At 59.4% G+C, this 108,757-nt stretch carries 116 protein-coding genes (1 of these 116 cut by a window edge); 70 read left to right on the top strand and 46 right to left on the bottom strand.

The window, feature by feature from the left end; translation table 11 throughout:
• Both ACR0AG_RS18520 and ACR0AG_RS18515 read left to right on the top strand, forming a co-directional pair.
• Positions 1 to 134, top strand: partial view of an SRPBCC family protein gene (locus ACR0AG_RS18520; RefSeq protein WP_480841668.1) — the end only. The gene continues 295 nt to the left of window position 1, outside the view; 134 of the gene's 429 nt are visible here — the last part of the coding sequence; the start codon falls outside the window, past its left edge; the stop codon is at positions 132 to 134.
• A gap of 21 nt (positions 135 to 155) precedes the next feature.
• Entirely contained in the window at positions 156 to 476 is a 321-nt protein-coding gene (locus ACR0AG_RS18515) for a YciI family protein (RefSeq protein ID WP_480841666.1), read from the top strand.
• A gap of 2 nt (positions 477 to 478) precedes the next feature.
• On the opposite strand, the gene ACR0AG_RS18510 is transcribed toward ACR0AG_RS18515, so the two are convergent.
• Complete coding sequence (locus tag ACR0AG_RS18510; RefSeq protein ID WP_480841664.1) at positions 479 to 1,477, bottom strand: asparaginase; 999 nt, start codon at positions 1,475 to 1,477, stop codon at positions 479 to 481.
• A gap of 179 nt (positions 1,478 to 1,656) precedes the next feature.
• Between ACR0AG_RS18510 and ACR0AG_RS18505 the strand changes: the two genes are divergently transcribed.
• The 4 genes from ACR0AG_RS18505 (at position 1,657) to ACR0AG_RS18490 (ending at position 4,745) form a co-directional block, all read left to right on the top strand.
• On the top strand, positions 1,657 to 2,190 hold the full coding sequence (locus tag ACR0AG_RS18505; RefSeq protein WP_480841662.1) for an invasion associated locus B family protein: 534 nt from the start codon (positions 1,657 to 1,659) through the stop codon (positions 2,188 to 2,190).
• 84 nt (positions 2,191 to 2,274) lie between these two features.
• Positions 2,275 to 2,652 (top strand): lysozyme inhibitor LprI family protein, encoded by a 378-nt coding sequence (locus ACR0AG_RS18500; RefSeq protein ID WP_480841660.1) that lies wholly within the window; start codon positions 2,275 to 2,277, stop codon positions 2,650 to 2,652.
• Positions 2,653 to 2,733: 81 nt separating this feature from the next.
• The gene (gene rlmN, locus ACR0AG_RS18495; protein WP_480841658.1) at positions 2,734 to 3,918 is read left to right on the top strand and encodes a dual-specificity RNA methyltransferase RlmN; all 1,185 of its coding nucleotides are present in this window, start codon (positions 2,734 to 2,736) and stop codon (positions 3,916 to 3,918) included.
• A 212-nt stretch (positions 3,919 to 4,130) separates the two neighbouring features.
• Positions 4,131 to 4,745 (top strand): cytochrome P460 family protein, encoded by a 615-nt coding sequence (locus tag ACR0AG_RS18490; protein WP_480841656.1) that lies wholly within the window; start codon positions 4,131 to 4,133, stop codon positions 4,743 to 4,745.
• Here the strand turns inward: ACR0AG_RS18490 and ACR0AG_RS18485 are convergent.
• Positions 4,735 to 5,076: a hypothetical protein gene (locus tag ACR0AG_RS18485; protein WP_480841653.1), complete on the bottom strand. Its 342-nt coding sequence runs from the start codon at positions 5,074 to 5,076 to the stop codon at positions 4,735 to 4,737. The genes ACR0AG_RS18490 and ACR0AG_RS18485 overlap by 11 nt on opposite strands.
• Positions 5,073 to 5,993 (bottom strand): DnaJ C-terminal domain-containing protein, encoded by a 921-nt coding sequence (locus ACR0AG_RS18480; RefSeq protein ID WP_480841651.1) that lies wholly within the window; start codon positions 5,991 to 5,993, stop codon positions 5,073 to 5,075. Before ACR0AG_RS18480 ends, ACR0AG_RS18485 begins: the two co-directional genes overlap by 4 nt.
• 160 nt (positions 5,994 to 6,153) lie before the next feature.
• On the opposite strand from ACR0AG_RS18480, the gene ACR0AG_RS18475 reads away from it, so the two are divergent.
• A complete protein-coding gene (locus ACR0AG_RS18475; RefSeq protein ID WP_480841649.1) occupies positions 6,154 to 6,537 on the top strand; it encodes a hypothetical protein in 384 nt (127 codons plus the stop codon).
• On the opposite strand, the gene ACR0AG_RS18470 is transcribed toward ACR0AG_RS18475, so the two are convergent.
• Together ACR0AG_RS18470 and ACR0AG_RS18465 are read right to left on the bottom strand one after the other, a co-directional pair.
• On the bottom strand, positions 6,538 to 7,635 hold the full coding sequence (locus ACR0AG_RS18470; protein WP_480841647.1) for a cystathionine gamma-lyase: 1,098 nt from the start codon (positions 7,633 to 7,635) through the stop codon (positions 6,538 to 6,540).
• Between the two features lie 3 nt (positions 7,636 to 7,638).
• A complete protein-coding gene (locus tag ACR0AG_RS18465; protein WP_480841645.1) occupies positions 7,639 to 8,481 on the bottom strand; it encodes an LOG family protein in 843 nt (280 codons plus the stop codon).
• 79 nt (positions 8,482 to 8,560) lie between these two features.
• Between ACR0AG_RS18465 and ACR0AG_RS18460 the strand changes: the two genes are divergently transcribed.
• The 7 genes from ACR0AG_RS18460 (at position 8,561) to ACR0AG_RS18430 (ending at position 13,481) form a co-directional block, all read left to right on the top strand.
• On the top strand, positions 8,561 to 9,472 hold the full coding sequence (locus ACR0AG_RS18460) for a threonine/serine dehydratase (RefSeq protein ID WP_480841643.1): 912 nt from the start codon (positions 8,561 to 8,563) through the stop codon (positions 9,470 to 9,472).
• 44 nt (positions 9,473 to 9,516) lie between these two features.
• A complete protein-coding gene (locus ACR0AG_RS18455) occupies positions 9,517 to 10,116 on the top strand; it encodes a GntR family transcriptional regulator (protein ID WP_480841641.1) in 600 nt (199 codons plus the stop codon).
• Between the two features lie 122 nt (positions 10,117 to 10,238).
• On the top strand, positions 10,239 to 10,826 hold the full coding sequence (locus ACR0AG_RS18450; protein ID WP_480841639.1) for a biotin transporter BioY: 588 nt from the start codon (positions 10,239 to 10,241) through the stop codon (positions 10,824 to 10,826).
• Complete coding sequence (gene bioB, locus ACR0AG_RS18445) at positions 10,819 to 11,784, top strand: biotin synthase BioB (protein WP_480841637.1); 966 nt, start codon at positions 10,819 to 10,821, stop codon at positions 11,782 to 11,784. The genes ACR0AG_RS18450 and bioB overlap by 8 nt, the downstream gene beginning before the upstream one ends.
• Before the next feature lie 92 nt (positions 11,785 to 11,876).
• Positions 11,877 to 12,704, top strand: coding sequence for a 2,3,4,5-tetrahydropyridine-2,6-dicarboxylate N-succinyltransferase (gene dapD / locus ACR0AG_RS18440; RefSeq protein ID WP_480841635.1), 828 nt, complete (start codon positions 11,877 to 11,879; stop codon positions 12,702 to 12,704).
• 112 nt (positions 12,705 to 12,816) lie between these two features.
• On the top strand, positions 12,817 to 13,047 hold the full coding sequence (locus ACR0AG_RS18435; protein ID WP_480841633.1) for a hypothetical protein: 231 nt from the start codon (positions 12,817 to 12,819) through the stop codon (positions 13,045 to 13,047).
• Positions 13,048 to 13,136: 89 nt separating this feature from the next.
• Positions 13,137 to 13,481: a hypothetical protein gene (locus ACR0AG_RS18430; RefSeq protein ID WP_480841631.1), complete on the top strand. Its 345-nt coding sequence runs from the start codon at positions 13,137 to 13,139 to the stop codon at positions 13,479 to 13,481.
• Here the strand turns inward: ACR0AG_RS18430 and ACR0AG_RS18425 are convergent.
• Positions 13,478 to 14,536, bottom strand: a complete 1,059-nt coding sequence (locus ACR0AG_RS18425) for a transporter substrate-binding domain-containing protein (protein WP_480841629.1) — start codon at positions 14,534 to 14,536, stop codon at positions 13,478 to 13,480. The genes ACR0AG_RS18430 and ACR0AG_RS18425 overlap by 4 nt on opposite strands.
• A 208-nt stretch (positions 14,537 to 14,744) precedes the next feature.
• On the opposite strand from ACR0AG_RS18425, the gene dapE reads away from it, so the two are divergent.
• Genes dapE through rnr form a run of 3 tightly spaced genes read left to right on the top strand, consistent with a single transcriptional unit; the run spans position 14,745 to position 18,771 of the window.
• Entirely contained in the window at positions 14,745 to 15,884 is a 1,140-nt protein-coding gene (dapE, locus tag ACR0AG_RS18420; protein WP_480841627.1) for a succinyl-diaminopimelate desuccinylase, read from the top strand.
• A gap of 3 nt (positions 15,885 to 15,887) precedes the next feature.
• Positions 15,888 to 16,463 (top strand): TIGR04282 family arsenosugar biosynthesis glycosyltransferase, encoded by a 576-nt coding sequence (locus ACR0AG_RS18415; protein ID WP_480841625.1) that lies wholly within the window; start codon positions 15,888 to 15,890, stop codon positions 16,461 to 16,463.
• 49 nt (positions 16,464 to 16,512) lie between these two features.
• Positions 16,513 to 18,771, top strand: a complete 2,259-nt coding sequence (gene rnr, locus ACR0AG_RS18410) for a ribonuclease R (protein ID WP_480841623.1) — start codon at positions 16,513 to 16,515, stop codon at positions 18,769 to 18,771.
• Here rnr and ACR0AG_RS18405 read toward each other — a convergent pair.
• Complete coding sequence (locus ACR0AG_RS18405) at positions 18,762 to 19,148, bottom strand: DUF1801 domain-containing protein (RefSeq protein WP_480841621.1); 387 nt, start codon at positions 19,146 to 19,148, stop codon at positions 18,762 to 18,764. The two genes, rnr and ACR0AG_RS18405, sit on opposite strands and share 10 nt — an antisense overlap.
• The gene (locus tag ACR0AG_RS18400; RefSeq protein ID WP_480841619.1) at positions 19,145 to 19,900 is read right to left on the bottom strand and encodes a glutathione S-transferase family protein; all 756 of its coding nucleotides are present in this window, start codon (positions 19,898 to 19,900) and stop codon (positions 19,145 to 19,147) included. The genes ACR0AG_RS18405 and ACR0AG_RS18400 overlap by 4 nt, the downstream gene beginning before the upstream one ends.
• Positions 19,901 to 19,922: 22 nt before the next feature.
• On the opposite strand from ACR0AG_RS18400, the gene ACR0AG_RS18395 reads away from it, so the two are divergent.
• Both ACR0AG_RS18395 and ACR0AG_RS18390 read left to right on the top strand, forming a co-directional pair.
• Positions 19,923 to 20,636 (top strand): helix-turn-helix transcriptional regulator, encoded by a 714-nt coding sequence (locus ACR0AG_RS18395; protein ID WP_480841617.1) that lies wholly within the window; start codon positions 19,923 to 19,925, stop codon positions 20,634 to 20,636.
• Positions 20,637 to 20,699: 63 nt separating this feature from the next.
• Positions 20,700 to 22,016 (top strand): lytic murein transglycosylase, encoded by a 1,317-nt coding sequence (locus ACR0AG_RS18390; protein WP_480841615.1) that lies wholly within the window; start codon positions 20,700 to 20,702, stop codon positions 22,014 to 22,016.
• A gap of 63 nt (positions 22,017 to 22,079) precedes the next feature.
• On the opposite strand, the gene ACR0AG_RS18385 is transcribed toward ACR0AG_RS18390, so the two are convergent.
• On the bottom strand, positions 22,080 to 23,477 hold the full coding sequence (locus ACR0AG_RS18385) for an aspartate aminotransferase family protein (protein WP_480841613.1): 1,398 nt from the start codon (positions 23,475 to 23,477) through the stop codon (positions 22,080 to 22,082).
• A 75-nt stretch (positions 23,478 to 23,552) separates the two neighbouring features.
• Positions 23,553 to 24,236: a GntR family transcriptional regulator gene (locus ACR0AG_RS18380; protein ID WP_480841611.1), complete on the bottom strand. Its 684-nt coding sequence runs from the start codon at positions 24,234 to 24,236 to the stop codon at positions 23,553 to 23,555.
• A 140-nt stretch (positions 24,237 to 24,376) separates the two neighbouring features.
• Between ACR0AG_RS18380 and ACR0AG_RS18375 the strand changes: the two genes are divergently transcribed.
• The 5 genes from ACR0AG_RS18375 to ACR0AG_RS18355 all read left to right on the top strand — a co-directional run bounded on the left by ACR0AG_RS18375 (position 24,377) and on the right by ACR0AG_RS18355 (position 29,665).
• Positions 24,377 to 25,462 (top strand): polyamine ABC transporter substrate-binding protein, encoded by a 1,086-nt coding sequence (locus tag ACR0AG_RS18375; protein ID WP_480841609.1) that lies wholly within the window; start codon positions 24,377 to 24,379, stop codon positions 25,460 to 25,462.
• Positions 25,463 to 25,531: 69 nt separating this feature from the next.
• Complete coding sequence (locus ACR0AG_RS18370) at positions 25,532 to 26,659, top strand: ABC transporter ATP-binding protein (RefSeq protein WP_480841607.1); 1,128 nt, start codon at positions 25,532 to 25,534, stop codon at positions 26,657 to 26,659.
• Entirely contained in the window at positions 26,659 to 27,549 is an 891-nt protein-coding gene (locus ACR0AG_RS18365) for an ABC transporter permease subunit (protein WP_480841605.1), read from the top strand. Before ACR0AG_RS18370 ends, ACR0AG_RS18365 begins: the two co-directional genes overlap by 1 nt.
• Positions 27,546 to 28,364 carry an ABC transporter permease gene (locus ACR0AG_RS18360; RefSeq protein WP_170794361.1) on the top strand — a complete coding sequence of 273 codons (819 nt, stop codon included), beginning with the start codon at positions 27,546 to 27,548 and terminating at the stop codon, positions 28,362 to 28,364. The genes ACR0AG_RS18365 and ACR0AG_RS18360 overlap by 4 nt, the downstream gene beginning before the upstream one ends.
• Complete coding sequence (locus ACR0AG_RS18355; protein WP_480841602.1) at positions 28,361 to 29,665, top strand: NAD(P)/FAD-dependent oxidoreductase; 1,305 nt, start codon at positions 28,361 to 28,363, stop codon at positions 29,663 to 29,665. Before ACR0AG_RS18360 ends, ACR0AG_RS18355 begins: the two co-directional genes overlap by 4 nt.
• Here the strand turns inward: ACR0AG_RS18355 and ACR0AG_RS18350 are convergent.
• Genes ACR0AG_RS18350 through ACR0AG_RS18340 form a run of 3 tightly spaced genes read right to left on the bottom strand, consistent with a single transcriptional unit; the run spans position 29,640 to position 32,361 of the window.
• Complete coding sequence (locus ACR0AG_RS18350) at positions 29,640 to 30,623, bottom strand: phosphotransferase (RefSeq protein WP_480841600.1); 984 nt, start codon at positions 30,621 to 30,623, stop codon at positions 29,640 to 29,642. The two genes, ACR0AG_RS18355 and ACR0AG_RS18350, sit on opposite strands and share 26 nt — an antisense overlap.
• On the bottom strand, positions 30,589 to 31,242 hold the full coding sequence (locus ACR0AG_RS18345) for a flagellar hook capping FlgD N-terminal domain-containing protein (RefSeq protein ID WP_480841598.1): 654 nt from the start codon (positions 31,240 to 31,242) through the stop codon (positions 30,589 to 30,591). The genes ACR0AG_RS18350 and ACR0AG_RS18345 overlap by 35 nt, the downstream gene beginning before the upstream one ends.
• Positions 31,243 to 31,245: 3 nt before the next feature.
• Positions 31,246 to 32,361, bottom strand: a complete 1,116-nt coding sequence (locus tag ACR0AG_RS18340; protein ID WP_480841596.1) for a flagellar hook-length control protein FliK — start codon at positions 32,359 to 32,361, stop codon at positions 31,246 to 31,248.
• Positions 32,362 to 32,550: 189 nt separating this feature from the next.
• Here ACR0AG_RS18340 and ACR0AG_RS18335 point away from each other — a divergent pair, with 189 nt between their 5' ends.
• The 6 genes from ACR0AG_RS18335 (at position 32,551) to ACR0AG_RS18310 (ending at position 36,265) form a co-directional block, all read left to right on the top strand.
• Positions 32,551 to 32,826 carry a rod-binding protein gene (locus ACR0AG_RS18335; protein ID WP_480841594.1) on the top strand — a complete coding sequence of 92 codons (276 nt, stop codon included), beginning with the start codon at positions 32,551 to 32,553 and terminating at the stop codon, positions 32,824 to 32,826.
• Positions 32,816 to 33,163 carry a flagellar biosynthesis protein FlgN gene (locus ACR0AG_RS18330; RefSeq protein ID WP_480841592.1) on the top strand — a complete coding sequence of 116 codons (348 nt, stop codon included), beginning with the start codon at positions 32,816 to 32,818 and terminating at the stop codon, positions 33,161 to 33,163. Before ACR0AG_RS18335 ends, ACR0AG_RS18330 begins: the two co-directional genes overlap by 11 nt.
• 210 nt (positions 33,164 to 33,373) lie before the next feature.
• The gene (locus tag ACR0AG_RS18325) at positions 33,374 to 34,624 is read left to right on the top strand and encodes a flagellin N-terminal helical domain-containing protein (protein ID WP_480841590.1); all 1,251 of its coding nucleotides are present in this window, start codon (positions 33,374 to 33,376) and stop codon (positions 34,622 to 34,624) included.
• Between the two features lie 77 nt (positions 34,625 to 34,701).
• Positions 34,702 to 35,076: a flagellar biosynthesis regulator FlaF gene (flaF, locus tag ACR0AG_RS18320; RefSeq protein ID WP_480841588.1), complete on the top strand. Its 375-nt coding sequence runs from the start codon at positions 34,702 to 34,704 to the stop codon at positions 35,074 to 35,076.
• Positions 35,076 to 35,477, top strand: a complete 402-nt coding sequence (gene flbT / locus ACR0AG_RS18315) for a flagellar biosynthesis repressor FlbT (RefSeq protein WP_480841586.1) — start codon at positions 35,076 to 35,078, stop codon at positions 35,475 to 35,477. Before flaF ends, flbT begins: the two co-directional genes overlap by 1 nt.
• On the top strand, positions 35,474 to 36,265 hold the full coding sequence (locus tag ACR0AG_RS18310) for a DUF1217 domain-containing protein (RefSeq protein ID WP_480841584.1): 792 nt from the start codon (positions 35,474 to 35,476) through the stop codon (positions 36,263 to 36,265). The genes flbT and ACR0AG_RS18310 overlap by 4 nt, the downstream gene beginning before the upstream one ends.
• Positions 36,266 to 36,329: 64 nt before the next feature.
• On the opposite strand, the gene ACR0AG_RS18305 is transcribed toward ACR0AG_RS18310, so the two are convergent.
• The 3 genes from ACR0AG_RS18305 to ACR0AG_RS18295 form a co-directional block, all read right to left on the bottom strand.
• Complete coding sequence (locus ACR0AG_RS18305; protein ID WP_480841582.1) at positions 36,330 to 37,901, bottom strand: DUF427 domain-containing protein; 1,572 nt, start codon at positions 37,899 to 37,901, stop codon at positions 36,330 to 36,332.
• 79 nt (positions 37,902 to 37,980) lie between these two features.
• Positions 37,981 to 38,682, bottom strand: coding sequence for a winged helix-turn-helix domain-containing protein (locus ACR0AG_RS18300; protein ID WP_480841580.1), 702 nt, complete (start codon positions 38,680 to 38,682; stop codon positions 37,981 to 37,983).
• The gene (locus tag ACR0AG_RS18295; protein ID WP_480841578.1) at positions 38,654 to 38,941 is read right to left on the bottom strand and encodes a hypothetical protein; all 288 of its coding nucleotides are present in this window, start codon (positions 38,939 to 38,941) and stop codon (positions 38,654 to 38,656) included. Before ACR0AG_RS18295 ends, ACR0AG_RS18300 begins: the two co-directional genes overlap by 29 nt.
• 118 nt (positions 38,942 to 39,059) lie before the next feature.
• On the opposite strand from ACR0AG_RS18295, the gene ACR0AG_RS18290 reads away from it, so the two are divergent.
• The 4 genes from ACR0AG_RS18290 (at position 39,060) to ACR0AG_RS18275 (ending at position 43,111) form a co-directional block, all read left to right on the top strand.
• Positions 39,060 to 39,656, top strand: coding sequence for a hypothetical protein (locus ACR0AG_RS18290; RefSeq protein ID WP_480841576.1), 597 nt, complete (start codon positions 39,060 to 39,062; stop codon positions 39,654 to 39,656).
• Positions 39,657 to 39,765: 109 nt separating this feature from the next.
• Positions 39,766 to 40,383, top strand: coding sequence for a ribonuclease HII (locus ACR0AG_RS18285; protein ID WP_480841574.1), 618 nt, complete (start codon positions 39,766 to 39,768; stop codon positions 40,381 to 40,383).
• 105 nt (positions 40,384 to 40,488) lie between these two features.
• A complete protein-coding gene (locus ACR0AG_RS18280) occupies positions 40,489 to 41,592 on the top strand; it encodes a DNA methyltransferase (protein ID WP_480841572.1) in 1,104 nt (367 codons plus the stop codon).
• Between the two features lie 139 nt (positions 41,593 to 41,731).
• The gene (locus ACR0AG_RS18275) at positions 41,732 to 43,111 is read left to right on the top strand and encodes an adenylate/guanylate cyclase domain-containing protein (protein ID WP_480841570.1); all 1,380 of its coding nucleotides are present in this window, start codon (positions 41,732 to 41,734) and stop codon (positions 43,109 to 43,111) included.
• Positions 43,112 to 43,198: 87 nt separating this feature from the next.
• Here the strand turns inward: ACR0AG_RS18275 and ACR0AG_RS18270 are convergent, their stop codons facing one another.
• Complete coding sequence (locus tag ACR0AG_RS18270) at positions 43,199 to 44,335, bottom strand: alkane 1-monooxygenase (protein WP_480841568.1); 1,137 nt, start codon at positions 44,333 to 44,335, stop codon at positions 43,199 to 43,201.
• Positions 44,336 to 44,393: 58 nt separating this feature from the next.
• Entirely contained in the window at positions 44,394 to 45,449 is a 1,056-nt protein-coding gene (gene mutY / locus ACR0AG_RS18265; RefSeq protein ID WP_480841566.1) for an A/G-specific adenine glycosylase, read from the bottom strand.
• Positions 45,450 to 45,530: 81 nt separating this feature from the next.
• On the opposite strand from mutY, the gene ACR0AG_RS18260 reads away from it, so the two are divergent.
• On the top strand, positions 45,531 to 46,037 hold the full coding sequence (locus ACR0AG_RS18260) for a DUF721 domain-containing protein (RefSeq protein WP_480841564.1): 507 nt from the start codon (positions 45,531 to 45,533) through the stop codon (positions 46,035 to 46,037).
• 14 nt (positions 46,038 to 46,051) lie between these two features.
• Entirely contained in the window at positions 46,052 to 46,714 is a 663-nt protein-coding gene (locus ACR0AG_RS18255; RefSeq protein WP_480841562.1) for a DsbA family protein, read from the top strand.
• Between the two features lie 40 nt (positions 46,715 to 46,754).
• Here the strand turns inward: ACR0AG_RS18255 and lpxK are convergent, their stop codons facing one another.
• From lpxK to ACR0AG_RS18230, 5 genes are all read right to left on the bottom strand, one after another.
• A complete protein-coding gene (gene lpxK / locus ACR0AG_RS18250) occupies positions 46,755 to 47,753 on the bottom strand; it encodes a tetraacyldisaccharide 4'-kinase (RefSeq protein ID WP_480841560.1) in 999 nt (332 codons plus the stop codon).
• Complete coding sequence (locus tag ACR0AG_RS18245; RefSeq protein WP_480841558.1) at positions 47,740 to 48,972, bottom strand: 3-deoxy-D-manno-octulosonic acid transferase; 1,233 nt, start codon at positions 48,970 to 48,972, stop codon at positions 47,740 to 47,742. Before ACR0AG_RS18245 ends, lpxK begins: the two co-directional genes overlap by 14 nt.
• Positions 48,969 to 49,769 carry an inositol monophosphatase family protein gene (locus ACR0AG_RS18240; protein ID WP_480841556.1) on the bottom strand — a complete coding sequence of 267 codons (801 nt, stop codon included), beginning with the start codon at positions 49,767 to 49,769 and terminating at the stop codon, positions 48,969 to 48,971. The genes ACR0AG_RS18245 and ACR0AG_RS18240 overlap by 4 nt, the downstream gene beginning before the upstream one ends.
• The gene (locus tag ACR0AG_RS18235) at positions 49,756 to 51,102 is read right to left on the bottom strand and encodes a TldD/PmbA family protein (protein ID WP_480841554.1); all 1,347 of its coding nucleotides are present in this window, start codon (positions 51,100 to 51,102) and stop codon (positions 49,756 to 49,758) included. Before ACR0AG_RS18235 ends, ACR0AG_RS18240 begins: the two co-directional genes overlap by 14 nt.
• 145 nt (positions 51,103 to 51,247) lie before the next feature.
• Entirely contained in the window at positions 51,248 to 52,777 is a 1,530-nt protein-coding gene (locus tag ACR0AG_RS18230; protein ID WP_480841552.1) for a DUF2125 domain-containing protein, read from the bottom strand.
• 132 nt (positions 52,778 to 52,909) lie between these two features.
• On the opposite strand from ACR0AG_RS18230, the gene ACR0AG_RS18225 reads away from it, so the two are divergent.
• From ACR0AG_RS18225 to ACR0AG_RS18215, 3 genes are read left to right on the top strand one after another with little or no spacing between them, the layout of a single operon-like run.
• A complete protein-coding gene (locus ACR0AG_RS18225; protein ID WP_480841550.1) occupies positions 52,910 to 53,659 on the top strand; it encodes an SDR family oxidoreductase in 750 nt (249 codons plus the stop codon).
• Positions 53,656 to 54,264 (top strand): enoyl-CoA hydratase/isomerase family protein, encoded by a 609-nt coding sequence (locus tag ACR0AG_RS18220; RefSeq protein ID WP_480841548.1) that lies wholly within the window; start codon positions 53,656 to 53,658, stop codon positions 54,262 to 54,264. The genes ACR0AG_RS18225 and ACR0AG_RS18220 overlap by 4 nt, the downstream gene beginning before the upstream one ends.
• Complete coding sequence (locus ACR0AG_RS18215) at positions 54,261 to 55,028, top strand: VOC family protein (RefSeq protein ID WP_480841546.1); 768 nt, start codon at positions 54,261 to 54,263, stop codon at positions 55,026 to 55,028. The genes ACR0AG_RS18220 and ACR0AG_RS18215 overlap by 4 nt, the downstream gene beginning before the upstream one ends.
• Here the strand turns inward: ACR0AG_RS18215 and ACR0AG_RS18210 are convergent.
• Complete coding sequence (locus ACR0AG_RS18210) at positions 54,996 to 55,292, bottom strand: HNH endonuclease (protein WP_480841544.1); 297 nt, start codon at positions 55,290 to 55,292, stop codon at positions 54,996 to 54,998. The genes ACR0AG_RS18215 and ACR0AG_RS18210 overlap by 33 nt on opposite strands.
• Positions 55,293 to 55,337: 45 nt before the next feature.
• Here ACR0AG_RS18210 and ACR0AG_RS18205 point away from each other — a divergent pair, with 45 nt between their 5' ends.
• Positions 55,338 to 56,555 (top strand): TIGR03862 family flavoprotein, encoded by a 1,218-nt coding sequence (locus ACR0AG_RS18205; protein WP_480841542.1) that lies wholly within the window; start codon positions 55,338 to 55,340, stop codon positions 56,553 to 56,555.
• Here ACR0AG_RS18205 and holA read toward each other — a convergent pair.
• The 4 genes from holA to ACR0AG_RS18185 form a co-directional block, all read right to left on the bottom strand.
• Positions 56,497 to 57,525 carry a DNA polymerase III subunit delta gene (gene holA / locus ACR0AG_RS18200; protein WP_480841540.1) on the bottom strand — a complete coding sequence of 343 codons (1,029 nt, stop codon included), beginning with the start codon at positions 57,523 to 57,525 and terminating at the stop codon, positions 56,497 to 56,499. The genes ACR0AG_RS18205 and holA overlap by 59 nt on opposite strands.
• A complete protein-coding gene (gene lptE / locus ACR0AG_RS18195) occupies positions 57,522 to 58,013 on the bottom strand; it encodes an LPS assembly lipoprotein LptE (protein WP_480841538.1) in 492 nt (163 codons plus the stop codon). The genes holA and lptE overlap by 4 nt, the downstream gene beginning before the upstream one ends.
• A complete protein-coding gene (leuS, locus tag ACR0AG_RS18190; RefSeq protein WP_480841536.1) occupies positions 58,000 to 60,552 on the bottom strand; it encodes a leucine--tRNA ligase in 2,553 nt (850 codons plus the stop codon). Before leuS ends, lptE begins: the two co-directional genes overlap by 14 nt.
• Positions 60,553 to 60,624: 72 nt before the next feature.
• Positions 60,625 to 61,110, bottom strand: a complete 486-nt coding sequence (locus tag ACR0AG_RS18185; protein WP_480841534.1) for a DUF3576 domain-containing protein — start codon at positions 61,108 to 61,110, stop codon at positions 60,625 to 60,627.
• A gap of 279 nt (positions 61,111 to 61,389) precedes the next feature.
• On the opposite strand from ACR0AG_RS18185, the gene ACR0AG_RS18180 reads away from it, so the two are divergent.
• Both ACR0AG_RS18180 and ACR0AG_RS18175 read left to right on the top strand, forming a co-directional pair.
• Positions 61,390 to 62,439, top strand: a complete 1,050-nt coding sequence (locus ACR0AG_RS18180; RefSeq protein WP_480841532.1) for a porin — start codon at positions 61,390 to 61,392, stop codon at positions 62,437 to 62,439.
• Between the two features lie 116 nt (positions 62,440 to 62,555).
• Positions 62,556 to 63,215: a YggS family pyridoxal phosphate-dependent enzyme gene (locus tag ACR0AG_RS18175; RefSeq protein ID WP_480841530.1), complete on the top strand. Its 660-nt coding sequence runs from the start codon at positions 62,556 to 62,558 to the stop codon at positions 63,213 to 63,215.
• On the opposite strand, the gene ACR0AG_RS18170 is transcribed toward ACR0AG_RS18175, so the two are convergent.
• Positions 63,199 to 63,699: a L,D-transpeptidase family protein gene (locus ACR0AG_RS18170; protein ID WP_480841527.1), complete on the bottom strand. Its 501-nt coding sequence runs from the start codon at positions 63,697 to 63,699 to the stop codon at positions 63,199 to 63,201. The two genes, ACR0AG_RS18175 and ACR0AG_RS18170, sit on opposite strands and share 17 nt — an antisense overlap.
• Entirely contained in the window at positions 63,696 to 64,790 is a 1,095-nt protein-coding gene (gene ribA / locus ACR0AG_RS18165; RefSeq protein ID WP_480841525.1) for a GTP cyclohydrolase II, read from the bottom strand. The genes ACR0AG_RS18170 and ribA overlap by 4 nt, the downstream gene beginning before the upstream one ends.
• A 161-nt stretch (positions 64,791 to 64,951) precedes the next feature.
• Here ribA and ACR0AG_RS18160 point away from each other — a divergent pair, with 161 nt between their 5' ends.
• Positions 64,952 to 65,638: a response regulator transcription factor gene (locus tag ACR0AG_RS18160; RefSeq protein ID WP_480841523.1), complete on the top strand. Its 687-nt coding sequence runs from the start codon at positions 64,952 to 64,954 to the stop codon at positions 65,636 to 65,638.
• Positions 65,639 to 65,805: 167 nt separating this feature from the next.
• Here ACR0AG_RS18160 and ACR0AG_RS18155 read toward each other — a convergent pair whose 3' ends face one another.
• Positions 65,806 to 66,438: an isopropylmalate isomerase gene (locus tag ACR0AG_RS18155; protein WP_480841521.1), complete on the bottom strand. Its 633-nt coding sequence runs from the start codon at positions 66,436 to 66,438 to the stop codon at positions 65,806 to 65,808.
• A gap of 142 nt (positions 66,439 to 66,580) precedes the next feature.
• Here ACR0AG_RS18155 and ACR0AG_RS18150 point away from each other — a divergent pair, with 142 nt between their 5' ends.
• The 4 genes from ACR0AG_RS18150 to ACR0AG_RS18135 all read left to right on the top strand — a co-directional run bounded on the left by ACR0AG_RS18150 (position 66,581) and on the right by ACR0AG_RS18135 (position 69,224).
• A complete protein-coding gene (locus ACR0AG_RS18150) occupies positions 66,581 to 67,369 on the top strand; it encodes an exodeoxyribonuclease III (protein WP_480841519.1) in 789 nt (262 codons plus the stop codon).
• Between the two features lie 86 nt (positions 67,370 to 67,455).
• Positions 67,456 to 68,373 (top strand): thioredoxin, encoded by a 918-nt coding sequence (gene trxA, locus ACR0AG_RS18145; protein WP_480841517.1) that lies wholly within the window; start codon positions 67,456 to 67,458, stop codon positions 68,371 to 68,373.
• A 27-nt stretch (positions 68,374 to 68,400) separates the two neighbouring features.
• Positions 68,401 to 69,042 (top strand): LON peptidase substrate-binding domain-containing protein, encoded by a 642-nt coding sequence (locus tag ACR0AG_RS18140; protein ID WP_480841515.1) that lies wholly within the window; start codon positions 68,401 to 68,403, stop codon positions 69,040 to 69,042.
• Entirely contained in the window at positions 69,039 to 69,224 is a 186-nt protein-coding gene (locus ACR0AG_RS18135; protein WP_170568313.1) for a Trm112 family protein, read from the top strand. The genes ACR0AG_RS18140 and ACR0AG_RS18135 overlap by 4 nt, the downstream gene beginning before the upstream one ends.
• On the opposite strand, the gene ACR0AG_RS18130 is transcribed toward ACR0AG_RS18135, so the two are convergent.
• Complete coding sequence (locus ACR0AG_RS18130; RefSeq protein WP_480841513.1) at positions 69,221 to 70,447, bottom strand: FAD-dependent monooxygenase; 1,227 nt, start codon at positions 70,445 to 70,447, stop codon at positions 69,221 to 69,223. The two genes, ACR0AG_RS18135 and ACR0AG_RS18130, sit on opposite strands and share 4 nt — an antisense overlap.
• A gap of 86 nt (positions 70,448 to 70,533) precedes the next feature.
• On the opposite strand from ACR0AG_RS18130, the gene ACR0AG_RS18125 reads away from it, so the two are divergent.
• The 4 genes from ACR0AG_RS18125 (at position 70,534) to ACR0AG_RS18110 (ending at position 76,713) form a co-directional block, all read left to right on the top strand.
• Entirely contained in the window at positions 70,534 to 71,862 is a 1,329-nt protein-coding gene (locus tag ACR0AG_RS18125; protein WP_480841511.1) for an amidase, read from the top strand.
• Positions 71,863 to 71,971: 109 nt separating this feature from the next.
• Complete coding sequence (locus ACR0AG_RS18120) at positions 71,972 to 73,153, top strand: aminotransferase class I/II-fold pyridoxal phosphate-dependent enzyme (protein ID WP_480841509.1); 1,182 nt, start codon at positions 71,972 to 71,974, stop codon at positions 73,151 to 73,153.
• 14 nt (positions 73,154 to 73,167) lie between these two features.
• On the top strand, positions 73,168 to 76,077 hold the full coding sequence (locus ACR0AG_RS18115) for a DNA translocase FtsK (protein WP_480841507.1): 2,910 nt from the start codon (positions 73,168 to 73,170) through the stop codon (positions 76,075 to 76,077).
• Between the two features lie 39 nt (positions 76,078 to 76,116).
• Entirely contained in the window at positions 76,117 to 76,713 is a 597-nt protein-coding gene (locus tag ACR0AG_RS18110; protein ID WP_480841504.1) for a LolA family protein, read from the top strand.
• An 11-nt stretch (positions 76,714 to 76,724) separates the two neighbouring features.
• On the opposite strand, the gene ACR0AG_RS18105 is transcribed toward ACR0AG_RS18110, so the two are convergent.
• Together ACR0AG_RS18105 and ACR0AG_RS18100 are read right to left on the bottom strand one after the other, a co-directional pair.
• Complete coding sequence (locus ACR0AG_RS18105; protein WP_480841502.1) at positions 76,725 to 77,306, bottom strand: transglycosylase SLT domain-containing protein; 582 nt, start codon at positions 77,304 to 77,306, stop codon at positions 76,725 to 76,727.
• A gap of 60 nt (positions 77,307 to 77,366) precedes the next feature.
• Positions 77,367 to 78,248: an AEC family transporter gene (locus tag ACR0AG_RS18100; RefSeq protein ID WP_480841500.1), complete on the bottom strand. Its 882-nt coding sequence runs from the start codon at positions 78,246 to 78,248 to the stop codon at positions 77,367 to 77,369.
• An 80-nt stretch (positions 78,249 to 78,328) separates the two neighbouring features.
• Here ACR0AG_RS18100 and hspQ point away from each other — a divergent pair, with 80 nt between their 5' ends.
• Entirely contained in the window at positions 78,329 to 78,655 is a 327-nt protein-coding gene (gene hspQ / locus ACR0AG_RS18095) for a heat shock protein HspQ (RefSeq protein ID WP_039529025.1), read from the top strand.
• A 34-nt stretch (positions 78,656 to 78,689) separates the two neighbouring features.
• On the opposite strand, the gene ACR0AG_RS18090 is transcribed toward hspQ, so the two are convergent.
• The 3 genes from ACR0AG_RS18090 to ACR0AG_RS18080 form a co-directional block, all read right to left on the bottom strand.
• Positions 78,690 to 80,267 (bottom strand): gamma-glutamyltransferase family protein, encoded by a 1,578-nt coding sequence (locus ACR0AG_RS18090; protein WP_480841498.1) that lies wholly within the window; start codon positions 80,265 to 80,267, stop codon positions 78,690 to 78,692.
• Positions 80,268 to 80,478: 211 nt separating this feature from the next.
• Positions 80,479 to 80,928 (bottom strand): ATP-binding protein, encoded by a 450-nt coding sequence (locus ACR0AG_RS18085; protein WP_480841496.1) that lies wholly within the window; start codon positions 80,926 to 80,928, stop codon positions 80,479 to 80,481.
• Between the two features lie 21 nt (positions 80,929 to 80,949).
• Complete coding sequence (locus ACR0AG_RS18080) at positions 80,950 to 81,288, bottom strand: STAS domain-containing protein (RefSeq protein ID WP_480841493.1); 339 nt, start codon at positions 81,286 to 81,288, stop codon at positions 80,950 to 80,952.
• Positions 81,289 to 81,387: 99 nt separating this feature from the next.
• Here ACR0AG_RS18080 and ACR0AG_RS18075 point away from each other — a divergent pair, with 99 nt between their 5' ends.
• The gene (locus ACR0AG_RS18075) at positions 81,388 to 82,560 is read left to right on the top strand and encodes an acetyl-CoA C-acyltransferase (protein WP_480841491.1); all 1,173 of its coding nucleotides are present in this window, start codon (positions 81,388 to 81,390) and stop codon (positions 82,558 to 82,560) included.
• 92 nt (positions 82,561 to 82,652) lie between these two features.
• Positions 82,653 to 83,105 carry a GAF domain-containing protein gene (locus tag ACR0AG_RS18070; protein WP_480841489.1) on the top strand — a complete coding sequence of 151 codons (453 nt, stop codon included), beginning with the start codon at positions 82,653 to 82,655 and terminating at the stop codon, positions 83,103 to 83,105.
• A 63-nt stretch (positions 83,106 to 83,168) separates the two neighbouring features.
• On the opposite strand, the gene ACR0AG_RS18065 is transcribed toward ACR0AG_RS18070, so the two are convergent.
• On the bottom strand, positions 83,169 to 83,438 hold the full coding sequence (locus ACR0AG_RS18065; RefSeq protein WP_480841487.1) for a DUF1294 domain-containing protein: 270 nt from the start codon (positions 83,436 to 83,438) through the stop codon (positions 83,169 to 83,171).
• Positions 83,439 to 83,567: 129 nt separating this feature from the next.
• Here ACR0AG_RS18065 and ACR0AG_RS18060 point away from each other — a divergent pair, with 129 nt between their 5' ends.
• From ACR0AG_RS18060 to rarD, 8 genes are all read left to right on the top strand, one after another.
• Positions 83,568 to 84,137 carry a helix-turn-helix domain-containing protein gene (locus tag ACR0AG_RS18060; protein ID WP_480841485.1) on the top strand — a complete coding sequence of 190 codons (570 nt, stop codon included), beginning with the start codon at positions 83,568 to 83,570 and terminating at the stop codon, positions 84,135 to 84,137.
• Entirely contained in the window at positions 84,137 to 84,760 is a 624-nt protein-coding gene (locus tag ACR0AG_RS18055) for a LysE family translocator (protein ID WP_480841483.1), read from the top strand. The genes ACR0AG_RS18060 and ACR0AG_RS18055 overlap by 1 nt, the downstream gene beginning before the upstream one ends.
• 4 nt (positions 84,761 to 84,764) lie before the next feature.
• Positions 84,765 to 85,145 carry a GFA family protein gene (locus ACR0AG_RS18050; protein ID WP_480841480.1) on the top strand — a complete coding sequence of 127 codons (381 nt, stop codon included), beginning with the start codon at positions 84,765 to 84,767 and terminating at the stop codon, positions 85,143 to 85,145.
• A 15-nt stretch (positions 85,146 to 85,160) separates the two neighbouring features.
• On the top strand, positions 85,161 to 87,614 hold the full coding sequence (locus ACR0AG_RS18045; RefSeq protein ID WP_480841478.1) for a GcvT family protein: 2,454 nt from the start codon (positions 85,161 to 85,163) through the stop codon (positions 87,612 to 87,614).
• Positions 87,615 to 87,617: 3 nt separating this feature from the next.
• Positions 87,618 to 88,670 carry an alcohol dehydrogenase family protein gene (locus ACR0AG_RS18040; protein ID WP_480841476.1) on the top strand — a complete coding sequence of 351 codons (1,053 nt, stop codon included), beginning with the start codon at positions 87,618 to 87,620 and terminating at the stop codon, positions 88,668 to 88,670.
• A 12-nt stretch (positions 88,671 to 88,682) separates the two neighbouring features.
• Positions 88,683 to 89,576, top strand: coding sequence for a homocysteine S-methyltransferase family protein (locus ACR0AG_RS18035; RefSeq protein ID WP_480841474.1), 894 nt, complete (start codon positions 88,683 to 88,685; stop codon positions 89,574 to 89,576).
• A 37-nt stretch (positions 89,577 to 89,613) separates the two neighbouring features.
• Positions 89,614 to 92,064 carry a GcvT family protein gene (locus ACR0AG_RS18030; RefSeq protein ID WP_480841472.1) on the top strand — a complete coding sequence of 817 codons (2,451 nt, stop codon included), beginning with the start codon at positions 89,614 to 89,616 and terminating at the stop codon, positions 92,062 to 92,064.
• A 184-nt stretch (positions 92,065 to 92,248) separates the two neighbouring features.
• The gene (gene rarD, locus ACR0AG_RS18025; RefSeq protein ID WP_480841470.1) at positions 92,249 to 93,190 is read left to right on the top strand and encodes an EamA family transporter RarD; all 942 of its coding nucleotides are present in this window, start codon (positions 92,249 to 92,251) and stop codon (positions 93,188 to 93,190) included.
• On the opposite strand, the gene ACR0AG_RS18020 is transcribed toward rarD, so the two are convergent.
• Both ACR0AG_RS18020 and ACR0AG_RS18015 read right to left on the bottom strand, forming a co-directional pair.
• Positions 93,145 to 93,849, bottom strand: coding sequence for an SGNH/GDSL hydrolase family protein (locus tag ACR0AG_RS18020; protein ID WP_480841468.1), 705 nt, complete (start codon positions 93,847 to 93,849; stop codon positions 93,145 to 93,147). The genes rarD and ACR0AG_RS18020 overlap by 46 nt on opposite strands.
• A 2-nt stretch (positions 93,850 to 93,851) precedes the next feature.
• Entirely contained in the window at positions 93,852 to 94,262 is a 411-nt protein-coding gene (locus ACR0AG_RS18015; protein WP_480841466.1) for a nuclear transport factor 2 family protein, read from the bottom strand.
• Positions 94,263 to 94,359: 97 nt separating this feature from the next.
• Between ACR0AG_RS18015 and ACR0AG_RS18010 the strand changes: the two genes are divergently transcribed.
• Complete coding sequence (locus ACR0AG_RS18010; RefSeq protein WP_480841464.1) at positions 94,360 to 95,007, top strand: RluA family pseudouridine synthase; 648 nt, start codon at positions 94,360 to 94,362, stop codon at positions 95,005 to 95,007.
• A 2-nt stretch (positions 95,008 to 95,009) separates the two neighbouring features.
• On the opposite strand, the gene ACR0AG_RS18005 is transcribed toward ACR0AG_RS18010, so the two are convergent.
• On the bottom strand, positions 95,010 to 95,201 hold the full coding sequence (locus ACR0AG_RS18005) for a hypothetical protein (protein ID WP_480841462.1): 192 nt from the start codon (positions 95,199 to 95,201) through the stop codon (positions 95,010 to 95,012).
• Between the two features lie 106 nt (positions 95,202 to 95,307).
• On the opposite strand from ACR0AG_RS18005, the gene ACR0AG_RS18000 reads away from it, so the two are divergent.
• From ACR0AG_RS18000 to ACR0AG_RS17985, 4 genes are all read left to right on the top strand, one after another.
• Positions 95,308 to 96,000, top strand: a complete 693-nt coding sequence (locus ACR0AG_RS18000; protein ID WP_480841460.1) for a helix-turn-helix transcriptional regulator — start codon at positions 95,308 to 95,310, stop codon at positions 95,998 to 96,000.
• Between the two features lie 118 nt (positions 96,001 to 96,118).
• Complete coding sequence (locus ACR0AG_RS17995; protein WP_480841458.1) at positions 96,119 to 96,790, top strand: YiaD family glycine zipper/OmpA-like lipoprotein; 672 nt, start codon at positions 96,119 to 96,121, stop codon at positions 96,788 to 96,790.
• A gap of 133 nt (positions 96,791 to 96,923) precedes the next feature.
• A complete protein-coding gene (locus ACR0AG_RS17990) occupies positions 96,924 to 97,466 on the top strand; it encodes an NADPH-dependent FMN reductase (protein ID WP_480841457.1) in 543 nt (180 codons plus the stop codon).
• 48 nt (positions 97,467 to 97,514) lie between these two features.
• Positions 97,515 to 98,315 carry an HTD2 family dehydratase gene (locus ACR0AG_RS17985; protein WP_480841456.1) on the top strand — a complete coding sequence of 267 codons (801 nt, stop codon included), beginning with the start codon at positions 97,515 to 97,517 and terminating at the stop codon, positions 98,313 to 98,315.
• Here the strand turns inward: ACR0AG_RS17985 and ACR0AG_RS17980 are convergent.
• On the bottom strand, positions 98,307 to 99,341 hold the full coding sequence (locus ACR0AG_RS17980) for an NAD(P)/FAD-dependent oxidoreductase (protein WP_480841455.1): 1,035 nt from the start codon (positions 99,339 to 99,341) through the stop codon (positions 98,307 to 98,309). The genes ACR0AG_RS17985 and ACR0AG_RS17980 overlap by 9 nt on opposite strands.
• A 53-nt stretch (positions 99,342 to 99,394) precedes the next feature.
• On the opposite strand from ACR0AG_RS17980, the gene mnmC2 reads away from it, so the two are divergent.
• Entirely contained in the window at positions 99,395 to 100,060 is a 666-nt protein-coding gene (gene mnmC2, locus ACR0AG_RS17975; protein WP_480841454.1) for a tRNA (5-methylaminomethyl-2-thiouridine)(34)-methyltransferase MnmC2, read from the top strand.
• Positions 100,057 to 100,926: a DMT family transporter gene (locus ACR0AG_RS17970; protein WP_480841452.1), complete on the top strand. Its 870-nt coding sequence runs from the start codon at positions 100,057 to 100,059 to the stop codon at positions 100,924 to 100,926. Before mnmC2 ends, ACR0AG_RS17970 begins: the two co-directional genes overlap by 4 nt.
• Here the strand turns inward: ACR0AG_RS17970 and ACR0AG_RS17965 are convergent.
• On the bottom strand, positions 100,900 to 102,873 hold the full coding sequence (locus ACR0AG_RS17965) for a lytic transglycosylase domain-containing protein (RefSeq protein WP_480841450.1): 1,974 nt from the start codon (positions 102,871 to 102,873) through the stop codon (positions 100,900 to 100,902). The genes ACR0AG_RS17970 and ACR0AG_RS17965 overlap by 27 nt on opposite strands.
• A 134-nt stretch (positions 102,874 to 103,007) precedes the next feature.
• Here ACR0AG_RS17965 and dapA point away from each other — a divergent pair, with 134 nt between their 5' ends.
• Complete coding sequence (gene dapA / locus ACR0AG_RS17960; RefSeq protein ID WP_480841448.1) at positions 103,008 to 103,880, top strand: 4-hydroxy-tetrahydrodipicolinate synthase; 873 nt, start codon at positions 103,008 to 103,010, stop codon at positions 103,878 to 103,880.
• A gap of 105 nt (positions 103,881 to 103,985) precedes the next feature.
• On the opposite strand, the gene ACR0AG_RS17955 is transcribed toward dapA, so the two are convergent.
• The 3 genes from ACR0AG_RS17955 to ACR0AG_RS17945 are packed head-to-tail and all read right to left on the bottom strand — an operon-like array spanning position 103,986 to position 108,422.
• Positions 103,986 to 104,858, bottom strand: coding sequence for a dimethyl sulfoxide reductase anchor subunit family protein (locus ACR0AG_RS17955; RefSeq protein WP_480841446.1), 873 nt, complete (start codon positions 104,856 to 104,858; stop codon positions 103,986 to 103,988).
• Between the two features lies 1 nt (position 104,859).
• The gene (locus tag ACR0AG_RS17950; protein ID WP_480841444.1) at positions 104,860 to 105,609 is read right to left on the bottom strand and encodes a 4Fe-4S dicluster domain-containing protein; all 750 of its coding nucleotides are present in this window, start codon (positions 105,607 to 105,609) and stop codon (positions 104,860 to 104,862) included.
• The gene (locus ACR0AG_RS17945; protein WP_480841442.1) at positions 105,606 to 108,422 is read right to left on the bottom strand and encodes a molybdopterin oxidoreductase family protein; all 2,817 of its coding nucleotides are present in this window, start codon (positions 108,420 to 108,422) and stop codon (positions 105,606 to 105,608) included. Before ACR0AG_RS17945 ends, ACR0AG_RS17950 begins: the two co-directional genes overlap by 4 nt.
• Positions 108,423 to 108,757 lie beyond the last annotated feature (335 nt).

The raw sequence follows: 108,757 nt of genomic DNA, 5'->3' as shown, positions 1-108,757 counted from the left end.
TTTCGGTGACCGCAACGGCGGACGGATCCCGACTGGTGCTGGATCATCGCGAACTGGCCGATGCCGAAGCGGCCGCCAACCACAATCAGGGCTGGACATCTTCGCTGCGCAAGCTTGAGGCGCAGTGCAAATAGGTTTCAACAGGGAGGAGCGTTATGCCCCAATATTTGTTTGTCTATCACGGGGGGCATACCCCTCAGGACCCCGCCGAGATCGAGGCCACGATGGCCGCGTGGGGCGCATGGTTTCAGAACATGGGACCGGCCTTGAAAATTCCCGGAAACCCGGTTGGTCAATCCTATACGGTCAGCGGGGACGGCGTCGCGGATAATGGCGGCTCCAATCCGGCCTCGGGCTTTACCGTCATCATGGCGGACAATATCGATGCTGCCACCGAGATGGCCAAGGGATGCCCCATGGTTCAGAACGGATCGGGCTCGGTCGAAGTGGCCGAAATCCACGAATTTGACACCTGAGCCTAGGCGGGGAAGCCCGCTGCCGGTTTGATCATGCCGCAATCCAGCCCGCGGCGGCTGTATTGTATGGCATTCATGAATTTGCGGGTGGCCGGGTGCTCGGCCTCCAGCACTCCCAGGCTGACCAGAATGGCAGCGATGGCGCATTCGCTGGCGCGTGTGGTCCCGTCGGTGATCTTGAGCGCGACGCCCAGACGCTTTTCCGGAATGATGGCAACAAACACCGCCTCGGCCCCGGTTTTGATCGCCGCGCGACCATTCATGGCGCGCATCAGCTCGGTACAGGCGCGGGTTTCGCCAGCAACCAGTTCGGGATGCTTGATCATCGCCGCAGTCAGCTGCTGCGCCGCGTCGCTTGATCGGTCGGTCCGGTCCGCAGCAGAGGCAAACCAGGCCATCGACCGTGCCAGCCCAACCAGCGACGTGGCAAAGTTCGGGGCCGAGCATCCGTCGATCCCGTAACCGGGGCTTGTTTCGCCTGCCGTTTCCTCAATGGCCGACAGACACGCTTGTTGTACGGGGTGATCGATGTCTAGGTATTCGGGGCCAGCGCCCATGTGCTGTGCCAGGGTCAGAAACCCGCAATGCTTGCCAGAACAATTGTTGTGAATCTGACAAGGCGTGTCATCGGCCAGGATCAACCCATCCCGGGCGGCCATGTCTTGCGGCTCTTGCGGACCGCAGCGCAGATCGGGTTCGGACAAACCCAGATGGTCCAGCCAGGCCGAGACGCGATCGGTATGAATATGCGCCCCGTTGTGCGAGGCGCAGGCCAGCGCCAGATGCTCGCTATTCAAACCGTACTTGGCTGCTGCACCAGACGTGACCAATGGCAACGCCTGGATCATCTTGGCAGACGAACGGGGATAGATCACCGCGTTTGGATCGCCCCAGCTTTGGACGATTTGCCCTGTGCTGTCGCAAATCACCGCATGGCCCAGATGCAGGCTTTCCAGCAAAGGGCCTCGCCATAGTTCTGTCATCGGTACCGGCTGCGTCATCTGGCCCCCATAAATATGCGCAATTTCTTGCCAATCGCCCTTTCGCCTGTGGCGAAACCTGCGTTAGTGTGTGTATGTCGGCAATCATCGGGATGTGCAACTTATCAAAGACGAACCGTCAGGGTTCGCAGCCAATTCCGATGGGTATGAGGTATGGGTCGAGCTAGGAGGCTGGACAAATGGGATCACAACTCGTCCGCATAATCGCGGGCTTGTGCATGGCAGGGATGGCAACAACGGCGCTCGCGCAGCAGGCGACCAGCACCAATCGGGTTGCCGCGAATACGGATTGGAGCGTTTTCGTCGAGGACGACCCGACCGAATGCTGGAGCGTGTCCGCCCCGAAAGAAACCGTAAACACGCGCGGCGGCCGCGTCGTGTCGGTCCGGCGCAGCGACATTCTGCTGTTTGTGTTCTACCGTCCGAACGCCGAGGTCAAAGGGCAGGTCACCTTTACCGGTGGCTATCCTTTTGCATCCGGATCGACTGTGAATCTGGTCGTGGATGGCAGCGAGTTTGAACTGTTCACCGAAGGGGAATGGGCGTGGCCCGCAACCGCTGGTGATGATGCAAAAATCGTAACGGCCATGAAACGCGGCACCGAAGCGGTTCTAACCGCGCGGTCAGAACGTGGAACCCAAACCAAAGACACATTCTCTTTGCTGGGCTTTACCGCCGCGATCGAAGACGCCGAAAAACGCTGCACCAACTGAGGCACCACCAGAATTCAGGGGCAGTTTTCGCGTTGATGCAGTAGGATCGACGCCAAACAGCCTTTTCCGGAAAGGAGCCCCGAAATGCGTCTTGCCGCTGTCATTTGCTTTGTTCCTGTCGTCGCATTCGCCGACCCGAGCTTGGAATGTTCCGAGGCGTCTTCTCAGGTCGAGATCGGTGCATGCGTTTCGGAAATGGAAAAGAGCGTAAATGATGCTTTGCAGGCAGCCCTCGGGTTTGCCATGGATGCCGCCAAAGAACTGGACGATATAACGGAACGCGTCGAGGCCCTGCCCGCTCTTGAGGCCTCTCAAACCGCATGGGTGGCTTATCGCGACGCGCAGTGCGACGCGGTTGGCGCATCCTTTGGTGGCGGATCGGGTACGGGCATTGGCATCACCTCGTGCCGGATCGAACTGGGTCGGCTGCGGGTGGATGAATTGCTGCAATATGCAAACTAGCCGGTACGATTCCTTTTGATCTTTGAGCGCAGTCCTATATAGAGGCGCATCCCAAGCCAGAATCCATTGAGATACGCCACCATGTCGCCCAAAGCGCCGATCACTCAAGACGTCATGACCATCCCCCGCAAACTGCCCGAGGGGAAGATCAATCTTGTCGGTCTGACCCGGGATCAGCTGCGCGAGACATTGGTCGCGCACGGCACGCCCGAAAAGCAGGCCAAGATGCGCACCGGGCAGATCTGGCAGTGGATCTATCAGTGGGGCGTGCGTGATTTTGCCGAGATGACCAATCTGGCCAAAGCCTATCGCGCACAATTGGCCGAAAGTTTCGTGATCGAAATCCCCGAGGTTGTGACGCGTCAGGTGTCTGAAGATGGCACCCGTAAATACCTGTGTCGCATTGCCGGCGGGCACGAGGTTGAGGTGGTCTATATCCCCGAAGAGGATCGCGGCACGCTGTGTATCTCATCCCAGGTGGGCTGCACGCTGACCTGCTCTTTCTGCCACACCGGTACGCAGAAGCTGGTGCGCAACCTGACGGCGGCAGAAATCGTCGGTCAGGTGATGATGGCGCGTGATGATCTTGAAGAATGGCCCACCCCCGGCGCACCCAAGGATGAGACTCGCCTGTTGTCGAATATCGTTCTGATGGGCATGGGTGAGCCACTTTATAACTTTGAAAACGTCCGCGATGCGATGAAGATCGCCATGGACCCCGAGGGGATTTCCCTGTCGCGCCGCCGGATCACTTTGTCGACCAGCGGTGTGGTGCCCGAAATCGCGCGCACGGCCCAGGAAATCGGTTGCCTGCTGGCCATCTCGTTCCACGCCACGACCAATGAAACCCGCGATGTGCTGGTTCCGATCAACAAACGCTGGAACATCGAAGAACTGTTGCAGGCGCTGGCCAGCTATCCCAAGGCGTCGAATTCCGAACGGATTACCTTTGAATACGTGATGCTGGATGGCGTGAACGATAGTGACGAAGATGCCCACCGGCTGATCGCACACATTAAACGTCACAACATTCCGGCCAAGATCAACCTGATCCCGTTCAATGAATGGCCCGGCGCGCCCTACAAGCGCAGCTCGAACAATCGTATCCGTGCGTTTGCGAATATCATCTATCAGGCAGGCTATGCTTCGCCCATTCGCAAGACACGGGGCGAAGATATCATGGCCGCCTGCGGTCAGCTAAAATCGGCAACCGAACGGGCCCGCAAATCGCGCAAGCAGATCGAATCCGAGGCCGGTTTGTGCTGAGCCGCACGACCTGCGGCGAATTAATGTTGGATTTCTGTCTTTCCTGAACATGATTTGTTAGGCTTGTCATGTGTTTAGGCTTGCCTCAATTTCGCACACAAGACGGTGAGTTTGTGAACGGGTTCATAGAAACACCCTTTTGAACCGCTATTGTTGTGCAGCGTTGCTGAGGCGGCATTCAGGCGAACAACATTCACTGATGGGCCATACCAATGATAGCAAGTACCAAGACATTATTCGGAACCCTGACCATAGCGGCAGTCGGGGCATCTGTACTTTTTGCGCAGACAACCGATGAAGATGCGCATCTGGCGATTGAAAACCCGGCAGAGCTGACAAAAAACCAAGCACGCGGGCACTACAAGTCGCTGACGCGGCGTATGGCGCGGGGATATGCGGCGGCGCAGATGGAATTGATCCGAAACTACCAAAGCTGGCCGATATTCAACGACGCGCCCTATATTTCGGCGACCCATGGGCAACGGTTCGTGAACAGCTATGCCAACCGCATGGCGCACAACTACGGTACGCTGCAAGAGGGCGAGGTTTTGCCCGTCGGCTCGGTGCTGGCTAAGGACAGTATGACCGTCACCGATGAGGGCAACGTGCATCCCGGTGCGCTGTTCGTGATGGAGAAGCTGCCCGCAGGCACCAATCCCGACACGGCCGATTGGCGCTATATCATGGTCATGCCGGATGGGTCTTTGTTCGGTGACACAATGGGCAACCGCGCGGATGCGGTCGCCTATTGCCATGTCTGTCACGAAGCGGTCGCCGACCGGGATTATACGTTCTACGTGCCCGAAGAGTTTCAGCTCAGCGACTGAACCGGGCCGTCCCGATCACCTCGATCAACTGGGCTCGCACCGGTTCGGGCTGCGTTTCCACAGCGGTCAGAACCTCGCGCAATTCGGCGCGTAACCCGTGCAGCTGATCGATAAGCGAGATCATCATCGACAGGGCGTCGGCCTCCATATCGTATTGATCGTGCAACTCGCAGGCCAGTTCCAGCCGCGCTACGTCCAGTTTCTGATAAACCAGACCATGCTCGGACTGTTCGGGGATCACAATCTCTGCCGCCAGATATTCCGTCAGCCGGTCCGAGGTCAGGCGGGCGATGGCCTGGATCAGTTCGTCTTCGGTCAGGGTACGGGTCATGACGCCATTCCTTTGCGTGGATCATAGCGGTGGGTCTCGCGCCATGTCTCCATGAAGTCTTTCAATTCGTCATCGATCTTGTCCGGCATGGTAACCGTCAGCTCGATCAGTTGATCCCCCCTGTCAGATGAGCCGCGTTTCTTGACCCCTTTGCCGCGCAGACGCAGGGTTTTGCCGCTGCTGGTGCCCGCAGGGACGCTGACATTGACCCCACCATCGATGGTGGGCGCGGGGACTTTGCCGCCCAACACCGCCTCGTCAATCGTGATGGGCAAGGTGATGTGAATGTCATCCCCTTGCCGATCAAAGACCGGATGCGGAGCGACGGAAACCGTCACCAGAGCATCCCCCGCAGGCCCCTCGCCATATCCCGGTGCGCCCTTGCCGCGCAGGCGAATGGTTTGCCCGTCGGTGATTCCGGCGGGTATCTTCACTTCGATCCGGTCGCCATCAGGCAAGGTCAGCTTTTGGCTGGCACCGAAAACGGCATCCAGAAAGCTGATCTGCAGAGAATAACTCAGATTATGGCCCGGGGCATGAAACTCTTGCCCGCGCTGCCCGCCAAATCCGCCGCGTCCGCGCATGAATTCGGCGAAAATGTCCGACATGTCATCAGCATCCGCCGTGCGCCCACGATAGGGGTTTCCAGCGGCCTCGGCATAGTCGCGATAATAGCGCTGCTGCGGGCGTTCCTGACCCGAAGCGTCAATTTCGCCATTGTCGTATTGCTTGCGCTTTTCGGGATCCTTCAGCAGATCATACGCCGCTGCGGCCGCCTTAAACTTGGCTTCGGCCTCGGCATCGCCGGGTTTGAGGTCGGGATGGCAATCCTTGGCGATGCGCCGATAGGCTTTCTTGATCTCGGCATCGCTGGCATCTTTGGAAACGCCAAGAACGGAATAGGGATCGTCGCTCATCTCACCTCTCGCGGATGGGGGCATATCTGCCCTTTATGAAGGTGTTTTATCATGTGATTTCAACAGGTCAAAATGGCCTGATATCGAATTCGCCTCGCAAATTCAGCGCGGTCTGTTAATATCGATGTATCGAGATGTAATGCTTTAAGGAGGCCGGCTCATGTCGCGCAAAATCATGTCTGCCCTGGCTTTGCTGGCCGGAAACGCCATTGGGTTGATTCTGGCCGTGCTGTTGTTGTCCGGCTTCGCGATCAAGCCGGTGTCGTTCATCGTTGTGGTGATCGTCTTCACGCTGGTTCAGGTGGTTGCCGAGCCTCTGATTCTGAAGATCGGCGAAAAGAAAGCCCCCGCGCTCAAAGGTGGTATTGCCCTGATCGTGACGTTTGTCGGGTTGCTGGTGACAGACCTGGTGACCAGTGGGTTGACGGTCGGCGGCATCTCGAACCTGCTGGCCGCGACGCTTTTGGTTTGGCTGGGTGCCTTGGTCGCCAGCGTTGTGCTGCCGATCTATGTGTTTCCGTCGCTGCGTGAGCCCAAGAAGTAATTAAAGTGCATTCAGGCTGGCCTCGATAGCCTGCCAAAGTTCTTCGACCGGCTCGCACCCGACAGACAGGCGTATAAAGGCGGGATCCACGTCGTCGCCCCACCGCGCGCGGCGTTCGGCCGAGCTGTGGACGCCACCGAACGATGTGGCCGGGCGTAGCAGAGGGCAGGTGTTGATGAAGGCTTCGGCCTTGTCTTCGCTTTCCAAAGTCAGGGACAGCAGAAACCCGAAGCGAGTGGTCTGAGCTTTGGCCAACGCGTGCGAGGGATCATCTGGCAGGCCGGGATAGCGGATCTGTTTCACCGCCGGGTGTTCGGCCAGCCTTTCAGCCAGAACCCCTGCAGAGCTGCACATGCGATCGAGTCGAACCTCCAGCGTTTCCAACCCGCGATGCAGCAGCCAGGCCTCATGCGGGCCGGGGATCGTGCCCGAGACTTTGCGCCACTCTTCAACCCGTTCCAAGATCTGATCATTGCGGCTGGCCACATGCCCCATCAGCATGTCGGAATGCCCGCCCATTGCCTTGGTGTCTGATGACACAACGACATCTATGCCCAAATCCAACGGGCGCTGGCCCAGTGGGGTCATGGTGGTGTTGTCGGCAATGGTGATCCCACCCGCGGCCCGCACCATTTGCGCCACCTCAGCAAGGTCGATCATGTCCAAGCCAGGGTTCGAGGGGCTTTCGACAAAGACCACATCAAACCCGTCAAAGCCGCCATCGGAAAACGCGGTGGTCCGACGCTCGGTCACGTCGACGCCCAGATGCGACAGGAACCGGTCCGCCAGCAACCGGGTGACATAGTATCCATCTGACGGGATCAGCAACCGCGACCCGGCCCGGACCGTCGCAAACAACGCAGCCGAGATCGCCGCCATGCCCGACGGAAAGCTAAGGCAAGGTGCGTCTTCCAGATGCGACAGGACATGTTCCAATTGCACCCAGGTCGGGTTGTCGACCCGCCCATAGGTGGCGAAATCCTCGGGCGCGCCCGGCAGATGGTACATACTGCTTTGGGTCAGCGGCAGGGCCACGGGCTCGCCTTTGGTCAGCGCATTGCCGCGCAGGTGAAGCATCTCTCCGGGTTTAGGGGCCATGGCTTATCGTCCCGGGATGGCGTCGCGCGGCGGGGCGGGTTCCCAGTTCTCGATGATCTCGACCGCTTCTTGCGCGGTATCGACAAAGCGGAACAGGTCCAGATCTTCGTCCGAGATCGTGCCCGCATCCGCCAGCGCATCCCAGTTGATCACTTTCTCCCAAAACGCGCGACCAAACAGCAGGAAGGGCACGCGTTCCATCCGGCCGGTCTGGATCAGGGTGAGCGATTCGAACAGCTCATCCATCGTGCCGAAGCCGCCGGGGAAAATTGTGATCGCCCGCGCGCGCATCAGGAAATGCATTTTGCGAATGGCAAAATAGTGGAAGTTGAAGCTGAGGTCAGGCGTGACATATTCGTTCGGCGCCTGTTCGTGCGGCAGCACAATGTTCAACCCGATGGAGCAGCCGCCTGCATCCTGTGCCCCGCGGTTACCCGCCTCCATCACGCCGGGGCCACCGCCGGTGACGATGACATTCTCACGGCAGCCGGTTTCGTTCGATTTCTCGGTCATCAATCGGGCGAATTCCCGTGCCTCGTCATAATATTCCGAAAGGCCTGCCAGCGTTTGTGTCCGTGCAGTATGCTTCTTGGACGGTTCAGGGATGCGTGCGCCACCAAACATGACAATAGTCGAGGTGATCTCACGTTCGCTCATGATCATCTCGGGTTTCAGCAATTCCAGTTGCAGGCGCACCGGGCGCAGCTCATCCCGGCACAGGAACTCCTCATCCGCAAAGGCCAGCCGATAGGCGGGGGACCGTGTCTGTGGCGTATCGGGAACCTCGCGCGCGGTCGAGCGATCGGTCTGCGCGTCGCGGAACGGGCTGTGGCGGTCTTCTCTCATTGGTGATCGATCCCTGCTTGCGTGTTCATGAAACAGCTATAGGGTTCGCGGGCAGAGTGCCAGTCACGGAAAGACAAGAATGGATTGGAAAACTGAAATATTGGCGGCCCGGGAACGGATCGCCGGTCATGCGCAGGTCACACCTGTGATGGAAAGCAATGTGCTGGTGTATCCGGTTGAGATGAAGCTGGAGCATATGCAGCACACCGGCAGCTTCAAGGCGCGGGGTGCGTTCAACACGCTGCTCAGCCTGGATGTACCAGCGGCCGGGGTTGTCGCCGCTTCGGGCGGCAATCACGGCGCGGCAGCGGCCTATGCCGCACGGGCGCTTGGCTATCCGGCCAAGATCTTTGTCCCAGAGATCGCCGGCCCGTCGAAAATCGCGTTGATCGAAGGGATCGGTGCAGATCTGAGCGTTGTGCCCGGTGAATACGCCAACGCCCTGGCCCTGGCGCAGGAACATGAGGCCGCAAGCGGTGCGATGCAAATCCATGCCTATGACGCCGTGCCGACCGTGGCAGGACAGGGCACCTGTTTTGCCGAATGGGATGCGCAGGGTTTGCAGGCCGATACGGTTCTGGTGGCCGTAGGTGGCGGCGGGCTGATCGCCGGGGCCCTGGCCTGGTTTCAAGGCGCGCGCAAAGTTGTCGCGGTCGAGCCCGAGACCTCATGCGCGTTGCACGCCGCATTACAGGCCGGGGCGCCGGTGGATGTTTCAGTGTCCGGGATTGCCGCAAACGCGCTGGGCGCGCGCCGGATCGGAGAGATTTGTTTCGGCCTGGCACAGGGCATGCCATCGGTTCTGGTGCCCGATGATGCCATCGCACAGGCGCAGAAGACGCTGTGGCAGGCACACCGCATTCTGGTCGAACCTGCCGGGGCTGCCGCCATGGCCGCTCTGATCTGCGGTGCCTACACACCAGCGCTGGGCGAGAAGGTTGCGGTTCTTGTTTGTGGCGGAAACATCGCTCCCGACCCGTTGGGGGGATGAATTACCAGCTTGTCCTGAGAGGTCATGGATTTTATCTATAATCCATGACCGCGACCATTGCCGATACCATCTATGACGCGCTGAGCCAGCAGATCATCACCGGCCAGCTTTCTGCCGGTGAAAAGCTGCGGCAGGATCATATTGCGCGCGCGTTTGAGACCAGCCATGTGCCGGTGCGTGAGGCCTTGTTGCGGCTACAGGCCCATGGGCTTGCCCAAAGCGAGCCGCGCCGGGGTATGCGGGTCACCGCGCTGGATCCGGCGGAAGTGCGGGAAGTCATCGAGATGCGTGTGGCGTTGGAATCCCTGGCCCTGCAACATGCCGTGCAAAATATGACGCCTGTCGCACTGAGGGCTACGGATGAGGCTCGGCTGGCCTGTGATCAGGCCGAAACCATGCCGGAATGGGAGGCGCGCAACCGCCTGTTTCACAGGGCGATTCTGACCCCGTGCGGATTGCCCCGCCTGTTGCACGCAATCGATGATCTTCACATCGCCAGCGCGCGCCACCTGTTTGCCCACTGGCGGCCGAAATGGGTGCAACGTGTGGATACCGATCACGCGGCAATTGTGCAGGCGCTCAAGAACAAGGACGCATCAGCCGCCACCTCGATTCTTGTGCGTCACATCCGCAGGGCCAGCTGATCCTGATTACCTATTGAGAAATGGCTGTTTTTCGGGCTTGGAAAATTTCTCTTGATTTTAAATAGATAATTTGGATGCTTTAAGTCGAAATAATCAGTTTTTATCTATAAAAAGGCAATGCCATGAGAAACACTCTTCAATCCACCCTGCCGGGCGCAGGCGCCCTGACCGCTTCGGGTCAGGTCTTGCGCGTGATTGCGGGTATCCTGCTGCTGACCGCCAGCGCCAAGATTCAAGTGCCCTTCTGGCCGGTGCCGATGACCTTGCAAGTGGCGGCGGTCATGGCCATTGCCGCCGGGTTTGGCCTGCGTCTGGGGATGGCCACGCTGTTGGGATACATGGCCGCGGGCGCCGTCGGCCTGCCGGTCTTTGCCGGAACACCCGAAAAGGGCATTGGTCTGGCTTACATGATGGGCGGCACAGGTGGTTACCTGCTTGGCTTTGTTGTGACCGCCGGGATTGTCGGTTGGGCCGCCGATCACCTGAGCAAGCTGTTTCTGGCCCCTGCCATGCTGCTTGGTCTGGTGGCGATCTACGCGCTTGGTCTGGGATGGCTCGCACAGTTCGTCCCTGCGGACAAAGTGCTGGTCTACGGCTTTACGCCCTTCATCGTGGGGGATCTGGTCAAGATCGCTCTGGCCGCAGTGCTGATCATCGGCCTGCCCACCGCATGGATCGCGAAAATCCGCGGGGCGAAAGCCGATGCTTGATAGCGTCACGGACATCCGCAGCGATTGGTCAGTGGATGAGGTGGAGGCGCTTTTGCGCCTTCCCCTGCTCGAACTTGTTGGTCGTGCCAATGCTGTCCACCAGGCGCATCACGACCCAGAGGACATTCAGAAGGCCAGCCTGTTGTCGATCAAGACCGGCGGTTGCCCCGAAGACTGCGCCTATTGCCCGCAATCGGCCCATCATCGCGAGGTCGAACTGACCAAGGAAAAGCTGATGAATCCGGGCCATGTGGTCTCGCTGGCCAAGCGGGCACGCGATGCCGGGGCCGAACGGTTCTGTATGGGCGCTGCCTGGCGGCAAGTGCGCGACGGTGAAGAGTTCGACAATGTGCTTGAGATGGTGCGCGGTGTTCGCGGTCTGGGGATGGAGGCCTGCGTGACCCTTGGGATGCTCAAACCGCATCAGGCCCACCGTTTGGCCGAGGCCGGTCTGACCGCATATAACCACAACCTGGATACCTCGCCTGAATTCTATGGCGAGATCATCGGCACGCGAACCTATCAGGATCGGTTGGAAACGCTTGGTCATTGTCGCGACGCCGGGATTGACTTGTGCTGCGGCGGGATCATCGGCATGGGCGAAAGCCTGCGTGACCGGGCCTCGATGTTGCAAGTTCTGGCCAATTTCGACCCCCATCCCGAAAGCGTGCCGATCAATGCCCTGATCCCGATCGAAGGCACGCCGCTGGCCCATCGGGACAAAGTCGGCATTTTCGATCTGGTGCGCATGGTTGCAGTCGCCCGCATCACCATGCCGCAAACGCGCGTGCGCCTGTCCGCGGGCCGGTCCGACTTTTCCGCGGCAGAGCAGGCGCTGTGCTTTCTGGCCGGTGCGAACTCGGTCTTTTATGGAGACGTTCTGCTGACGGCCCCCAATGCCGGAACGGGAAGCGACCGCGATATGTTTGCGGCTTTGGCGGCTGTGACGGAAGACTGACGCAAATAGAACCGACCGCGTCGCATTGCACGATGGTTTCCGCTTGCGTATAGGCCACACCAACGTGAACAGATTCGATAGGGAGACAGCTCATGTCCAACGCCCAACTGGAAGCCGCAATCGAAGCCGCATGGGAAGCGCGCGACACGATCTCGCCCGCGACCACCGGTGAACAGCGCGAAGCGATCGAGGATACGCTGAACGCGTTGGACAGCGGTTCGTTGCGCGTGGCAGAAAAGCTGGAAAGCGGCGACTGGCATGTGAACCAGTGGGCCAAGAAGGCCGTGCTGCTGGGGTTCCGCATCAAGGATATGGAAATCCAGACCGGAGGCCCGCAAGCCGGTGGCTGGTGGGACAAGGTTGACAGCAAGTTTGCCGGCTGGGGCGAGAACCAGTGGCAGGCTGCCGGGTTCCGCGCCGTTCCGAACTGCGTTGTCCGCAAATCTGCCTTTATCGCCCCTGGTGTGGTGCTGATGCCGTCTTTCGTGAACCTGGGCGCTTATGTGGACGAAGGCACCATGGTTGACACCTGGGCCACCGTTGGGTCCTGCGCGCAGATCGGCAAGAACGTGCATCTGTCGGGCGGCGTTGGTATCGGCGGTGTGCTGGAGCCGATGCAGGCGGGCCCGACCATTATCGAGGACAACTGCTTTATCGGCGCCCGTTCCGAGGTGGTCGAAGGCTGCATCGTCCGCGAAGGCTCGGTCCTGGGGATGGGCGTCTTTATCGGCAAATCGACCAAAATCGTCGACCGTGAAACCGGTGAGGTCACCTATGGCGAGGTTCCGCCCTATTCGGTGGTTGTTGCGGGCTCGATGCCATCCAAGAACAACATCAGCCTTTACTGTGCGGTGATCGTGAAACGGGTGGACGAAAAGACCCGTTCGAAAACCGGAATCAACGAGCTGCTGCGCGACTGATCACCCGCCGCAATCGAAAATTACAGAGCCCCGGTGCATTGCGCTGGGGCTTTTTCTTGGGTGTGGGTCTTCGTTCATGGCCACGTGGGTTGTGATACTGTAAGCAGAGCTCATGCGCCTTAAGATACCCAGAGACATCAGAAAATGGTTGTCGCTGATCTTGTTCGGTGGCCTTGCAACCTTCTTCTTGTTTGGCGGAGAGTTTGCGGGCTCTCACGACGCTTGTCGCGTAAAGTGTTTTACCCTGACACTGCAAGAATGGTTGGATGAAGGGCACAAGGTCTATGTCGTGGCGGGCCTGTACCTGGCGGCCATTTTCAGTTTTCTTTGGGACCATCTGTGAAGGCACAACGCTCTGCCCGCCAGGGGTGGGCCCAGATCAACCCGCCTGTCAACTTGACCACGCCAGCCTACGTCGCTAAGGCCGCACCCATGGAAAAGCAGAAAAAACCCTCGCGCCAGCAAGTCTACACATTGCTGGTACAGATCGGTCGTAAAGATGGCGACGGCTTGCCAGAGGGCGCGACCGGGGCGGCGTTAATGTGTTTTGCGAGCGGCGTGGATGAGGCCGAGGCCGTGCGCGAGACGGTGGCCATCCTCAAACAGGCCGATACCGCACCTTTGGATGTGACCGGATATGGCACCTTGGCCGAGCGTGAGGCGCAAGGGCATGAGATCGGCGGAGATGAACGCGCCTTGATGCAACGGGCATTGGATGAAAACGCAGTGATCGTTGCGCAGATGACACCGTTTTTCGGCGACGACGATCAGGCCTAGTTTCGGGACCCGAACCAGGTCCGGTAAATCTCGTCATAGGTGCCGTCTTCGCGCAGGGCCAGAAGCGCCTGATTGACCTCTTCCACCAAGGGCGAGCCGGTCGGGAAGGCGATGCCGTAGTTTTCCCGCAGGAATACTCCGCCTGTGACGGATGCGATCCTGCGCCCTTCATGGGTGGCAAAGTAGGACAGGATCGGCGCATCGAAAACAACTGCGTCCAGCTCTTTTTCCGTAAAGGCGTTCAGCAGGCCTTCCAGATCATTATATCCAACAAATTCGATCTCGCGGCGGGTCAGAAAGCTGGCGGCGGTCGAGCCGGATATCGTTCCCACATCTTTGCCATAAAGATCATTGACCGAATTGACGTTACCACTGATGGCATCAACGGTCATCACCGAGGTGATGCGCGCGGTAAAGACCGAAACAATGAACAGCGATGACACGACCAGTATCACACCCAAAAGCCGCCCAAAGGGTGTGCGCGGCATCCGTTCCTCGAACCCGCCATTGACCACAAGGTTCAGCGCCCACCAGAAGGACGGGAACCATGCCTCGTCCAGTTTGCGGTCGAAATAGGGTTGCGAGCGGCGCTCGAACACCCACATCAGCATGCCGCCGCCCAATAGTATGGCAAAGGCCAGACCGATAGCGATAAACAGTTCTTTGGACAGCAAAGCCTGCAACAGCGAAGGCCTGCGCGCCGCATCTGACGGCACCATGATCTGCAAGCCTGCCTCGAAAATGGGCTGGCTGAAATCCATCTGCGTTTCGCGGGTTGCCGTGATCGAGATGTTGGCGATGGCCAGGTCGGCGGCGCCTTCCTGAACCTTAAGAAGCATTTCGCCAAACCCGTCGACGCGGTCGATTTCATATTCCCAGCTCAGCGCCTCGGCCAACGCGCGCAGCAGGTCCATCGAAAAGCCGACATCGGCCCCGTCTTCGACATAGGAAAACGGGGGGCGGGTCACGGTGGTGACCTTCAGGGATTGCGCCTGGCTTTGTTGGCTGAGAACCGCAAAAGTCAGGCAGATCAAAGCGAAGAGGAATCGTTTCATCGGGTATGCACCTGTTGCGCGCCCTCTAACGCAATTGAGGGTTGAACAGCAAGGCTGTCGCAGGGGAAAACGCCATATTTCCTTGATGTATCATATCGACATTTTGCAGCTGTCGATTTGGGAAAATTGGCGCTGTGGGGTTGGCAATCCGGCCAATTCGTTGAATCTGTGCGCGAACACGTTCGTGGATGAAAGCGAAAGGCCAGATATGACCGATCCTGTGCAGTTGACCGCCGATTTGATCCGTTGCCCATCGGTCACACCTGCCGAAGGCGGTGCGCTTGTGCTGCTGGAAAAGGTGTTGTCGGAGGGCGGCTTTGACTGCGTGCGGGTGGACCGCGGCGGCGTATCCAACCTGTTTGCACGCTGGGGCGGTAAGGCGCATGCGCGAACCTTTGGCTTCAACGGCCACACAGATGTAGTCCCGGTGGGAGACGAAGCCGCCTGGACCGCGTCGCCCTTTGGAGCCGAGATACGCGATGGCGTTCTTTACGGGCGCGGCGCGACCGATATGAAATCCGGCGTCGCAGCTTTCGCCGCCGCCGCGATGGATTTTGTGCAAAATACGCCACCCGACGGTGCGATCATCCTGACGATCACCGGCGACGAAGAAGGCGACGCGTTCGACGGCACAACGGCGCTGCTGGATTATATGGATCAGGAAGACGAGCGTATGTCTGTCTGTCTGGTCGGAGAGCCAACCTGTCCCAACACAATGGGCGAGATGATCAAGATCGGTCGTCGTGGCTCAATGACCGCATGGTTTACCGTAACCGGCGTGCAGGGCCATTCGGCCTATCCGCACCGGGCTAAAAACCCTCTGCCCGCGCTGGCGCGACTGATGGATCGGCTTGCCAGCCATGAGCTGGATCGGGGCACGGATCATTTCGATGCCTCGACCCTTGCGGTGGTGACCATGGACGCGGGCAACCCCGCCACAAACGTCATTCCGGCACAATGCAGCGGAACCGTGAATATCCGGTTCAATGATAGCCATTCGGGCGCCAGCCTGAGCGACTGGTTGCGGGCCGAAGCTGCACGCGTGGCGGAAGTGTTCGATGTGTCGGTCGATGTCCGGATCAAGATATCTGGCGAAAGCTTTCTGACCCCGCCCGGTGCTCTGTCGCAGCTGGTATCCGCCGCTGTTCAGGCGGAAACCGGCCTGACGCCCGAGCTGTCGACGACCGGCGGCACGTCGGACGCGCGGTTCGTCAAGAACCACTGCCCGGTGGTCGAGTTCGGCCTGGTGGGCCGCACCATGCATCAGGTGGATGAATGCGTCGAGGTGGCGCAGATTGAGCAGCTCAAGGCGATCTATACCCGGATCCTGACGGATTACTTCGCCTGACCCATGCAACGCACACTGGTCATTATGGTCAAGGAACCGCGTCCGGGTCGTGTGAAAACACGGCTTGGGCGCGGTATCGGCATGGTTGGCGCGGCCTGGTGGTTTCGTCATCAGACCCGGTCGCTGATCCGGCGGTTGCGTGATCCGCGCTGGCAGATCGTGCTGGCTGTCGCACCGGATCGTGAGGGATTGACCAGCCGGGTCTGGCCTGCGGATTTGCCCCGTGCGGCACAGGGACGGGGCGATCTTGGAGATCGGATGGGCCGCATGCTGCGCGGTATGCCGAAAGGTCCGGTCTGTCTGATCGGTGCGGACATTCCCGGTATCACCCGCGCCCATATCGCCCGGGGATTTCAAGCCTTGGGCCGATCGCAGATGGTGTTTGGGCCTGCCCCGGATGGCGGTTACTGGTTGGTCGGGGCACAGCGATATGCCGCTTTGCCGCGCGGGTTGTTTCGAAATGTGCGCTGGTCGACCGAACATGCGCTCGCAGATACGCTCGCTTCGGCCCCCGGCTGCCGTGTTGCCCTGCTGGATCACCTGCGCGATGTGGATACGGTGGCCGATCTGAAACCCTGAGGGTTTTTTTGGTCATGACGCGGTCGCAGACCCGTGCTAGGCCGAAGATATGACTCGCATCCCCACCAAGCAGGAGGTCCTGGACTGGATCTCGGCGAACCCCACCCTCACCTCGAAACGCGATATCGCCAAGGCCTTTGGCATCAAGGGCGCGGATCGGATTGACCTGAAGCGCATCCTCAAGGAACTTGAAGCCGAGGGCCATCTGGAAAAGCGCAAGCGCAGTTACCGTGATCCCGACCGCCTGCCGCCGGTCAGTGTCTTGCAGGTGAAGGCCCCGAACGCTGATGGCGATCTATTCGCGCGGCCGCTGGAATGGCATGGCGAAGGGGTGGAGCCCGTCGTTCTGCTGATCACCCGCGCCAGCGATCCGGCTTTGGGCGAAGGGGACCGCATTCTGGCCCGTCTGACCGTGGTGCAAGAAGAGGATCACAACTATGAGGCCCGCCTGATCCGCCGTATCGGGACGAACCCGCGCAAGATCGTCGGTATCTTCCGCAAAGGGGCCGAGGGCGGGAGGATCGTACCCATCGACAAGGCGGGGTCGACCGAATGGCTTGTCCCCGAAGGCGCCGTGCTGGGCGCAAAGGATGGCGAATTAGTTGAGGCGGAACAGGCCGGGCCCAAGAACCGCATGGGTCTGCCCCGCGCGCGGATTGTCGAGCGGTTGGGCGACCCCGCCGCGCCCAAGGCGGTCTCGCTGATCGCCATTCATCAGCACGGCATCCCCGACGATTTCCCCGACAAGGTGATTGACGAAGCGGACAAGGCCAAGCCTGTGGGCCTGAAAGGGCGCGAGGACCTACGGGATATGCCTTTGCTGACCATCGACCCCTCGGATGCGCGGGATCATGATGATGCCTGCTATGCGCACGCCGATGATGACCCCAAGAACCCGGGCGGCCATGTGATCTGGGTCGCGATTGCGGACGTTGCAGCCTATGTGCAGCCGGGCACGGCGCTGGACCGCGAGGCGCGCAAGCGCGGCAATTCCAGCTATTTCCCCGACCGCGTGGTGCCGATGTTGCCGGATCGTCTGTCGGGTGATCTGTGTTCTTTGCACGAAGGTGTCCCGCGCGCTTGTATTGCCGTGCGGATGCAGATCGACGCCGAGGGCAACAAGATCGGTCATCGCTTTGTGCGTGGCCTGATGCGATCCGCCGCCTCGTTGAACTATGCCGAGGTGCAAGAGGCCATTGATGGCTCTCCCAATGACCGCACCGGGCCGTTGCTGGAGACGGTGCTCAAGCCGCTCTATGCCGCCTATGCGGCGCTCAAGACGGCGCGGGCTGCGCGGCAACCGCTGGAACTGGACCTGCCCGAACGTCAGATCGTTTTGAGCGATGCGGGAGCGGTGACAAGCGTGGCGTTCCGTGACCGGCTGGTTGCCCACAAGCTGATCGAGGAGTTCATGATCCTCGCCAACGTGGCCGCCGCCGAAACCCTGATCGCCAAGCGCCGCCCGCTGCTGTTCCGGGTGCACGAAGAGCCCGCGCCCGAGAAGCTGGAAAGCCTGCGGGAGACGGCGCAAGCAGCGGGATTGAACTTGGCCAAAGGTCAGGTTTTGCAGACCCGCCACCTGAACGCTCTGCTGAACGCGGCTGCAGGCACCGAGGATGCAGAGCTGATCAACCTGACCACTTTGCGGTCGATGGCGCAGGCCTATTACAACCCTGAGAACTTTGGCCATTTTGGGCTGGCGTTGCGGAACTATGCGCATTTCACCTCACCCATCCGGCGCTATGCGGACCTGATCGTGCATCGCGCACTGATCACGGCCCATGGCTGGGGCAAGGACGGGCTGACCGAGGACGAAGTCACCCGGCTGGAGGAGACGGCCACCCATATCTCGGACACGGAACGACGTTCGATGATGGCCGAAAGGGACACCACCGACCGATATCTGGCTGCCTATCTCAGCGAACGGGTGGGCAACGAATTCACGGGCCGTATCAGCGGCATTGCCCGGTTCGGGGCCTTCGTAAAAATGGAGGAAACCGGCGCGGATGGTCTGGTTCCGGTGCGGTCTCTGGGGCGCGAGTTCTTTCACTTTGACCGCGAGGCGGGGACGCTGATGGGCTCAGATACCGGCCTGATCATCGCCATCGGTCAACGCGTCACTGTGCGTCTGACCGAGGCCACGCCGGTGACCGGCGGGCTGGAGCTGGAGCTGTTGTCGATCGAAGATCAGGCCATGCCTCGCGGGCGCGGCCCTGCAAAACGCGGCGCGCGGCGCAAGGCGGTCAGCACAAAGCGCAAGAAAGACAAGATCAAGCGCAAGGTCGAACGCAAACGCCGTCAGAGGTGATAGGTCAGCGCCCGCGCAATCAGCCAGCCGTGCCGCGTGGCGTCGATCTGGTCCGGGGTGTCGAACAAAACCGCACGGTTCCCGTCGATCCTGTCTTCGCCGGGAAAGGTCGTGGTGAAATCCCCCATCAGCCGGCTTTGGCAATGTACGAACAGGGCAAAGGGGGCTGATTTGTGCCCGCCCAGCCGAATGGTTGAGCCCTTGGGCGCAAGATAGGCGGGTTGGCCCCAGCGCAGATCCTCGGTCAACGGTTGCGCACTGGGCAATCCGCGCGCGGTTTCATACACCAGTTCACGCAGGGCCAGAGCCCCCGCGCGGGTATTCTGGGGAAATGCGTCAAAGGCGGCTTGCACCTTGGGGTCTTCAAACGGTGTCATAGCGGGATCGCCTGTTCCATCCGGTCAACATAACTGCTGAGCAACGTATCCTGTTTGATCCGGCGCGTCAGGGGGGAGTCGGCTGGGGTTGCGCGCATCGCGGCCAGCATCGGACCGACGCTCATATCCGCAGCGCTGGGCTGATCACCCAGCAGGTAGGGCGATTGCCACAGATAGGCCGAAATCGCCTCCAAATCGTGTTCAAGGCGGTCCAAGCGTTCGGCCGGGGAAAACCGGGACACGCCCTGAAACCCCAGCCCCTTAAGAACCGATTTGCGCACCGAATTCGACACAGGCCTGCGGATCAGCGCCGGGATCACTGTGAAGAATGTATCCCGCAGGATGGGCCAGACCTCATCATTGGCCCAACGATCCTGAACGATGTGGAAATACAGATGTTCCTCGGCCATACGGATCAGCGCGCGCGACTGCGCCTTCTGAAGATCGCTCAGGCCCGCGTCGAAATCCGCGCCTTGTGCCTCAAGCCATTCGCGGATCAGATCGCTGTCGGGCACAAGCCGTTCCGGCGTGCGCAGCACCGGCAGTTTCTGATGCGGCATCTTGCGCGGGTCCAGCATATCGGACCGCTGCCATCGTTGCCCCGAATGTTGCAGCATCAGGGCTGTTTTCACGCAAAATGGGCTGGCGCTGAATAGGCCAAAGGCAGAGGGAAAGGTCAAAAGGGTCAGCATCTGAGGCTCCAAAACAGGTGTGCCGAACAGATAGCGGGGGTTGATGACAATTATTGTCATTAGGCATAGGGTAACCTGCGATATGTCCCGTACCGCCCGCCTGTTCCAGTTGATGCAAGCCCTGCGCTCTGGCCCGTCGCCCAAAACGTCCGGCCAGCTTGCGCAGGACCTGGGCGTATCGGCCCGTACCGTGCATCGCGATATCGATACGTTGCGCGGCCTTGGGGCGGTAATCGACGGTGAAGCGGGGTTTGGGTTTACGCTGATCGAAGATGCCACCCTGCCGCCCCTGGGGTTTACGGATGATGAGCTTGAGGCCCTTGTTCTGGGCCTGCGCGAAGTGCAGTTGATCGGTGATCCGGCCCTGTCCGATGCAGCCAGCACCGCGCTGCGCAAATTGCAAGGACGGCTGCCGCAGCGCCAGTCTCATCGTCTGAGCCACGCGGTGCTGACGGCCACCCGGTTCGACCGGCCCGCGCTGCCGGGGATTGAGGTTGCCGCCCTGCGTCAGGCCACATGGGATGAGCGTACGGTCGAATTTGCCTATACGGATGCAAAGGGTGACAACACATATCGCAAGGTCGATCCGCTGAGCATCGTCTATATGGACCGCGCCAGTGTGTTGCTGAGTTGGTGCCATTTGCGTCAGGATTTCCGTGTCTTCCGGTTGGACCGGATGCAAGAGATGACCGTGACAGATGACAGTTTCCGACCTAACCGCGTTGCGCTGTTGCGCGAGGCGCTGGCCCGTATTCGCGCAGAGCGCGAAGCAAAAGAAAGTGAGAACGCGTCCTGAGTGTTTTGAGAATTTCCAATTTCGCGCTATCCTGCGGTCAGAGCAGTGATCAGGATAATCGGAATGCAAAGATGCGTAAGCGGCGTCATGACCGCGGCATTGTGGGCATCCATTGTGCAGGCGGATACAACAAAATTACCAACACCGTCTCAGGATCTGGCCGCCCACGGCCAACTTCAAACCGCTGCGGCGGGTGTGTCAGTATCAATCCGGCCGGTATTGCGGCCTACGACCGAGGCAAAACGGGTGAGTGCTGAGGGCAACGCCCGGTTTCAGGCGTGGCTTGGGGCGTTTCGCGACCGGGCCGAAGCGCAAGGAATCTCGCGCCGCACACTGGAGCGTGCGCTGGCGGATATGCGCTATGACAGGGATGTCATAGAACGGGATCGCAACCAGGCAGAGTTCACCAAACCGATCTGGGATTATCTGGATTCCGCCGTGTCAGACCGGCGGGTCACAGGCGGTCTGGATGCGCTGAGGGCGCATGGTCAGGCGTTGGACCGGATCGAAGCCACTTATGGTGTGGAAAAAGAAGTGGTCACCGCGATCTGGGGGCTTGAGACTTCGTTTGGCGGATTTCGCGGTAACAATCAGACATTGCGGTCGCTGGCGACCCTGGCGTTTGATGCGCGGAGGGCGCAGTTTTTTGAAACCCAACTGATTGCAGCGTTGCAGATCATCGAGGCGGGCGATGTCAGCCCGCAGAACATGATCGGCAGTTGGGCGGGCGCGATGGGGCATACGCAGTTCATGCCGACTTCGTTCCTGGATCACGCGGTGGATTTTGACGGCGACGGGCGCCGCGACATCTGGTCGGACAACCCAACGGATGCGTTGGCTTCGGCCGCGTCTTATCTGGCGCAGCATGGATGGACCAAGGGTCAGCCCTGGGGGGTCGAAGTTCGCCTGCCTGAGGGGTTCGATTTTGCCACCGCGCGGCGCGACTTCACCCGATTGCCGTCAGAATGGGCGGCCCAGGGGGTGCTCGCACGCGACGGCAAACCGGTGCCGGACCATGGGGCTGCGGCGATCCTGCTGCCTGCGGGCGGGCAAGGCGTTGCGCTGATGATCTTTGATAATTTCAAGGTGATTGAGGCCTATAACGGCGCTGACGCCTATGTCATCGGGATTGGCCACCTGTCTGACCGGTTGGCCGGCCGCCCTGCGTTTCAAGGGGATTGGCCGCGCGGCGATCGGGTTCTGAGCTTTTCTGAGAAAAAAGAGCTGCAGAGCCGACTGACCGAGGCAGGCTTTGACACGCAAGGGATTGACGGGCGCACGGGTCCCAATACGACCCGCGCCGTGCGCGCCTATCAGCTGGCGCAAGGCCTTTTGCCGGATGGCTACGCGTCCCTGCGGTTGCTTGAGGGGCTGAGATAGGGGCGGGGGCACTGCCTCGCCGCCCCCGCCTGGGATTTCGTTAGCCAGCCAAAGCTGAGCGGATCACGACGCGGCTTTCATCAGATCCTGTTCAATGATCTCCGCATGGGCTTCGTCGAGGGATTTTTGAATGCGCACAAACATCTCGTCGATTTCCGCCGGTGTCATGATCAGAGGCGGCGAGATGATCATTCTGTCGCCGACATGGCGCATGATCAGGTTGTTGGCAAAACAGCGCTCTCGGCAGATATATCCTATTGTGCCCGGCTCTGACGCGAATTTGGCGCGGCTTGCCTTGTCCGGCGTCAGCGCGATCGAGGCCATCATACCTACGATTTTCGCCTCACCGACCAGTGGGTGATCGGCCAGCGCCTCCCATTTGGTTTTCAGATAGGGGGCGGCCACGTCGCGCACGTGATCGACGATTTTCTCTTCTTCAAGAATGCGCAAGTTTTCCAGCGCCACGGCTGCCGCAACCGGATGGCCGGAATAGGTATAGCCATGGTTGAATTCCGTCGCGCCGATCACTTCGGCAATCTCATCCGTAACGATAGACCCGCCGATGGGCGCATAGCCCGAGCTGAGACCTTTGGCGATGGTCATGATATCCGGCTTGATGCCGACGGTTTGCGAACCGAACCAGTTGCCTGTGCGGCCGAACCCGCAGATCACCTCATCAGCGATCAGCAGGATATCGTATTTGTCGCAGATGCGCTGAATTTCGGGCCAGTAAGTCTCGGGCGCCACGATCACGCCGCCTGCGCCTTGTACGGGTTCGGCGATGAAGGCCGCGACGCGCTCCTCGCCAAGATCCTGGATCGCCTCTTCAAGCTCGCGCGCGCGGGCAAGGCCAAACTCCTCGGGCGACATGTCGCCGCCTTCGGCCCACCAGTTGGGCTGATTGATGTGGTGGATGTCGGGGATCGGCATGCCACCCTGAGCGTGCATTCCGGACATGCCACCCAGCGATCCCGATCCCACGGACGAGCCGTGATAGGCATTGTGACGGCTGATGATGATGTTCTTGTCGGGTTGGCCTTTCTCGTCCCAGTAGGTGCGGACCAGACGGATATTGGTATCGTTGGCCTCGGACCCGCTGCCGGCAAAAAACACATGGTTCAGATCGCCCGGCGCAATCTCGGCCAACTTGGCGGACAGGGCGATGGCGGGAACATGGGTCGTTTTGAAGAAGGTGTTGTAATAGGGCAGTTCCCGCATCTGGCGGGCTGCCGCCTCTGCCAGCTCGTCCCGGCCATAGCCGATATTGACGCACCACAATCCGGCCATCGCATCCAGAATGCGTTCGCCTTCGCTGTCTGTCAGGTACACACCGCTTGCCTGGGTAATGACCCGAGCGCCCTCTTTCCCAAGCGATCCGTTGGTGGAAAACGGATGCATGTGATGCGCCGCATCCAGGGCCTGAAGCTCGGCGGTCGGCATGTGATTGGTGATGGTGGACATCAGGGATTCTCCTGCAACAGCGGTTGCGGGCTAGAATATGATCAAATTATTGAGTGTCAATTGAATCGCGCATCGTCAGCCCTGGCCTGTCGTGCCAAGCATCAGCTGCATCCCCTGTTCGATGTCACGCGCGGTTGCTTTCGCGGCCTCCTCCGCATCTTTGTGACGTAGCGCCGACAGGATCTCCTTGTGCCGGTCAGGCAGGCTCTGCGTGCCGAAACGGCCGCACACCACGCGCAGGGATGGACCGAATCGCAGCCAAAGCCGCTCGACCAGATCAAAGAGCACCGGCGCATCCGCATGACGATAGAGCGTTTCGTGAAACGCGTGGTTCAGCCGCAGATAACCGCCGACGTCACCGTCAGAAATCATAAGGTCCAGGCGTTGATCCAGCTGTTCGAGATGATCGATATCCGCGGAGGTCATTTTGGGTGTAGCGCGCATGGAAAGCTCTGATTCTACGCACTTTCTTGCAAAAATAACCTGCTGCACATCGCTATCTGACAGCAGTGGTACGCTGACCCTGCGATTGCCCTGAAACACCAGCGCGCCGTCCGAGATCAACCGTCGAATCGTTTCGCGCACTGGTGTCATGCCAACACCAAGAGAATCAGCCAGCCCCTGAATGGTTACAGGCTGTCCCGGCACAAGATCACCAAACAGAATCTGAGATTTCAATATTTGGTAAACCTGCTCATGCGCCGGGCGGTTGCCGGGTTCTGCGCCAGGTGTGGGTGCCTTATTTTTGATCAAATCCAAGTGGTTTGCCCCAATTTACATGATCCTGACTTGCCAGGTCATTTACCTCATGAAACCTTACGCAGGATCGGGGGAAAACGCAAAACTTGATCAAATCCAAAAAAGCGGAAAATATAGCCGCACTTTGCAGGGAGAAGAAAATGTCAATCAAAACGCTGACAATGACAGCGGTCATCGCACTGGGGACTTCGGCGGCCTTCGCCGAAGAAGTGCGCGTGTACAACTGGTCAGATTACATCGATGAAGAACTGTTGAACAAATTCGAGGAAGAGACGGGCCTGACCCTGATCTATGACGTATTTGACAGCAATGAGGTGCTTGAGACCAAAATGCTGGCCGGTGGGTCCGGGTACGATGTCGTCGTGCCATCGGGGACGTTCTTGCAGCGCCAGATCCAGGCGGGCGCCTTTCAGGAGCTCGACGGTGCACAGCTGTCGAACGCGGGCAATCTGTGGGACGTCATTCAGGACCGCACTTCAGGGTATGATCCGAACAATGCATATTCGATCAACTACATGTGGGGCACCACGGGTATTGGTGTAAATGTCGACAAGGTCAAAGAGGCGCTTGGCGATGATGTGGCCCTCAACAGCATGGATCTTGTTCTGAAGCCCGAAAACATGGAAAAGCTTGCCTCTTGCGGCGTGCATTTCCTGGATGCGCCGGCAGAAATGATCCCGATGACGTTGCAGTATATCGGCGAGGACCCCGACAGCCATGATCCCGATGTGATCAAAAAGGTCGAAGATGTGCTGACCGGCGTGCGCCCGCATATTCAGAAGTTCCACAGCTCGGAATACATCAACGCGCTGGCCAATGGCGATATCTGCGTGGCCGTTGGATGGTCGGGCGATATTCTGCAGGCTCGCGATCGCGCGGCGGAGGCAGAAAATGGGGTGACTATCGAGTATCACCCCTTCGCGGAAGGATCGCTGATGTGGTTCGACCAGATGGCCATTCCGGCGGATGCTCCGAACCCGGAAGGCGCGCATAAGTTCCTGAATTTCATTCTGGATGCCAACAATATGGCTGCGGCGTCGAACTATGTGTACTACGCCAACGGAAACAAGGCGTCGCAAGAGTTCCTGGAGGAAGACGTCATTGGTGATCCTGCGATCTACCCGGATGATGCAACCATGCAGAACCTCTATATCACCACGCCTTATCCGGCAAAAACCCAGCGGGTCGTGACCCGTCTGTGGACCAAGATCAAATCGGGCACCTGATCCGATTCATCAGCGCAAGGCGGCCATGACCGCCTTGCCAGTTTTCCAGATTGCCGAAACGGGGACTGCATGAACTCTGATGTCTTTGCGCCGTGGGATGACCCGCAGGCGAAACCCTTGATCCAGTTCCAGAACGTCACCAAACGATTTGGTGAGTTTACGGCGATCGACAACCTGTCGCTGGATATCTTCGAACGCGAATTTTTTGCGCTGCTTGGTCCATCCGGCTGTGGCAAGACCACGATGATGCGGATGCTGGCGGGTTTTGAAACCCCGACCGAGGGGCATATCATGCTGGGCGGTCAGGACATCGACCCCATTCCGCCGAACAAGCGTGCCGTGAACATGATGTTCCAGTCCTATGCCCTGTTTCCTCATCTCAGCGTCTGGGAGAATATCGCCTTTGGCCTGCGCCGGGACAGCATGCCCAAGCAGGACCTGGAAAACCGAGTTGAAGAGATGCTGCGCCTGACCCGGTTGGAACAGTTTGCTCGCCGAAAGCCGGACCAGATTTCAGGGGGCCAGCGACAGCGTGTGGCCCTGGCCCGATCACTGGCCAAGGCGCCGAAACTGTTGCTGCTGGATGAGCCCTTGGGCGCGCTGGACAAGAAACTGCGTCAGGACACGCAGTTTGAATTGATGGACATTCAGGAAAAGACCGGCACCACTTTTGTCATCGTGACCCACGATCAGGAAGAGGCCATGACTGTGGCCAGTCGTGTCGCGGTGATGGATCAGGGCAGGCTGATGCAGGTGGCAACGCCGGACCGGATTTATGAGAACCCGGCCTCGGTCTATGTTGCGGATTTCATTGGTGATGTGAACATCATCGAAGGGCGTGCATCTTCCAACGGGGGCGACGCCTATCAGATTGACTGGGCCGAAGGGCAAGCCCCTATCGCTGCGGCGTCCAAGGCGGAATTCAGCAATGGCCAGACCTGCCATCTTGCGATCCGGCCCGAAAAGGTCGCGATCTCTGCCGAACGTCCCACAGATGCGGTGAATGCCGTTCAGGGCAAGGTGTTGGACATCGCCTATCTGGGCAACCTGTCCACCTATCACGTTGAACTGGCCAACGGCACGATCATCAAGGCACAGACGGCCAATACCCGCCGCATCTCGCGCCGTTCGTTCACATGGGAAGACCCGGTCTGGCTGTCCTGGACAGCGACGGCTGCGGTTTTGCTGGCGAACTGATGCGTCGCGCGATCCTGATCGCCATTCCTTATGTCTGGCTGCTGGCGCTGTTTCTGGTGCCGTTTTTCATCGTATTGAAGATCTCGCTGTCTGACACGGAGCTGGCGATACCGCCCTATACGCCCACTCTGGACCTGTCGGCGGGATGGGCTGGCATCAAAGAGTTCTTCAGCCAGCTGGATTTCGAGAATTTCGTCTGGCTGACCGAGGATGACCTTTATTGGAAAGCCTACCTTTCCAGCGTCAAGATTGCGTTGATCTCGACCATCTTCACACTGCTGGTCGGCTATCCCATCGCCTATGGCATGGCCCGCGCCCCGGTCGAATGGCGCCCAACGCTGATGATGCTGGTCATTCTGCCGTTTTGGACCTCGTTCCTGATCCGCGTCTATGCGTGGATGGGAATTCTGTCGAACGAAGGCTATCTGAACCAGCTGTTGCTGTGGACCGGCATCATCTCGACCCCGCTGACGATCCTGAACACGAACACTGCTGTCTATATCGGCATCGTCTATACCTATCTGCCGTTTATGATCCTGCCGATCTATTCGTCGCTAGAGCGGATGGACGGTTCGCTGATCGAGGCCGCCGAAGACTTGGGTTGTTCGCGATTTCAGGCGTTCTGGCTGGTGACCATACCCCTGTCGCGCCCCGGCATCATCGCGGGCTGTTTCCTGGTGATGATCCCGGTGATTGGTGAGTTCGTCATCCCGTCACTTCTAGGCGGCTCGGGTACGTTGATGATCGGCAAAGTGCTGTGGGAGGAGTTCTTCTCGAACCGCGACTGGCCGGTTGCGAGTGCCGTCGCTGTCGTATTGCTGTTGATCCTGGTGATCCCGATTGTGCTGTTCCAGCGCAACCAGCAAAAACAGACGGAGGCCGAGAAATGAATAGGCTCAGCTGGTTCAATGCGGTGTCCTTGACGCTGGGGTTTGCGTTTCTCTACATCCCGATGATCATACTGATCATCTTCAGCTTCAATGAAAGCAAACTGGTTACGGTCTGGGCCGGGTTTTCGACCAAATGGTACGGCGAGTTGATGCAGAACGAGGCGTTTCTGGACGCCGCCTGGGTCACAATCCGGGTTGCCGTGTTCTCATCAACTCTGGCGACGATTTTGGGCACCGCTGCAGCCTATGTGCTGGTGCGTGGTGGGCGGTTCTTTGGCCGGACGCTGTTTTCCGGCATGATCTATGCCCCGCTGGTGATGCCCGAAGTAATCACCGGTCTGTCGCTGCTGCTTCTCTTTATCGGGATTGGTCTGGACCGGGGCATCCTGACCATCGTTCTGGCCCATACAACCTTTTCGATGTGCTTTGTGTCTGTCGTCGTGTCCTCGCGGCTGGTCACCTTCGACAAGTCGCTGGAAGAGGCCGCTCTGGACCTCGGCTGTTCGCCTGCGCAGGCCTTTCGCCTTGTCACCCTGCCGATCATTGCGCCTGCGGTGATCTCGGGTTGGCTGCTGGCGTTTACATTGTCGCTGGACGATCTGGTGATCGCATCATTCACATCCGGGCCATCCGCGACGACCCTGCCGATCAAGATTTTCTCTGCCGTGCGCCTCGGGGTGAGCCCTGAGATCAACGCCCTGTCGACCCTGATGATAGCGGTGGTCACCGTAGGCGTCATAACGGCGTCGCTGGTGACAAAGCGCGCGATGGTGCGACAAAGGCAAGATGAGCTTGCCGCCGCCAGAGCCGAATGAACCGCATATACGCCGACTATAGTTTCAGCCCTGCGCCGCGGGCCGGGTGCTGGTGGGACGAAACGATTGAGGCACCGGATTGGCCTGTTCAGAGCGGTGATCTTGCTGTGGATGTCGCGATCATGGGCGGTGGATTTACCGGGCTTTCCGCGGCGCTTCACCTGGCCGAAGGTGGCGCTTCGGTCGCTGTGCTTGAGGCCGAAACTCCCGGCTGGGGCGCATCTGGCCGTAATGGCGGGTTCTGTTGTCTGGGCGGGTCCAAACTGTCGCGCCAAATGATGGTTCGGCGCTATGGCGAAGCGGCGACACAGGATTATGAACACGCCGAGGAGGACGCCGTCGCGTTGGTTGCGCGCCTTTTGTCCGATCATGACATCACAGCTGACACACATTCCAAAGGCGAGACAATTCTGGCGCATTCAGCCCGCGCGATGAACCGGCTGCGCCGAAGGGCGGGTGATGAGGGCATATTGCACGAAATCAAAGACCTTGGGGGGCTGGGGCTCGGGGGGAGTTTTGCGGGCGGCTATACCACTCCGGTCGGGTTCGGGCTAAACCCCAGGAAATACCTGTTTGGCCTGGCCTCCGCCGCACAATCAAAAGGGGCTTTGCTGTTTCAGCGCAGCGGTGTTCTGCGGATCGTCAAGTCAACCCGCGGATTCGACCTGCAAACGCCGCTTGGCAGTATCCGGGCCGAGAAGGTTCTGATCTGCACCAACGGCTATTCCAGCGAGGATACCCCCGATTGGATGGCAGCACGCTATATGCCCGCCCAATCGACGGTTTTGGTGACCCGCCCCCTGGCCGAGGCTGAACTGCAGGCGCAGGGTTGGACCTCTGATCAGATCGCCTATGACACACGTCACCTTCTTCATTATTTCCGGTTGCTGCCCGACAGGCGGTTTCTGTTTGGAATGCGCGGCGGTTTGCGATCTTCGGCGCGGGCCGAACACGCCATTCGACGCAAAGTGGTGGCGGATTTTCACCGCATGTTCCCGGCCTGGGCCACTGTCGATATCACGAATATCTGGTCGGGAATGGTGTGTCTGTCGCGCGACCTTGTACCTTTTGCGGGTCGCGTTCCCGATCAAGGAGAGCTTTATGCGGGCTTTGCCTATCACGGGAACGGCGTTGCGATGGGCACCTATTGCGGGCGGGCATTGGCACGTTTGGCGCTGGGCCAGCCTTCGGGCCTGCCGGGACCGATTTCCCAGACGCCGGGCCGGTTTCCGCTGGGGCGCTGGCGGCGTCTGCTTTTACCACCGGCGTATCTGGCTATGGGGATTGCGGATCTTTGGTAGCGGTCAGAACCTCGAACTCCCGCTCAAAGGCGGCGGCATAATCCGCGGCCTCGTTTTCTGCGCGCCACAGGCAATAGGCAGCCATGCGCCAGGCGAACCACGGGCGCAACGCCCGGTAACGTGACGCAACCGCAGGCTGGCCATAGGCAGTCATAAAGTGCTGCTCTTCCTCTGGTGACAAAGGCGCGCCGCGGTAGATCTGTTGCATTGCCGGCGACAGAAACATCGCAAGGTCTTCGCACGGATCACCCAGAGCCGGGCATTGCCAGTCGATCAGTGTGGCACCTCTGCCCGATACAAGAATATTGCCCGGAACCGGATCGCCGTGAATCAAGACGCGCTGCGCCAGCGGGTCGACAGATGAATGCGGTTTCACTGCCATCAGAACGTTTTTTCGGCTGGATCGACAGTTGTTTAGGATGCGGGTGGCATGCTGTTCCAGGTCCGCGCTGCCGTTGCACCCAAGGGGGACATCAACATTGGTGTTAAACCCATGCACCTTGGCCAGCAGTTGTCCCACGCGGCCGCTGTCGGATGACCATGGCACCCCGGGGGCGTGGTCGTAGATGACCCAGGTATGGTCCTCGAAAGACCCCGTCGCCCGCAGATTTGGCACGATCCCGGTGTCGCGAAAAGCCGTCAGGCAGGCGGCCTCGGCCCGGGGATCGTTTCGGAACAAAGGGTTTTCGAAAGCTGTGCAATAGAGTTTGAGAACCGTGTCATTGCCATCGCCCAGTATCTTCCAGACCTGATTGGTGCGCCCGCCATACAGGACCTCGAACCGCACATCCGGCATGACCAAATGCCGAGTGTTCAGATGCGCCACAAGCGCGGGTGGAGGAAAATTTGTGTCAGTCAGAACGGCACACCATGTCCAAAGCGAGTCGGAATTTGCAAAGCTTTGGACTGCACCGCGCCGCAGATCAAGCGCCTGTTCGGATATGCGCGACGCTTTCAACCGGAATTGTCGCGCCGCTTTCCAGTGTCAACAGGATGGAGTCCTCGGTGGTCTGGGCCTCGGTTACGCGGCTGAACACCATGGCGGATGTCTCGGACACCAGTTCCTTGTTGCGGAAGTTTTCCAACGATGCTGTGTATGCCCCTGCGGGCAGCGCACCATCTTTGGTCTGCCCGGTCCAGGTAAAACTGGTGCTGTCCGTTGGCACTGGAACCCTGTCCACAACCCCACCGTTTTCGTTGCGAACAACAAGCTCGGCCTTGTCCGCGGTGGGGTCGGGGCCGATGGTCATCTCGATGGGTGTTCCATTGAAGCTGAAGGCCGCAGACGTCTGCACTTTCGTCCCGACCCAGCTGTTCAGTTGATCCAGGTTGACACTCATCGCGCCGGCGAGGTTCGACAGAAGGTCATTGGTTTGCACTTGCTGCTCCACCATCGAGAATTGGGCAAGCTGCGAAGCATATTCCGACGAATCCAATGGTTCCAACGGGTCTTGATTGCGCGCCTGCACCGTCAGCATTTTCAGAAAGGTCTCAAAATCCGATGTCAGCGCAGACGTTTGCGCAGAGTTCGATGCTGTAGCAGGGGACGTGTTGGCGGAATTGATCGGTGAGATCATGTGTCAAAGCCTCATGTCTAGGCCCCCGTCGGGGCGAATGGGTCGTGGCTGAGGCGCAGGGCCGCTGTCCTCTTGCGCCAGGGTCATGCCGTCGCTGTGTGACGATGCTGTGTCATGGTTTTCGGGGTCGCTGTCGCCGGGCGTTCCCAGATCGAAAGACAGATCGTCAAACCCCAGTTTCTGAAACTCTTCCGCCAGAACCGAGATATGGCGCCGCATCAGGTCCAGCGTTTCTGGCCGTTCGGCGATGATGGTCATGTATGCGCCGTCGTCACGACCGTTAAAGGTGATCGAAACGCGGCCCAGCTCTTCGGGGTTAAGGGCAACTTCAACTGTCCCGGGTTTCGCGGTAATGACGGCGGCCATTTGCCCGGCAATTGCACGGGCAATCTCAGCCCGTGCGGCTTGTGGCATCTGGCCAATTGTCGTGTCGCGTAGCGGAGTGGACTGCTGCTCTTTGATCGGGGCCAAATCTGGGATGTCTGTGTCCGATGAAACAGCACTTTCGAGCGGCGTGCCACCGGTATCCACCTTGTTTGTCGTCAGCGGTGCCGAGCCAGAGACGGCCGTAGGTACAGGGTTTTTTTCCGGTGCAGTTATCCTCACCTGCCCCGTCGTCTGGAACCGCGACAAAGGACCAGCGGCCTCGGTCAAGCCGCGTTCAGGCTTTGCAATCTGGGCAAATTTGGCCTGAATTGCAGACTGTGTGCCGGACTGCGCGAACGCTATGTCCGGCCTCGCAGAAGCGGACTTTTCAGACGGTGGTGCAATGGGAGGATCCTGCGACGCTTGCGTCTCAGCCGTTCCGTTTGGGCGCAGCGCTGTCCCTTGTTCGGGTACCGGCTTTGCGTTTTTCTGGACCGGCTGCAATTCGGCCGGGGCTGCGGCAACCGGGGCGGCGGTTGCCTCGGTTGGTATCTGATGCGCAGCCTCGGGCCAAGGGGGCTGGGGGATGTCCGTGACAGCCACCTCGGATGGCTCGACCTCGCCCTCCTCAACCTCAGGGATCGTTTCAACATTGATTTCGGGATCGTCCGGCACCGTGACGTCCGGTCCCTCAGACGCAAATTCAGCCATGTCATCCAGCACATCCTGAAAGGCCTGTTCGGGCTGTGTCATGCTTTGCGGGTCAGGCGCAGACCTTTGTTTTTCAGGCACTGACGCCTGGGTCGCCATCTGTAACAGGGGATTGGGCATTTTGCTCCGGCTCCGTTTCGTTGGCCAGCAATCTGCCTTCAGGAAGTTACGTTTATTTTAACCGCTCTCCTCTTTGATCGGGAAAGATACCCACAATTTTCGGAGAACCCGATGAAGATTTCCTCGCAAACCCCGATGGCCCAGCCATCTAACGCCCTGACCAAATTACAGGCCGCCGCGGTCGAGCTTGAGGCCACGTTTCTGTCAGAAATGCTCAAATCCGCCGGGCTGGGCAAATCACGCGACTCGATGAACGGAGGAGCGGGCGAGGATCAGTTCGCCTCGATGCTGGTTCAGCATCAGGCGCGGCATTTGGCGCAGGCAGGCGGTGTTGGCCTGTCCGAAGTGTTTTTTAACGCAATGACGGAGAAAGCAGATGACAAATGAGGTGATCGAATCGCTTGAACAATTGCTGGACCGCGAAAAAACGGCCCTCGAACGCGGGGATCTGGACAAGGTTAGCAGCGAAACCCCGGAAAAAGAAAAACTGATCGGTACGCTGGCAGACATGCAGGTGATCGAAACAGATGATCTGATCCGAGTGCAAAAGAAGCTGGAAAGAAATCAGTCGCTGCTCAACAGCGCGGCCGAAGGGATTCGTGCAGTGGCCGATCGTTTGGCCGAACTGCGTCGCGTCCGGCAAGAGTTCAGCACCTATGACGCCTCGGGCCAACGCAGCGGATATACGGTGCGCACAAGGGCAAAACTGGAAAAGCGCGCATAGGTCCTGAGTTGATTCAAATCCTACGGTTTTGGGGTGTGTGCCTTAGCACTCCGTTAGGGGATGACGGTCAAAGGTGAGCGTGCACCTGAAGCAACGGGTGGCGCGAAGGCCGGATGGCACAACGCATTGGTCAGAACGACACATCATCCGCCAACTCGGCGGGAAAACCAAAGGCGTCAAATGCGCCTGTACTTGGAAAAGGATAACTAAATGTCCAGTATTCTGACAAACAATGGCGCAATGGTTGCGCTGCAAACCCTGAAATCGGTCAACAAGAACCTGGCGATGACCCAAAGCGCCATTTCGACCGGTAAAGAAGTGGCAACGGCCAAAGACAACTCGGCGGTCTGGGCGATCTCCAAAGTGATGGAATCGGACGCCAAGGGTTTTGGCGCCATCAAAGACAGTCTGGCGCTGGGTGAATCGACCGTAGCCGTGGCCCGCAACGCGTCGGAAACCGTGACCGACCTGCTGACGCAGATGAAAGAAAAGATCGTCGCGGCGCAGGAAGACAACGTTGACCGTGGCAAGATCAATGATGACGTCACAGCGCTGCGCGATCAGATCGCATCCGTTGTCGGTGCAGCGCAGTTCAACGGTCTGAACCTGGTTGACGGGACGGCTGGTACGGTATCCGTTCTTTCGTCGCTGGATCGGGACAATACCGGTGGGGTGACCGCATCCTCGATTTCTGTGGCCAGTCAGGACCTGTCCATCGGTGGGTACACCGCCAAAGGTGTTCTTGCCGGTTCGGACAACGCGACAACCGACAATGACGTGGCCGGATTCACTCTGAACCGTGCCACGGGCACGGGTGATATTGTCATCGACAGTTCGACTGACAACTTCGAGGTTGGTGACAGCGTGTCGATCCGTGTGGGCGATCAAGAGGTGTCCTATACCATTCAGGACAGCGATCTGGATCCGTCTGGCACCTATGACAACAACTACACCGATGCTTTGGTGGCGGTTGGCCTGAAGAACCAGATTGATGCCCTGGGCATCACGGGTCTTGCGGCGGATTATGACTCGTCCGGCGCACCGAACACGATTGCCTTTGCCACAGGTACTGCAGCCGCAGGGGCTGACGCGGATCAGGACATTGCGATTTCGGCGCAGTTCACAAATGCCGGTTCGGGTGGTCTTGGCGCGCTGAGCTCGATCAACGTGTCGACGGATGCTGGTGCTGCAGCGGCGCTGGGAACCATTGAAACGCTGATCGACACCTCGATCGATGCGGCGGCGGCCTTCGGTTCGGCGCAGGGACGCATCGAAACGCAGCAGGAGTTTGTGTCGAAACTGACAGACTCTTTCAAATCCGGTATCGGCTCTTTGGTTGATGCCGATATGGAAGAGACCTCGGCCCGTCTGCAGGCTCTGCAGGTACAGCAGCAGTTGGCGACCCAATCGCTGTCGATTGCGAACCAGGCACCGCAGTCCATCCTGTCGTTGTTCCGTTAAGCCAGGAACCGAACCGGGGCGCGCCAGACGCGCCCCGGAATTGACCGCCCCCTGATGGACAATTGGAAGGATTTCAAGTGACCCCGCAAGCCTATGCTCAGACTGCCTATGCGCAAACAGCGGCCCCAACCCGCACGCCCCGAGACACCGAATACGAAGCGATTTCAAAAATCACACATCGGCTCAAGACCGCATCAACGCGCAAGTCTCAGGATTTTGGCGGTTTTGTACGCGCACTGCATGACAATCGCCGTCTCTGGAGCGTTCTGGCCTCGGGCGTGAGTGATTCCGACAATGGGCTGCCCAATGAACTGCGGGCGCGCATTTTCTATCTGGCGGAGTTCACCGAACAACACAGCAGCCAGGTTCTCGGCAACAAGGCCTCGATCGAACCGCTGCTTGAGATCAACATGGCAGTCCTGCGCGGCCTGCGTCAGATGAGGGGCAGCTGATGAGTGGTCTCGTCCTGAAACTTGCCCCGAAAGAACGTGTTCTGATCAATGGTGTTGTCATCGAAAACGGGGACCGACGCAGCCGGTTCTCGATTATGACGCCTCAGGCCAACGTGTTGCGTCTGCGCGATGCGATCCACCCGGAAGAGGCGACAACCCCTGTCCGGCGGGTGTGTTACGCAGCGCAACTGGTCCTGTCTGGGGATACGGACCCCGATCAGGCCCGGCAGCAGCTGCTGCGCAGGATCGAAGAGCTTAGTCAGGTCTTTACGGATATCGACAGTCGGCGAACCCTGGCAGAGGCGACGGATGCTTTGGTTGCGCGACAGTTCTACAAATGCCTCAAGGCGCTGAGAACGCTGTTGCCGCGTGAAGACCGCCTGATGGCCTATCACCAATGATCTTTCAGCCTGTCATACCGACCGGAGGGCTGGTTGGCTGGCGATTTCTGCAGCGCACCTATGACGCGCAGTTGCAGAGCTTTTCGACCTCAAACTTAAACCAGCGGGAAACGCAGTATTTCCTCGAAAACATCTCGAAGGTTCAGACCGCGGAAGATCTGGTTTCGGATCGACGATTGCTGCAAGTGGCTTTGGGCGCGTTTGGGTTGCAGGATGATCTGAACAATAAGTTCTTCATCCAGAAAATCCTGTCCGACGGAACCCGGGCGGATGATGCGCTTGCGAACCGATTGGCCGATGGTCGATATCGCGAGTTTTCTGAGGCCTTTGGGCTGGGACCAGGGGATTTCCGCAAAACCGGCCTGATCACAAATATGGAAAAGATCGCACAGGATAATCTTGTTGCAGGGTTCGAGATTGCGGTGGGCGATCAGGACGCATCGATGCGGATCGCATTGTATTCGCAACATGCGCTGAAAGAAATTGCCGAGGACAGCGGCAGCGAGGTCCGCAAATGGTTCGACGTTCTGGGCCTTCCGCCCCTGCGCGAGATGATGGAACGCGCCATGGGATTACCGCCAAGTTTTGCTCAACTGGATTTGGACAAACAGGTCGAGATTTTCAGGGATCGCCTGAGCCGGGTAACGGGTTCCGACGAAATCTCTCAATTCTCTGACCCGGAAACTCTGTCCCGGTTCACAGACACCTATCTGGCGCGAAATCAGATTGCCGAGCTGCAATTGACTATCTCTCCCGCGCAGACTGCGCTGTTTCTACTGGGCGGATAGGAGGTGTACCCAAACCACCGCCTGACCTGCGACAATGCGGTTTGAACCGAAGCAAACACCCGCGCTATGGGCTGTCGGATGTTTGGTCTATCCCGGTTTTGAGGGCAAAGGCCCGCACCGGTTGGGAGACATTGTGCAGATGCACTTCTCCCAGGTGAACCGCATGGTCGCATGCCGGTTTGATATCCTGAGAGACCACAATCCGATGCCCGGTTGTTTTGCTGTACTCGCCCAACCGTGCGGCAATGTTGGCGGCCTGGCCGATCACCGTGAAATCCAGTCGCTCGCGGGATCCGACATTGCCGTAGGTGACCCCTCCGTAGGCGACACCGATTGAACAATCGCAATCGCCATGACCTGCATCACGCAGTGCGTCCAGGCGTTCGACGATCTCAACCGCCGAGCGCTGGGCGTTGGTCTGAGCCTTCGACGCATCCTGACCCGCAGGGAAAACCGCAAGCACAGCGTCTCCAATGAATTTCAGAACTTCACCGTCATGGTCATGCACGATCTCGGAGACGGTTTCAAAAAAGTTGTTCAGCAATTCAATGTAATCGTCGCGCCCCAACTGTTCCTCCAGCGTGGTCGAGTTTCGCAGATCGCAAAACATGATCGCCGCGTCGATATCGTCCCCGTCTCCCCGGCGAATCTCACCACCCAGAACCCGGGCGCCGGATCGCTTGCCAACATAGGTTTCCAGCAGAACCTGCGCATTTTCGCGTTGCATGAACACTTCGTAAAACCGCGCGATAACGGTCGAGCATTCAAAAACAAGCCCCAGATTGGCAGTGGTGAACCCTTTGGGATGATCGCTCGTCAGTGTCAGAACATTGATGCGGCCATCTGAAAACGGCAGCGGCATGGCGACATAGTCCGTTCCGCCTTTTTCGCGCAAATCTTCCATGATCGGAAAGCTGTTATGCGGGTTCTCGACGCTCAGTCGCTGCCGAACGCCGCCCAACCCGTTTGAGACATGCCGCAACGGGCTGTTCAGAAAAGCGGGATGGTCGTGAATTTCATAGGTCGGGATATTGGTCGAAATCTCGTTTGAGCCCTTCTCCCAAATGTGGTGCTTTCCAGCGATCAGAGGGTGCAATGACCAGACCAGAACGCTGAGCCGTTGAAGGGCGATGCCGTGTTCAAGCATCTTCTCGGACAGGGCTTTGGTGAATTCTTCGGCGGTTTTGATCTCGGACGCACCGCGCATCAGCCAATCGATCAACGGACCGCTGATATTGCCGTCCTCGGGTTCGCGCAGTTTGTTTTCACCCAAATCGATCCGCGTCACGACGGTTTGAGAGAACCCGATATGACCCTGGATTGCAGCACTTTCGGGCAAGGCGTCTTCATAGGCCCAGATCGAGTTTTCCAACCGCTCGCCGGACAAACTGATGTCGTGATACGTGGCCGTTCCCTTAAAGGGGCAGAAGGTCTGCAATTCGGTTTCAGGGCCAAGTTCGATACAGACGTCTTCGCGCGGCACGTAAATGGCCGGCGGCAGGCGTGTTTCATACATGACCTTGGCATTGTGGCTTTCGGCCAACAGCACGTCATCGCGGTAAATGGCGATGCGACCCTGCAGCGGTTCGACGGTTAACCCATAGCCTTGAATCTTTGGTGCGGCGTGGACATTCATCATCAGCCTCCCAGTCCGGGGAACCCTTATAATGGGCGCTGAGGAGTTTATTTCCAAGGGTCGGCCAAGGGAAAATCCCTCAGATCATCTGAATGACGTCCTTTTCGATGGACAGCATATAGCCGCGTTTGGCGATGTTCTTGACCAGCAGCTCACTGACCATCTGATTGCCCAAGGCATCGCGAAGGCGTTTGATCCGGGTTGCTCCGGCGGCTTCGTCACAATCGGCAGCATCACGGCCCGAGATCACCGCCTCGATTTGCGCGCCTGACAGAACCTCATCATCCAGCCGAGATTCCGCCAGAACCGAGAGCGTCTCGATCGCGGCAGGTGTCAGCTTGAAGTCCATATTGTTGAGGTAGACGGTGTTTTCCTCACGGCTGATCAGCAAGGATGTCACCTGAATGCCGGTGCGTTCAATCTGCGCCATGCGGCGGTTCAAGAGAACCAGCATGACCAGAAACACAAGCGCCGTCACCAGCATCGCGCTGGCGAAGACCAGAAGAACGAAGATCACCATGCGATAGCTTGAAAGCGTATCGGCAAAGGCGGTGCCGGATTGCGCGAGAATTTCCAGCAATCGGATTTCGGCCTGCGAGGTCAGGTCACTTTCGACAAACAACCGCTCGACCCGGGCATTAAAGGCGTTGGCATCGGGTAAGGTCCAGAACAGAAAAACGGCGGCGGTGATCAGGATCAGGACGATGGCCGCAATACCTGCGCCCACCAGTCGTACACCGGATCGGCGGGCCTCAGTAACGGAGATAGAATTTTCCGGCATTGGCCTTCCTTTGATCCAACCCTTCCGGTCCGAAAACGGACATCACGTTCAGCAAAGTCCATCCTTTCGCCTTCAGGCGTTTGGAGACTTCTTTCTTGGCCTGCCCTTTTTTGCAGCCCGACACCTGCATGACGCCATAATGCAGACGCAGGGGGTTATCCTGCTTGGCCTTGTAATCCGCATAGCAATCCGCCGCGGACGCGGCAGAGCCAACCGATATCAGGACGGCCACAACCAGTGAAGAGAGGATCTGTTTCATAAGCTGCATCCTGCGCACGGGTTGGGCTGATATTCAATATCCTCAAGGGGTTTTGAAGGCTGATATCCGATAACAACCCACCGTTATTGCCTGACTGAGCAGGGCGATTCCAAAACGGATGTATCGAATTCGCGGTTTGTCCCCGAACCGAAGAAAACCCCAAAGGAGGTGCACCATGCATCGCAAGTTTATCGCCCTGATCGTCGCCCTCGCCGTTGTTGTGACAGGTGTCTCAGCCTCGCAAGCGCAGGCTCAGGACAACCGCAATCTTCTGGGCGGCCTCGCCGCGCTGGCCCTGCTGGGTGTTGCGGTCAATCACTATTCCAAGGAACAGAAAAAAGAAAAAGCCCGTCCTGTGACGCGCAATGTCTATCAGGAACATCACCATCATTATCAGCCGCGCCACCCGCAGAAGACCTACAAGAAAAAGCACAAGAAGCATCACACGCAAAAGCAGCGTCATTATAACCAGTATCCGGTGCGTCCGTTGCCGAAACGCGTGGCCCGGTACGACTTGCCGCAGCGGTGCCTGCGCACGTTCAAGAACTACTCAAGCCGGCATCCGTTGCTGGGACCGAAATGCCTGAACAAGCACTACAGACATGCCGGCAGCCTGCCGCATCAGTGCAAAGTTGGCTTTTGGAACGGCAAACATGTAAAACGCGCCTACGAGCCCGCCTGCCTGCGCCAACACGGTTACCGCATCGTTTACTAATGTCGAGCAGGAGCGGCGCCATCAGAAGCGTCGCGCCGGGAGGGGGTGGCCTGCGCTGCCCCCTTCTTTTTGCTTGCTATGATGCGCGAAACAGGCTTTGCCCGGTTGCATGACCAAACCGACTTTCGACATCGAACAGGCCCTGCTGGACCGTGGACATATAAGGATCGCAGGTGTTGACGAGGTGGGGCGCGGCCCTCTGGCCGGACCCGTGGTTGCTGCAGCTGTAATCCTGAACCCCGATGACATTCCCGAGGGGTTGAATGATTCCAAGAAATTGACAGCAAAGCGGCGCGCGGCATTGGATGAGGCCCTGCAGCAACGGGCCGAGATTGCTATTGCCGAAGCCACTGTTGCCGAGATTGATGAGCTGAATATCCTGCGCGCTTCGCATTTGGCGATGGTTCGGGCCGTCACGGCCTTGGACCCGGCGCCGGATTTTCTTTTGATCGACGGTAACCTGATTCCGCGCGGTATGCAGCTGCCCTCGCGGGCCGTGGTCAAGGGCGATGCGCTATCGGTTTCAATCGCCGCCGCCTCGATCATCGCGAAAAAGTGGCGCGATCAGGTGATGGTGGATTTGGCGCAACAGCATCCCGGCTATGGGTGGGACTCAAACGCGGGCTATCCGACAAAAATGCATCTCGAGGCGCTGCGAAATCTTGGTGTGACCCCACACCATAGACGTTCGTTCAAACCGGTCCACAATATCTTGTATCAAGAGTAAATCGTAAGTCACTGATTCAAAAAAGAATTTGACGGCGAATCATCTTTGACTCATCCTTGTCTCAACCAAATGAGCGCAAAAGCGCCGTGGAACTGAGGCAGTATAATGACGACAATCAAGACAAAGGGCGCAGCCGCGCTCCCTTTAAACACGATCCTATCCGGGGACTGCATCGAAGCGATGAACAGTCTGCCCGAGGCATCCGTGGACCTGATTTTTGCAGACCCCCCCTATAACCTGCAACTCAAAGGTCAGCTGCATCGCCCTGACAATTCGCAGGTGGATGCGGTTGACGATCATTGGGATCAGTTCTCAAGCTTCAACGCCTATGATCAGTTCACGCGCGAGTGGCTGAAGGCCGCCCATCGGCTGTTGAAACCCAACGGTGCGATCTGGGTAATCGGGTCCTATCACAACATTTTCCGCGTGGGCTCGGCTTTGCAGGATGCGGGCTATTGGATCCTGAACGACGTTGTCTGGCGCAAGTCGAACCCGATGCCGAATTTCCGGGGCAAGCGATTTACCAATGCGCATGAGACGATGATCTGGGCGTCCAAGCGGGAAGGTGCGAAATATACGTTCAATTATGAGGCTCTGAAAGCGCTCAACGAAGGCGTACAGATGCGCAGCGATTGGGTTTTGCCGATTTGCACCGGACATGAGCGCCTCAAAGACGAAAACGGTGACAAGGCGCATCCGACGCAAAAGCCGGAATCGCTATTGCACCGGGTTCTGATCGGCTCGACCAACCCGGGCGATGTGGTGCTGGACCCGTTCTTTGGCACCGGCACGACCGGGGCCGTTGCCAAGATGCTGGGGCGCGAATTCATCGGCATTGAACGCGAAGAAAGCTATCGCAAAGTGGCCGAAAAGCGCATCGCCAAGGTCCGCAAATTCGACCGCGAAGCGCTGGAGGTCAGCGCCAGCAAGCGCGCTGAACCGCGCGTGCCCTTTGGCCAACTGGTCGAACGCGGCATGCTGCGCCCGGGCGAAGAGCTTTATTCCATGAACCAGCGCCACAAGGCCAAGGTGCGTGCAGATGGCACGCTGGTGGGCGACAACGTCAAGGGCTCGATCCATCAGGTCGGCGCCCATCTGGAAAACGCACCCTCGTGCAACGGTTGGACCTATTGGTGCTTTAAGCGTGACGGCAAAACGGTTCCCATTGACGTGCTGCGTCAACAGATCCGTGCCGAGATGCACAGCTGATTTACAGATACCGCCTGTGCCTGTGGCCTGACACAAGGCACTGTGACTTACCCCGCCAGTCTTGGCGGGGTCTTTTGTTTTGGCTTCAGGAATGATTGCATAGCAAAACCCCCTGACCGCCTTTTGGGAGACCGAGGCAATGACCGACATAACCGCCAACCGATCCCGCATCGACAGGATTTTTCTGACGCAGCCGGACACCTTTGATCTGGATAACAAATACACCCTGGCGGCTTTGGAACGGCACAAGCGCGAGGGGTTGGAACTCGCAGTCCGGGCACGCTGGATCGCGATGGGGTTCACGGCTGTCCTTCTGGTCTTTCTGAATCCCCATTGGGAGGTCCTGTGGTATCATTTCATCCTTGTGTTGATATGCGCCAACGGGTGGCTGATCCGCCGCGCCGGTCGGGTCGGGCAATCGCGGCTTGAGCTGCTGCTGATCTTTGTCGATCTGCTGATCATGACGCTTGGCATGATCGTACCGAACCCGTTCAGCGACGATGTCCGCCCGTTGGCGATGCAGTATCGGTTCGACAATTTCCAGTATTTCTTCATCATCCTGGCGGCCGGAACGCTGGCCTATTCCTGGCGGACGGTCATCGCGCTGGGGTCCTGGACCGCAATGATGTGGACTGTCGGCTGGATCATCGCCTGGTGGGTCGCCACACCCATTCCCGGCATCAGCGAACGTGTGGCAGAGGCCCTGCAGGGCTATCCCGATGTGGCTGAACTGCTGAATCCGAACAGTTTCATGATCCCTAATCGGGTGCAGCAGGTCGTTGTCTTCATCATGGTGGCCGTCACCTTGGGAATTTCGATGCAACGGCTTAACCGGTTGCTGATCAGCAATGCGGGGTTGGAGCGTGAGCGGGCCAACCTGTCGCGCTATTTCTCGCCAAATGTGGTCGAGTCGCTGAGCCACAATGATGAACCGCTCAAGCAGGTGCGCAAAGAAAACGTTGCGGTGCTGTTCATCGATATTGTCGGGTTCACCAAGTTTGCCGCCGGGCGTGACCCCTATGAGGTGATCGAGGTGCTGCGCGGATTTCACGCGCGGATGGAGGCCGAGGTTTTTCGCCATCACGGCACGCTCGACAAATATCTGGGCGACGGGCTGATGGCCACGTTCGGCACCCCGGTGACGACGCCACTAGATGCGAGCAATGCGCTGGCCTGCGGGCGGGCGATGGTTGAGGTCATTGATCGCTGGAACCTTGAGCGCCAACAGGCCGGTGAGCCGGAAATCCAGGTCGGGATCGGCGTGCACTATGGCCCAGTCGTGTTGGGCGACATCGGGGCCAATCGGCTGGAGTTCGCCGTCATCGGTGACGCGGTGAACGTGGCCGCCAAGCTTGAGGCGCTGACCCGCGAATTCGGGGCGCGTATTGTTGTCAGCGACGCGGCGCGCACGCAATCGCTGGTAGAGGCGCCCTCGGAGGACCTCTTGTCGGGGTTTAAGCCAAAGACGCAGCAAACAGTGCGTGGGGTCGAAGCGCCAATGGATATCTGGGTGCTTTAGGCGGCTAGGGCTCTCCCGCCTGACGTCAAAGCATCAAAGATGCATTTCCGTCAGTTGGGCCGGGCAGCGCGCTTGCGCGCGCTGCGGTCAGTCTGTGGGATGCGGGTTGAGCGCCTTGTTATACGGGTGCCAATCTGTGATTTCCGGGTAATATTGCTGCCGCCACGCACGAACGCGCGGGTTCATAACGCGCCGCCAAAGCGGCGGGATCATCGCGGCGACGGTCATCACCGGATAGCCATAGGGAAGTTGGGGCGCGGCGTCCTGTGTGTGGTGCTGCAACAGGGGAAAACGCCGGTTTGGTTTATAGTGATGGTCCGAGTGGCGCTGCAGGTTGATCAGCAACCAGTTCGAGGCCTTTTGCGATGCATTCCAGGAATGGCGTGGTCGTACATGTTCGTATTTTCCGTTTTCCAGGTACTTCCGCGTCAGCCCGTAATGTTCGACATAATTCACAAGCTCTAGCTGCCAGATTGCGATGCCCGCCTGGACCAGAAACAGCCCCAATCCCGACCAGCCTCCCAGCACAAGCGCCAGCGCCAGCATTCCGATTTGCAAAGCCCAATAGCGCCAAAACGGGTTGGTTTTGTCCGTCCAGGGCCGATCCTTTCGGGCCAGCTTGACGCGTTCAGCCCGGAAGGCGGAGATCAGGCTTTGGCGCAGGACGCGGGGGTAGAAGCGGTGAAATCCTTCGTTATAGCGTGCGGTGACCGGGTCGCGGGGCGTTCCAACGTGGCGGTGGTGCACCAGCAGGTGTTCCGAACGGAAATGCGAATAGAGCACCATGGCCAGAAGGATGTCGCCCAGCCACCGTTCGACCTTGCTTTGCTGATGCATCAATTCATGGCTGTAGTTGATGCCGACCGTGCCCGTGATCACGCCCATTCCGACAAAGATGCCGATCTTTTCCAGCGAGGATAGATCATCGGATCGAGTGACGAACCAGATCAGGCCGAAAAGTGTTACAAACTGCACAGGAGCCCATGCTTTGGTCAGCAGGATGTACCAGCTCAGCATTGCATCGGGCGTCTCGGTATCTGCGTTGTCCAGGTTCAGCCCGGTCAGCCGGTCAAGAACCGAAAACGCCCACCACGTTGCCAGCGGAACCAGCAGGATAGACCATCCGCCCAGCGTGGCCGAAATCCAGATCAGCGGGATCAGCAGGTATGACATCCAGAACGGAAGGGCGGACTGCCAGCGGGACAGGGTTTCTGGTGCAATCATTGATACGCTCCGAAATCGTGCGGGTAGCTAGCCATGATCAGAGGCCCTGCACAATGGGCTATTGCTTTGACCAAAGGTCAAAGGCTTTGCGCATGACTGTGGGCAAGTCACCGGGGCGGAAATCGTGCTTGTCCAACAGCACGAGACCTTTGGGTGTAAGGCCGGAGGGCAGTTCGGCCGACCATACTCGGAGGATCAGATGGAAATGGGTGAAGGTGTGGCGCACCTCGGACGTCAAATGCTGCCAATCGGCAGAAAACGGAGGGGTTGGCGCCGGATTGTCTGACCAATCAGACCCCGGCCAGCCAAGCATGCCGCCCAGCAGACCTTTGTCGGGGCGACGCTCTAACAGCATGGCCCCATCGCTGCGACGCGCGATATAGACATGCCCGAACCGCGTTGGTTTTGGCTTTTTGGGTGTTTTGCGTGGCAAATCAGCCTGCGTTCCGGCGGTTTGTGCCTGGCAAGCCGGGCGGATGGGACAGATACCGCAGGCCGGAGACTTGGGCGAGCAAATCGTTGCGCCCAGATCCATAACGGCTTGCGCGTAATCCCCGGGGCGGCAATCGGGTGTCAGAGCCTCGGCCCGGGCTTTGAGCAAGGGTTTTGAGCCGGGAAGGGGGTCATGAATGTCATAAACGCGCGCCATGACACGTTCGACATTTCCATCCAGAACGGTTTCGGGCCGATCAAAGGCGATGGCCGAGATCGCGGCGGCGGTATATGGGCCGATTCCGGGCAGCTTCAGCAGTGCATCATAGGTGTCGGGAAATCGACCGCCGTATTGATCGGCAACCACCCGCGCGCATTTCAGCAGGTTTCGCGCGCGGGCGTAATAGCCAAGCCCGGCCCATTCACCCATTACATCCTCATCCGCTGCATTGGCCAAGGCGTTCACATCGGGCCATCTTGTTGTAAAACGGATGAAATAATCGCGCACTGCTGCAACGGTGGTCTGTTGCAGCATGACCTCGGACAACCAGACGCGGTAGGGGTCCGGCAGCACTCCGGCTGCGCGCTCTGCGGGCCCGACGCGCCAGGGCATGTCGCGCGCGTGGTGGTCGTACCAGTCCAGCAAAATGCGGCTGAGATCGGTTTCCGTTGTGTCACGCAAGTTTTATCTATCTCCCCGTCGGGTTTCGCTGGTGTCGGCCCGTGTGCGCATTACAATAGCGGCGCAGGAGTTGGAAACCAGATGCAACGCAGACGTTCTTCGACCCGCGGGTTCAAACGGACCGCGACTTTGCTGAACGACCAGATCAGACGCGCGGGTGAGAGCCGCGGGTTTGCAGTGTCGCGTCTGCTGACTCATTGGGCCGAGATCGTGGGTCAGGACATTGCCGCCATCGCGCGACCGGTCAAGGTCGGTTACGCCAAAGGCGGGTTCGGTGCCACGCTGACCGTGCTGACCACCGGTCCGCAAGCGCCGATGCTTGAGATGCAAAAGGAACAGCTGCGGGGCAAGGTGAATGCGGTCTATGGCTTCAATGCCATCAGCCGTGTGCGCATCACCCAGACCGCCCTGACCGGGTTTGCCGAAGGGCAGGCCAGTTTTGATCACAAACCCAGGCAGGAGAAACCGGGAATAGCGCCCGAGATCGCCGCCGAGGCAGACAATGTGTCGCGTGATGTTAACGATGGTGAATTGCGTGCAGCCCTTGAACGTTTGGGGCGCAACGTTTTATCCAGACAGAAACGCTAAGAAAGGGCTGAGTAATGAGCCGAATTGCAACAGTAATCTGTGCAGCTGTCGCTGTGGCCGCAGGGGGCTATTGGCTGACGCTGTCAAACTCTTCTTCCAGCTACCCGCTGATCAGCAGCGCCGAAGCGCAGGAAGCGGATTTGGACACGTCCACAATCGTGGACATGGTTTTGGGGGCCGATGATGCGCCGGTCGAGATCATCGAATACGCGTCCTACACCTGCCCGCATTGCGCGAATTTCCACAAAGGAGCGTACAAACAGCTCAAGCAGGATTTCATCGATACCGGCAAGGTGAAGTTCACCTATCGCGAGGTGTATTTTGACCGCTACGGCCTCTGGGCCTCGATGGTGGCGCGCTGCGCGGGGCCGGACAAGTTCTTTGGCATTACCGACCTGATTTACGACGGACAGGCCGAATGGACCCGTGCCGGTGGCCCCGCCGAAATCGTGGAAGAGCTGCGCAAGATCGGACGTCTGGCCGGGATCGACAATGACCAGCTTGAGGCCTGCCTGCAGGACGGAACCAAGGCGCAAACCCTTGTGGCCTGGTATCAGGAAAATGCCGAACGTGATGGCGTTCAGGCAACCCCGTCCTTTGTCGTCAACGGCAAGAAGGTTGAAAACCAGCCCTATCTGGATTTCAAGCAGCTGATCGAAGAAGAGCTGGGCAGCTGATCAATTCGGGCGCGGCCAATTGTGGCCGGGCCCAATTCGCTTAGGGCGGCGGCGCTGCTTTGAGCACCATGTCCTTGACCATTTCGGTCTCGGTTACCTGAAGCCGAACCGGCAGTGTCAGCACCTTGTTGCGAAAGGCCAGCGGCAGACGCACGGCGTCTTTCTCGGTTGTGACCATCTGTGCGCCCAGGCTGCGGGCCTCATTTTCAAGACGTGCCAACAGCGCAGAGGTCAAAAGCTGGTGGTCATCCAGCGCCTCTGCGCGCAGGATGTTGGCCCCTTGCTGGCGCAGGGTGTCAAAGAACTTTTTCGGATGCCCGATCCCGGCAAAGGCCAGAACGTTTGAACCGGACCAGTCCATCCCAGTTTGCAAAGGTGCAACTGAGCCGGTCGCGTGTGGGACGTTCAGTTTTTTGCCCCAGGTCTTGGCAAAACGCTCCTGCGCGGCGGGTGCCCCAAGCGACAGTACAAGGTCCGCACGTTTCAGCCCGGCTTCAACCGGCTCGCGCAAAGGGCCCGCTGGGATGCACAGCCCATTGCCAAAACCGCGTTCGGCATCGACGACAATGATCGACATGTCTTTGGTCACCGACGGGTTCTGGAATCCGTCATCCAGCACGATGACCGTGGCGCCGTTTTCCGCGGCTTCTTTGGCGCCCAAGGCCCGATCCTTGGCAACCCAGACCTCGGCAAAGGCGGCCAGCAATAGGGGCTCGTCCCCGACCTGAGCTGCCGTGTGTTTCGCAGGGTCAACCCGCACCGGGCCCTCCAATGACCCGCCATGCCCGCGGGTCACGACATGCGGAACGTGCCATTTGTCGCGCAAAATTTCGAGCAGCCAGATAACTGTCGGCGTTTTCCCAGTTCCGCCGGCGTTCAGGTTGCCTACACAAATCACGGGTATGCCCGGCGACAGCCCGGGCCCGGATGCCACTCTGCGCGCGGTTGCGGACGCATAAAAGTACCCCAACAGGGACAAAAGCCGTGCGCGCAGCCCCGGTTTGTCGGGCGGGGTATTCCAGAATTCAGGCGGGCGCATTTCCGGCCTTCCTGTGATCAAGCGTGCTGTGAACCATTTCCGTCAATTGATCGGCCTGAGGCGCGCCCTCGGACACGATTTGCCACCCTGCCAGGGCCATATCCGCAGACCGGTCCGGTGCCAGCAGCGCAACAACTCCGTCACCCAGTTCGGTCGCCGATTTCACCCCCAGAGCGGCCCCGGCCCGATCCAGTCGGTCATATGCGTCCTGATACTTGTGGGTATGCGGCCCGTGGATCACGGCCGAACCCAATGCGGTTGAGATCATGGGATCGCGCCCGTCATTGCCACGTTCCAGCGAGCTGCCCATGAAAGACACCGGCGACACCCTGTGCCAAAGCCCAAGGCTTTCCGGGTCGGCGGTCAGAACGACCTGAGTCGTATCCTCGATCGGCTGATCGTCATCCCAATGCACACAGCGCAGATCCATGGCCGAGAGCCTTCGGGCCAGCGGTTTGGCCTCGGCGCTGTCTGCAACGTGCAGGATCACGGCCAATCGCGGCATGATCCGCATGGCCTGACGATGCGCGCTGAGGACCGATATGAATTCCTTGTCCTGCACATAGGCCGCCAACCAGACCGGGCGCCCACCCAAGGCGTGGTTGGTTTCGATCAGCTCATCTTCTGGCCAGGGGGCTGGTGTCGGGCTGATCCTGAGAGGCAGCGAAACAGAGACTTTCTTGGGAGAAATACCCAATTTGCGGATCTGGCGAGCGGTGTTTTCGGTTGGTGTGAGAATTGTATCAAAACTGTCCAATGTGTGCCGCGTGATATCCGGCAGCCAGCGCCCGCCCCGGGCGATCTGCACATCCACCTGGGCCTCGAACAGAACCAGCGGGATGTTACGTTCCTGTGCCCGGGTGATGATGTTGGGCATCAGCCCGCCGCCGACCCAGATGCCCATATCCGGCTCCCAGTGATCCAGAAACCCGCGCGCGGCGCCGGCTTGCTCGGTTGGCAGGTTGATCAGGGGGGCGATGCTTTCGTCCCAGGTGCTTATGTTCTCGTCCGGTGCGACGGTCATCAACAGGGATAGGCCGGGGCGCGCATTCATCAGCCTGCGGCAGAAATCATTGATAACCTGCAACCTGTCGGCAGAGGCGATGTGGATCCACAAAACCTCTCCGTCTGGGCGGGGCTGTGCGGCCTCAAGGTTTTGCGTCATGCCCCACGACAGTACCCTATAGGCGGCAAGGCTCAGAGATCGCGGCTTGCTCATGCGGGCATCCAGGCCTGATCCGGGTCCAATCGGTCCTGCAGGCTTTGGTGCAGGGCAGGATTTGCGGCGATGACGCCGTTCAGTTTTGGCTGCGGGTTGTTGAACAGCAATTGTTGCCCCTGCCGGTCGGTGCACCTTCCTTGCGCCTCGCGCAGGATCAGATCGCCCGCGGCGATGTCCCATTCCCAGCTTGGACGCAAAGTCAGCATCCCGTCAAACCGCCCCTGCGCGACCAGGGCCATGCGATAGGCCAGCGAAGGCCGATAGGCGCGCTTGAATGCAGGTGGTTCGCCCGCGCGCCAGTGGCGTGGCGCAAGATTTGGCTTTGCGGCCAGAACCTCGGCCTCGTCCGACTGGGCCTGCGGCGACACCTGTATGGGTTCACCGTTGAGCGTCGCGCCTTGTCCGGCCGCCGCCGCATAAAGCAGATCGCGCATCGGCAGGTAAATCACCGCAGCTTCAACCCGACCGTTGCGGGCAATTGCCAGAGAATGCGCCCATGTGCGGGACCCTTCCGCGAAACTGCGCGTTCCGTCGATCGGGTCGATGACGAACACGTTTTCCAGCTGCAACCGGTCTTCTGTGTCCTCGGTTTCTTCGCTGAGCCAGCCGTAACCAGGCCGTGCTGCAAGAAGATCGCGTTCGAGCATTGTGTTGACGGCCAGGTCTGCCTCGGTCACCGGGCCCGCGCCGTCGGGTTTGTCCCAGCGTTGCGCCTCGGGGCCGGAATACCGCATGGCGATCTGCCCCGCCTCGCGCGCGGCCTCAATCAGCAATGGCAGGTCAGTTGCCGGCAAGTGTCATCCCTTCGATCAGGATCGATGGTACCACACGTGACAAATAGGTTCTTGCGTCATTGGCAGGAATGATGCGCATCAGCATGTCGCGCAGGTTCCCGGCAATCGTACATTCATTCACCGGATGGCTGATTTCGCCGTTTTCGACCCAAGAGCCAGAGGCCCCGCGCGAATAATCGCCGGTGTTGGGATTGATGGTCGAGCCGATCATCGACGTGACCAGCAGACCGGTCCCCATGTCACGGATCAGGTCTTCGCGGCTGCGGTCGCCCTGCGTCAAGCTGAGGTTCCAGTTCGAGGGCGATGGAGGGCCGGACACGCCGCGCGCCGCGTTGCCGGTGGGGGCCATCCCTAGTTTTCGCGCGCTCGATAAATCCAGGGTCCAGCCGGTCAAAACACCATCCTGCACGATGGCGCGGTTTTGCGTTGGCAGGCCCTCGGCGTCAAAGGGGCGTGAACCGGCAATGCGCGCGCGGTGGGGGTCTTCGACCAGTGAAAGATGTGCAGGCAGAACCTGTTCACCCAGACACCCCTGCAGCCAGGATGCACCACGGGCAATGGCAGCGCCATTGCTGGCCCCAAGCAGATGCCCGATCAGCGAGGATGAGATGCGTTCGTCGAACAGAACCGGGAAGGTCCCTGTGGCGGGTTTGCGAGCTCCAACCAATTCGACGGCGCGCGTTCCGGCGGTGTGGCCAATTTGTTCGGGGCTGCGCAGGTCGGACTGAAAGCTGCGGCTGTCGCCGTCATAATCCCGCTCCATCCCCGTGCCCTCGCCGGAGATCGCCACGCAGGAGGTGGACCGGCTTGTGCGCGCATAGCCGCCGGAAAATCCGTTGGTCGCCGCCAGATGCACCCGATGTGTGCCATAGCCGGCGGCGGCATCCGACACCTGCGAAACGCCCGCGATGGCCATGGCGGCGGCCTCGGCGGCCTGCGCGTCTTGCATCAGGGCTTGTGCGCTGGGTTCCGGTGTCGGATCAAACAGCTCCAGCGCGTTAATGTCCCAATCCCGAACCAGCTGATCCGGGTCGGCAAGGCCGGAATAAGGGTCTTCGGGTGCCTCGGCGGCCATCGCAACGGCGCGTTCGGCCATTGCGGTCAAGGTCTCGGGCCGACTGTCCGAGCTGGATACGATGGCCTGCTTGCGCCCCAGAAAGACGCGCAAGCCCAGATCGGTGCCTTCGGAGCGTTCTGCATGTTCCAGCTTGCCCTGACGCACCTCGACCGACACAGACGAGCCATCGATGACAATAGCATCCGCCGCCTCGGCCCCCGCTTTGCGTGCGGCGTCCAGCAGTTGATGACTGATCTCTTCGGGTGACTTGCTCATGTGGCCTCCGGTCCTGACTTCTCTGGACCTAGCCCCGGACCGTCCGACCCGCAAGACCCGTGCGGTAAAAGTCGTGGGAATACGGATGGTTTGCCCGGCGTCGGGCAAAGGGGAAAGACCGACCAATCGGTCTTTCCCAAAGCGTTTACTTGATGCGCTGGCCGTTCGCCAGAATCTGACCATCTTCGGTGAATTCGATTTTCGAAGTCAGCGTGTCAGGCTCTTCCCCGGGGACGGCCATCAGGCCCATCATCATCCGTGCACCCATGGCGTCGTTCTCTGAGACAAAACCCATGCCGATCAGCTTGTCGATCAATGCATTTGCCCCCACCAGCTTCAGGTTGGCAATACCGGAAGGCGTCGGCATTCCGGTCAGCGCGTCGGGCTTTTCATTGTCAAAGGTGAAGTCCCCTTCGCCTGACAATTCCGCCCCCACCAGCGAGACAAGCAGTTCGTTGATTTTCAACGAATGCAGCTCACCCGGTGTGACGTCACCCGTTTCCAGCGTTTCGGCCACGTCGGGGTCCATGAAGTTCACCAGAACCTTGGCGGTGCCGGTGGTGTCCAATGCGATGGTCGCGGGGTCACGCGGCAATTGGGCGGCCGGGTCAAACATGCTCCACAACACGTCGGACATGGTGAAATCGGTCAGGTTGATCCCGAACCCAAAGGGCTGAACCTCTTCCGAGGCCTGCACGGGCATTTCAAGTTTCAGACCGGCTTTGGCCATCGCCATTTCGATCGGGAAGGGCAGGTCTGCGGTTGTGACCGCAAGCTGAGTGCTGTTCTGCTCAAGATCATACACGATGCGCTCGGCATCGATGCCACCCTGAAAACGCCCGCCTTCCGATGAGCTCGACATCGAGAAGGGCTGGCCTTCGGAATTTCCAGACACTTCGGTGTTGCCCGAGCCATAGCTGAATGTGCCCGAGGCAGCAAAGCCCGAGCCATAGAGGTTTTCAACATCCATGACGTCGAAATTGGCGGGGATAACCGTGTCGCCTTCAAAGTCCAGCCCTTGCAGCGCACCTTTGACCAGTGCGTCTTCGCCGCTTTCAGGATCCTGAAACGCGAGGTTGTAGTCCAGGCTGGACGCGCTGAAGCTTTGTTGAATGTCGCGGTTCTCGCCGATTTTCATCAGCGAAGTCCCGGTCGTATCAGCCAGGGTCACCACAAATGCGAACATGTCAGACGGCATCACCTCGCCATCGACTTCGATGGAATCGACCGAGACCTTGATGCTGTTTGCCGAGTAGTCATAGGTCATTTCCTCAGGCGATCCCGAAACAACCATGTCCAGGCCGTCGTTTTCATACAGCAGTTTGGCTGAAAACGCCTCTTCATCCCCTTCGGCACTGCCCGTGATCGAGATCGGGAAGCTGTCGGGAAAACCGATGCCGACAGTGCCGTCGCCGTTTTCGGTCAGGGTCATTTCGGGCATGACCATGCTCATCTGCCCTTCGGCTTCGGGCAGGGCCAGCGCCATGGTGATGTCGGTGATGGTCGTCACGTCGCCGGACACGGATGTCTCACCAGAGACGGTATACCCCATACCGCCCAGATAGGCTTGCCAATCGGCCCAGACTTCATCAGCGGTCAGATCGGCAAAAGCGCCCTGGGTGGCCACGGTATAGGCAACGACCGCACCGAAGGAGTGGCGATAAAATACAGACATATGAGAACCCTTCTCGATAAATTTGCCGGCATCGTCGTGGTTGCGGCGCATATCGTCAAGGGGCAAGGGGTGGACCAATTCCCCGTTTGCGAGGTACGAATTCACACAATTTCAAACCAAGAGGTTTCAAATATGGATATGCAGGGAAAAACAGTACTGATAACCGGCGCCAGCCGCGGCATCGGGGCCGAAGCAGGGCGCGTTTTTGCCGCAGCCGGCGCCAATGTGGCGTTGGTCGCTCGCAGCCATGATCAGATCGATGCCCTGGCTGCGGCCTTGGGAGAAAACACCATTGCCCTTAGCTGTGATGTCAGCGATTTTGCCCAGGTCGAACAGGCTGTTGCGGATTGCGTAGACCGGTTTGGCGGGTTGGATGCGCTGATCGGCAATGCCGGGGTCATTGATCCCATCTTTCATCTGACTAACGCGGATACCGAAGCCTGGAGCAAGGCGATCGATATCAACCTCAAAGGTGTCTTTTACGGGATGCGCGCCGCTTTGCCGATCATGCGGGCCACAGGTGGCGGCACCATCATAACCGTCTCGTCCGGGGCGGCGTCGAACCCGGTTGAGGCCTGGTCTCATTACTGCGCGTCCAAAGCTGGCGCAAAGATGCTGACCGATTGTCTGCATCTGGAAGAGGCGCAACACGGCATCCGCGCCATGGGTCTGTCGCCCGGAACGGTGGCCACGGATATGCAGCGGTCGATCAAGGCCAGCGGCATCAACCCGGTCAGCCAGTTGGATTGGGACGTGCATATCCCCGCCGATTGGCCCGCGCGGGCACTGCTTTGGATGTGCTCGGCCGATGCGGATGAGTTTCTGGGCACCGAAATCTCGTTGCGCAGTGAAGAGATACGCCAAAGGGTCGGACTGATTTGATTGATCTGGTCAAAGAAGACGGGCTGTGGGTTGTCACCCTGAACAACCCGCAAAAAGCCAACGCACTGACGGGTCAGATGTTGCTGGATCTCGTCGACATCGCCGAGGCGGCAAGCGAGGCGCGCGCCCTGATTCTGACGGGGGCCGGTCGTGTGTTCAGCGCAGGTGCGGACCTTGATGAGGCGCGTGCCGGTCTGGCAACCTCGGACCTGTGGGAAAGACTGTCAGGCGCTATTGCGGCATTGCCCTGCCTGACGGTGGCGGCGTTGAACGGTACGCTCGCCGGGGGTGCCAACGGGATGGTGCTGGCCTGCGATCTGCGCATCGCTGTGCCTGCGGCAAAAGTTTTTTATCCGGTCATGAAACTGGGATTTCTGCCACAGCCCTCCGATCCAAAACGCATGGCGGCGCTGATCGGGCCAGCGCGGACCAGGCTGATCATGATGGCGGGCCAAAAGATCACGGCGAGCGAGGCGTATGAGTTTGGTCTGTTCGACAGAATCGTCGACCCTGCCGATTTGATGCAAACGGCCCGAGATCTGGTCGCAGATAGTCTTGCCGCCGACCCTGAAATTGCCCTGGGAATATCAAAGCTATGTCGATGAGACTTGCCGCAGTTCAGTTGCGGGTTGCGAACCCGGATGCCTTGGCCGCATTTTATCGCGATGCGCTGGGCATGTTTGTTCACGCTGAGGGTCAGGTCATGCGCGTCGGCTATCCGGGGCAGGATGCTGACCTGTTGCTGATGCCACAAGGCGGCGGGTATACCCATGATCGCGGGCATCGGTATTGGAAGATCGGCATCACTCTGCCTGATGTCGATCAGGCCGCCGCGCATCTGCGCCAGCTTGGTATCGACGTCAGCACGCCGCGTCAGTTTCTGGACATCGGCTATATGTGCCATCTGAGCGACCCCGAAGGTTTTGTGATCGAGCTGCTGCAACATGATTTTGAAGGCAATCGCCCTGGTGGCTATGGCTCGGGCGCACCGTTCTCGGATGCGCGGATCGGGCAGATCACCCTGCGCACGGGCGATATCGCGGCCGAAGACAGGTTTTGCCGGGATATCGGAATGCGGTTGCTGTCGATGCAGGACGTGGCTGAATATGGCTTTGATCTGCATTTCTATGCATTCACCGACGAACAACCGCCGGTATCGGACCTGTGGGCTGTCGAAAACCGCGAATGGTTGTGGAAACGGCCCTATACAACGCTTGAATTTCAGCACATTGCCGACGCGCAATTTGCGCCAGTACCGGACTATCAGGGCATCGTGATCGACGGGTTGACCGAACCGCTGACGGACGCGTTTGGTGGTCCGGTTCTTCCGAACCCATCAGCGGCCCCGCCTTTTGCCGGGAACCTTTGAGCGGAACCCGGGCGGGCGTTTGCGGACCCAGTTTAGAAATTTCGCCAGCCGGGGATGCGCGCGCAGGGCCTCAACCGTGTGAAAGGCGCGTGCCAGTTCGGCCTCGGACAGGGTTGCGTGCACTTCCTTATGGCAGATCTGATGCAGCAGGACTGTGGGTCCGCCCTTGCCTCCTTTGAGTTTTGGGATCAGATGGTGCAAGCTGCCGCCCCCGTCCGGGATCGGGCGGTCGCAGAGCGGGCAGATCGGATCATCTTCGGTCATCATCGCAGGGTCGCGTTGATGGGCGCGCAAGGCAAGAGGGCAAAAATGGCGCAGGCAGTGGTGATCGGGGCAGGCCCAGCTGGGTTGATGGCGGCCGAGCAGCTTGCATCGGCAGGCCATGACGTTCTAGTGGCCGAGGCCAAACCATCCGTCGCGCGTAAGCTGCTGATGGCGGGGAAATCCGGTCTGAACCTGACCAAAGATGAGCCGTTCGATGAATTTGTGACCGCCTATGCCGAAGCATCGGATTGGCTGCGCCCGATGCTGGCGCAGTTTGATGTGCAGGATGTGCAGGGCTGGGCCCAAGGGCTTGGGCAAGAGGTGTTCACCGGATCAACCGGCAGGGTGTTTCCGAAGTCCATGAAAGCCTCACCCCTTCTGCGCGCCTGGCTGGGTCGGTTGGAAGGCACAGGCGTCCAGATTCGAACACGCTGGCGCTGGGCCGGGTGGGATCGTGACGCGTTGATCTTTGACACGCCCGACGGAGCACAGAAGATCACACCGGCTGTCACAGTGATGGCGCTTGGAGGGGCCAGCTGGTCCCGGCTTGGGTCTGATGGCAAATGGGCGGATTACCTGACCACAAGGGGCGTGGCGCTCAGCCCGTTTGCCCCATCCAACTCGGCGCTTGTGGTTGATTGGAGCGCGCATATGCAGCCACATTTCGGCGCTGCGCTGAAATCCGTCCGCTGGTTTGCTGACGGACAGAACAGCCGTGGTGAAGCGGTGATATCTGCGCAGGGGCTTGAGGGCGGCGGGCTGTACCCGCTGACACCTATGTTGCGCACGGGGGCTGCGCTCTATGTCGATCTGCTGCCTGATCTGTCACCAGAGGACCTGAAACTGCGGTGGAGCGCAAAGCGACCCAAAGCGACCCTGACGCAATGGTTGAAAAGCAGCCTTCGCCTGCCGCCGCAGAAAATCGCGCTGTTCCACGAAATGTCCAAAGGGCAACCACAACGTTCAGCAGATCTTCTCAAGGCTTTGCCGGTTTCCTATTCCGGCCTGCGACCCATGGATGAGGCGATCTCGACCGCGGGCGGCGTGCCGCGTGCTGCTTTAACCGACGATCTGATGCTCAAGGCGATTCCGGGTGTGTTTTGCGCCGGTGAAATGCTGGATTGGGAGGCGCCCACAGGGGGCTATCTGTTGACTGCGTGTCTGGCGACCGGTCGCTGGGCAGGGCGGGCTGCGGCCAACTGGCTTAGCGAGACCGCGCCAGCATCGCCAAACGGATCATCGCCCGTTCGACCAAAGCCATAGCCGGGGCTGTCTGACCAGCCGAACGCAGGGACAGATCAATGTCGGTCAGCACGGTCAGCGCGGTTTGCAGTTTGGGGGCACCCCATCCTTGCGCCTGACGCAGGATGCGATCCCTGCGTTTGCCATAGACCGGAGGCCGCAACTTGCCGATGCCTTGCGCCGCCCCGCCAGGATGCGACGCGCAGGCATAAAGCGTTCGAAAATGCCGCGTCGCACCAATGCAAAGTGTCACGCCATTGGTGCCCTGCGCCTGCAGTCGGCGGATCAACGGGCCAATGTCGCCCGCGCGCCCTTCTGCGACGACATTCAGGACGTCATCCAGCGCCGCCTCGGTCGAGCGCGGGGCGCAGGCCTCGATATCTTCCACTGAAAGAGCTGCGCTGTCGCCGCGCTTGTAAAGCGTCAGCTTCTCAACGGTTTGTGCAAAGTCCCCGGGGCTGAGCGATAGCGCCAGATCGGTCAACGCCGACATCGATTCGCTTGGAATGTTGCGCAACCCGGCCTGTGTCAGCACACGTTCAACCTCGGCGCGCGAGGGCGGGTCGTCGTAAATGCCAACCGCATACGCCATTGGGTGTCCTTCGAACGCCTTGCGTATCTTGGAGCTTGGCTTGAGCTGACCGGCTGTCACGATGATCTGGGCATCGCCTTCGGCCCAATCTTCAAGCGCAGACAGGATCGACGCAGCGGCGGTTTCGGTTGCCTCTTCGACAAAAACCGCGCGTGGTCCGGGAAAAAACCCAACCGCCTTGACCGCATCCAGCAGCAGCGCGGGATCGCCGCGCAGATCAGAGCCGGGGATACGGGTCAGGCGCATTTCCTCTTCGGCACCGGGACCCAGCAAAGCCGCCAGAACCTGCTGCCTTTTCAGCGCCACCCGCATCGCATCCGCGCCATAAATCAATAACCCGGTCTTGTTGGCGTCGGGCTTGGCGAAATACCCGTCTGCCTCGCGCGGGCTCAGCTTCATGCAGACAGGCCCGGCGTGGTGTATAGGCGCGTCACGATCTGATCTGCCAGGATCGACATCAGCCGCTGCGTCGCATCCCGTTCGTCCGCAAGGGTCGAGACGGTTGAACCCGCCGCCGAATAGCCGACAAAATTGGTGACACTTCCAGATGCCATGACCTGCCCGGATTCGTTGGATTTCAACGAATAAGAGGCTGTGCCGTCGACCGTATATCTGTTGGTTTCGTTCGATGTGGTAATCGACGCGGCGCGGGTCACGGTCGATACCGACACATCCAGCCTGTAGGTGTTCCCGGACGAGGCGCTGCGCCCCAACTGCCGCTCAAGATTCTGCACCAACAGGAAGCTGTCGACGTCGCTGGGTGCCGAAACCGCGACCTGACCGTTCAGCGCCGCGCCGCTGCCACCCGGAGCATAAACCGGCTCAAACCCACAGGCCGCAAGGGCCAGTGGCATCAACAACAGAGTTCTGCGATCAAACGACGACATTCACGATCCGGCCCGGTACAACGATCACTTTCTTGGGTGCGCCACCATCCAGCGCCTTTTGCACAGCTTCGGTGCTGAGGGCGATTTTTTCAACCTCTGCCTTGTCCATGTCTTTCGGAACGCTGATTTCCGCGCGGCGCTTACCGTTGATCTGGATTGGCAGGGTGACGGTGTCGTCAACCAGCATCGCCTCATCGGCCAAGGGCCAAGGCGTGACCGCCACCAGCCCTTCGCCGCCCAGCAGCTGCCAGAGCTCCTCGGACAAGTGCGGGGTCATGGGTGACATCAGCTGTGCCAGTGTTTTGGCGGCCTGACGCTTGGCGTCGGTGCCAGCCTTGGATTTGGCCAGCACGTTGGTGAACGCATAAAGCTTGGCGATAGAGGCGTTGAACCCAAAGGATTCGACCCCACCGGAAACATCGTGAATCGCCTTATGCATTTCCCGCAGCAGGGCCTCGTCTTCGGCATTGGCCGGGATGTCCGCCTCGGCGATTTCCGAGGCAATCCGATGCACCCGGCTAAGATGCTTGAACGCGGCCTCAGCCCCTGATGCGGTCCATTCCACGTCACGCTCGGGTGGCGAATCGGACAGCACGAACCAGCGCGCGGTGTCCGCGCCAAAGGCTGAGATGATGCTGACCGGATCGACCACGTTTTTCTTGGATTTCGACATCTTGGCCGAAGGGATGATTTCAACCTCGGTGCCGTCGGCCAGTTTGCCGTCGGTCACGTCCTCGGGCAGGTGATAGACCGGACGGCCATTGGCGTCGCGGGTTTGGTAAATCTCGTGTGTCACCATGCCTTGGGTGAACAGCGCATCAAAAGGCTCGATGGCTTTTTTCGGCAGATGCCCGGTGATATTCATTGCCCGCGCGAAGAAGCGCGAATAAAGCAGGTGCAGAATCGCATGTTCGATGCCGCCGATATACTGATCGACATTCATCCAGTATTCGGCCTCGGCCAGATCAGTGGGTGTTTCCGCACGGGGTGCTGTGAAACGGGCGAAATACCACGAAGAATCGACGAAAGTGTCCATCGTGTCGGTTTCCCGCTTGGCCGGGTCTCCGCAGGACGGACAGGGCGCATCGCGCCAATTCGGGTGACGATCCAGCGGATTGCCGGGGATTGAAAAGTCGATCGGTTTGCCGTTGCCATCGTCGTAAGGCAGCTGAATCGGCAGATTCTCTTTCTTTTCAGGCACCGTGCCGCATTTTTCGCAATGAACGACGGGAATCGGGCAGCCCCAATAACGTTGACGGCTCAGGCCCCAATCGCGCAGACGGTATTTGGTGACACCTTCGCCCCAGCCTGCCTTTTCTGCGAAATCGACCGTGGCGTTGATCGCCTCGTCACCTGTCGCTTCGGTCAGGCCCGCGAAATGGTTCACCCAACGCACCTTTTCGGTCTTGGGTGGGACAAACGCAATCTTGTCGACCGGGGTGTCATCCTCCAGCGCAAAGAACGTATCTACCACTGGCAGGCCGTATTTGCGGCAGAAGTCGAGGTCACGCTGGTCATGCGCGGGGCAGGCAAAGATCGCACCGGTGCCGTAATCCATCAGGATGAAGTTGGCGATCCAGACCGGCAGTTCCCAATTGGGGTCCAACGGGTGCTTGACGCGGATACCCGTGTCATAGCCCAGCTTTTCGCCCGTTTCGATGGCCTCTTCGGTTGTGCCGCCCTTGCGGCATTCCGCAACGAATTCAGCAACTTCAGGGCTTTCAGCCTCCAACGCTTTGGCAATCGGGTGGTCGGGCGAAATACCAACAAATGACGCCCCCAGCAGCGTATCGGGGCGGGTCGTATAGACGCTGATCGGTTCGCCACCATCGGTGCGATCAAAGGAAAACTGCAACCCGCGCGACTTGCCGATCCAGTTCTCCTGCATCAGCCGCACCTTGGCGGGCCAGTTGTCCAGCGTGTCCAGCGCGTCCAGCAGTTCTTCGGAATAATCGGAGATTTTGAAGAACCATTGGGTCAACTCGCGCCGTTCCACCAACGCGCCCGAGCGCCAGCCGCGCCCGTTTTCAACCTGCTCGTTGGCCAGAACTGTCATATCGACCGGGTCCCAGTTTACCACGGCGTTTTTGCGATAGACCAACCCGGCGTCGAGCATATCCAGAAACAAAGCCTGCTGCTGGCCGTAATATTCGGGGTCGCAGGTGGCGAACTCGCGCGACCAGTCGATGGACAGGCCCAGCGGCTTCATCTGGCCGCGCATGTCGGCGATATTGCTGTAGGTCCAGTCCTTGGGATGGCCACCACTGGCCATCGCGGCGTTTTCAGCGGGCATCCCGAACGCGTCCCAGCCCATCGGATGCAGCACGTTGTGACCGGTTGCCAGCTTGTGCCGCGCGATCACGTCGCCCATCGTATAGTTGCGCACATGCCCCATATGAATACGGCCCGAGGGGTAGGGAAACATTTCAAGCACATAGTATTTCGGCTTATCCGCCTTGTGGTTGGCGGTGAAGATCCCGGCCTTGTCCCAGGCCTCTTGCCATTTAGCTTCGATTTCGGTGGCCGAGTAGCGCGACATTATGCGGTCCTTCGTGAATGAAAACGCCGGGTCAGAGCCCGGCGTGGTAATATTGCGAATTTCTGCGGGTTGCTAGAGCTTTTGGTCCGCAATGCGTAGCTGACGGGCGCGCGACAGGATCGCGTCTTCTACAGCGCGCGTGGTTGCGGCACTGACGGGCGCACCACCGCTGGTTTGCAAAGCCACGGAAAGAGAGCGGGCCGCAAGTGCAGGATCGCTGATGTGAACCGTGGCCCGATAGGACCGTCCACCGCCCGGAGGGGTGCCGTATCCGGTCACGATGACGCCGGTAAAGGGATCAACCTCTTGCACGGGCAGGAAATTCAGAACATCCAGCGACGCCGACCACAAGTATCTGTTCACCTGCGTGACTTGTTCATTGGTGTTGGGACCAAAGATATCCCAAATAGTCGAACGATTCGGATCGTTCAGCTCCCGCTCGGAGCTGGAGCTGCCGTCGACAGTGAGACCACTGGCGTCCCCCGGGGGTGGTCCGCCTCGGCAGGCCGCGACCGCGGTGGTCAGTATGGTCAAACCCAGAATCGTCAGCAGGCGCATCGTCAGCAGGTCCTGTATCGCTAGTAATAACTCGTCGAGTGATACTCCTAGACAAGGTCCCGTGTTGCAACAAGCCTATTCTTTACTCACGGGCGCGAGGCGGGCGGCAATCTTGTCTCAAAACGGACTGTGGCATCCTTGCACCAATTCGGGCCGAATGAAGGCGGGACGTTTATGCCAAGCTTGCGCAATGGGGGCAAAAAGAGCGACACGGTGTGCGTGCTGAGACATGTGCAGCAGGCATATGTCGAGTAGAAATTAGAAACCGAGGGAAACAAGATGAAAAAAGTTCTCTTCGCAACGACCGCGCTGGTTGCAACTGCTAGTGTTGCAGCAGCCGACGTTCGCTTCAGCGGCTACGGCCGTTTTGGTATCGGCTATCAGGAAGACCGTTCCGGTACCGTAACCAACTTCAACACCGGTGTGACCACCACGACTGCAAGCGGTGCCGTAAACACCGACGCAACCACCACCGGTACCGCAACTGTCGAAACCGACGAGACCATCCTGGTTTCTCGTTTCCGTCTGAACATTGACGGCGTCGTCGAAACAGACGGTGGCGTTGAGTTCTCCGCTCGTGTTCGTCTGCAGGCTGACGAAGACTCCGGCAACGGCGAGCAGAACGCTGCTGGTCTGAACGGCGCGCGCTTCTCGGTCATCTACGGCGGTCTGCGTGTTGACGCAGGTAACGTTTCGGGTGCCTTCGACAACCTGGCAAACTACTACGGTAACGAGCCTGGTCTGGAAAACTTCATCGGTCAGTACTCGGGCGTCAACTATGACTTCCTGGGTTACTCCTCGACCGGTTCGGGTTCGAACGCTGTGTTCTTCCAGTACGCAGTTGGCGACTTCTCGTTTGGCGCATCGTACGACCAGCGTACTTTCGCTCTGAACGGCGACCCGTTTGACGGCGACCGTTGGGACCTGAGCGCGACTTACACGTTCAACAACATCACCGCCGCGATTGCTTATGGTCAGACCAAAGCTTCGGACGTTTCGGACGAGAAAGAAAGCCTGACCGTCTTCACCCTGGGCGCAGAATTCGGTGACTTCTCCGGTACTCTGTTCGTCGCAGACGATGACGTTCTGGAAGACTCGCTGAACGGTACCGCATACGGTCTGTCCGCAGCGTACAACGTTGGTTCGGCTCTGACCCTGACCGCCGCTTACGGTGACGGTTCGGCAGACGGCGACACCCAGCAGTACGGTATCGGCGCCATCTACGACCTGGGCGGCGGTGCATCGCTGCGCGGTGGTATCGGCAACTCGAAAGTTGGCGACGGCGACAGCTCGCTGCGCGCGGACTTCGGTGCTCAGTTCAACTTCTAAGTTGATCTGAACCACAAGGTTCAAGGGCAGGTCTTCGGACCTGCCCTTTTCTTTTGCGCTCTTTCCTTTTCCCCTGTCTTGGTGTTTCTCTGCCTCTAATAGTGAATGAGGGTCCAATGTCGCTGCAGGAAATCACTGATCGAATCGCAAAAGCCGAAGCCACGCAGGGGCGGCAACCAGGCTCGGTCCGCCTTATCGCTGTATCCAAGGTGCAGCCGAATGAGCGGGTTCAGGCTGTGTTGGATCAGGGGCATCGCTGTTTCGGCGAAAACCGTGTGCAGGAGGCTGCGGGAAAGTGGCCTGCGTTTAAAGAGCAATATTCAGATGTCGACCTGCATCTGATCGGACCGCTTCAAACCAACAAAGCGCGTCAGGCGATGGAACTGTGCAACGCCATTCATTCGGTGGACCGTCCAAAACTGGCCAAAACGATTGCGCGTCTGGCGCAAGAGATCGGCGCGTGCCCCGATCTGTTCATTCAGGTCAACACCGGTGAAGAAGAACAAAAGGCCGGGATCTTGCCGGCTGACGCGGATGCATTTGTCGCCGAATGCCGTGGTCTTGAACTGCCCATTCAGGGCCTGATGTGTATCCCGCCCGTGGACGAAGAGCCCGCATTGCACTTTGCGCTACTTGCCAAGATCGCTGCACGTAACGGTCTGCAGGGCTTATCCATGGGCATGAGCGGGGATTTCGAAACTGCCATCGCGTTGGGGGCGACACATGTGCGTGTCGGCTCGGCCATTTTTGGCGAACGGGTCAAACCGCAGGAATGATCACACGTGTTCCCGGCCTGACGCGCCGGGCCAACCAATGCAGATGGTCGCGGCGAAAGGCGAGGCATCCTTCGGTTGGATAACCCGGGCGTCGCCACTGATGAACGAAAATAGCAGACCCTCGACCAGACACCGCATTTGGCCAGTTCCAGTCTGTCACGATCACCAGATCATAGAGTGGATCTGCGCGTCGCATCTTTTCATGACTTCCGGCATAGGGCGCCTGAACCAGATGGTTATAGGCCACGTCACTTGCATCGTCCGACCAAAGATCCCTTGGCCCGATCGGTTGAGCCCAGCCGTTTTGTAGGCGCAGCCGATCTGGTCGATAAAACATCGCGACGATCCTGAGCACGCCAGTGGGCGTTGCGCCGTCACTTTCGCGTTTGTCGTTGGTCAGTCCGCCCTTGCCAATCGTGCAGGGCATGATACGTCCCTGAAATCGCACACCTTTTGGCGTCAGAACCAGATCAGCGGGTGTCAAAGAAGGTGCCCCGATTTCGCCGCTTTGGTGGCCAGATACCCGCGATTGTGTTCCGTTTCACCCACCTTCAAGGGAACACGTTCTGTCACGGCAATCCCGGTACGCTCCATCATCGCGATCTTGGCAGGGTTGTTCGTCAGCAGCCGAACCGCGCCGAAACCCAGGGATTTAAGGATGTCCGAGCCCAGCCGAAAGTCGCGTTCATCATCTTCAAAACCCAGCCTGTGATTGGCCTCGACCGTGTCAAACCCTTGATCCTGAAGGAAATAAGCGCGCATCTTATTGGCCAGCCCAATGCCGCGCCCCTCTTGATTGAGGTACAGCAAGACACCTGCACCTTCGGCGCCCATCTGCGCCAGCGCACCGCGCAACTGCGGGCCGCAATCGCATTTCAGGCTGCCCATCAGGTCACCGGTGAAACAAGCTGAATGCAGGCGGGCCAGAACCGGTTTGTCGCGGTCCGGGCGTCCGATCTCAATCGCGTAATGTTCCTCGCCACCGTCTTCCGGTCGAAAGACATGCAGGCGCCCGGCCTCGGACACCTCCATCGGCAAACGGGCCGCGACAACCTCGTGCAGGGTGCTGCGATCTGCCAAATGCGGCGCGGCGCGGGTGTGGTCAATGCAGGTCAGGCCGTGGGAGGCCGCAAATCCACGCCCGTCCGGCACCGGGACGACGACGGCGGCGGGCAAAAGACGGGCGGATTTCGCCAGCGCAATTGCGATCCGGTGCAGATGCGCGTTGCCCTGCCGTTCGCTCATCAACGGGCCCTTCATCGGCGTGTTCAGATCATCCGAAGGGTCGGCCACAGCCTGCACCCAATCATGATCGGAATCTGCCGGAATGATGATGCGGGCCAGATCGCCGTCATAGGCCCGCGCCTTGAGCGTCTCGGCCCGCCGCACGGTAATGGCGACCACCGGATCGCCACCCAGCCCCCGCAGATCGGCCAGCCTTTGCGGGCTCAGCGTCTCGGACGCTAGGGCCAGAACGCTTGCGCCGCTGTCATCGGTTAGGACAACAGGCACGCCCATCCGCAGATCGGCCCGGGCCCGCGCCAGCAATTCAGAGATGTCGGGAATGAGACTCATTTCTGTTACCCTGTAACGTTTGGCCCTTTTCCTACCCCTAACGCGGGAAAATGTGAAACATTTCCTCGACCTCAGACACGAGGGCGTGAGACGATTGCAGTAAATCTTGCTGATTGCGTCTTCCATACGCAAGTGATGGAAAAGGCTTAGGAGGACCGCACATGGCTCAGCTCAAGAAAATCCTGCTGGTGGATGACGACGAAGACCTGCGCGAAGCGCTTAGCGAGCAACTTGTGATGACAGAAGACTTTGACGTCTTCGAAGCGTCAGACGGTGGGTCGGCGATGGAGCGGGCTCGCGAGGCGATCTATGACTTGGTCATCCTGGATGTGGGCCTGCCTGACACAGACGGCCGAGAGCTGTGCCGCCTGATGCGCAAGCAAGGGGTCAAAAGCCCGGTTCTGATGCTGACAGGCCATGACAGCGACGCCGATACCATTTTGGGTCTGGACGCGGGCGCAAACGATTATGTCACCAAGCCCTTCAAGTTCCCGGTTCTTCTGGCTCGTATCCGTGCACAGCTGCGCCAGCACGAACAGTCGGAAGATGCGGTGTTTGTCCTTGGGCCCTACACGTTCAAACCGGCCATGAAGATGCTGATGACCGAAGATGAGCGCAAAATCCGCCTGACCGAGAAAGAGACGAACATCCTCAAGTTCCTCTACCGTTCAACTGACGGCGTTGTAGCGCGCGATGTTCTGCTGCATGAGGTCTGGGGTTATAATGCGGGTGTCACCACCCACACGCTGGAAACCCATATCTACCGTTTGCGTCAGAAGATTGAGCCTGACCCGTCAAATGCGCGCCTTTTGGTCACAGAATCCGGCGGATATCGTCTGGTCTCTTGATCTTTCTGGATTGACTTGGATCAAAGTGATACTCTGGACGCATAAATAGGTTACTCCCATCCCGCGCATGTCCGGGTTATGACATGCACCTCCCTGTTGGACTGCCGGGCCTTTGGCCCGGCCTTTTTTTGTGGGTGCATAGTGTTATCCTTAGATATTTAAAGGATTTATCGGGCGCGTCTTTTGTGACGGCGTCGATCATTCCCAGATCGAATTCGATCGCTTGTTTTGGGAGAGGGATTGTGATCGCGAGTAAGCAGCAAACTCGCATTTAAGATAATCAAAAGGATGCCGGAAAGTTCGAATAGCCAGTTCATGCGAATCCCGAACAGCTCTGTGCTGATGAAGATATCGAAGTTGTGGAAACTGGACGCTCGGATGGCAACAAAGGTCATTAGCAGTGCAAAACCGAACAAGGCAAGCCCGTTCTGCCTTAAGTCTCGACGCATGTTCCAAGCCACCAAAAGTGTTATCGTCAGGCTGAAGGTCAGAAAAACCAATATGAACGTCATTTGCACCGCACGGCGATTGTCATACCACCCCTGCAGTTTTGAGGCACAACGCCCGATCGCGGTGAACGCAGATTGCAGATCCAGCTGTTTGTTCACCGTCAGGAACAACAAAAATATCGCAAGCAACAACCAAAAGCCACGGTAACTTCCACGACTTCGCAGAACCACAAGGGCAGAAAAAAAGGCCGCAATCGCATAGAAGAAAACAGTGACCCAACCGATGACGGTAGGGTCGCCTATTGTGGGCGACCAGGACGCCGAAACGCAATTCAATAACGCGTCAAACACGCACTCAAACCCTCGCTAACGCTCCGCCAAACTATACTGAACTTTCTTGACCATGTAGATAGCGCGATACGACTGTCTTTTCCCGTAGCCGCCGACGCTTTGCCACGCTACCTTCCGCCTAAATGCGACAAAGGAGGCCCCGATGCCCTTTACTCTTGCCACCTGGAACATCAACTCGGTCCGTCTGCGCGAACCTATCGTGCTGAAATTGCTGGAAGAAGAGGCCCCGGATGTTCTATGCTTGCAAGAGTGCAAATCACCTGTCGACAAGATCCCGATGGAAGGGTTTGCCAAGCTTGGTTACACCTACATGATCGCACGCGGGCAAAAGGGCTATAACGGCGTCGCCATCCTGTCGCGTATTCCGATGGAAGAGGTGGGCGACAAGGATTTCGCAGGTCTTGGCCATGCGCGTCACATTGCCGGGCGGCTGGAAAACGGTGTGACCATCCAGAACTTCTATGTCCCAGCAGGCGGCGATGTGCCGGATCGCGAGAAGAACGAAAAATTCGGTCAGAAACTAGATTATCTGACAGACATGCGTGATTGGTTCCATGCGGAAAAGCCGGAAAAATCCATCCTTGTTGGCGATCTGAACATCGCCCCGCGCGAAGATGACGTCTGGTCGCATAAGCAATTGCTCAAGGTTGTCTCGCACACTCCGATCGAGGTTGAGCATCTGGCCGAGACGCAGGATGCAGGCGGTTGGGTTGACATCACACGGCAGGATATTCCCGAAGGGCAGCTTTATAGCTGGTGGTCTTACCGCGCACGCGACTGGGATGCGGCAGACAAGGGGCGGCGACTGGATCACGTCTGGGCGACGCCCGATATCTCGAATGCAGGCCATTCCAGCCGCGTGTTGCGCGATGCGCGCGGGTGGGAAAAACCCAGTGACCACGCCCCGGTCTTTGCGACATTCGACATTTAGGCTTGCCAAAACCTGCACTTCTCCCCTTGGTTTCCGGGCCGGGGGGTTGCATATAAGGCGCAAACACGAACCTGAGAGTGAATGCCATGGACCTTCTGAGCGGCGCAGACAACACCACAGCCACTGATCTGATCAAGGACGGAACCGAAGCCACATTCATGGCTGATGTGGTTGAAGCCTCGCAGGAAACGCCGATCATCGTTGATTTCTGGGCGCCCTGGTGCGGTCCGTGCAAAACGCTGGGCCCAATGCTGGAAGAGGCCGTGACCGCCGCCAAAGGGGCGGTGAAGATGGTCAAGATCAATGTGGATGAGGCGCAGATGATCGCGTCCCAGATGCGCATTCAGTCGATCCCGACCGTCTACGCGTTCTTCAAAGGCCAGCCGGTTGACGGTTTCCAGGGCGCGTTGCCGGGATCCGAGATCAAGGAATTTGTGGATCGTGTGATTGAGGCTGCTGGCGGCGAAAGCCCGGGTGGTCAATTGGACGACGCGGTTCAGGCCGCCGAAGAAATGCTGGCTGAAGGTGCGGCTGTTGACGCGGCGCAGACCTTCGCGGCGATTCTGGGCGAAGATCCAAACCATGCGGCCGCTTACGGTGGTCTGGTGCGGGCGCATATTGCATCTGATGACCTGGAACAGGCCGAGGCGATCCTCAACGGTGCCCCGGCCGAGATATCCAATGCACCAGAACTGGAAGCCGCCCATGCACAGCTGGAATTGGCCAAACAGGCCGCGGATGCGGGTCCTGTGGCCGAGCTTACGGCAGCGGTTGAGGCCGAGCCCGACAACCATCAGGCCCGTTTCGATCTGGCGCAGGCGCTGCACGCCAACGGCGATGTGGAAGAGGCGGTCACCCAATTGCTGGAACTGTTCCGCCGCGACCGCGAGTGGAATGACGGTGCGGCCAAGGCGCAGCTGTTCACGATCTTTGATGCGCTCAAGCCGAACGATCCCATCGTTTTGAATGGGCGCCGCAAGCTCAGCTCGATGATATTTGCCTAAATTCCGATCAGAACTAGAATCGGTACTATGATGCACCCCGCCGATTTGCCGGACGCCGTGTCCGTTTTCCCGCTGCCCGGAGCGCTGTTGCTGCCACGGGCGCGTCTGCCATTACACATCTTCGAGCCGCGCTATTTGCAGATGCTGGACGATGCTCTGAAAACGCCCGAGCGGTTGATCGGCATGGTTCAGCCCTATCCCAGCGGCAGCGATGAAAACAGGTTGCACAGGATCGGATGCGCCGGTCGTGTGACGCAGTTTTCCGAGACCGAGGATGGCCGCTATCTGATCACGCTGACAGGCGTGTCGCGGTTTCGCATCCAATCCGAGTTGGATGGCTTTACGCCATATCGGCGCTGCAACGTGTCCTGGGACGGCTTTGACCGCGATCTAGGCAAGGCTGAAAACGATGAAGGCTTTGACCGCAATGGCTTCCTGACCGTTCTGGAGAAATATTTCTCATCTCGCCAGCTTTCGACCGACTGGGAAACCATGAAGGATGCGGATAACGAATTGCTGGTCAACTCATTGTCGATGCTGCTGGATTTCGACCCCGAGGACAAACAGGCCCTGCTTGAGGCGCCGTGCTTGCGCACGAGACGAGAGACCCTTGTGACATTGATCGAGTTTGCCATGCGCGGCGGCTCGAATGAGGAGCAATTGCAATGAGCGAGACCGAACACGCCTTTGATCGTCATATGCTTGAGGCGCTGATCTGCCCGCAATCGCATACGACATTGCACTATGATGCGGACCGGCAAGAGCTGGTGTCAAAGGCGGCGGGCTTGGCCTTTCCCATCCGCAACGGCATCCCTGTGATGCTGGTGGATGAGGCGCGCAAGCTGGACTAGATCGCGCGCCCTTGCAGCAGCTTTGGCAGATCTCCGGTCAGGCCAGCCGCTTCCCGCACAAAGCCACGGCGCAAACCGGGTGCGGCGTTGACGATTCCCATTCCGATATCTCGCCCCAGTCGAAGCAATGGATTGTCGTTGGAAAACAGCTTGTTGAAGACATCCGTGGCCATCGCAAGCGACGCGGTGTCGAACCGGCGCCATTCCTGATAGCGTTCCAGCACAAGTGGTGAGGCGATATCTTCGCCGCGACGCCCGGCCAAGGTCAGAACTTCGGCCAATGCGCCCACGTCGCGCAGCCCTGCGTTCAGGCCCTGCCCCGCAATCGGGTGCATCCCGTGGGCGGCATCGCCGACAAGGGCCAGTCGTTCGGCGACAAACGAATTGGCGATGGTCAGCCCCAGTGGATAGGTGAACCGATCCCCGGCCAGGCGGATTTCGCCCAGAAAATCCCCGAACCGGGGGCGCAGGACCTGCAGATAATCCGCCTCGCTGAGGCTATTGATATGCTGCGCGGTATCAGAGCGCTCGCTCCAGACGATCGAGCTGCGGTTGCCGGTCAGCGGCAGGATGGCCAGCGGTCCGGACGGCATGAAGAACTGATGCGCCACACCGTTATGCGGCAATTCATGCTCGATGGCGCAGACCAGCGCGGTTTGGCCATACTCCCAGCCGGTGCGTTTGATCCCGGCGCGCGCCGCGGTGCCGCTTTGGCGGCCGTCGCAGCCGATCAGCAACCCGCCCGAAACCGTCGATCCATCGCTAAGTGTCAAGGTCACGCGGTTGTTTCCGGTCTCTTGCGCCACAACGGTTTTGCCATCGATCCGGGTGATCCGGTCCTGCGCGCCCATCGCGTCCAGAAAGGCGCGGCGCAGGTGGCGGTCTTCGACCATATACCCCATCGGGCCTTCTTCGACCTCGGCATGATCGAAATGCATGAAAAACGGCGAGGGTCCCGCGCCCGCGTGTCCGTCGGTCACCTTGATCTCAAGCATCGGCTGCGCGTGATCAGCAACCTGGTCCCAGACGCCAATACCATCGAGCAACCGCATCGAAGCCAGGGCCAGCGCGTAGGCGCGCCCGTCAAAATCCGTGCTTTTACGCTGATCTTCGGCCAGCGCATCGATTACGGTGACCGAATGCCCGGTTTGTGCGAGCGCAATTGCCAAAGCAGGACCGTTCAGGCCACCGCCGACGATCAGGATATCTGAACCTTGTGTCATGCCCTGCAATATGCGCGCCCTTTCGGGATTGTCCATGTGCGGTCCTGTCGCTACCGTCGCTTTGGACCATTCCAAAGGGGGGCAGGATGCAAGATTGGCTGACCATGACCGCGTGTGATCTGGGTCGAGGGATCGGGATGGGTCAGATCGATCCCGTCGAATTGACCAAAACCTATCTGGCGGCCATCGATGCGCACCCTCACCGCGACCGGATCTATGCCCGCGTAACCCACGACCGCGCCCGGGACGAAGCCGCCGCCTCGCAACAGCGGGCAAAAAACGGGTTGCGCCGGTCGTTGCTGGATGGGGTGCCGATCAGCTGGAAAGACCTGTTTGACACCGCCGGGGTAGCGACCGAGGCAGGATCAGCCCTGCTGAAAGACAGGGTGCCAGACAGTGACGCAGCGGTTTTGCGCAATGCAACGGCGATGGGGACCGTTTGCCTGGGCAAAACGCATATGAGCGAGATTGCCTTTTCCGGACTGGGCCTGAACCCGATGACCGCGACGCCGCCGTGTGTTCATGACGAGGCCGCAGTGCCCGGCGGGTCTTCTTCCGGTGCCGGGGCGTCGGTTGCGTGGGGTCTTGCGGCCTGCGGCATTGGCTCGGACACGGGCGGGTCTGTCCGTATCCCCTCGGCGTGGAACGATCTGGTCGGGTTGAAAACCACGGCTGGCCGCCTCAGCCTGGAAGGCGTGGTGCCGCTGTGCCTGCGCTTTGACACGGTTGGCCCTTTGGCCCGGTCTGTCGAAGATGCGGCGCATATGCTTGCATTGCTCGAAGGCGGAACGCCCGCCGATCTGCGAGGCGCAAGCCTGCAGGGTCGCCGGTTTGCCGACCTGCAAACCATCGTGAAAGGCGATCTGCGCGATGCGCCGCGAAAAGCCTATGACGAGGCCTTGCAAAAGCTGCAGGCGGCAGGGGCCGAGATTGTGCCCCTTCACGTTCCCGAATTGGAAGAGGCGATGACTTTGACCAGTATCCTCTACACGACCGAAGCCTACGGGCTTTGGGGCGACGTGATCGAGGCCAACCCGGACGCGATGTATCAGGAAATCCTAGAACGGTTCCGCATCGGAAAGGCGTTCTCGGGTTCGGATTATGTGGCTGCGTGGTCCAAGCTTGAGGCGTGCCGCGGCGCCTGGGATGCTGCGACCTCAGGATTTGATGCGGTTTTGGCCCCAACGGCACCGATTCTTCCGCCCAACCTGGATCGGCTGATGAATGACCACGACTATTACGTGACCGAGAATCTGCTGGCCCTGCGCAACACGCGTGTTGGCAACCTGATGGGTCTGGCCGTGCTGACCCTGCCCACCGGCACACCAAGCTGCGGAATAATGCTGATGGGGTATCCGGGCTCGGAAGAGGCCCTGTTGCGGGTGGGATCGGCGGCAGAATCGGCTTTGGCCTGAATGCCACAATCCCCTGATTCGGCACCTCTTTGTCTGGACGAAAGGGGTGCCGACCTGTAATCTGACAAAAAAACGGGGCGCAAATGACCCCGGTATTGAGGCAGTTGTTATGAATTTCCCCGAACGGTTTTCGGACCTTCCGGCCTATGCGTTCCCGCGTTTGCGCGCCCTGTTGGATCATCATGAACCGGGCGGCGACGTCATCCACATGACCATCGGTGCGCCAACGCATGATTTCCCGGCCTGGGTCACGGATGTGATCATGGACAACGCGGCCGGATTTCAGGGTTATCCGCCGAACGAGGGCTCGCCCGAACTGCGTGCCGCGATCGCCGACTGGATCGGGCGACGCTATGGCGTGACGATGGACCCTGAAGCCAATGTCATGGCGCTGAATGGCACCCGCGAAGGGTTGTACAATGCCGCGATGGCGCTGTGCCCTGAACAAAAGAACGGCCATCAGCCCATCGTTTTGTGCCCGAACCCGTTTTATCAGGTCTATATGGTGGCCTCGATCTCGGTCGGCGCGCGGCCCCATTTCGTGCCGGCAACGGCTGCCACGGGGCACTTGCCCGACTATGCGGGACTGCCCGAGGATGTGCTGAACCAAACCGCCGTGGCCTATATCTGTTCCCCGGCAAACCCGCAGGGCGCGGTCGCGTCGCGGGACTATTGGGCCGAGCTGATCGGACTGGCCGAGAAATACGATTTCCGCATCTTTGCCGATGAATGCTATTCCGAAATCTACCGGGACGACGCGCCAGTTGGTGCGTTGACCGTCGCGCAGGAAATGGGCGCAGACCCCGAGCGGGTTACCCTGTTCAATTCGCTGTCCAAACGGTCGAACCTGGCGGGATTGCGCTCGGGCCTGATTGCAGGTGGCCCCGAGACGATCAAACAGGTCAAGAAACTGCGTACCTATGCGGGTGCACCCTTGCCTTTACCCTTGCAGGCGGCTGCGGCAAAGGTTTGGGCAGACGAAGACCATGTGCGCGAGAACCGCGCGCTTTATCAGGAAAAATACGCCATTGCCGATCAGGTGTTTTCCGGCGTGCAGGGTTACATGTCGCCCGAGGCAGGATTCTTCCTGTGGCTGCCGGTCGAGAATGGCGAAGAAACAGCGTTGAAAGTCTGGAAGGAAACCGGGGTCCGGGTCTTGCCGGGCGCTTATCTTTCTCAGGGTGATCCGGGGCAGAACCCGGGCGAAAACTTTATTCGGGTCGCGCTTGTGGCCCCAAAAACCGAAGTGCAGCGCGGGCTGATCATGCTCCGCGACTGCATCTATTCGTGAGGTACGAGGGTAAAATGGCATCATATAACGCGCGCAAACGCGACCCGTTGCTGGACAGTACAACACAAGCCGCCATCGAACGGCGCAGCAAGGAATTGATCGGGATTGCCCTGATCCTGCTGGGCTTGGCCTCGGCAGCGATGATCTGGTCCTACACACCGGATGATCCGAATTGGATGGTATCCACGGATGCGCCCGTGCAGAACTGGATGGGCCGCGTTGGCGCCTCGATCGCCGCGCCTTTGTTCATGATTGTCGGCTGGGGCAGTTGGAGCATTGCGCTGGTGCTGATCGGCTGGGGCCTGCGGTTTGCGGGCCATTTCGGTGAAGACCGTGCCATCGCACGGCTGATCTTCGCCCCAATCTGGATCGCTGTCGTGTCGATCTATGCTGCGACGCTGGTGCCGGGTGAGGCATGGCGCGCAACCCACAGCTATGGTTTGGGCGGTCTGTTCGGGGACACCGTCATGGGTGCTTTCCTGACCTTGCTGCCAATCTCGTCGCATTTTGTGGTCAAGCTGATGTCTCTGGCGATGGCCGTAGGTATGCTGGCGCTGGGCGTTTTTGTGTTGGGCTTCGACAAGGCGGATGTCAAACGCGGGTTCCGGGCCTTTCTGCTGGGGCTTGTCATGTCCTACGACATGCTGATGAACCTGCTGGGCCGCAGTGCCTCGGCGACAGCTCAGGCGGCCCGGGATCGCCGTGATCAATGGGCCGAGCGCAAGGCGACACGCGCGGTTCCGGTGCAAGCTGAATTCGATGACGATTTGGCCTATGCCGACCCGGTTTTTGAAGAGCCTGAGGTCGAAGAGCCCGAGCCTGAGCCTAAATTGGGGCTGCTGGCGCGGATGCCGTCCTTGATCCGCCGCCCGGATCCGATGCCCGAGCCGGAATTGTTGGATACCGTCGCGGTCGAGGGCTATTACGACATGCCCAAAGAAGACCGCATCCGCTCAAAAATTTCGGCGGCCGTTCGCAATCGCAAGGTGGCGCAGGGTGAGATCACGCCCGAACCCGATCCGAACCTGCCGCTGACCAAAGGACGGGGCAGGGGGCCGGATCCGCTGATCCTCAATTCGGGTCAGGCAGGCCTGCCACCCGAACCCCCTGTGACCTCGGGCGGATTGCCGATGGAACCCCCGATTTCGGCAGATATGCCGGAGCACTGGGAAGAACCCCATGACCAGGGTCTTCAGCCGCATGGTTTTGATGTCGGCGACGATATGGACGACGATTCCGTTTTTGAAGACGCGATCGAACCCACCCCAGTGCCGCTACAAGCAGCCAAAATACCGGTGGCGGAACCGCGCAAGCCCGTCGTCGCGCAGCCCGTGAGGCGCACTCCGCCGCCGTCACGCCGTGCGCAGGCCGAAGCGCAGCCAACCCTGTCCTTTGAAGACCGTCATTCGGATTTCGAGCTGCCGCCGCTGGGCCTGCTCTCGAACCCGGCCAATATTCAGCGCCATCACCTGAGCGATGAGGCGCTGGAGGAAAACGCTCGGATGCTGGAAAACGTGCTGGATGACTACGGCGTCAAGGGTGAGATCGTGAGCGTCCGCCCCGGCCCCGTTGTCACCATGTACGAACTGGAACCGGCGCCGGGTCTGAAAGCCAGCCGCGTGATCGGTCTGGCCGACGATATCGCGCGATCCATGTCGGCCTTGTCGGCGCGGGTTTCGACCTTGCCCGGACGCTCGGTCATCGGGATCGAACTGCCCAATGAAAACCGCGAAATGGTGGTGCTGCGCGAAATCCTGGCCAGCCGTGATTTCGGCGATGGAAACCACGCGCTGCCGCTGGCTCTGGGCAAAGATATCGGGGGTGAGTCCGTTGTGGCGAACCTTGCAAAAATGCCTCACTTGCTGATCGCGGGGACCACGGGTTCGGGTAAGTCGGTGGCGATCAATACCATGATCCTGTCGCTGCTGTACAAGCTGTCGCCGGATGAATGCCGCCTGATCATGATCGACCCCAAGATGCTGGAACTCAGCGTCTATGACGGCATCCCGCATCTGCTGTCGCCCGTTGTGACCGACCCGAAAAAGGCGGTCGTGGCCCTGAAATGGGTCGTGGGCGAGATGGAGGATCGCTATCGCAAAATGTCCAAGATGGGCGTGCGTAACATCGCCGGCTACAATGGCCGCGTAAAGGACGCGCTGGCCAAGGGCGAGTTGTTCAGCCGCACGGTCCAGACCGGATTTGACGACGAAACCGGCGAGCCGATGTTCGAGACTGAGGAATTCGCACCTGAGGCGATGCCCTATATTGTTGTCATCGTTGATGAGATGGCCGACCTGATGATGGTTGCAGGCAAGGAAATCGAAGCCTGCATTCAACGTCTGGCGCAGATGGCACGGGCCTCGGGCATCCATTTGATCATGGCCACACAGCGCCCCTCGGTCGATGTGATCACGGGCACGATCAAGGCCAACTTCCCGACCCGGATTTCATTCCAGGTGACCTCGAAAGTCGACAGCCGCACCATTCTGGGCGAGATGGGCGCCGAGCAGCTGCTGGGGCAGGGTGACATGCTGTACATGGCGGGCGGCGCCAAGATCACGCGCTGCCACGGGCCGTTCGTTTCAGACGAAGAGGTCGAAGAAATCGTCAACCACCTGAAACAGTTCGGCCCGCCCGATTACATGAGCGGCGTCGTAGATGGCCCGGCCGAAGAAAAGGCCGACAATATCGACGCGGTTCTGGGGCTGAACACCGGGGGCAACACGAATGGCGAAGACGCCCTTTATGATCAGGCAGTGGCAATTGTGATCAAGGATCGCAAGTGCTCGACCTCATACATCCAGCGAAAACTTGCCATCGGCTACAACAAAGCCGCGCGCCTGGTTGAGCAGATGGAGGACGAAGGCGTTGTTTCTTCGGCAAATCACGTGGGTAAACGCGAAATCCTCGTCCCTGAGCAATAGGATATTTAATAACAAGGGCAGACCGCTTATCTGTACGGCATGAAACAGATTGCTTTTGCCCTTGCTTTGACACTGGCCGCGCCTGCGACCTGGGCCGCGGAAAAACTTCCGCTGTCGCAGATTTCAAACTATCTGAACGATCTTAAAACGGTTCAGACGACATTCACGCAAGTGAATGACGATGGATCGCTCAGCACCGGAAAACTCTGGCTGGATCGTCCCGGCAAAATGCGGTTCGAGTATGACCCGCCGAACAGTGCCGTGGTTCTGGCACGCGCGGGCACGGTGCAGGTGTTTGATCCCAAGTCGAACCAGCCACCCGAGCAATATCCGCTGCGGCGCACGCCGCTGTCACTGGTTCTGGCCCGCAACGTCAATCTGGGACAGGCCAACATGGTCGTTGGTCATGATTTTGACGGCACTGCCACGGTTGTCACGGCGCAAGATCCAAAGGCGCCCGAAAACGGCCGGATCGAACTGATGTTCACCGGCGATCCGATTGAGCTGCGAAAATGGGTGATCCACGACAATGCGGGTGGCCAGACAACAGTGTTGTTGGGCCCGCTGACCGAAGGTGGCCGCGTGGATCAGAGCTTATTCTCAAGCAGAACGCGAAGTGGGTCAGCAAACCGCTGACCCCTTCGGGATTAGTGGCGGCAATTGGCCAACTGCACCTGATACATGATCGCCCGGGCGTCGACATCATTGGCGACGTTCAGCAACCAGGATTTCTTGTTGTAGCTGCCGCGCGCAAATCCGGTGTGGCCTTCGTGATAGGCCAGATACTGATTGCGCGTATCTGCGGGATGGATGCCGTTCTTCTCGGTGCTTTTGCTCATGTACCAGCCGATAAAATCGGACGCATCACGGATACGATCCCTCTTGGCCCGGCGCTTGCCTGTTTCGCGCTGATATTGCTCCCACGTGCCGTCCAGGGCCTGACCATAGCCATAGGCGCTGCTTTGCCGGCCCATCGGGATTACGCCCAGCACGTATTTGTGCGGCGTGCGCGCATCGTGCTTGTACCGGCTTTCCTGATAGATCGTGGCCATCTGAACGTGAACAGGGACGCCCCATTTCCGTTCGGTGTTCTTGAATGCCTTGATGTAGTCAGGTTTTTCGCGCGCAATACTGCACGCGTCATTCAGTCTGCTGGGCGGCTGTTTGGAGCCGCCCCCACAGGATGCCAAAAGCAGCACCCCGAAGAGTACGATAAGAATTCTGCTCATGTGCCTCGTGCCTTTTTTCTTTATTCTAACGCAGATTGAGCGATTTTGAAATCACAATCGTTAGAGAACAATTGCCAGAATGACCGGCAACGCGGCCACAGACAGCACGGTGGACACCATCACCATACCAGCGACCGCATCGGCATCTGCGTCAAACCGTTCGGCCAGCAGATAGGATGTGACGGCAACGGGGGTGCAGATCTGCAGAACCAGCACGCCAAAGGCCACCTGTTCCAGGTCGAACACCGCAGCCAGTGCCCATCCCAATGCGAAACAAACCAGCAGCTTGAGCACAGACAACCAGATGGCCTGAGCCAGTTTCTGGGTTGTCAGGCGGGCGATCGCGACGCCCACCGTTATCAGCATCAGAGGCACGGCCATCTGGCCCAGCAGATCCAGTGTGTTGGTCAGAAACAGCGGAGTTTCCCAGCCGCGCCACAGAAACAACGCGCCAAGCAGGGTGGCCCAGACCATGGGTTCGCGCAGAGCTTTGCCAAAAGCACCGCGTCCGGCGACAAGGTAGATGCCATATGTGAACGAAAACAAGGCGGTCACTGCCAGAAAGATGACAGCGTAGCCAAGGCCCGCCTGCCCGAAGGCAAATATGCACAGCGGCAGTCCAAGATTACCGGTATTGCCGAAAATCAGAGGCGACAGGTAGGTACGTTGATCCAATTCCGACAGACGGACGAAGACCCAGAATACAACCGCTAGAGCGACATGAGCCACGATGGCGGCCAGCGTGAAAAGCGTCAGATCACCGCCGGGGATGTCGGTTTGCATCAGCGCAACAAAGATCAGGCTGGGCACGGCAAGCGTAACGCCAAGATGTGTCACAAACTGCAATCGATACTCGAAACCCAGCTTGACCCAGGCAAAGCCAATCCCGCTCAGGATGAACACCGGAGCCACGATTTCGAACACTGTCAGTATAAGGTTCACAGACTGTTTCCCTGAAATTCAGATCAATGATTGGCTTTTCGGCGCGGAAAGATGTAGTAAGTGCTTTGGGGGCTGAAACAATGCTGAAGACACAAGCCAAATACCGCCTGGGACAGGTGGTTCGACATCGCAGACACCCTTTTCGAGGGGTGATTTTTGATGTCGATCCGGAATTTGCGAACTCGGAAGAATGGTATCAGGCCATCCCCGAGGACAGTCGTCCCGTGAAGGATCAACCGTTCTATCACCTGTTGGCTGAGAACGATCAATCCTTCTATGTTGCTTATGTTTCAGAACAAAATCTGGTTGAGGACCAATCGGGCGAGCCCGTTGACCACCCGGATATTCCAAATATGTTCGGCCCGTTCCAGGATGGGTCATATCCGTTGCATTTCCAACTGAACTGATTTTTCGCGCGCCAGGCGCCCCGCGGTTTTTGCGTCAATACCCAAGCGCGCATCCGTCCTTTCGCGGATCACTTGCCCCCTCAAGCACACCGTCGTCGCGCATGCGAATGGCTTGCGCTCCACCCAATGGTGTTTCCGGTACTTCCACAACATGGCCAAGATCGGCCAATTGTTGCTTAACGCTATCTGAGTAGCCACGCTCGACTTTCACAACCCTTTGATCGGCAAAAGCCCGTGGGGCATCGATGCTTTGTTGCAGGCCCAAACCATGATCTGTCAGGTTTGACAGGAACCGCGCATGACCGGTCGGCTGATAGGCCCCGCCCATCACGCCAAACGCGGCCAGAACCTTACCGTTCTGCCGCAGCATTCCTGGGATGATTGTGTGCATGGGCCGCTTGCCGCCGCCCAGCTCATTCGGGTGCCCTGGTTCAAGGGTGAACCCGGCACCACGGTTTTGCAGCAGGATGCCGAATTTTTTCGACGCAATGCCCGAGCCGAAACCATGAAAGATCGAATAGATCAGCGAAACGGCCATGCGGTCTCGGTCGACAACGGTGATATAGACCGTGTCCTTGTGAACCGACTCGGTCAGCGGCGCTGCGGCCTTCATCGCCTTTTTGGGATCGATCAATGCGGCCAGCTTTGCCGCGGTTTCGGGTGACAGAAAATGCTCTATCCGCGTGCTGAAATCCGGATCGGCAATGAACCGATTGCGGGCGTCATAGGCCAGCTTGGTGGCTTCGGCCTCGATATGCACCCTCTCGGCCCCGAACGGATCCATCGCGGCCACGTCAAAGTGCTTCAGAATATTCAGCAGCAGAAGTGCCGTTGCGCCCTGACCGTTGGGCGGATGCTCTAACAGTTCCATGCCGCCATAGGTGCACCCAACCGGCTGTTCCTCCTGAAACTTCACCGCTTCAAAATCGTCGGTTTTGTGGACACCGCCGAATTCTGTCAGCGCGTCCACCATATCCTGCGCGATTTCACCGGAATAAAACGCATCACGCCCCTCGTGCGCCAGCCGACGCAGCACTTCGGCTTGTCCGGCAGAGCGAAAGACCTGACCCACCGCCGGGACCGCCCCGTTCAAAAGATAGTGCGTGCGGGCCGAGCCCTGCAGCGTAGAGGCACCGCTGGCCCAGTCAAACGCGACACGCGGTGCAACCGGCACGCCGGATTCGGCATAGTGGATTGCGGGCCGAAGGATCTCGTTGAGCCCAAGTTTGCCCTCAGTTTCAGCCAGGTGGCAGAAAGCGTCCACAGCACCCGGAATGGTAACGGCATCAGCTGTATTCAAAGGCACCACGCTTAGACCGTTGTCTCGCAACACCTGCGGATCAGCACCGGCTGGCGCCCGGCCCGAGCCATTGATGGCGCGAACGGTGTCTTCGCCCGCACGGTTGAACAGCACAAAACAGTCACCACCAAGGCCGGTCATCTGAGGTTCGCAGATGCCCAAAAGTACGCCGCCTGCAATCGCGGCGTCCATCGCATTGCCACCCCTGGCAAGAATATCCAGTGCGACCTTCGCCGCCAGAGGGTGTGACGTTGCACACATACCTTCTGTTGCCAGAACCTCGGAACGGCCCGGCAAATGTAAATCGCGCATGACGAAATCCCCATTTTGACACGCAGACATTAGGCCCTTGGCGCAAATTGTCCATTGCTGTCAGTGGGGGAAGTCCTCGGCGCCGTTCACTGGGTGGGGGCTGTGACGCTAGGCGCCGAGGGAAGCTATCTGAGCTACACCCTGTTTTTCGCCAGTGTTTGCGGCGCGAGGATGGTTCGATCTGGGCGTTATTGTGACGTTTCGATGCCGATTATTGGCTGTCGCCCAGGTCGAAACTCAACACAAGAAGGTTCAGACCACCGCGCCTTTCATAGGCGACGCTGCTGGCCAATTGCTGGATCAGGAACCAACCGAACCCTCCTTCGGGCAGGTCCTGCAGCGCTGTCTCGACCGGAGGTGGTACACCATTGGGGGGGCGAAGGTTCGGCATGGGCGTGCCAGCATCCACAATGTGAACCTCAAGACGGTTCTCCAGAAACTCGCATTTGATCTCGACATTCTGCGCGGCCCGCCCCGCATGAGCGTGCTCGACAACATTATTTACGGCTTCGGCAAGGGCGATCTTTATGTCGCTGGCCCGTTCAGGCGCCAACCCAAGTGCGGCCAGACGCGCGCTGACTTCGGCGATTCCTTTGCTTGCCTGAGATTCGGTTGCGGCAAAGCTCAGAACAAGACAGTCATGTTCATTTTTCCTGGCCACGCCAACCACTCCGGAGGGGTATCAGTCTGCACCGGCTTCTGTCGCCGCGTCCAAAGAGCCGAACAAACGGAACACGGTATCCATGCGCGTCAAGCGAAAAACCTTTTCCACGACGGGTTGCAGCCCTGCCAGATCCAATCTGCGCCCCTCCCCCAATTGCTTCATCGAGGCCACGATCGCGCCAAGCCCGCTCGAATCAATGAATTCAACCGATGTCAGATCCAGGATCACGCGTCGCGTCTCGGTCTCGGTCTCGGACCGCATATCCTCCTTGAACTGAATGGCCATGGCCGCGTCGATACGATCACAATTGACGGTTATGATCTGCGTATCCCCGGTTGTGCTGCTGCTGAGCGCCATTTCGACGGCCTTCCGCTGAAAATTTCTTCGTAGAAATACGCTAGACGGCAATTCTTACCATTCGGTATCCAAGTGAGGAAAGAATCTGGGAGGCATCATATGAAACAGGTTGTCATCGCAGGGGCCGCTCGCACACCGATGGGGGGCTTCCAGGGCATGTTCGACGGCGTTCCTGCGGCGGAACTGGGCGGCGCGGCCATTCGCGCTGCAATGGACGGGGCTGGTGTGCAAACAGTGGATGAGGTTTTGATGGGCTGCGTTCTGCCGGCAGGGCAGGGGCAGGCGCCCGCCCGTCAGGCGGGGTTTGCTGCCGGCCTAGGCGAAGACGTTCCCGCCACCACCCTGAACAAGATGTGCGGGTCGGGCATGAAAGCGGCGATGATGGGGTTCGACCAGATCGCGCTGGGTCATGCGGACACCATGGTAACAGGCGGCATGGAAAGCATGACCAACGCGCCGTATCTGTTGCCTAAAATGCGCGGAGGGGCCCGGATTGGCCATGGTCAGGTCGTCGATCACATGTTCCTCGACGGTCTTGAAGACGCTTATGACAAGGGCCGTTTGATGGGCACCTTTGCCGAAGACTGCGCCGAGGCGTTTCAGTTTACGCGCGAGGCGCAGGACGAATACGCGCTAAAGTCGCTGTCAAATGCGCTGAGCGCACAGGAAACCGGGGCGTTCGACGGTGAAATCGCACCAGTTGTCGTCCGTGGCCGCAAGGGCGAGGTCACACAGACCACCGATGAGCAGCCCCAATCCGCCCGCCCGGAAAAAATCCCGATGCTGAAACCCGCCTTTCGCAAGGACGGCACGGTGACGGCAGCCAACTCTTCGTCTATCTCTGACGGGGCAGCGGCGCTGGTTCTGGCGTCGGCGGAGGCGGCCGAGGTGCAGGGCCTGACCGTCCGGGCGCGCATTCTCGGGCACGCCAGCCACGCACAGGCCCCGGGCCTGTTCACAACGGCCCCGGTCCCGGCTGCGCAGAGGCTGCTGCAAAAGATCGGTTGGAGCAAAGATGACGTCGATCTATGGGAGGTCAATGAAGCCTTCGCCGTGGTCCCGATGGCCTTCATGCATGAGATGGGACTGCCGCGCGACATCGTGAACGTGAACGGCGGCGCCTGCGCGCTGGGCCATCCAATCGGCGCATCCGGCGCGCGGATCATGGTGACGCTGCTCAACGCTCTGGAAAAGCGAAATCTCAAACGCGGCGTGGCTGCAATCTGCATCGGCGGCGGTGAGGGCACGGCCATCGCCATAGAACGCGTTTGACCCTTCATCTTTTTCCAAATACTCCGGGGGTGAATTGAGCCGCAGGCTCAAGAGGGGGCAGCGCCCCCTTTACCTACCTGAATGGCCCGAACATGACCGCAGATTACGATTTACTCGCCAAAACAATTGCCGCTTTGACCGAAGGGGAAACCGACCTCGTATCCCTGATGGCGACCGTCACATGCGAGGTTCATCATGCAGATGACCGGTTCGACTGGACAGGTTTTTACCGGGTTACCGAACCGGGGCTGCTGAAAATCGGCCCCTATCAAGGTGGTCATGGCTGTCTGGTGATTCCGTTTGATCGTGGCGTCTGCGGTGCGGCGGCCCGCACGGGCGAGACGCAGCTGGTCCCGGATGTCGACGCTTTTCCCGGCCATATTGCTTGCGCATCGTCGACCCGGTCCGAACTTGTCCTGCCGGTGCGCAATACGCAGGGCGAGATCATTGGTGTCTTCGACATCGACAGCAATCAGCCGGACGCCTTCACTCAGCATGATGCCACGCACCTCGGTCAGATTCTGATGCAGGTATTTGGTTGTTAGGTTTCCTGCTAAATTCAGACGAAGCGTGAGCTCCGTTCTCGGTCTGATAACCGGCCTGAAACGTTAAGGCAGCACAGCAAATCTGTCAGTCACCAGTAAGGCAAACAGCCCGATTTGCGCAACCGCGATTCCAAACAGCAGCGCCGAAAACACGTGCTTGCGCGTTTTATGGCCGAATACAAACCGTCCAAGAATGGCCGCAGGACTGCCGCCCAGCAGGGCAAGCCAAAGCAATTTGCGCTCGGGCACGCGGCGTTTGCGGCGCCTTGCGCGCAGCTTGTCCCAGCCGAAGGCCAGCAAAGTCAGGGCGTTGATTGCCCACAGATAACTCACCACGATCCACATGGGGCGGGCTTACCCAAATGACCGCGCCAACCCAAGTGAAAAAATGCTTGGATTTTTCATGGAATCGAGTCATCATGAAAAACAGGGAAGAAATTTCACGACATTGCGGAGCGGTCTTTGAACAGCCAAGCCCCACATAGCGCAACCCTCGGAGCGGATCTGCGTGCCTTGCGCAAGGCGCGCGGTTTGACGCTGACAGATATTGCCGAGCGGCTGGATCGCTCTGTGGGATGGCTCAGCCAGGTCGAGCGTGACCTGTCAGAGCCTTCGATCTCGGATCTGCATCAGATAGCGAAATGCCTGAATGTTCCGGTTTCGATGCTGTTCGGCCAATCCGCTGCCCCTGCTGACGAACAGGGCCTCGTGGTTCGTGCGGGGTCTCGTCGGAAGATGGGATCCGGTGAGGAAGGTTTGATCGAGGAACTGCTCTCACCCGATCTGACCGATGATTTCGAAGTTGTACATTCGACATTCCAACCCGGATCCCGTCTCAAAACGCCCACCCTGCGACCGACGCAGGAGGTGGGTTACATCCTGTCAGGCAAACTGGACCTGACGATCGGAAAACGGTCTTTCACCGTTGGTCCGGGTGACAGCTTTCGCATTCGAAATGAACCCCATCTGTGGTCCAACCCTTATGATGAACCCGCCGTTGCGGTCTGGGTCATTGCGCCCCCGGTGTATTGATGAGCTTTGAGGCCTGGACCATATTCGCGCTGTTCTGGGTGGTGTTTGTCACCACCCCGGGGCCGAATGCGGTCAATTGTATCTCGAACGGGATGAGCCTGCCTTTCCCCAAGGCAATGCTGGGCGTGTTGGCGATACTGACACAGGCCAGCGTCTTCCTGATCCTGTCGGCTCTGGGTGTGACGGCTTTGATTGCGGCCTCGCCCACCGGGTTCTTCATCGCCAAGCTGGTCGGTGCAGGGTTTCTGATCTGGATGGGGATACGCGGTTGGATGAACGCCTCCAAACCCGCCCCGGCCTCGGAACGTCCGGCCCGCCATATCTATCTGCATGCGCTGGCCGTTGCCACGATCAATCCCAAAAGCGTGGCTGGATACCTGGCAGCCTTTTCGCAATTCGTGCAGCCCGATGTTCCGGTCTGGCAGCAGATGGGGGTTATCATGCCCACCGCGCTGGTTATCACGACGCTCAGCTATACCGGGTTCACCCTGCTGGGCGCGTTGATGGGCAAGGCAGCATTGGGCGCTGTGTTCAACATCTGGGTGCGCCGTGTCATGGCGACCTGTTTCATCATCTACGGCGTGTTGCTGGGCACCAGCACCACGCCCGCAGCAAAGGGGTAAAGACATGCATACCGGTTCCTGCCTTTGCGGCAAGGTTGCCTTTACAGTGGACGGAGACCTTAGCCCGCCCAATGCCTGCCATTGTGGTCAGTGCCGCAGACAATCGGGGCATTTGTGGGCCTCGGCTGTAACGCATCAGGACAACCTCAGCTTTACCGCCAGCGAGACGCTGGGCTGGTTTCAAGCCTCGGACATCGCCAAGCGCGGATTTTGCAGCGCCTGCGGCTCATTCCTGTTCTGGCAGCACAATGACGAAGACACGATCGCCATCTCGGTAGGTTCGCTGGACGAACCGACCGGGCTGAAGCTCGCCCAGCACATCTTTGTCGCCGACAAGGGCGATTACTACGACATTCAGGACGACCTGCCCCAGCGGGCACATTGACAGGGAACCAAACGCATGAGTGACTTTCCAACAAAGGCCCGCGTGGTCATCATCGGCGGCGGCGTCGTGGGATGCTCGTCCCTTTACCATCTGGCCAAAAAGGGCTGGACCGACTGCGTTCTGCTGGAAAAGAACGAGTTGACGGCGGGATCCACCTGGCACGCGGCGGGCAACGTTCCGACCTTTTCGACCTCATGGGCGATCATGAACATGCAGCGCTATTCAACCGAGCTGTATGCGCGCCTCGCGGATGAGGTCGACTATCCGATGAACTACCACGTGTCGGGCTCGGTGCGTCTGGCGCATAGCAAAGAGCGGATGCAGGAATTCGAACGCGCCCTGTCCATGGGCCGCTATCAGGGCATCCCGATGGAGATGTGGACGCCGGAACAGGCCAAGGAGCGCTATCCGTTCCTGGAAACCCACGACCTTGAGGGCGTGCTGTACGACCCGACCGATGGTGACATTGATCCGGCGCAGCTGACACAGGCGCTGGCCAAAGGCGCGCGGGATCTGGGTCAAAAGATCATCCGGTTCTGTCCTGCAATCGGTGTGACCCAGCATGAGGATGGCACATGGACGGTGCATACCGATCAGGGCGACATTGCCTGTGACTACGTGGTCAACGCCGCCGGATACTATGCGCAACGTGTGGGCGAGATGTTCAAACCCTATGGCGGGCGCACGGTTCCGGCGATGGTCATGAGCCACCAGTATCTGCTGACCGACGAGGTGCCCGAGGTTGAGGCCTGGTCGAAGGAAAACGGCGGCAAGCTGCCGCTGCTGCGCGACGTCGATATCTCGTACTACCTGCGGCAGGAAAAGAACGGCTTTAACCTTGGTCCGTATGAGCCCAACTGCAAGGGCCATTGGATGACCGAGGATGACCCGATGCCCGAGGATTTCAGCTTCCAGCTGTGGAACGACGATCTGGACCGGATCGAGGACATCATGATGGACGCGATGGAGCGGGTGCCGCTGATGGCAACCTCTGGCGTGGGTCGTGTGATCAACGGCCCGATCCCTTACGCGCCCGATGGGCTGCCGCTGATCGGGCCGATGCCGGGGGTTACAAACGCGTTTGAGGCGCACAGCTTTACCTTTGGCATCGCGCAAGGCGGCGGCGCGGGCAAGGTGCTGGCCGAATGGATTGTTGATGGCCATACCGAATGGGATATGTGGGCCGTCGATCCGCGTCGTTACACCGATTACACCGATCAGGACTACTGCAACCAGAAGGGCATGGAGGTTTATGGCAACGAATACGCCATGCATTTCCCGCACCACGAATGGCCCGCAGCACGCGACAAAAAACTCTCGCCTGTCCATGCCAGGGTCAAGGAACTGGGCGGCGTGATGGGCGCCTATAACGGTTGGGAACGCGCCAACTGGTTCGCGCAGCAGGGCGACGATACCTCGCTTGAGGCCACGCACACCTGGGGTCGCTCCGGCCCGTGGGAGCAACGGATCAAGGAAGAATGCGAGGCGGTGCGCGACCATTGCGGCGTGCTGGACCTGCCGGGTTTCTCGCGGTTCAAAATCCAAGGCCCCGGTGCGGATGAATGGCTGCGTGGTCTGGTGACCGGGTCGCTGCCCAAGATCGGTCGTGTCGGACTGGTGTATTTCTCGGACGAGCGCGGCCGTATCCTGACCGAAATGTCGGTCACGCGCGAGGCCGAAGACCTGTTCGTTCTGGTCACGGCGGCCACCGCGCAATGGCACGACCGCGAATGGCTGGAGCGTCACATGCCCGCCAATGCCGCCTTCACGCTAGAGGATTGGACCACGCGCATGGGAACGTTGATCGTGACCGGCCCCAACTCGCGCGATGTGCTGAGCAAAGTCTGCCAAGCCGACCTGACGCTGCCATGGCTCAGCTTTCAGGAAAGCGAAATCAAGGGCGGTTGGGTCGCACTTTTGCGGGTGTCTTTCGCAGGTGAGCTGGGATGGGAGGTTCATGCCGAAAATGCCGATCTGCCCGCCATCTACGACGCGATTCTTGAGGCCGGGGCCAAGCCGTTCGGCATGTATGCGCTGAACTCCTTGCGGATCGAGAAAGGATACCGTGCTTGGAAGGGCGATCTGTCGACTGACTATTCGCTGTTGGAAGGCGGGCTGGAACGCTTTGTCAAACTGGACAAACCGCAGGATTTCCCCGGCAAGGCCGCGATCCTGAACGAAAAGCAACAGGGTGTGAAAAAGTCCTTTGTCACCCTGACGGTCGAGGCCGGTGACTGCGATGCGCCCTATATGTCCTGCATCTGGCAAGGGGATCAGATCGTGGGCGAGACGACATCTGGCGCGTGGGGCTATCGTGTTGGAAAATCCATTGCGCTGGGCATGATCAAGACCGAGCTCGCCAACCCCGGCACCGCGCTGGAGGTCGAGATTTACGGCCAGAAATACCCCGCCGTGGTGCAAGAGGATCAACCGCTCTGGGATCCTTCCAACGCGCGTCTGCGCGCCTGACCCATGGAGGCTCGTACCCACATGCATGGCGTCTACCTGACCCGCCACGGCGGGCCAGAGGCGTTGGAGTGGCGAGATGATATTCCGATCCCGGTTCCCGGACCGGGAGAGGTTCTGGTCCGGGTGCTGGCCGCCGGGGTCAACAACACCGACATCAACACGCGTGTGGGTTGGTATTCATCAGATGTGACCAGCGCAACAGACAGTGTTGATCAGGATGTCGACGCCGGTGGCTGGGGTGGGGCGCTGAATTTCCCTCGCATTCAGGGCGGTGATCTGTGCGGGCTTGTCGAAAAGGTCGGGCCCGGGGTGGCGTTAAAACCCGGTCAGCGTGTGACATCCCCGATCAATCTGCCCCGGCCAAGCCCAGGTCATCCGCAGGGGTTCATCGCGCTTGGTTCAGAAATCGACGGGGCATTCGCGCAATATTGCCTGATGCCGGCCGATGACTTGTACGACGTGTCGCCCTCGCCCCTGTCGGATATCGAAATCGCGGCCATCCCCTGCGCGTTTGGCACCGCAGAAAATCTGCTGACCCGCGCCCGAGTGACCGCGGGCCAGACCGTTCTGATCACCGGTGCATCCGGCGGGGTTGGGCTGGCTGCCGTGCAATTGGCGGCGCTGCGCGGTGCAACCGTGTCGGGTGTGACCAGCGCTGCCAAGGCAGCAGTGGTTCAGCAACAGGGCGCGACGGCCACGTTCGACCGAAACGCATCCCTGACGCGCGATGTGTTTGACGTGGTGATCGACGTTGTGGGCGGGCCCACATGGCCCGACCTGATCCGCGCGCTGAAACCCGGTGGCCACTACGCTGTGTCTGGCGCCATTGCGGGCCCGATGGTCGAGGCTGATCTGCGTGAGATCTACTTGCGCGACATCACCATTCACGGCTGCACGCATCAGTCTTTCGATGTCTTTGGTCGCCTAGTCGAAATGATCAATGCGGGCCGGATCAAGCCGCTTGTCTCAAAGACTTACCCTTTGCGGGACATTTCCACGGCGCAGGCGGACTTCCAGTCCAAAACACTACCCGGGAAACTGGTGCTCATCCCATGAGGTTTGAAGAACATGGCTGATATCACTTTGTTGGATGGCTCAATCGGGCAGGAGCTGGTCAAACTCAGCGGGCAGGCACCGACGCCTTTGTGGTCGACGCGGGTGATGATGGACATGCCTGATCTGGTGGGGGACGTCCACAAAAGCTATTTCCGGTCCGGTGCGACGGTGGCCACGACCAATACATACGCTGTGCATCGCTCACGCCTGACGCGCGTCGATCTCGAAGATCAATTGCCCGCTTTGATCGATACCGCGCTCAGCCAGGCCGAGAGGGCGCGGTGGGAGACAGGCGGTCGGATCGCTGGTGCGCTGGGTCCGCTTTTGGCCTCGTACCGTCCCGATCTGAACCCGGACCCGGCTGACGCCGCCGAGAAATTTTCCGAGCTTGCAGACCTGATGGCCGAGCGTGTGGATCTGTTCCTGATCGAAACGGTTTCGTCCCTGCAAGAGGCCGAGGGCGCGCTGCGTGGCACGCAAAACAAGGGTAAACCAGTCTGGCTGGGGCTGACGGTTCTGGACGAAGACGGCACCAGACTGCGATCGGGTGAGCCGCTGGAGAACATAGCCCCGGTCGTGAACCGGTTCAAGCCCGAGGCCGTTTTGATCAACTGCTCACGCCCCGAGGCGATCCCGGCGGCGCTGCGGATCATCGCAAATCTGGGTCGTCCGTTTGGCGCTTATGCGAACGGTTTTACGGGCATCACGCAAGGGTTTCTGAAAGACGCCCCCACCGTCGACGCATTGGAAGAGCGTCAGGATCTTGGCCCGGCGGTTTACGCAGAGCACGCAATGGGTTGGATAGCGCAAGGCGCAACCATCGTCGGCGGCTGCTGCGAAGTTGGTCCCGAACACATAGCAAAACTGGCCCAGGAGATCCGGCGCGCTGGGCACCGGATCGTCTGATCCCCTTTCACCACAGAACACAGACAAAGGCGTAACAATGGTTGATCTTCCCACTCAAGCTCGTGTTGTCATCATTGGCGGTGGCGTCATTGGATGCTCGGTCGCATATCATCTGACCAAGAAGGGCTGGAAAGATGTTGTCCTGCTGGAGCGCAAGCAACTGACCAGCGGCACGACATGGCACGCGGCGGGCCTGATCGCGCAGCTGCGGGCGACGGCGAACATGACCAAGCTGGCAAAATACTCACAAGAGCTGTACGGCGCGCTGGAGGAAGAAACCGGCGTGGCAACAGGGTTCAAGCGCTGCGGCTCGATAACCGTGGCCCTGACCGAGGAGCGGAAGGAAGAGATTTATCGCCAGGCGGCCATGGCGCGGGCCTTTGGGGTCGAGGTCGAAGAGATCTCGAACGACCGAGTGGCCGAGCTGTATCCGCATCTGAACATCGAAGATGTCAAAGGGGCCGTGTACCTGCCGCTGGACGGGCAGGGCGATCCGGCCAATATTGCCCTGGCACTGGCCAAGGGCGCGCGCCAGCGTGGCGGCATCGTCAAAGAGCGGGTGAAAGTCACGGACATCGTCAAGCAGGGCCGCAAGGTCACCGGTGTGGATTGGGTGGCCGACGTCGGCAGCGCCTCGGGCCATATCGAATGCGATATGGTGGTGAATTGCGCAGGCATGTGGGGGCACGAGGTCGGTCGGATGGCGGGTGTCAACGTCCCGCTGCATGCGTGCGAGCATTTCTATATCGTCACCGAAAGCATCAACGGGCTGACCCAATTGCCGGTGCTGCGGGTGCCGGATGAATGCGCCTATTACAAGGAAGACGCAGGTAAAATCCTGCTGGGCGCGTTCGAACCCAACGCCAAGCCCTGGGCGATGAAGGGCATCCCCGACAGTTTCGAGTTTGACCAACTGCCTGAGGATTTCGACCACTTTGAGCCGATCCTCGAAGCCGCCGTCAACCGGATGCCGATGCTGGCCGAGGCGGGAATTCACACGTTCTTCAACGGCCCGGAATCCTTCACACCCGACGACGCCTATCATCTGGGTCTCGCACCCGAGATGGACAATTTCTGGGTCGCGGCGGGGTTCAACTCGATCGGTATCCAGTCCGCAGGCGGGGCGGGCATGGCCTTGGCCGAATGGATGGATGCGGGTGAGAAGCCCTTTGATCTTGGCGATGTGGATGTCAGCCGGATGCAACCGTTCCAGGGCAACAAAACCTATCTGTACGAACGGTCGAAGGAAACGCTGGGCCTGCTTTATGCCGACCACTACCCCTATCGCCAGAAGGCCACCGCGCGCGGGGTGCGGCGCACCCCGTTCCATCATCACCTGCTGGAAAAGGGCGCGGTGATGGGCGAACTGGCGGGCTGGGAACGCGCCAACTGGTTTGCAAACGAAGGACAGGAGCGCGCCTACCAGTACAGTTGGAAGCGCCAGAATTTCTTCGACAATGTGCGCGAAGAGCATATGGCCATCCGCAATAATGTCGGCATGTACGACATGTCCTCGTTCGGCAAATTGCGGGTCGAAGGGCCGGACGCGACAAGATATCTGAACTACATCGCCGGTGGCCAGTATGACGTACCCAACGGCAAGATCGTTTACTCTCAGTTTCTTAACCGAAATGGCGGGATCGAGGCGGATGTCACCATCACCCGGATTTCGGCCACTGCCTATCTGGTCGTGACCCCGGCGGCGACGCGCTATCACGATCAGGTCTGGATGGAGCGTCACAAGGGCGATTTCAACGTCACGATCACCGATGTCACGGCTGCCGAGGCGACGCTTGCGGTGATGGGCCCCAACGCGCGCGCGCTGCTCGAAGCGGTCTCGCCGAATGATTTCTCAAACGATGTGAACCCGTTCGGCACTGCGCAGGACATCGAGATCGGTATGGGTCTGGCCCGTGTGCACCGCGTCACCTATGTGGGCGAGCTGGGGTGGGAGGTCTATATATCCTCGGACATGGCCGGGCATGTGTTTGAAACCCTGTACGAGGCCGGTCAGGACATGGGCCTGAAACTCTGCGGCATGCACATGATGGACACGTGCCGGATCGAGAAAGGTTTTCGCCACTTCGGCCATGACATCACCTGCGAAGACCATGTGATCGATGCGGGGCTGGGTTTTGCCGTGAAGACCGACAAGCCTGACTTTATCGGTCGCGACGCGGTACTGCGGCGCAAGGAAACCGGGCCCAAGGCGCGAATGTTGCAGTTCAAGCTGACCGACCCGGAACCGCTGCTCTATCACAACGAACCGGTTCTGCGGGATGGGGAAATTGTGGGCTACCTGTCCTCAGGTGCCTATGGTCATCATCTGGGTGGCGCAATCGGGCTGGGATATGTCCCGTGTGAGGGCGAAAAACCCGCCGACGTGCTGGCGTCCAGCTATGAAATCGACGTCTGCGGGGTCAGGGTAAAGGCCGAGGCCTCGTTAAAGCCGATGTATGACCCGAACTCAGAACGTGTGAAGGTCTGAGGCCTAAGCGGGCGCGCCGCGTAGATTGCGGCCCGCTCTCACATCAGAATTTTCGAGCCATGTGACGCGCGGCGTGCCGAGCCGCGCTGTCATCACAATCGCTGATAGGTGACGTCACAGTTTTCGAGGTTTCCAACCCGGTCTTCGGTGTCCTAAAGATACGGCTGTCAGCCGGAGACTTGTCATGGCGCAAAACACCTTGGAATTGCAGAACACAGATACCCCAAAGGGATTGGCCCTGGCCATCACAGCCTATGTTCTGTGGGGCTTTTTGCCTCTTTACATGAAGGCTTTGTCGCATATCGGCCCGGTTGAGGTCGTGGCGCATCGCATCATTTGGTCTGTGCCTGTCGCAGGTGTCTTGCTGATTGCCCTGGGGCGCACGAAGGATCTGAAAGCCGCGTTGCGCAATCCCAGAATGCTGGGAATGGCTTGTGTCACTGCAGCCTTGATTTCCGTGAATTGGGCGATTTACGTCTGGGCCATTGCAAGCGGAAATGCACTGGACGCGGCGTTGGGCTACTATATCAACCCCCTTTTCAGTATTGCGCTGGCTGCCCTTCTATTGCGTGAACCACTGACCCGCACACAGCTGGTGGCGGTTGGGCTGGCTGCGCTGGGTGTTTTGGTCCTGATATTTGAGGCCGGGCGCTTACCCTGGCCGGCGCTGGGCTTGATGGTCAGTTGGGGGTTCTACGCGTTTTTCAAACGCTCGCTTCCCATCGGTCCAAACCAGGGATTTCTACTTGAAGTGCTGATTCTGCTGATACCGGCGCTGGTCTATGTCACCTGGCTGGGCGCGAACGGGTCGGGAAATTTCGGAGCAGGGCTTACAGACACTGTGCTGCTCGGCTGTGCGGGGATCGTGACGGCCATTCCACTGCTGGTTTATGCAAACGGCGCAAAGCTGGTGCGGCTGTCGACCATGGGGATTTTGCAATATATCGCCCCGACCATGATATTCATCACAGCCGTTATGGTGTTTGGTGAGCATATCGACCGTGGTCGCATGATTGCCTTTCCACTGATCTGGGCTGCTTTGATCGTGTATTCAGTGCCGATGATCCGACAGATCCGGTCTCAGGCCAAAAGCGCGCGTGCGGCGGCTTCGGCCCAGAACCCGTAGGTTTTGGGGCTTGGGTGATACCCGTCCGACGCCGCCAGCGCCGGATCATCCGGCAGATCAAGCCTCAGGTGCCGGGCCTGAGGAAACTGGCCCACGACCTGCTGCAACCCGCGATCCAACCGAGCGGCCTGTCGGCCAAGCGCCCAGGCCAGCGGTTGCGGCAGTGCCGGAAACCTGTTCATTTGCGGAACGGCGGTGACCACGACCCGGCGCACACCCAGCCGTTGCGTCAACAGGGTCAATAGCTGCGTTTGCCGATCAATGAATTGCCTTTGCGTGACACCCCGGGTGACGTCATTCACGCCCAAGGCCGTCACGGCAACATCGAACGGGTCGTTCAAATCGTGAAGCCGTTCAATTGCCTTTTGCGTTGTATGGCCGGTCGTGGCCTCAAGTCGCCATTCCACGCTGTGCCGATGGGCAAGCTGTTTGACCAACTGGCCCGCAAGTGCTTGATCCTGCGTATCCGCACCGACCCCGGCGCCCGAACTGTCGCCCGTGATCAGCAAGCGCAGGCGTGGGCCGCGACCCGCGCTCCCTTCGCGCGGCCCGGTTGGTTCCGGCAGAAACTGCGCGTTGCGCCGGACCGACAAAGCCTGCGCCGCAAGAATAGGCAGCAGCGGAATGCGCAAGAGCTGATCGGCGGCGACATGCGGCATTGTCAGCTCAGCGCGTTTTTGAATTCCAGAAATCGCGGGTCCTTGGAGACACGCTCCATCATCGCATCGCGCAGCGCGCCAACGGTTTTGTAAGGGCGCATCACGACTTCGAATTCCTGTATCAACCCGTCCGGGTTCAGGGTGATCAGGTCCACGCCTACCGCGTCCAGATCACCAACCTTGCACTGAAATTCCAACGCCCAATCCTGGCCTTCCCCCATGACCCGGCGATACCGGAACTGGGAAAACACCTGCCCGACATGGCCCAACACAGCGGCCACCGGCAAGCGCCCCGTCCAAGTACTGAAATAGGTCGGCGGCAAAAAGCGGACATCTTCCGCCAGCAGGTCCTGGATCAGGGTGTCGTCGCCCTTTGCGACCACCTCTTGCATGCGCTGGATTGTGGGATGCATGGTGCCTCCGGTTTTGCTTGGGGCAGGGTCGCCGAACCTTGGCAGACACGCAAGGACGACGTTGCGGGAAGCCACGCGCTGCGCTAGTCACCCCGGCATGAGCGAGACCTATGCCCCCCCACAGACGCCGCTGGACGTGTTGCATGAAGATGCGCAATTGATCGTGGTCAACAAACCGGCCGGATTGCTGTCGGTTCCGGGGCGGGGCGCGCATTTGGCCGATTGCCTGCTGACCCGCGTTCAGGCGGCCTTTCCGCAAGCTTTGTTGGTGCATCGGCTGGACCGGGACACATCCGGTGTGATGGTGTTTGCCCAGACGTCTCATGCGCAGCGTCATTTGGGTCTGCAATTCGAAAACCGCCAGACCCGCAAAACCTATGTCGCCCGTGTCTGGGGCAAGCTTGAGCCCAAATCGGGAACCGTGGATCTGCCGCTGATCGTGGACTGGCCCAACCGCCCGCGCCAAATGGTGTGCCATGACACTGGCAAGCCCGCCCAGACCGATTGGCGCGTGGTCAAATATGACGGCGAAACAACGCGGGTACGGCTGTTCCCGAAAACCGGGCGATCGCACCAACTGCGCGTGCATATGCTGGAGCTGGGGCACCCTATTCTGGGCGATCCGTTTTATGCGGGAGGGCCTGCGCGGGACTATCCCCGCCTGATGCTGCATTCCGAGGAGCTGCGTCTGAAAAACCCGGAGGGCGGCGTTTCCATGAAATTCCGCGCTCCGGCTGATTTTTGATCTCAGGCGCTGCTGGTCCACAGCATTTTCAGATTTCCCAACGAAAACCGCCTGCGGCGTTTAATAGGCCGGGTGTCGCACCGCTGGCGGGCCTCTGACAGCTCGCGTTCGATCTCGAACCCGCGCAGGCTGTGGTCCTGGCTCCAGCGGCCTAGTTTCAGGGCCATCATGACATGGTTGTCGCGGCATGGCATTTTTGGGCCTCCTGTTCTGTGAATGCCCTCAATTTGCGTGAACACTGCTGACACCACCTTGTCAGTGGGGTGTGCTAGAGTGGCAGCAGATTGTTCGGAGGCTGACATGCGACGCTCGACCCGCCTGTTTGAAATCATTCAGATTTTGCGTGCCACAGACGTGCCGGTGACGGCGGACGCTTTGGCAGCCAAGCTCGAAGTGTCCGCGCGCACCGTCTATCGCGATATTGCGGCGCTACAGGCACAGCGAACCCCGATCGAGGGCGAAGCCGGCGTGGGCTATATGATGCGGCGCGGCTATGATCTGCCGCCACTGAACTTTGACGCCGAAGAGGTCGAGGCGCTGTGGGTGGGCCTATCGATGTTGGCCCGCACCGGCGACAGTACACTGCAACAGGCCGCCGACAGGGTGTGCCGCAAGATCGACGCACTGCGCGCGCCTGCCGATTGGTTGCAGGTCGCCACTTGGGGCGCGCCCGCGGATGACCCTGCCAAAGGCTGCATTCCGATTGTCACCTATCGCGAGACGATCCGGGCCGAGCAGAAAATCCGCATCACCTATGTGAACGCAGCCGAAGAACGCACCGAGCGTGTCGTGCGGCCCGTCGCTCTGATCTATCACATCGAATGCACCATGCTGGCCGGTTGGTGCGAGCTGCGCAACGGCTTTCGCCATTTCCGAACCGACCGCATCTGGTCCTGCGACGTGACCGATGATCACTTCTGCGGGCAGGGCAAGGCCTTGCGGGCGCTGTGGCAGGAACAGGATCATCTGGACGCTTCTGATGACGCCGCCTGAACGGCGATGTTTCGCCGATTTCACTCAATTGTTGCTTGAGAACCCTCTGCCCCTCAATGCTATACTGCGCCAAACGAAACAAACCCGGCAAACGGGTCACGGAGCAGAAGGTGATTTCATGAAGAATTCCAAATGGGTAATGGCGGCTGGGCTGTGTTCGGTCCTGGTGCTGGGCGCGTGTACGGATCCGAGGACGCTGACCGCGCCGGGTGATCCCAATCAGAACGCAAAGCAAGGCGCCCTGATCGGTGGTTTGATCGGTGCCGGTGTTGGCGCGATTGCCAACGATTCCGATCCTTTGTTGGGCGCGCTGGCCGGTGGGGCCATCGGTGCCGCAGGTGGCGGCGTGATCGGCAACCAGCTGGACAAACAGGCCGCAGAGCTGCGCCAGCAGTTGGCCAATGACGGCATCACGATTGTCAACGCCGGTGACCGTCTGATCGTGACCGTGCCCAACGACATCACGTTTGACACCGACAGTTCGACCGTCCGCCCCGCGCTGCGCGCCGATCTGGTGCGCGTGGGCCGGAACCTGGTCAACTACCCGAACTCGAACGTGCAGATCATCGGTCATACCGACAGCGATGGCGAGGCATCCTATAACCTCGGCCTGTCTGAACGGCGCGCCAATGCGGTCGCGGATATCCTGCAGGCCAATGGCGTCAGCTATTCGCGGATCACGACCATCGGGCAGGGTGAGAACAACCCCATCGCCTCGAACCTGACGGCGCAGGGCAAGGCCCAGAACCGCCGGGTCGAGATCGTGGTTGTGCCCAGCGGCAACACCTGATCCTGCATAAGCTGCAAACAGGGCCATGATCGTTCGGGTCCTGTTTGCGCGCACTGACTGTGCGTCAGCAGGCCTTTGGCGTTGACGCATATCGGTCTAACTAAAGGGTAACACCAACTCAGAGGTTTCCCCGATGTCTGAACCGATCCTTCTTGGCTTGTCCGGGTCGCTGCGCAAAAGCGCCACCAACCGGAAACTAATGCACGAAGCCGCCCGTCTGTTCGGGCCAAGCACCTTTGTCGTGGCTGACCTGAACCTGCCGCTATATGACGGCGATTTGGAGGAAAGCGAGGGCATCCCCGCCTCGGTTCAGAACCTTGCCGATCAGATAGAACAGGCGCATGCGGTGGTGATCTCATCACCGGAATATAACAAAGGTCCGTCCGGGGTTCTGAAAAACGCGCTGGATTGGGTCAGCCGGACCAGTGGCAAGCCCTGGCAGGACAAGCCATTGGCGGTGATGTCCGCCGCCGCGGGCCGCGCAGGTGGTGAGAGGGCGCAGATGATCCTGCGGTCCTTCATGGTGCCGTTTCAGCCTCGGATTCTGCAGGGTCCTGAAATTCACCTGGCCAACAGCTCGAACGAATTCGATGAGAACGGGCGGCTGACCAATGAACGCTATGAAAAATCACTGCAAACCCTGATGCAGAAACTGCGGGCCGAGGCAGGATTCTGACGCCAGACCACGCTTGTTGCGATCTGCGCTGCGGCTTAGGTTGGCGATATGTCAGTTGAAATCCAGACAGATGTGATGGACCCGGCCCGCGCCAACGCATTGCAGGTGGCGTTGGGCCTAGCGCCGTCGATAACGGCAGGATCGGCGCTGCCCTCCTTTTTCCATCAACTCTATTTCTGGACAGCGCTGCCGCCTGATCAATTGGGGCGTGATGGGCATCCCAAAGTAGGCCGTGGTCTGATCCCTGACATGGGGTTGCCCCGGCGCATGTGGGCCGGAGGGCGGCTGCGCTTTGACGCCCCCTTGATCGCCGGGGTCGAGGCCGATCGGCATTCGGTTCTGGAAGAGACCCAGACCAAAACGGGCCGGTCTGGCCCGCTGGGGTTCGTCACCTTGCGCCATGAGTTCCATCAAAACGGAACCCTGTGCCTGAGCGAATGGCAGGATCTGATATATCGTCAGAATCCCTCGGGCGACGCCCAAACACCCGCGCCGCCGCTGGCACGAATGGACGAAACCCACAGCCGACTTGTAACGTTCGATTCCACACTTCTGTTTCGCTATTCTGCGCTGACCTTTAACGGACACCGGATACATTATGATCTGGACTATGCCCGCGATGTCGAAGGCTATGCGGGGCTTGTGGTGCATGGCCCGCTGCTGGCGCAGTTGTTGATGTTGTTTGCATCCGAATTGATGGGGCCGCTGGCCTCGTTTTCCTTTCGGGCATCCTCGGCCCTGATGCATTTCGAAACGGCTGAACTGTGCCGGAACGGAAATGACCTCTGGATACGCGGGCCGGACGGGCGTTTGTGCATGACGGCCACGGCAAACACGCGGTCAGAGTGACGCCTCGGGCCGAAAGTCATCAGGTATTGCGTCGCGCCCGTCCAGAACCAGATCTGCCATGACCTCAGCCACTTTGGGGGCCATGCCAAAGCCGATCTTGAAGCCGCCATTGGCGATGAACTGGCCCTTGTGCAGCGGATGCGCCCCCAACATCGGTGCGCGGCTTTTGCTGCGCGGCCGGACTCCGGCCCAGCGTTCGATCACCTCGGCGCCGTGCAATACCGGCACGGCCCGCATCGCACGGTCGATGACATCATCCAGGGCTGCGTCGGTGCCCGTGGCGTCGTCATATTCGCGCTCGGACGTAGACCCGATGGCCAATGTGCCATCCGCGTGCGGCACGATATGGATCGCGTCGGCAAACAATTGCGGCACCTCGCCTGCATCAAACCGCAACAAGGCCGCCTGACCTTTGACGCCACTGCCTACCATTCTGCCAAGGCCTTTGCTCAGATCCTGTAGCCCGGCTACTCCGGTGGCGTGGATGACGTGGCCCTTTTCTGGCGCGTCCTGCACGATATCGACGCCCATCACGGCCAGCGCTGAAACCAGCGCAGCGCAGGCGCGGCGCGGGTGTATCCGGGCGGTCAGCGTATCATGTATCACCCAACCCGTCGGGCTGGGCGGACACCACGCGCCAACCTGTTCCGAGGGTATGACGCGCCACTCCGCCTGCCCTTGCCAAAGCGTCTGTGCCGTTACCGCACGGGCGCGGGCCAGTTCAAGCGTGCGCGCATCGGCAATGGGTTGCACGCGGCCAAGCCTGGCGTACCCGGCAGAAACGCCCCCTGTCGCCTCGACCTGTGACCAGAAAGGTTCGGCCAGGATCAGGCTTTCGAACTGAAAGGCTTTTTTGGCATTCCAGTTCTCGGGCACATGTGGGGCCAGGGCACCCACTAGCCCCCCGCTGGAACCTGACCCGGGCCCAAAGGGATCAACAACCTGAACCTTGGCGCCGCGCCGGGCGCAGGTCCAGGCGATGGACAATCCAAAAATCCCGGCGCCTCGCACTGTCACATCGACCATTGCCAATCCTTCAATCCTTGTTAAGTGTCGCGGCCTAGCTACAGGATTACCCGATGGCAGACCAGCACGCCAAACTGACATGGAAAGAGGGCCAGGTTCCGGTCTCGGACCGGTTTGACGATCCATATTTCTCGTTGCAGAACGGGCTGGCCGAGACCAGGCATGTTTTTCTGGCGGGCAATGATCTACCAGCCCGGTTCAAACCGGGTTTTCACATTGCCGAGCTGGGCTTTGGCACGGGACTGAACATGCTGACCGTCTGGTCCGAGTGGGAGAGGTCGGGCCGCAATGACCCCTTGTCGTTCACCAGTTTCGAGGCTTTTCCGATGGAGCTGTCCGACATGGCACGTGCCTTGGCCGCATTCCCCGAGGTCGCCCCTTGGGTCGACCGTTTTCTGGCCCAATGGCAGGGCGGAATTTGTGATCTGGGCACTTTGCAGCTTGAGGTGATCGAAGGTGATGCAAGGCATACCCTGCCCGCATGGGAAGGGCAGGCCGATGCTTGGTTTCTGGATGGGTTTTCGCCCGCCAAGAACCCGGAATTGTGGGGCGCGGATTTGATGCAGCAGGTTGCGGATCACACCCTGTCAGGCGGAACAGCCGCCACCTTTACCGCTGCGGGTTTCGTGCGGCGGAGCCTGTCGGATGCGGGTTTTGAGGTCACGCGCGGGCCAGGCTTTGGCCGCAAGCGCCACATGACGATGGCAAATAAACCATGAGCCAGCAAAACAACACGCGCGCCGGCATTGCGCTGATGATCGCCGCGACCATCGTGTTTGCTTTGCAAGACGGCATTTCGCGTCACTTGGCCGGGGCCTATAACACCTACATGGTCGTGATGATCCGCTATTGGTTCTTCGCGGCTTTCGTGATCGTTCTTGCCGCCCGCGCGCCCGGCGGGCTGCGGGCCGCGGCGCGGACAAGCCAGCCAGGGTTGCAGATCTTCCGTGGTGTCCTGCTGGCTGCCGAGATATGCGTCGCCGTTTATGCCTTTACCGTTTTGGGCCTGATCGATGCGATGGCGGTGTTCATCTGTTACCCGCTACTGGTCGCCGCGCTCAGCGGGCCGGTTCTGGGCGAAAAGGTGGGCTGGCGGCGTTGGACGGCCATCGGCGTGGGCTGTGTCGGGGTTCTGATTATCCTTCAACCGGGCGCGGGCGTGTTTAATCCCTGGGCCGTGCTGCCCCTGATGTCGGCACTTATGTTTGCACTCTACGCGCTCTTGACCCGATATGCCGCCCGCAAGGACAGCACAGCCACCAGCTTTTTCTGGACCGGTGTCGCGGGATCTGTGGCCATGACCCTTGTGGGCATGTGGTATTGGGAGCCAATGGCACAGGCGGATTGGGCCTGGATGGCGCTGCTGTGCGTCAGCGGGGCGACGGGGCACTGGTTGCTGATCAAATGCTATGAAATGGCCGAGGCCAGCGCCGTTCAACCCTTTGCCTATTTCCACCTGTTGTGGAGCGCAATTCTGGGGATCTCGGTCTTTGGCGAAGCGCTGCGCCCTGCTGTGGTGGCGGGTGCAGCGCTTGTTATTGCCGCGGGTCTCTTCACCTTATGGCGCGAAAGACGCCAAAGTTGATCCGGTAAGTTCCTGCGAAAACGGCACCGGCAAGGCGTCCTGGCCCAATCGAGCACGATAGACCGGCAGACTTTCCGCGACGCGCATCACGTAGTTGCGTGTTTCGCTGAACGGAATGGTTTCGATCCAGTCGACCACATCCACCTCACCCGCGCGCGGATCGCCATAGCGCTGCATCCACGAGATCGGTCTGCGCGGCCCGGCGTTGTAGCCCGCAGCCATCATCACCACGTTACCATTGAAATCTGCGGCCAGCCCCGACAGGTAATTTGCCCCCAGCTTGGCGTTATATTGCCAGTCCGAAGTCAGGCGCGTCGTCTTGTGACCGCCAAGAATGCCCAGTTCGCCTGCAACAAGTTTGGCTGTGGCAGGCATTACCTGCATCAGACCACGTGCGCCTGCCCCGCTGATAACAACCGGGTCAAACTCGCTTTCCCGCCGTGCGATGGCCAGCGTCATTTCCTTGGCCATGGGCAGGCCCAGATCGGCAACCGGATGGACCGGATAGTAGGCCGCAGGCAAGACCGTGCCTGTGGTCGCGGCGCGTTTGGCGATCATGACCGCCAGATGCGGTTGCTTTAACTCAATCACCAGGTCACCCAACTGATTGGCCTGTACAGGGTCCAGACCCTCGACCAGATGGGTCAGAAACCGCTCGGACAGGTTGTCTTCATCCGCCCGCAGCAGCAACAGACCCGCTTCCAGCACGCTTGAGTTCGCGAACTCGGCCTGTTTCCAATGCGGCGCGCGGCGTGGGTTGGCCAGCTCGCTGTCAAAGGGGCGCCCGATCCGTTCAGCGGCCAGAAGCCCATAGAACGAAGTCTGAAAATCCGCACCCGTGGCGTAGGCCTCATAGGCTTTGTCCGCATCCCCTTGCGCGGCATAGGCACGGCCCAGCCAATAGCCGCCGCGCCCCTTTGAGATCGGAGATTGGACGGCGGTCTGAAAATTCTGGAAATGCCGAACCGCCGTTGCCGGATCGTTCAGCTTGCGCAAGGCCAGAAACCCGGCCAGCCATTCCAGATCGGCATAGCCATAGCCCATTTCGGGCGTCATGTGGTGGTTTGCGGCGATCTTGTAGGCGCGGTTCACATCGCCGGTGCGCATCTCAAGGCGCGCCAGCCTGCGGCGACCCTCGGCCCATTTGTCAGGTTCCCCCAGCGCCGTCGGGCTGCTTGACCGTTCCAGCATTAGGTCAATGGCGCTGTCGTCCAGCTCTTTCCGGTCGCGCCATACAAAGCGGTCAAAGGCCAGCCCGGGTGCGGTGGCCAGCGATTTGGGCACGGCTGCGACCTTGCCATCCACACCCGGTTCGCGTTTTTGCAGCGCAATCCGCGCCTCGGCCAGCTTGCGCTGATCGGCATCAACCAGCGGAAGCATCTGCCCGGCGCTGACAAGGTGGCCATCCCAGAGCATCCGGTCCAGACGCGCTGCGTGGTGCGGTTTCAGAAGCTTGCTAAAATTCTCCAGATAGTCTTTCTGCAGTCCCGATCCCATCGGCATCGTGCGCCAAGCGGTCACAATATCAGCCTCGGCATCGCCGTGACGGCCTTTTGCCATCAGGGCCACCGCATAGTTCAGCGCACCTTCGGCGGTTTGAGGCGGCGTGTCAGCATAGAATTTCAGAACCCGATCAGGGTCCGCGCCGGTGAACGACGGCTCACTTTTGCGGCGCAACCAGGCCAATCCCGGCCAATCGGGCCTGCGGTCGAGAAAAACCAACACATCGCCCGAACTGCCAAACCCTTCGCGCAGCCAGTGCCAAACGATGATATCGCGCGACACCGACCCGCGTGGGCCTGAGACGCGCAGTGCTTCGTTCCAGTCGCCTTTGCGCATCTCGGCCATACCGGCGCGCAAACCCGCCGCCGCATCCGCACGCGCACCATGCGCCTGTACCATTACCGCCAGAATCACCGTCGCCAAAAGGCTCAGAAAGCGTGTCATCCCTTGCATTTCCCAACCAACCGAGGATAGAGCCATTCAGGATAAACCTTGCGCCGTCGGGATCAACTCACAAACCGGAAAACCTGAGTGACCGAGGCGCAAAAAATACAACCCGCACCTTAAGGAGCGTTCCCATGTTCTCAGGCTCGATGCCAGCCCTCGTCACCCCGTTTCGCAACGGCGAGTTGGACCTGGATACGCTCAAACATCTGGTGGAGTGGCAAATTAAGGAAGGCTCGACCGGGTTGGTTCCGGTTGGCACGACGGGTGAAAGCCCGACGCTGAGCCACGAAGAACACGAGATCGTGGTGGAAGAGGTGGTCAAGGCCGCCGCAGGCCGCGTGCCCGTGGTTGCGGGCGCCGGGTCGAACAACACGGTCGAGGCGATCCGATTCGTGCGCTTTGCCCAGAAAATCGGCGCCGCCGCGGCGCTGGTGGTGACGCCTTACTATAACAAGCCTACCCAGAAGGGCCTGGTCTCTCATTTCCGCGCGTTGCATGATTGCGCCGATATTCCGATCATCATCTACAACATCCCCGGTCGTTCGGTGATTGACATGACCCCGGCCACCATGGGGGAACTTGCCAAGCTACCGCGCATTATCGGCGTCAAGGATGCAACCGGTGATCTGGCCCGTGTGTCCCAACAGCGTGCCAGCTGTGGCGCTGATTTCTGCCAATTGTCCGGCGAGGACGCGACTGCGCTGGGCTTCAACGCCCATGGTGGTGTTGGCTGCATTTCGGTCACCGCAAATGTGGCCCCGAAACTCTGCGCCGAATTCCAGCAGGCCACATTGTCTGGCGACTATGCAAAAGCGCTCGACTATCAGGACCGGTTGATGCCCCTGCATGAGGCGATCTTTATCGAACCCGGTCTTGTCGGTGCCAAATACGCGCTCAGCAAGCTGGGCCTTTGCAGCACCGAGGTCCGCTCGCCCCTGACAGAGCTGGAAAACAGCACCAAGGCGTCTATCGACGCGGCAATGTCTCATGCCGGTCTGATCTGACGCATATCTCGATCGAACGAAAAGGGGCGGCCTCAAATCCTGAGTGCCGCCCTTTTTACTTCTGCTTCCACCCTCTGACGGGAACTGCCCCGGGGCAGCGCGCCTTTAACGTTTACCGTAATAAAGCCCAACGACATGTTCTGCCTGGGCAAAGAACAACCAACGTGACACGGCAACACCGGCCAAATGCGAAATCGCAGCAAGCAAAGCAAAGAAATGGCTGAAGGGCATCAGCAGGAAAATGACCGGCAACAGGAAGGCGAGGATAAAGGATATCACCCGCAGTTTTTCAGCATGTTTGCGGCCAACCACGTGGACGAATTCCCGCAGCAAATAGTTGGTTCCTGTATGCGGAGGCTCGAACGCACGTACCGATCCGCGCGCGCCCAGCCCGGTCGCGGTTCCAAGATCGGTTCCGGACTGGGCCAGCGCCTTGTCGCCCTGACGCCAATAGAGGATCTGCACCAGCGCAGCGATTACAAGCAGAACCCACGCGGCCAGAGTCTGACCCGCGAGCAGCGCGCCCCCCGCTAGGCTGAAGCTCAGGAACATTGCTGGGGTCAGTTTCATGTTCCAGCGCGGAATCGTTTTGAGTTGCGTGTAGATCATCGAGGTCGTGAACACGGTCGCCAGCGAAAACAAAGCACCCAGCAGGCCAATGGCACCCCAGCGCTGGCCAAGAAAACCGGCACCCAGCGCATAAAGCCCCATCAGGACCAATGCGATGACAGCGCACCAGCCTTCGCGGCTTAGCCAGCTGGAACGCCACTGCGTAAAGGCCTTCCAGGCGCGCTCCGGGTGACCAAGGTGAAAGGTCGATGCCATCAGGCCGCCAACCGCAAGGGCGTATGCGAGGGCAAAGAACACAAATGCAATCCAGCCCGAAACGTCGGGCAGGCCCAGGCCAAGAAAGAACAGCAGGCCAAATCCCAGCCCGGACAGGGTGGTAAAGATGATGACGGATGGCGCTGGATGCATGTCAGAGCTTCTCCAATGTCTTGTCGAGCCAACCCAGGAAGCCCTTGGGCTCTTCCGCGACGGGTGCCAGCAACGGTGCGAGAATGTCGATCTGCTCTTCCACCGTGTCCTTGGGGCGGGGGGGCAGGTATTTGTTGACCGGCTTCGTGCCCATTTCCGGCATCAGGTCCATGCCATCGCGTTCGGCGACCAGTTTGCTGACATCGCTGTCCGGATCACCCAGATCGCCGAAATGACGCGCGCCAGCAGGGCAGGTTCGCACGCAGGACGGAACACGATCCACTTCGGGCAGGTTTTCGTTATAGATGCGGTCCACACAGAGGGTGCATTTCTTCATCACGCCCTCGGCCATGTCCATCTCGCGCGCGCCATAGGGGCAGGACCATGCGCAAAGCCCGCATCCGATGCAGTCGCTTTCATTGACCAGAACAATGCCGTCTTCGACCCGTTTATAGCTGGCGCCGGTTGGGCAGACGGTCACGCAAGGCGCGTCTTCGCAATGTAGGCAGGATTTGGGGAAATGGATCAACTGGGCATGGCCCTGTTCCGGCTGCACCTCGTAACTGTGCACCCGGTTCAGGAACGTACCCGACGGGTTGCCGCCATAGGCGTCTTGATCCGACAGCGGCGCACCGTAGTTTTCGGTGTTCCAGCCCTTGCAGGAAATGACGCAAGCATGACAGCCGACACAGGTGTCCAGGTCAATGACCAGACCCATCTTGCGCTCGGTGGATTGGGGGAGTTGGGTCATTTGCCTACCTTCCACGCCAAGTCTTTGGGACCGGTGCCAACCGGCGATTTGATCGGCCCGAATTCTGGCTGACTTTGCGCATCTGATGGTGCGTCGGCCTTTTCGATCTTCACTTTCAGATCGAACCATGCCGCCTGCCCGGTGATCGGGTCGGAATTGGCCCAGCGCAGCCCGTCGCCTTTGGGGGGCAGCAATTCGTGGATCAGATGGTTCAGCAAAAAGCCTTTGGTGGCTTCCGGCGCATCCTCTTGCAGGGCCCAGGCCCCCTTGCGTTTGCCGATGGCGTTCCAGGTCCAGACGGTGTTGTCGTTGAGCGCGGCCATTTCCATGACTGGCACGGTGATTTCACCATGGGGCGAGGTAACCTTGGCCCAGTCACCATCCCGCAGCCCGTGTTCGCGCATTAGTTTGGTCGGCACATAGAGCGGGTTGCGCCCGTGCAACTGCCGCAGCCAGGCGTTCTGAGTGCCCCAGCTGTGATACATCGCCATCGGGCGTTGGGTCAGGGCGTTGATGGTGAAGCCTTCGTTCCCGGTCTGATCGGTTTCGTACCAGATCGGCAGCGGGTCCATCTTGTCTTTGATCTGCTGGCGCAGGTGGTCGGGCGGCTGACGCTCACCATGGCCTTCGGCGGCCAGTTGGAATTTGCGCATCGGTTCGGAATACAGCTGGAACAGATAGGGCTGCGGGCTGTCATACAGACCCATTCCAACCGCCCAGTCCTGATAGGCTGTGTTCCAGGGTTTATAGTAATCCGCGCCTTCGGGGATATGCGCGACATAGAAGCCGCCATTCTCAATATAGCGGTTCAGCTGGTCCGGGTTGACCTCGCCGCGGCCTATCTTGTCGCCATTCTCGCCGCGGAAACCAGCCAGCGGGCCGATACCGGGTTTGCGTTCATGATTGACGATGTAATCGGCGTAATCTGTCCACTTGGCACTGCCGTCTTCGTTGGTGAAACCGGGCAGGCCCATGCGATTGGCCAGGTCGATCAGCGCCGATTGAAAGCCTTTGACATCGCGGTCGGGTTCGATCACCGGCCAGCGGATGGCGTCTGCTGCGGCGTCTGCCTCACAAATCGGACGGTCGAGCAGCGAGATACAGTCGTGCCGTTCCAGATAGGTGGTATCGGGCAGGATCAGATCTGCATAGGCCACCATTTCCGAGGAATAGGCGTCGGAATAGATGATATGGGGGATCACATAATCGCCGTTCTCATCCGTGTCGGTCAGCATCTCCATGACACCTTTGGTGTTCATGGTCGAATTCCACGACATGTTGGCCATATACATGAACAGCGTGTCGATCTTGTAGGGATCGCCCGCATGTGCGTTCGAGATGACCATATGCATCAGCCCGTGGCTGGACATCGGGTTTTCCCAGGTGAATGCCTTGTCGATCCGCGCCGGGCTGCCGTCTTCTTTAAGCGCCAGATGCTCGGGGCCCCGGACAAAGCCCAGATGGGGGCCATCCAGGGGTGAGTTTGGCATTACCTTGCAGTGCGGGGTCGGGTGCGCCTCGACCGGTTTGGGATAGGGTGGTTTGAAACGGAACCCGCCGGGGACCTCAACGGTGCCCAGAATGATTTGCAGCACATGCAGCGCGCGGCAGGTCTGGAACCCGTTCGCATGGGCCGACACGCCCCGCATCGAGTGCATGGCCACCGGTCGGCCGATCATCTTGCTGTGTTTTTCGCCACGGAAATCCGTCCACTCCTGATCCAGCTCAAAAGCTTCTTCAAAGGCAACGCGCGCCAGTTCCCCCGCGATGGCGCGGATGCGTTCGGCGGGGATGCCGCATCTGTCGGCAATCGCCTCAGGGGCGTATTCGTCTGACAGATACCGCTCGGCCATCAGGTGGAAGACAGGGCGGTGTGTGACAGCATCTTTCTCGTAGGTCGCGGACAGGTCAGGGCGGACGCCGGGCTTGTCAAAGGCCGTCAGCTTGCCGGTTTTGCGGTCAACGACCAGCGGTTTACCGGCCTCGTCTTTCAGGAACAGGCCCTTTTCTGGTCCTTCCGAGGCATTGATCAGAACCGGTGCGTTTGTATACCGGCTGAGGTAATCCAGATCGATCTTTCCGGCTTTCATCAGCACATGGATCAGGGACATGATGAACAAGCCATCGGTGCCAGGGGTGATGCCCACCCAGTCATCGGCCACCGCATTATAGCCCGAACGGATCGGGTTGACGCCGATCACACGGGCGCCACGGGCCTTGATCTTGCCGATACCCATCTTGATGGGGTTCGAATCATGGTCCTCGGCCACGCCGAACAGCATGAAAAGCTTGGTGTGATCCCAGTCGGGCTGGCCAAACTCCCAAAACGCGCCGCCCATGGTATAGATACCGCCAGCGGCCATGTTTACGGAACAGAACCCGCCGTGGGCGGCATAGTTGCAGGTGCCGAAACTTTGCGCCCAAAAGCTGGTGAAGCTCTGGCTTTGGTCGCGACCGGTGAAAAAAGCCAGTTTCTCAGGATTGTCTTCGCGGATCGGCTTGAGCCAGCCAACAGCGATATCCAGCGCCTCGTCCCAGCTAATTTCTTCGAATTCACCTGATCCGCGTGGACCAACCCGTTTCAAAGGCGCGCGCAGACGCGACGGGGCGTTTACTTGCATGATCCCGGCAGAGCCCTTGGCGCACAACACGCCTTTGTTGACCGGGTGGTCGCGGTTGCCTTCGATATAGGCGACCTTGCCGTCTTTCATGTGGACATTGATGCCGCAACGGCAGGCACACATGTAGCATGTGGTTCGGCGAATCTCGTCTGACACAGGTGGGGAGAGGTCGAGGTTCGGTTGTTGATTCACGTTTACTCTCCCTTTGGCCGATCGCCTTGGTACTTAACCGTTTTCGGCACTTTGGTGTATATACACGCTTGGCTCAAGCATTTTGAGGAAGAGAGCGAAAATGCCCTCTTCCTCGATCTTAAGTTGCGGGGATCGAAACAACACCGATCCCGTTTGGTGCCATCACCCTTCAGAGTTTGGCCTGTGGTTTCATGTCTGCTGCATTGATGCCAGCGACTTGGACGGGTTTTTTCATGGCGTCTCGGCGGAAGGGTTCGCCGAGTTCCTGGTTGATCATGGCCTCGATCAGGGTGGTGATGCCGTTCTTCTGGTCTTCGATGGCCTGGTTCAGCGCA

It is taken from the genome of Ruegeria sp. H6 (assembly GCF_056532975.1).
The sequence above is the reverse complement of the archived record's forward strand: the minus strand, read 5'-3'. Positions and strand labels throughout refer to the sequence as shown.

What these genes read in the sequence shown, in the direction of transcription:
- ACR0AG_RS18515 (WP_480841666.1), top strand. Translation starts at nt 156, where the DNA reads ATGCCCCAATATTTGTTTGTCTATCACGGGGGGCATACCCCTCAGGAC.
- ACR0AG_RS18510 (WP_480841664.1), bottom strand. Translation starts at nt 1,477, where the DNA reads ATGACGCAGCCGGTACCGATGACAGAACTATGGCGAGGCCCTTTGCTG.
- ACR0AG_RS18505 (WP_480841662.1), top strand. Translation starts at nt 1,657, where the DNA reads ATGGGATCACAACTCGTCCGCATAATCGCGGGCTTGTGCATGGCAGGG.
- ACR0AG_RS18500 (WP_480841660.1), top strand. Translation starts at nt 2,275, where the DNA reads ATGCGTCTTGCCGCTGTCATTTGCTTTGTTCCTGTCGTCGCATTCGCC.
- rlmN (WP_480841658.1), top strand. Translation starts at nt 2,734, where the DNA reads ATGTCGCCCAAAGCGCCGATCACTCAAGACGTCATGACCATCCCCCGC.
- ACR0AG_RS18490 (WP_480841656.1), top strand. Translation starts at nt 4,131, where the DNA reads ATGATAGCAAGTACCAAGACATTATTCGGAACCCTGACCATAGCGGCA.
- ACR0AG_RS18485 (WP_480841653.1), bottom strand. Translation starts at nt 5,076, where the DNA reads ATGACCCGTACCCTGACCGAAGACGAACTGATCCAGGCCATCGCCCGC.
- ACR0AG_RS18480 (WP_480841651.1), bottom strand. Translation starts at nt 5,993, where the DNA reads ATGAGCGACGATCCCTATTCCGTTCTTGGCGTTTCCAAAGATGCCAGC.
- ACR0AG_RS18475 (WP_480841649.1), top strand. Translation starts at nt 6,154, where the DNA reads ATGTCGCGCAAAATCATGTCTGCCCTGGCTTTGCTGGCCGGAAACGCC.
- ACR0AG_RS18470 (WP_480841647.1), bottom strand. Translation starts at nt 7,635, where the DNA reads ATGGCCCCTAAACCCGGAGAGATGCTTCACCTGCGCGGCAATGCGCTG.
- ACR0AG_RS18465 (WP_480841645.1), bottom strand. Translation starts at nt 8,481, where the DNA reads ATGAGAGAAGACCGCCACAGCCCGTTCCGCGACGCGCAGACCGATCGC.
- ACR0AG_RS18460 (WP_480841643.1), top strand. Translation starts at nt 8,561, where the DNA reads ATGGATTGGAAAACTGAAATATTGGCGGCCCGGGAACGGATCGCCGGT.
- ACR0AG_RS18455 (WP_480841641.1), top strand. Translation starts at nt 9,517, where the DNA reads ATGACCGCGACCATTGCCGATACCATCTATGACGCGCTGAGCCAGCAG.
- ACR0AG_RS18450 (WP_480841639.1), top strand. Translation starts at nt 10,239, where the DNA reads ATGAGAAACACTCTTCAATCCACCCTGCCGGGCGCAGGCGCCCTGACC.
- bioB (WP_480841637.1), top strand. Translation starts at nt 10,819, where the DNA reads ATGCTTGATAGCGTCACGGACATCCGCAGCGATTGGTCAGTGGATGAG.
- dapD (WP_480841635.1), top strand. Translation starts at nt 11,877, where the DNA reads ATGTCCAACGCCCAACTGGAAGCCGCAATCGAAGCCGCATGGGAAGCG.
- ACR0AG_RS18435 (WP_480841633.1), top strand. Translation starts at nt 12,817, where the DNA reads ATGCGCCTTAAGATACCCAGAGACATCAGAAAATGGTTGTCGCTGATC.
- ACR0AG_RS18430 (WP_480841631.1), top strand. Translation starts at nt 13,137, where the DNA reads ATGGAAAAGCAGAAAAAACCCTCGCGCCAGCAAGTCTACACATTGCTG.
- ACR0AG_RS18425 (WP_480841629.1), bottom strand. Translation starts at nt 14,536, where the DNA reads ATGAAACGATTCCTCTTCGCTTTGATCTGCCTGACTTTTGCGGTTCTC.
- dapE (WP_480841627.1), top strand. Translation starts at nt 14,745, where the DNA reads ATGACCGATCCTGTGCAGTTGACCGCCGATTTGATCCGTTGCCCATCG.
- ACR0AG_RS18415 (WP_480841625.1), top strand. Translation starts at nt 15,888, where the DNA reads ATGCAACGCACACTGGTCATTATGGTCAAGGAACCGCGTCCGGGTCGT.
- rnr (WP_480841623.1), top strand. Translation starts at nt 16,513, where the DNA reads ATGACTCGCATCCCCACCAAGCAGGAGGTCCTGGACTGGATCTCGGCG.
- ACR0AG_RS18405 (WP_480841621.1), bottom strand. Translation starts at nt 19,148, where the DNA reads ATGACACCGTTTGAAGACCCCAAGGTGCAAGCCGCCTTTGACGCATTT.
- ACR0AG_RS18400 (WP_480841619.1), bottom strand. Translation starts at nt 19,900, where the DNA reads ATGACAATAATTGTCATCAACCCCCGCTATCTGTTCGGCACACCTGTT.
- ACR0AG_RS18395 (WP_480841617.1), top strand. Translation starts at nt 19,923, where the DNA reads ATGTCCCGTACCGCCCGCCTGTTCCAGTTGATGCAAGCCCTGCGCTCT.
- ACR0AG_RS18390 (WP_480841615.1), top strand. Translation starts at nt 20,700, where the DNA reads ATGCAAAGATGCGTAAGCGGCGTCATGACCGCGGCATTGTGGGCATCC.
- ACR0AG_RS18385 (WP_480841613.1), bottom strand. Translation starts at nt 23,477, where the DNA reads ATGTCCACCATCACCAATCACATGCCGACCGCCGAGCTTCAGGCCCTG.
- ACR0AG_RS18375 (WP_480841609.1), top strand. Translation starts at nt 24,377, where the DNA reads ATGTCAATCAAAACGCTGACAATGACAGCGGTCATCGCACTGGGGACT.
- ACR0AG_RS18370 (WP_480841607.1), top strand. Translation starts at nt 25,532, where the DNA reads ATGAACTCTGATGTCTTTGCGCCGTGGGATGACCCGCAGGCGAAACCC.
- ACR0AG_RS18365 (WP_480841605.1), top strand. Translation starts at nt 26,659, where the DNA reads ATGCGTCGCGCGATCCTGATCGCCATTCCTTATGTCTGGCTGCTGGCG.
- ACR0AG_RS18360 (WP_170794361.1), top strand. Translation starts at nt 27,546, where the DNA reads ATGAATAGGCTCAGCTGGTTCAATGCGGTGTCCTTGACGCTGGGGTTT.
- ACR0AG_RS18355 (WP_480841602.1), top strand. Translation starts at nt 28,361, where the DNA reads ATGAACCGCATATACGCCGACTATAGTTTCAGCCCTGCGCCGCGGGCC.
- ACR0AG_RS18345 (WP_480841598.1), bottom strand. Translation starts at nt 31,242, where the DNA reads ATGATCTCACCGATCAATTCCGCCAACACGTCCCCTGCTACAGCATCG.
- ACR0AG_RS18340 (WP_480841596.1), bottom strand. Translation starts at nt 32,361, where the DNA reads ATGACACAGCCCGAACAGGCCTTTCAGGATGTGCTGGATGACATGGCT.
- ACR0AG_RS18335 (WP_480841594.1), top strand. Translation starts at nt 32,551, where the DNA reads ATGAAGATTTCCTCGCAAACCCCGATGGCCCAGCCATCTAACGCCCTG.
- ACR0AG_RS18330 (WP_480841592.1), top strand. Translation starts at nt 32,816, where the DNA reads ATGACAAATGAGGTGATCGAATCGCTTGAACAATTGCTGGACCGCGAA.
- ACR0AG_RS18325 (WP_480841590.1), top strand. Translation starts at nt 33,374, where the DNA reads ATGTCCAGTATTCTGACAAACAATGGCGCAATGGTTGCGCTGCAAACC.
- flbT (WP_480841586.1), top strand. Translation starts at nt 35,076, where the DNA reads ATGAGTGGTCTCGTCCTGAAACTTGCCCCGAAAGAACGTGTTCTGATC.
- ACR0AG_RS18310 (WP_480841584.1), top strand. Translation starts at nt 35,474, where the DNA reads ATGATCTTTCAGCCTGTCATACCGACCGGAGGGCTGGTTGGCTGGCGA.
- ACR0AG_RS18305 (WP_480841582.1), bottom strand. Translation starts at nt 37,901, where the DNA reads ATGAATGTCCACGCCGCACCAAAGATTCAAGGCTATGGGTTAACCGTC.
- ACR0AG_RS18300 (WP_480841580.1), bottom strand. Translation starts at nt 38,682, where the DNA reads ATGCCGGAAAATTCTATCTCCGTTACTGAGGCCCGCCGATCCGGTGTA.
- ACR0AG_RS18295 (WP_480841578.1), bottom strand. Translation starts at nt 38,941, where the DNA reads ATGAAACAGATCCTCTCTTCACTGGTTGTGGCCGTCCTGATATCGGTT.
- ACR0AG_RS18290 (WP_480841576.1), top strand. Translation starts at nt 39,060, where the DNA reads ATGTATCGAATTCGCGGTTTGTCCCCGAACCGAAGAAAACCCCAAAGG.
- ACR0AG_RS18285 (WP_480841574.1), top strand. Translation starts at nt 39,766, where the DNA reads ATGACCAAACCGACTTTCGACATCGAACAGGCCCTGCTGGACCGTGGA.
- ACR0AG_RS18280 (WP_480841572.1), top strand. Translation starts at nt 40,489, where the DNA reads ATGACGACAATCAAGACAAAGGGCGCAGCCGCGCTCCCTTTAAACACG.
- ACR0AG_RS18275 (WP_480841570.1), top strand. Translation starts at nt 41,732, where the DNA reads ATGACCGACATAACCGCCAACCGATCCCGCATCGACAGGATTTTTCTG.
- ACR0AG_RS18270 (WP_480841568.1), bottom strand. Translation starts at nt 44,335, where the DNA reads ATGATTGCACCAGAAACCCTGTCCCGCTGGCAGTCCGCCCTTCCGTTC.
- ACR0AG_RS18260 (WP_480841564.1), top strand. Translation starts at nt 45,531, where the DNA reads ATGCAACGCAGACGTTCTTCGACCCGCGGGTTCAAACGGACCGCGACT.
- ACR0AG_RS18255 (WP_480841562.1), top strand. Translation starts at nt 46,052, where the DNA reads ATGAGCCGAATTGCAACAGTAATCTGTGCAGCTGTCGCTGTGGCCGCA.
- lpxK (WP_480841560.1), bottom strand. Translation starts at nt 47,753, where the DNA reads ATGCGCCCGCCTGAATTCTGGAATACCCCGCCCGACAAACCGGGGCTG.
- ACR0AG_RS18245 (WP_480841558.1), bottom strand. Translation starts at nt 48,972, where the DNA reads ATGAGCAAGCCGCGATCTCTGAGCCTTGCCGCCTATAGGGTACTGTCG.
- ACR0AG_RS18235 (WP_480841554.1), bottom strand. Translation starts at nt 51,102, where the DNA reads ATGAGCAAGTCACCCGAAGAGATCAGTCATCAACTGCTGGACGCCGCA.
- ACR0AG_RS18230 (WP_480841552.1), bottom strand. Translation starts at nt 52,777, where the DNA reads ATGTCTGTATTTTATCGCCACTCCTTCGGTGCGGTCGTTGCCTATACC.
- ACR0AG_RS18225 (WP_480841550.1), top strand. Translation starts at nt 52,910, where the DNA reads ATGGATATGCAGGGAAAAACAGTACTGATAACCGGCGCCAGCCGCGGC.
- ACR0AG_RS18215 (WP_480841546.1), top strand. Translation starts at nt 54,261, where the DNA reads ATGAGACTTGCCGCAGTTCAGTTGCGGGTTGCGAACCCGGATGCCTTG.
- ACR0AG_RS18210 (WP_480841544.1), bottom strand. Translation starts at nt 55,292, where the DNA reads ATGACCGAAGATGATCCGATCTGCCCGCTCTGCGACCGCCCGATCCCG.
- ACR0AG_RS18205 (WP_480841542.1), top strand. Translation starts at nt 55,338, where the DNA reads ATGGCGCAGGCAGTGGTGATCGGGGCAGGCCCAGCTGGGTTGATGGCG.
- holA (WP_480841540.1), bottom strand. Translation starts at nt 57,525, where the DNA reads ATGAAGCTGAGCCCGCGCGAGGCAGACGGGTATTTCGCCAAGCCCGAC.
- lptE (WP_480841538.1), bottom strand. Translation starts at nt 58,013, where the DNA reads ATGTCGTCGTTTGATCGCAGAACTCTGTTGTTGATGCCACTGGCCCTT.
- leuS (WP_480841536.1), bottom strand. Translation starts at nt 60,552, where the DNA reads ATGTCGCGCTACTCGGCCACCGAAATCGAAGCTAAATGGCAAGAGGCC.
- ACR0AG_RS18185 (WP_480841534.1), bottom strand. Translation starts at nt 61,110, where the DNA reads ATGCGCCTGCTGACGATTCTGGGTTTGACCATACTGACCACCGCGGTC.
- ACR0AG_RS18180 (WP_480841532.1), top strand. Translation starts at nt 61,390, where the DNA reads ATGAAAAAAGTTCTCTTCGCAACGACCGCGCTGGTTGCAACTGCTAGT.
- ACR0AG_RS18175 (WP_480841530.1), top strand. Translation starts at nt 62,556, where the DNA reads ATGTCGCTGCAGGAAATCACTGATCGAATCGCAAAAGCCGAAGCCACG.
- ribA (WP_480841525.1), bottom strand. Translation starts at nt 64,790, where the DNA reads ATGAGTCTCATTCCCGACATCTCTGAATTGCTGGCGCGGGCCCGGGCC.
- ACR0AG_RS18160 (WP_480841523.1), top strand. Translation starts at nt 64,952, where the DNA reads ATGGCTCAGCTCAAGAAAATCCTGCTGGTGGATGACGACGAAGACCTG.
- ACR0AG_RS18150 (WP_480841519.1), top strand. Translation starts at nt 66,581, where the DNA reads ATGCCCTTTACTCTTGCCACCTGGAACATCAACTCGGTCCGTCTGCGC.
- trxA (WP_480841517.1), top strand. Translation starts at nt 67,456, where the DNA reads ATGGACCTTCTGAGCGGCGCAGACAACACCACAGCCACTGATCTGATC.
- ACR0AG_RS18140 (WP_480841515.1), top strand. Translation starts at nt 68,401, where the DNA reads ATGATGCACCCCGCCGATTTGCCGGACGCCGTGTCCGTTTTCCCGCTG.
- ACR0AG_RS18135 (WP_170568313.1), top strand. Translation starts at nt 69,039, where the DNA reads ATGAGCGAGACCGAACACGCCTTTGATCGTCATATGCTTGAGGCGCTG.
- ACR0AG_RS18130 (WP_480841513.1), bottom strand. Translation starts at nt 70,447, where the DNA reads ATGACACAAGGTTCAGATATCCTGATCGTCGGCGGTGGCCTGAACGGT.
- ACR0AG_RS18125 (WP_480841511.1), top strand. Translation starts at nt 70,534, where the DNA reads ATGCAAGATTGGCTGACCATGACCGCGTGTGATCTGGGTCGAGGGATC.
- ACR0AG_RS18120 (WP_480841509.1), top strand. Translation starts at nt 71,972, where the DNA reads ATGAATTTCCCCGAACGGTTTTCGGACCTTCCGGCCTATGCGTTCCCG.
- ACR0AG_RS18115 (WP_480841507.1), top strand. Translation starts at nt 73,168, where the DNA reads ATGGCATCATATAACGCGCGCAAACGCGACCCGTTGCTGGACAGTACA.
- ACR0AG_RS18110 (WP_480841504.1), top strand. Translation starts at nt 76,117, where the DNA reads ATGAAACAGATTGCTTTTGCCCTTGCTTTGACACTGGCCGCGCCTGCG.
- ACR0AG_RS18105 (WP_480841502.1), bottom strand. Translation starts at nt 77,306, where the DNA reads ATGAGCAGAATTCTTATCGTACTCTTCGGGGTGCTGCTTTTGGCATCC.
- hspQ (WP_039529025.1), top strand. Translation starts at nt 78,329, where the DNA reads ATGCTGAAGACACAAGCCAAATACCGCCTGGGACAGGTGGTTCGACAT.
- ACR0AG_RS18090 (WP_480841498.1), bottom strand. Translation starts at nt 80,267, where the DNA reads ATGCGCGATTTACATTTGCCGGGCCGTTCCGAGGTTCTGGCAACAGAA.
- ACR0AG_RS18080 (WP_480841493.1), bottom strand. Translation starts at nt 81,288, where the DNA reads ATGGCGCTCAGCAGCAGCACAACCGGGGATACGCAGATCATAACCGTC.
- ACR0AG_RS18075 (WP_480841491.1), top strand. Translation starts at nt 81,388, where the DNA reads ATGAAACAGGTTGTCATCGCAGGGGCCGCTCGCACACCGATGGGGGGC.
- ACR0AG_RS18070 (WP_480841489.1), top strand. Translation starts at nt 82,653, where the DNA reads ATGACCGCAGATTACGATTTACTCGCCAAAACAATTGCCGCTTTGACC.
- ACR0AG_RS18055 (WP_480841483.1), top strand. Translation starts at nt 84,137, where the DNA reads ATGAGCTTTGAGGCCTGGACCATATTCGCGCTGTTCTGGGTGGTGTTT.
- ACR0AG_RS18050 (WP_480841480.1), top strand. Translation starts at nt 84,765, where the DNA reads ATGCATACCGGTTCCTGCCTTTGCGGCAAGGTTGCCTTTACAGTGGAC.
- ACR0AG_RS18045 (WP_480841478.1), top strand. Translation starts at nt 85,161, where the DNA reads ATGAGTGACTTTCCAACAAAGGCCCGCGTGGTCATCATCGGCGGCGGC.
- ACR0AG_RS18040 (WP_480841476.1), top strand. Translation starts at nt 87,618, where the DNA reads ATGGAGGCTCGTACCCACATGCATGGCGTCTACCTGACCCGCCACGGC.
- ACR0AG_RS18035 (WP_480841474.1), top strand. Translation starts at nt 88,683, where the DNA reads ATGGCTGATATCACTTTGTTGGATGGCTCAATCGGGCAGGAGCTGGTC.
- ACR0AG_RS18030 (WP_480841472.1), top strand. Translation starts at nt 89,614, where the DNA reads ATGGTTGATCTTCCCACTCAAGCTCGTGTTGTCATCATTGGCGGTGGC.
- rarD (WP_480841470.1), top strand. Translation starts at nt 92,249, where the DNA reads ATGGCGCAAAACACCTTGGAATTGCAGAACACAGATACCCCAAAGGGA.
- ACR0AG_RS18020 (WP_480841468.1), bottom strand. Translation starts at nt 93,849, where the DNA reads ATGCCGCATGTCGCCGCCGATCAGCTCTTGCGCATTCCGCTGCTGCCT.
- ACR0AG_RS18015 (WP_480841466.1), bottom strand. Translation starts at nt 94,262, where the DNA reads ATGCATCCCACAATCCAGCGCATGCAAGAGGTGGTCGCAAAGGGCGAC.
- ACR0AG_RS18010 (WP_480841464.1), top strand. Translation starts at nt 94,360, where the DNA reads ATGAGCGAGACCTATGCCCCCCCACAGACGCCGCTGGACGTGTTGCAT.
- ACR0AG_RS18005 (WP_480841462.1), bottom strand. Translation starts at nt 95,201, where the DNA reads ATGCCATGCCGCGACAACCATGTCATGATGGCCCTGAAACTAGGCCGC.
- ACR0AG_RS18000 (WP_480841460.1), top strand. Translation starts at nt 95,308, where the DNA reads ATGCGACGCTCGACCCGCCTGTTTGAAATCATTCAGATTTTGCGTGCC.
- ACR0AG_RS17995 (WP_480841458.1), top strand. Translation starts at nt 96,119, where the DNA reads ATGAAGAATTCCAAATGGGTAATGGCGGCTGGGCTGTGTTCGGTCCTG.
- ACR0AG_RS17990 (WP_480841457.1), top strand. Translation starts at nt 96,924, where the DNA reads ATGTCTGAACCGATCCTTCTTGGCTTGTCCGGGTCGCTGCGCAAAAGC.
- ACR0AG_RS17985 (WP_480841456.1), top strand. Translation starts at nt 97,515, where the DNA reads ATGTCAGTTGAAATCCAGACAGATGTGATGGACCCGGCCCGCGCCAAC.
- ACR0AG_RS17980 (WP_480841455.1), bottom strand. Translation starts at nt 99,341, where the DNA reads ATGGTCGATGTGACAGTGCGAGGCGCCGGGATTTTTGGATTGTCCATC.
- mnmC2 (WP_480841454.1), top strand. Translation starts at nt 99,395, where the DNA reads ATGGCAGACCAGCACGCCAAACTGACATGGAAAGAGGGCCAGGTTCCG.
- ACR0AG_RS17970 (WP_480841452.1), top strand. Translation starts at nt 100,057, where the DNA reads ATGAGCCAGCAAAACAACACGCGCGCCGGCATTGCGCTGATGATCGCC.
- ACR0AG_RS17965 (WP_480841450.1), bottom strand. Translation starts at nt 102,873, where the DNA reads ATGACACGCTTTCTGAGCCTTTTGGCGACGGTGATTCTGGCGGTAATG.
- dapA (WP_480841448.1), top strand. Translation starts at nt 103,008, where the DNA reads ATGTTCTCAGGCTCGATGCCAGCCCTCGTCACCCCGTTTCGCAACGGC.
- ACR0AG_RS17955 (WP_480841446.1), bottom strand. Translation starts at nt 104,858, where the DNA reads ATGCATCCAGCGCCATCCGTCATCATCTTTACCACCCTGTCCGGGCTG.
- ACR0AG_RS17950 (WP_480841444.1), bottom strand. Translation starts at nt 105,609, where the DNA reads ATGACCCAACTCCCCCAATCCACCGAGCGCAAGATGGGTCTGGTCATT.